Source organism: Hyphomonas beringensis, assembly GCF_000682755.1.
In the GTDB taxonomy this organism is placed as follows: domain Bacteria; phylum Pseudomonadota; class Alphaproteobacteria; order Caulobacterales; family Hyphomonadaceae; genus Hyphomonas; species Hyphomonas beringensis.
The window spans coordinates 56,595-171,136 of record NZ_AWFF01000043.1 but is presented as its reverse complement, the minus strand read 5'-3'; the positions used below and the strand labels follow the sequence as shown (position 1 = coordinate 171,136).

Annotated in this window: 105 protein-coding genes, 1 tRNA gene, 1 other RNA gene and 1 pseudogene (2 of these 108 cut by a window edge); 45 read left to right on the top strand and 63 right to left on the bottom strand. The window is 59.0% G+C overall.

Features of this window, described 5'->3' with window-relative positions; all coding sequences use genetic code 11:
- Positions 1-962: the 5' portion of a DNA recombination protein RmuC gene (locus HY29_RS11365; protein ID WP_034796871.1), read on the bottom strand. Its footprint begins 382 nt before the window's first position; the window shows 962 of its 1,344 coding nt (coding positions 1-962); its start codon is at positions 960-962; the stop codon falls past the left edge of the window.
- A 135-nt stretch (positions 963-1,097) separates the two neighbouring features.
- Between HY29_RS11365 and HY29_RS11360 the strand changes: the two genes are divergently transcribed.
- Together HY29_RS11360 and HY29_RS11355 are read left to right on the top strand one after the other, a co-directional pair.
- Positions 1,098-1,724: a hypothetical protein gene (locus tag HY29_RS11360; protein ID WP_034796869.1), complete on the top strand. Its 627-nt coding sequence runs from the start codon at positions 1,098-1,100 to the stop codon at positions 1,722-1,724.
- Between the two features lie 36 nt (positions 1,725-1,760).
- Entirely contained in the window at positions 1,761-2,717 is a 957-nt protein-coding gene (locus HY29_RS11355; protein WP_206741954.1) for a glycosyltransferase family 2 protein, read from the top strand.
- A gap of 6 nt (positions 2,718-2,723) precedes the next feature.
- On the opposite strand, the gene HY29_RS11350 is transcribed toward HY29_RS11355, so the two are convergent.
- The 3 genes from HY29_RS11350 to HY29_RS11340 all read right to left on the bottom strand — a co-directional run bounded on the left by HY29_RS11350 (position 2,724) and on the right by HY29_RS11340 (position 5,630).
- Positions 2,724-3,050 (bottom strand): YbaB/EbfC family nucleoid-associated protein, encoded by a 327-nt coding sequence (locus HY29_RS11350; RefSeq protein WP_034796867.1) that lies wholly within the window; start codon positions 3,048-3,050, stop codon positions 2,724-2,726.
- Between the two features lie 16 nt (positions 3,051-3,066).
- Positions 3,067-4,767, bottom strand: coding sequence for a DNA polymerase III subunit gamma/tau (locus tag HY29_RS11345; protein ID WP_034796865.1), 1,701 nt, complete (start codon positions 4,765-4,767; stop codon positions 3,067-3,069).
- 86 nt (positions 4,768-4,853) lie between these two features.
- Positions 4,854-5,630 carry a tyrosine-protein phosphatase gene (locus HY29_RS11340; protein WP_034796863.1) on the bottom strand — a complete coding sequence of 259 codons (777 nt, stop codon included), beginning with the start codon at positions 5,628-5,630 and terminating at the stop codon, positions 4,854-4,856.
- A 185-nt stretch (positions 5,631-5,815) separates the two neighbouring features.
- Between HY29_RS11340 and HY29_RS11335 the strand changes: the two genes are divergently transcribed.
- Positions 5,816-6,376 (top strand): lipid-binding SYLF domain-containing protein, encoded by a 561-nt coding sequence (locus tag HY29_RS11335; RefSeq protein WP_034796959.1) that lies wholly within the window; start codon positions 5,816-5,818, stop codon positions 6,374-6,376.
- 77 nt (positions 6,377-6,453) lie between these two features.
- Here the strand turns inward: HY29_RS11335 and HY29_RS11330 are convergent, their stop codons facing one another.
- Positions 6,454-6,954 carry a GNAT family N-acetyltransferase gene (locus HY29_RS11330; protein WP_034796861.1) on the bottom strand — a complete coding sequence of 167 codons (501 nt, stop codon included), beginning with the start codon at positions 6,952-6,954 and terminating at the stop codon, positions 6,454-6,456.
- 6 nt (positions 6,955-6,960) lie between these two features.
- Positions 6,961-8,412, bottom strand: coding sequence for an AMP nucleosidase (locus tag HY29_RS11325; protein ID WP_034796859.1), 1,452 nt, complete (start codon positions 8,410-8,412; stop codon positions 6,961-6,963).
- 321 nt (positions 8,413-8,733) lie between these two features.
- Here HY29_RS11325 and HY29_RS11320 point away from each other — a divergent pair, with 321 nt between their 5' ends.
- The 3 genes from HY29_RS11320 to HY29_RS11310 all read left to right on the top strand — a co-directional run bounded on the left by HY29_RS11320 (position 8,734) and on the right by HY29_RS11310 (position 10,960).
- Positions 8,734-9,084: a UrcA family protein gene (locus HY29_RS11320; protein WP_034796857.1), complete on the top strand. Its 351-nt coding sequence runs from the start codon at positions 8,734-8,736 to the stop codon at positions 9,082-9,084.
- 147 nt (positions 9,085-9,231) lie between these two features.
- Entirely contained in the window at positions 9,232-10,500 is a 1,269-nt protein-coding gene (locus tag HY29_RS11315; protein WP_051601435.1) for a sensor domain-containing phosphodiesterase, read from the top strand.
- Positions 10,501-10,585: 85 nt separating this feature from the next.
- Positions 10,586-10,960, top strand: coding sequence for a PRC-barrel domain-containing protein (locus tag HY29_RS11310; protein ID WP_051601434.1), 375 nt, complete (start codon positions 10,586-10,588; stop codon positions 10,958-10,960).
- A gap of 93 nt (positions 10,961-11,053) precedes the next feature.
- On the opposite strand, the gene HY29_RS11305 is transcribed toward HY29_RS11310, so the two are convergent.
- The gene (locus HY29_RS11305; RefSeq protein ID WP_034796853.1) at positions 11,054-12,082 is read right to left on the bottom strand and encodes a ribonucleotide-diphosphate reductase subunit beta; all 1,029 of its coding nucleotides are present in this window, start codon (positions 12,080-12,082) and stop codon (positions 11,054-11,056) included.
- A gap of 240 nt (positions 12,083-12,322) precedes the next feature.
- Here HY29_RS11305 and HY29_RS11300 point away from each other — a divergent pair, with 240 nt between their 5' ends.
- A complete protein-coding gene (locus tag HY29_RS11300) occupies positions 12,323-13,180 on the top strand; it encodes an alpha/beta hydrolase (RefSeq protein ID WP_162176716.1) in 858 nt (285 codons plus the stop codon).
- Between the two features lie 36 nt (positions 13,181-13,216).
- Here the strand turns inward: HY29_RS11300 and HY29_RS11295 are convergent, their stop codons facing one another.
- On the bottom strand, positions 13,217-15,208 hold the full coding sequence (locus HY29_RS11295) for an alkyl/aryl-sulfatase (protein WP_051601432.1): 1,992 nt from the start codon (positions 15,206-15,208) through the stop codon (positions 13,217-13,219).
- A 183-nt stretch (positions 15,209-15,391) separates the two neighbouring features.
- Between HY29_RS11295 and HY29_RS11290 the strand changes: the two genes are divergently transcribed.
- Together HY29_RS11290 and HY29_RS11285 are read left to right on the top strand one after the other, a co-directional pair.
- Positions 15,392-15,742: a YciI family protein gene (locus HY29_RS11290; RefSeq protein WP_034796951.1), complete on the top strand. Its 351-nt coding sequence runs from the start codon at positions 15,392-15,394 to the stop codon at positions 15,740-15,742.
- On the top strand, positions 15,696-16,976 hold the full coding sequence (locus tag HY29_RS11285; protein ID WP_162176715.1) for an RNA polymerase sigma factor: 1,281 nt from the start codon (positions 15,696-15,698) through the stop codon (positions 16,974-16,976). The genes HY29_RS11290 and HY29_RS11285 overlap by 47 nt, the downstream gene beginning before the upstream one ends.
- A gap of 3 nt (positions 16,977-16,979) precedes the next feature.
- On the opposite strand, the gene HY29_RS11280 is transcribed toward HY29_RS11285, so the two are convergent.
- Positions 16,980-18,017: a lipid A deacylase LpxR family protein gene (locus HY29_RS11280; RefSeq protein ID WP_051601430.1), complete on the bottom strand. Its 1,038-nt coding sequence runs from the start codon at positions 18,015-18,017 to the stop codon at positions 16,980-16,982.
- A gap of 17 nt (positions 18,018-18,034) precedes the next feature.
- Positions 18,035-18,886 carry a lipid A-modifier LpxR family protein gene (locus HY29_RS18535; protein WP_051601429.1) on the bottom strand — a complete coding sequence of 284 codons (852 nt, stop codon included), beginning with the start codon at positions 18,884-18,886 and terminating at the stop codon, positions 18,035-18,037.
- 603 nt (positions 18,887-19,489) lie between these two features.
- On the opposite strand from HY29_RS18535, the gene HY29_RS11270 reads away from it, so the two are divergent.
- Positions 19,490-19,879, top strand: a complete 390-nt coding sequence (locus HY29_RS11270) for a DUF4168 domain-containing protein (RefSeq protein WP_034796849.1) — start codon at positions 19,490-19,492, stop codon at positions 19,877-19,879.
- An 84-nt stretch (positions 19,880-19,963) separates the two neighbouring features.
- Here the strand turns inward: HY29_RS11270 and HY29_RS11265 are convergent, their stop codons facing one another.
- Positions 19,964-21,832, bottom strand: a complete 1,869-nt coding sequence (locus HY29_RS11265) for a ribonucleoside-diphosphate reductase subunit alpha (protein WP_034796847.1) — start codon at positions 21,830-21,832, stop codon at positions 19,964-19,966.
- A gap of 394 nt (positions 21,833-22,226) precedes the next feature.
- On the opposite strand from HY29_RS11265, the gene HY29_RS11260 reads away from it, so the two are divergent.
- On the top strand, positions 22,227-22,742 hold the full coding sequence (locus tag HY29_RS11260; RefSeq protein ID WP_034796846.1) for a hypothetical protein: 516 nt from the start codon (positions 22,227-22,229) through the stop codon (positions 22,740-22,742).
- An 18-nt stretch (positions 22,743-22,760) separates the two neighbouring features.
- On the opposite strand, the gene ffs is transcribed toward HY29_RS11260, so the two are convergent.
- Positions 22,761-22,852: signal recognition particle sRNA small type (gene ffs / locus HY29_RS18885), an RNA gene on the bottom strand.
- Positions 22,853-23,084: 232 nt separating this feature from the next.
- On the opposite strand from ffs, the gene HY29_RS18530 reads away from it, so the two are divergent.
- The 4 genes from HY29_RS18530 (at position 23,085) to HY29_RS11245 (ending at position 26,775) form a co-directional block, all read left to right on the top strand.
- On the top strand, positions 23,085-24,938 hold the full coding sequence (locus HY29_RS18530) for a tetratricopeptide repeat protein (protein ID WP_051601428.1): 1,854 nt from the start codon (positions 23,085-23,087) through the stop codon (positions 24,936-24,938).
- Positions 24,925-25,335: a globin gene (locus tag HY29_RS11250; protein WP_034796844.1), complete on the top strand. Its 411-nt coding sequence runs from the start codon at positions 24,925-24,927 to the stop codon at positions 25,333-25,335. The genes HY29_RS18530 and HY29_RS11250 overlap by 14 nt, the downstream gene beginning before the upstream one ends.
- 30 nt (positions 25,336-25,365) lie before the next feature.
- Positions 25,366-25,521, top strand: coding sequence for a hypothetical protein (locus HY29_RS18880; protein ID WP_241765190.1), 156 nt, complete (start codon positions 25,366-25,368; stop codon positions 25,519-25,521).
- Between the two features lie 177 nt (positions 25,522-25,698).
- Positions 25,699-26,775 (top strand): acyltransferase family protein, encoded by a 1,077-nt coding sequence (locus HY29_RS11245; protein ID WP_034796841.1) that lies wholly within the window; start codon positions 25,699-25,701, stop codon positions 26,773-26,775.
- A gap of 12 nt (positions 26,776-26,787) precedes the next feature.
- On the opposite strand, the gene HY29_RS11240 is transcribed toward HY29_RS11245, so the two are convergent.
- The 4 genes from HY29_RS11240 to HY29_RS11225 all read right to left on the bottom strand — a co-directional run bounded on the left by HY29_RS11240 (position 26,788) and on the right by HY29_RS11225 (position 31,100).
- The gene (locus tag HY29_RS11240) at positions 26,788-26,973 is read right to left on the bottom strand and encodes a hypothetical protein (protein ID WP_034796838.1); all 186 of its coding nucleotides are present in this window, start codon (positions 26,971-26,973) and stop codon (positions 26,788-26,790) included.
- Between the two features lie 60 nt (positions 26,974-27,033).
- A complete protein-coding gene (locus tag HY29_RS11235; protein ID WP_034796835.1) occupies positions 27,034-27,444 on the bottom strand; it encodes a cupin domain-containing protein in 411 nt (136 codons plus the stop codon).
- A gap of 48 nt (positions 27,445-27,492) precedes the next feature.
- A complete protein-coding gene (typA, locus tag HY29_RS11230) occupies positions 27,493-29,322 on the bottom strand; it encodes a translational GTPase TypA (RefSeq protein WP_034796833.1) in 1,830 nt (609 codons plus the stop codon).
- 107 nt (positions 29,323-29,429) lie between these two features.
- Positions 29,430-31,100 carry a hypothetical protein gene (locus HY29_RS11225; protein ID WP_155838294.1) on the bottom strand — a complete coding sequence of 557 codons (1,671 nt, stop codon included), beginning with the start codon at positions 31,098-31,100 and terminating at the stop codon, positions 29,430-29,432.
- An 83-nt stretch (positions 31,101-31,183) separates the two neighbouring features.
- Between HY29_RS11225 and nudC the strand changes: the two genes are divergently transcribed.
- The gene (nudC, locus tag HY29_RS11220; protein WP_034796826.1) at positions 31,184-32,101 is read left to right on the top strand and encodes an NAD(+) diphosphatase; all 918 of its coding nucleotides are present in this window, start codon (positions 31,184-31,186) and stop codon (positions 32,099-32,101) included.
- Between the two features lie 89 nt (positions 32,102-32,190).
- Here nudC and HY29_RS19540 read toward each other — a convergent pair whose 3' ends face one another.
- The 3 genes from HY29_RS19540 to HY29_RS11205 all read right to left on the bottom strand — a co-directional run bounded on the left by HY29_RS19540 (position 32,191) and on the right by HY29_RS11205 (position 34,028).
- The gene (locus HY29_RS19540) at positions 32,191-32,538 is read right to left on the bottom strand and encodes a hypothetical protein (RefSeq protein WP_199285827.1); all 348 of its coding nucleotides are present in this window, start codon (positions 32,536-32,538) and stop codon (positions 32,191-32,193) included.
- Positions 32,539-32,602: 64 nt separating this feature from the next.
- A complete protein-coding gene (locus HY29_RS11210) occupies positions 32,603-33,172 on the bottom strand; it encodes a porin family protein (protein WP_034796822.1) in 570 nt (189 codons plus the stop codon).
- 427 nt (positions 33,173-33,599) lie between these two features.
- Complete coding sequence (locus HY29_RS11205; RefSeq protein ID WP_051601440.1) at positions 33,600-34,028, bottom strand: YHS domain-containing (seleno)protein; 429 nt, start codon at positions 34,026-34,028, stop codon at positions 33,600-33,602.
- A gap of 252 nt (positions 34,029-34,280) precedes the next feature.
- On the opposite strand from HY29_RS11205, the gene HY29_RS11200 reads away from it, so the two are divergent.
- On the top strand, positions 34,281-35,174 hold the full coding sequence (locus HY29_RS11200; protein ID WP_034796818.1) for a LysR family transcriptional regulator: 894 nt from the start codon (positions 34,281-34,283) through the stop codon (positions 35,172-35,174).
- On the opposite strand, the gene HY29_RS11195 is transcribed toward HY29_RS11200, so the two are convergent.
- A complete protein-coding gene (locus HY29_RS11195; RefSeq protein ID WP_034796814.1) occupies positions 35,171-36,007 on the bottom strand; it encodes a prephenate dehydratase in 837 nt (278 codons plus the stop codon). The genes HY29_RS11200 and HY29_RS11195 overlap by 4 nt on opposite strands.
- Positions 36,008-36,167: 160 nt before the next feature.
- On the opposite strand from HY29_RS11195, the gene HY29_RS11190 reads away from it, so the two are divergent.
- Positions 36,168-36,992 carry a c-type cytochrome gene (locus tag HY29_RS11190; RefSeq protein WP_051601427.1) on the top strand — a complete coding sequence of 275 codons (825 nt, stop codon included), beginning with the start codon at positions 36,168-36,170 and terminating at the stop codon, positions 36,990-36,992.
- Between the two features lie 16 nt (positions 36,993-37,008).
- On the opposite strand, the gene HY29_RS11185 is transcribed toward HY29_RS11190, so the two are convergent.
- Positions 37,009-37,851, bottom strand: a complete 843-nt coding sequence (locus HY29_RS11185) for a C40 family peptidase (RefSeq protein ID WP_034796811.1) — start codon at positions 37,849-37,851, stop codon at positions 37,009-37,011.
- Between the two features lie 24 nt (positions 37,852-37,875).
- A complete protein-coding gene (locus tag HY29_RS11180) occupies positions 37,876-38,262 on the bottom strand; it encodes a MarR family transcriptional regulator (protein WP_241765189.1) in 387 nt (128 codons plus the stop codon).
- A gap of 133 nt (positions 38,263-38,395) precedes the next feature.
- Between HY29_RS11180 and HY29_RS11175 the strand changes: the two genes are divergently transcribed.
- The gene (locus tag HY29_RS11175; RefSeq protein ID WP_051601426.1) at positions 38,396-38,875 is read left to right on the top strand and encodes a transcriptional repressor; all 480 of its coding nucleotides are present in this window, start codon (positions 38,396-38,398) and stop codon (positions 38,873-38,875) included.
- Positions 38,876-38,886: 11 nt separating this feature from the next.
- Entirely contained in the window at positions 38,887-39,795 is a 909-nt protein-coding gene (locus HY29_RS11170) for a thioesterase family protein (protein WP_338390433.1), read from the top strand.
- On the opposite strand, the gene HY29_RS11165 is transcribed toward HY29_RS11170, so the two are convergent.
- Entirely contained in the window at positions 39,792-40,985 is a 1,194-nt protein-coding gene (locus HY29_RS11165) for an amino acid aminotransferase (protein WP_034796800.1), read from the bottom strand. The two genes, HY29_RS11170 and HY29_RS11165, sit on opposite strands and share 4 nt — an antisense overlap.
- A gap of 137 nt (positions 40,986-41,122) precedes the next feature.
- On the opposite strand from HY29_RS11165, the gene HY29_RS19205 reads away from it, so the two are divergent.
- On the top strand, positions 41,123-41,956 hold the full coding sequence (locus tag HY29_RS19205; RefSeq protein ID WP_034796798.1) for a DUF1206 domain-containing protein: 834 nt from the start codon (positions 41,123-41,125) through the stop codon (positions 41,954-41,956).
- Positions 41,957-41,959: 3 nt separating this feature from the next.
- Here the strand turns inward: HY29_RS19205 and HY29_RS11155 are convergent, their stop codons facing one another.
- The 5 genes from HY29_RS11155 to hppD all read right to left on the bottom strand — a co-directional run bounded on the left by HY29_RS11155 (position 41,960) and on the right by hppD (position 46,058).
- The gene (locus tag HY29_RS11155) at positions 41,960-42,589 is read right to left on the bottom strand and encodes a CoA transferase subunit B (RefSeq protein ID WP_034796796.1); all 630 of its coding nucleotides are present in this window, start codon (positions 42,587-42,589) and stop codon (positions 41,960-41,962) included.
- Positions 42,589-43,296, bottom strand: a complete 708-nt coding sequence (locus HY29_RS11150) for a CoA transferase subunit A (protein ID WP_034796794.1) — start codon at positions 43,294-43,296, stop codon at positions 42,589-42,591. The genes HY29_RS11155 and HY29_RS11150 overlap by 1 nt, the downstream gene beginning before the upstream one ends.
- A 46-nt stretch (positions 43,297-43,342) precedes the next feature.
- The gene (locus HY29_RS11145) at positions 43,343-44,353 is read right to left on the bottom strand and encodes a fumarylacetoacetate hydrolase family protein (protein ID WP_034796792.1); all 1,011 of its coding nucleotides are present in this window, start codon (positions 44,351-44,353) and stop codon (positions 43,343-43,345) included.
- A gap of 62 nt (positions 44,354-44,415) precedes the next feature.
- Positions 44,416-44,967 (bottom strand): VOC family protein, encoded by a 552-nt coding sequence (locus tag HY29_RS11140; protein ID WP_034796790.1) that lies wholly within the window; start codon positions 44,965-44,967, stop codon positions 44,416-44,418.
- Positions 44,967-46,058: a 4-hydroxyphenylpyruvate dioxygenase gene (gene hppD / locus HY29_RS11135; protein ID WP_034796788.1), complete on the bottom strand. Its 1,092-nt coding sequence runs from the start codon at positions 46,056-46,058 to the stop codon at positions 44,967-44,969. The genes HY29_RS11140 and hppD overlap by 1 nt, the downstream gene beginning before the upstream one ends.
- 94 nt (positions 46,059-46,152) lie before the next feature.
- On the opposite strand from hppD, the gene HY29_RS11130 reads away from it, so the two are divergent.
- Positions 46,153-46,620 carry a MarR family winged helix-turn-helix transcriptional regulator gene (locus tag HY29_RS11130; protein ID WP_034796786.1) on the top strand — a complete coding sequence of 156 codons (468 nt, stop codon included), beginning with the start codon at positions 46,153-46,155 and terminating at the stop codon, positions 46,618-46,620.
- Between the two features lie 36 nt (positions 46,621-46,656).
- On the opposite strand, the gene HY29_RS11125 is transcribed toward HY29_RS11130, so the two are convergent.
- Positions 46,657-47,604 (bottom strand): alpha/beta fold hydrolase, encoded by a 948-nt coding sequence (locus HY29_RS11125; RefSeq protein ID WP_051601438.1) that lies wholly within the window; start codon positions 47,602-47,604, stop codon positions 46,657-46,659.
- Between the two features lie 38 nt (positions 47,605-47,642).
- Entirely contained in the window at positions 47,643-48,380 is a 738-nt protein-coding gene (locus tag HY29_RS11120) for a DUF4197 domain-containing protein (protein ID WP_034796783.1), read from the bottom strand.
- A 193-nt stretch (positions 48,381-48,573) separates the two neighbouring features.
- Here HY29_RS11120 and HY29_RS11115 point away from each other — a divergent pair, with 193 nt between their 5' ends.
- From HY29_RS11115 to HY29_RS11095, 5 genes are all read left to right on the top strand, one after another.
- Positions 48,574-48,936 carry a BlaI/MecI/CopY family transcriptional regulator gene (locus HY29_RS11115; protein WP_034796781.1) on the top strand — a complete coding sequence of 121 codons (363 nt, stop codon included), beginning with the start codon at positions 48,574-48,576 and terminating at the stop codon, positions 48,934-48,936.
- A complete protein-coding gene (locus HY29_RS11110; protein WP_034796779.1) occupies positions 48,933-50,915 on the top strand; it encodes a M56 family metallopeptidase in 1,983 nt (660 codons plus the stop codon). The genes HY29_RS11115 and HY29_RS11110 overlap by 4 nt, the downstream gene beginning before the upstream one ends.
- A gap of 155 nt (positions 50,916-51,070) precedes the next feature.
- Complete coding sequence (locus tag HY29_RS11105; protein WP_034796777.1) at positions 51,071-51,514, top strand: hypothetical protein; 444 nt, start codon at positions 51,071-51,073, stop codon at positions 51,512-51,514.
- A gap of 10 nt (positions 51,515-51,524) precedes the next feature.
- A complete protein-coding gene (kdsB, locus tag HY29_RS11100) occupies positions 51,525-52,334 on the top strand; it encodes a 3-deoxy-manno-octulosonate cytidylyltransferase (RefSeq protein ID WP_034796767.1) in 810 nt (269 codons plus the stop codon).
- Between the two features lie 2 nt (positions 52,335-52,336).
- On the top strand, positions 52,337-52,939 hold the full coding sequence (locus tag HY29_RS11095; RefSeq protein WP_034796766.1) for a histidine phosphatase family protein: 603 nt from the start codon (positions 52,337-52,339) through the stop codon (positions 52,937-52,939).
- Here HY29_RS11095 and HY29_RS11090 read toward each other — a convergent pair.
- The gene (locus tag HY29_RS11090) at positions 52,936-55,317 is read right to left on the bottom strand and encodes a sensor histidine kinase (RefSeq protein ID WP_051601425.1); all 2,382 of its coding nucleotides are present in this window, start codon (positions 55,315-55,317) and stop codon (positions 52,936-52,938) included. The genes HY29_RS11095 and HY29_RS11090 overlap by 4 nt on opposite strands.
- A 112-nt stretch (positions 55,318-55,429) precedes the next feature.
- Entirely contained in the window at positions 55,430-58,006 is a 2,577-nt protein-coding gene (pepN, locus tag HY29_RS11085; RefSeq protein WP_034796765.1) for an aminopeptidase N, read from the bottom strand.
- 102 nt (positions 58,007-58,108) lie between these two features.
- Between pepN and HY29_RS11080 the strand changes: the two genes are divergently transcribed.
- A complete protein-coding gene (locus HY29_RS11080) occupies positions 58,109-58,468 on the top strand; it encodes a VanZ family protein (protein WP_051601424.1) in 360 nt (119 codons plus the stop codon).
- Positions 58,469-58,480: 12 nt separating this feature from the next.
- On the opposite strand, the gene HY29_RS11075 is transcribed toward HY29_RS11080, so the two are convergent.
- Positions 58,481-59,074 (bottom strand): hypothetical protein, encoded by a 594-nt coding sequence (locus HY29_RS11075; protein ID WP_034796764.1) that lies wholly within the window; start codon positions 59,072-59,074, stop codon positions 58,481-58,483.
- 221 nt (positions 59,075-59,295) lie between these two features.
- On the opposite strand from HY29_RS11075, the gene HY29_RS11070 reads away from it, so the two are divergent.
- Positions 59,296-60,411 (top strand): acyl-CoA dehydrogenase family protein, encoded by a 1,116-nt coding sequence (locus HY29_RS11070; RefSeq protein WP_034796763.1) that lies wholly within the window; start codon positions 59,296-59,298, stop codon positions 60,409-60,411.
- Positions 60,412-60,426: 15 nt separating this feature from the next.
- Entirely contained in the window at positions 60,427-61,632 is a 1,206-nt protein-coding gene (locus HY29_RS11065) for an acyl-CoA dehydrogenase family protein (RefSeq protein WP_034796762.1), read from the top strand.
- An 87-nt stretch (positions 61,633-61,719) separates the two neighbouring features.
- On the opposite strand, the gene HY29_RS11060 is transcribed toward HY29_RS11065, so the two are convergent.
- From HY29_RS11060 to HY29_RS11045, 4 genes are read right to left on the bottom strand one after another with little or no spacing between them, the layout of a single operon-like run.
- Positions 61,720-62,319 (bottom strand): ABC-type transport auxiliary lipoprotein family protein, encoded by a 600-nt coding sequence (locus HY29_RS11060; protein WP_034796760.1) that lies wholly within the window; start codon positions 62,317-62,319, stop codon positions 61,720-61,722.
- The gene (locus HY29_RS18525) at positions 62,319-63,278 is read right to left on the bottom strand and encodes an MlaD family protein (protein ID WP_051601423.1); all 960 of its coding nucleotides are present in this window, start codon (positions 63,276-63,278) and stop codon (positions 62,319-62,321) included. The genes HY29_RS11060 and HY29_RS18525 overlap by 1 nt, the downstream gene beginning before the upstream one ends.
- A gap of 18 nt (positions 63,279-63,296) precedes the next feature.
- On the bottom strand, positions 63,297-64,061 hold the full coding sequence (locus HY29_RS11050) for an ABC transporter ATP-binding protein (protein WP_034796758.1): 765 nt from the start codon (positions 64,059-64,061) through the stop codon (positions 63,297-63,299).
- The gene (locus HY29_RS11045) at positions 64,058-65,182 is read right to left on the bottom strand and encodes an ABC transporter permease (RefSeq protein ID WP_034796756.1); all 1,125 of its coding nucleotides are present in this window, start codon (positions 65,180-65,182) and stop codon (positions 64,058-64,060) included. Before HY29_RS11045 ends, HY29_RS11050 begins: the two co-directional genes overlap by 4 nt.
- Before the next feature lie 87 nt (positions 65,183-65,269).
- Between HY29_RS11045 and dgcA the strand changes: the two genes are divergently transcribed.
- Positions 65,270-66,253 carry an N-acetyl-D-Glu racemase DgcA gene (dgcA, locus tag HY29_RS11040; protein WP_034796754.1) on the top strand — a complete coding sequence of 328 codons (984 nt, stop codon included), beginning with the start codon at positions 65,270-65,272 and terminating at the stop codon, positions 66,251-66,253.
- A gap of 4 nt (positions 66,254-66,257) precedes the next feature.
- On the opposite strand, the gene HY29_RS11035 is transcribed toward dgcA, so the two are convergent.
- Entirely contained in the window at positions 66,258-67,817 is a 1,560-nt protein-coding gene (locus HY29_RS11035; RefSeq protein ID WP_034796752.1) for a DHA2 family efflux MFS transporter permease subunit, read from the bottom strand.
- 5 nt (positions 67,818-67,822) lie between these two features.
- Positions 67,823-69,001, bottom strand: coding sequence for an HlyD family secretion protein (locus HY29_RS11030; protein ID WP_162176714.1), 1,179 nt, complete (start codon positions 68,999-69,001; stop codon positions 67,823-67,825).
- A gap of 176 nt (positions 69,002-69,177) precedes the next feature.
- Here HY29_RS11030 and HY29_RS11025 point away from each other — a divergent pair, with 176 nt between their 5' ends.
- Positions 69,178-69,816 carry a TetR/AcrR family transcriptional regulator gene (locus HY29_RS11025; protein WP_081811351.1) on the top strand — a complete coding sequence of 213 codons (639 nt, stop codon included), beginning with the start codon at positions 69,178-69,180 and terminating at the stop codon, positions 69,814-69,816.
- On the opposite strand, the gene HY29_RS11020 is transcribed toward HY29_RS11025, so the two are convergent.
- Entirely contained in the window at positions 69,813-70,925 is a 1,113-nt protein-coding gene (locus HY29_RS11020) for an Rv3169 family protein (protein WP_034796746.1), read from the bottom strand. The two genes, HY29_RS11025 and HY29_RS11020, sit on opposite strands and share 4 nt — an antisense overlap.
- A 107-nt stretch (positions 70,926-71,032) precedes the next feature.
- Here HY29_RS11020 and HY29_RS11015 point away from each other — a divergent pair, with 107 nt between their 5' ends.
- Positions 71,033-71,467 carry a PaaI family thioesterase gene (locus HY29_RS11015; RefSeq protein WP_034796745.1) on the top strand — a complete coding sequence of 145 codons (435 nt, stop codon included), beginning with the start codon at positions 71,033-71,035 and terminating at the stop codon, positions 71,465-71,467.
- Positions 71,468-71,499: 32 nt separating this feature from the next.
- Positions 71,500-71,856 (top strand): DUF423 domain-containing protein, encoded by a 357-nt coding sequence (locus HY29_RS11010; RefSeq protein ID WP_034796742.1) that lies wholly within the window; start codon positions 71,500-71,502, stop codon positions 71,854-71,856.
- Here HY29_RS11010 and HY29_RS11005 read toward each other — a convergent pair.
- The gene (locus HY29_RS11005; protein WP_155838292.1) at positions 71,853-72,464 is read right to left on the bottom strand and encodes a hypothetical protein; all 612 of its coding nucleotides are present in this window, start codon (positions 72,462-72,464) and stop codon (positions 71,853-71,855) included. The two genes, HY29_RS11010 and HY29_RS11005, sit on opposite strands and share 4 nt — an antisense overlap.
- Before the next feature lie 113 nt (positions 72,465-72,577).
- Between HY29_RS11005 and pip the strand changes: the two genes are divergently transcribed.
- A complete protein-coding gene (pip, locus tag HY29_RS11000; protein WP_034796737.1) occupies positions 72,578-73,567 on the top strand; it encodes a prolyl aminopeptidase in 990 nt (329 codons plus the stop codon).
- Positions 73,568-73,872: 305 nt separating this feature from the next.
- On the opposite strand, the gene HY29_RS10995 is transcribed toward pip, so the two are convergent.
- The 8 genes from HY29_RS10995 to HY29_RS10960 all read right to left on the bottom strand — a co-directional run bounded on the left by HY29_RS10995 (position 73,873) and on the right by HY29_RS10960 (position 84,879).
- Complete coding sequence (locus HY29_RS10995) at positions 73,873-75,291, bottom strand: sodium-dependent transporter (RefSeq protein WP_034796734.1); 1,419 nt, start codon at positions 75,289-75,291, stop codon at positions 73,873-73,875.
- A gap of 79 nt (positions 75,292-75,370) precedes the next feature.
- Complete coding sequence (rodA, locus tag HY29_RS10990; RefSeq protein ID WP_241765187.1) at positions 75,371-76,579, bottom strand: rod shape-determining protein RodA; 1,209 nt, start codon at positions 76,577-76,579, stop codon at positions 75,371-75,373.
- Positions 76,576-78,519 (bottom strand): penicillin-binding protein 2, encoded by a 1,944-nt coding sequence (mrdA, locus tag HY29_RS10985; protein WP_034796730.1) that lies wholly within the window; start codon positions 78,517-78,519, stop codon positions 76,576-76,578. The genes rodA and mrdA overlap by 4 nt, the downstream gene beginning before the upstream one ends.
- Positions 78,516-79,064 carry a hypothetical protein gene (locus HY29_RS10980; RefSeq protein WP_034796729.1) on the bottom strand — a complete coding sequence of 183 codons (549 nt, stop codon included), beginning with the start codon at positions 79,062-79,064 and terminating at the stop codon, positions 78,516-78,518. The genes mrdA and HY29_RS10980 overlap by 4 nt, the downstream gene beginning before the upstream one ends.
- Entirely contained in the window at positions 79,064-79,927 is an 864-nt protein-coding gene (gene mreC / locus HY29_RS18520) for a rod shape-determining protein MreC (protein WP_051601421.1), read from the bottom strand. Before mreC ends, HY29_RS10980 begins: the two co-directional genes overlap by 1 nt.
- 40 nt (positions 79,928-79,967) lie before the next feature.
- Positions 79,968-81,008 carry a rod shape-determining protein gene (locus HY29_RS10970; protein WP_034796728.1) on the bottom strand — a complete coding sequence of 347 codons (1,041 nt, stop codon included), beginning with the start codon at positions 81,006-81,008 and terminating at the stop codon, positions 79,968-79,970.
- Positions 81,009-81,262: 254 nt separating this feature from the next.
- A complete protein-coding gene (locus tag HY29_RS10965; RefSeq protein ID WP_155838291.1) occupies positions 81,263-83,080 on the bottom strand; it encodes a hypothetical protein in 1,818 nt (605 codons plus the stop codon).
- Between the two features lie 95 nt (positions 83,081-83,175).
- Positions 83,176-84,879, bottom strand: coding sequence for a sensor histidine kinase (locus HY29_RS10960; RefSeq protein ID WP_034796726.1), 1,704 nt, complete (start codon positions 84,877-84,879; stop codon positions 83,176-83,178).
- A gap of 176 nt (positions 84,880-85,055) precedes the next feature.
- On the opposite strand from HY29_RS10960, the gene HY29_RS10955 reads away from it, so the two are divergent.
- Positions 85,056-86,336, top strand: a complete 1,281-nt coding sequence (locus tag HY29_RS10955; protein ID WP_034796725.1) for an FAD-dependent oxidoreductase — start codon at positions 85,056-85,058, stop codon at positions 86,334-86,336.
- On the opposite strand, the gene HY29_RS10950 is transcribed toward HY29_RS10955, so the two are convergent.
- The 8 genes from HY29_RS10950 to HY29_RS10910 form a co-directional block, all read right to left on the bottom strand.
- On the bottom strand, positions 86,337-87,827 hold the full coding sequence (locus HY29_RS10950; protein ID WP_034796723.1) for a tryptophan halogenase family protein: 1,491 nt from the start codon (positions 87,825-87,827) through the stop codon (positions 86,337-86,339). It abuts the gene before it with no gap.
- Between the two features lie 31 nt (positions 87,828-87,858).
- A complete protein-coding gene (locus HY29_RS10945; RefSeq protein ID WP_034796720.1) occupies positions 87,859-88,890 on the bottom strand; it encodes a cupin-like domain-containing protein in 1,032 nt (343 codons plus the stop codon).
- 24 nt (positions 88,891-88,914) lie between these two features.
- Complete coding sequence (locus HY29_RS10940) at positions 88,915-89,649, bottom strand: SapC family protein (protein WP_034796715.1); 735 nt, start codon at positions 89,647-89,649, stop codon at positions 88,915-88,917.
- A gap of 176 nt (positions 89,650-89,825) precedes the next feature.
- Positions 89,826-92,921 carry a TonB-dependent receptor gene (locus tag HY29_RS10935; RefSeq protein ID WP_081811349.1) on the bottom strand — a complete coding sequence of 1,032 codons (3,096 nt, stop codon included), beginning with the start codon at positions 92,919-92,921 and terminating at the stop codon, positions 89,826-89,828.
- 668 nt (positions 92,922-93,589) lie between these two features.
- On the bottom strand, positions 93,590-94,252 hold the full coding sequence (locus tag HY29_RS10925; protein ID WP_081811348.1) for an NYN domain-containing protein: 663 nt from the start codon (positions 94,250-94,252) through the stop codon (positions 93,590-93,592).
- A 325-nt stretch (positions 94,253-94,577) separates the two neighbouring features.
- Positions 94,578-94,653, bottom strand: a tRNA-Val gene (locus HY29_RS10920).
- A gap of 91 nt (positions 94,654-94,744) precedes the next feature.
- The gene (lon, locus tag HY29_RS10915; RefSeq protein ID WP_034796711.1) at positions 94,745-97,168 is read right to left on the bottom strand and encodes an endopeptidase La; all 2,424 of its coding nucleotides are present in this window, start codon (positions 97,166-97,168) and stop codon (positions 94,745-94,747) included.
- A gap of 177 nt (positions 97,169-97,345) precedes the next feature.
- Positions 97,346-98,647, bottom strand: coding sequence for an NADH:flavin oxidoreductase/NADH oxidase family protein (locus HY29_RS10910; protein ID WP_034796709.1), 1,302 nt, complete (start codon positions 98,645-98,647; stop codon positions 97,346-97,348).
- Positions 98,648-98,700: 53 nt separating this feature from the next.
- On the opposite strand from HY29_RS10910, the gene parE reads away from it, so the two are divergent.
- Together parE and HY29_RS10900 are read left to right on the top strand one after the other, a co-directional pair.
- Positions 98,701-100,698, top strand: coding sequence for a DNA topoisomerase IV subunit B (parE, locus tag HY29_RS10905; protein ID WP_034796707.1), 1,998 nt, complete (start codon positions 98,701-98,703; stop codon positions 100,696-100,698).
- 142 nt (positions 100,699-100,840) lie between these two features.
- Positions 100,841-102,379, top strand: coding sequence for a diguanylate cyclase (locus HY29_RS10900; RefSeq protein ID WP_034796705.1), 1,539 nt, complete (start codon positions 100,841-100,843; stop codon positions 102,377-102,379).
- An 81-nt stretch (positions 102,380-102,460) separates the two neighbouring features.
- Here HY29_RS10900 and HY29_RS10895 read toward each other — a convergent pair whose 3' ends face one another.
- A complete protein-coding gene (locus HY29_RS10895; protein WP_034796703.1) occupies positions 102,461-103,111 on the bottom strand; it encodes a hypothetical protein in 651 nt (216 codons plus the stop codon).
- An 868-nt stretch (positions 103,112-103,979) separates the two neighbouring features.
- Between HY29_RS10895 and HY29_RS10890 the strand changes: the two genes are divergently transcribed.
- From HY29_RS10890 to HY29_RS10875, 4 genes and pseudogenes are all read left to right on the top strand, one after another.
- On the top strand, positions 103,980-104,327 hold the full coding sequence (locus tag HY29_RS10890) for a type II toxin-antitoxin system RelE/ParE family toxin (RefSeq protein ID WP_051601419.1): 348 nt from the start codon (positions 103,980-103,982) through the stop codon (positions 104,325-104,327).
- Positions 104,311-104,577 (top strand): annotated as a pseudogene (locus tag HY29_RS19875) (helix-turn-helix domain-containing protein); the annotation flags it as partial. The gene HY29_RS10890 and the pseudogene HY29_RS19875, both read left to right, overlap by 17 nt.
- Before the next feature lie 139 nt (positions 104,578-104,716).
- The gene (locus HY29_RS19705) at positions 104,717-105,373 is read left to right on the top strand and encodes a hypothetical protein (RefSeq protein ID WP_051601418.1); all 657 of its coding nucleotides are present in this window, start codon (positions 104,717-104,719) and stop codon (positions 105,371-105,373) included.
- A gap of 128 nt (positions 105,374-105,501) precedes the next feature.
- Positions 105,502-107,151: an NAD+ synthase gene (locus tag HY29_RS10875; protein ID WP_034796691.1), complete on the top strand. Its 1,650-nt coding sequence runs from the start codon at positions 105,502-105,504 to the stop codon at positions 107,149-107,151.
- A gap of 43 nt (positions 107,152-107,194) precedes the next feature.
- Here HY29_RS10875 and HY29_RS10870 read toward each other — a convergent pair whose 3' ends face one another.
- The gene (locus HY29_RS10870) at positions 107,195-108,019 is read right to left on the bottom strand and encodes a hypothetical protein (RefSeq protein ID WP_155838290.1); all 825 of its coding nucleotides are present in this window, start codon (positions 108,017-108,019) and stop codon (positions 107,195-107,197) included.
- A 133-nt stretch (positions 108,020-108,152) separates the two neighbouring features.
- Here HY29_RS10870 and gltX point away from each other — a divergent pair, with 133 nt between their 5' ends.
- Positions 108,153-109,493 (top strand): glutamate--tRNA ligase, encoded by a 1,341-nt coding sequence (gltX, locus tag HY29_RS10865; RefSeq protein WP_034796690.1) that lies wholly within the window; start codon positions 108,153-108,155, stop codon positions 109,491-109,493.
- 181 nt (positions 109,494-109,674) lie between these two features.
- Positions 109,675-110,007 carry a hypothetical protein gene (locus HY29_RS10860; RefSeq protein ID WP_034796689.1) on the top strand — a complete coding sequence of 111 codons (333 nt, stop codon included), beginning with the start codon at positions 109,675-109,677 and terminating at the stop codon, positions 110,005-110,007.
- A 255-nt stretch (positions 110,008-110,262) separates the two neighbouring features.
- On the opposite strand, the gene HY29_RS10855 is transcribed toward HY29_RS10860, so the two are convergent.
- Entirely contained in the window at positions 110,263-112,167 is a 1,905-nt protein-coding gene (locus HY29_RS10855; RefSeq protein ID WP_034796687.1) for an ATP-binding protein, read from the bottom strand.
- Positions 112,109-113,041, bottom strand: a complete 933-nt coding sequence (locus tag HY29_RS10850; RefSeq protein ID WP_081811359.1) for a DUF817 domain-containing protein — start codon at positions 113,039-113,041, stop codon at positions 112,109-112,111. Before HY29_RS10850 ends, HY29_RS10855 begins: the two co-directional genes overlap by 59 nt.
- Before the next feature lie 141 nt (positions 113,042-113,182).
- On the opposite strand from HY29_RS10850, the gene HY29_RS10845 reads away from it, so the two are divergent.
- Positions 113,183-113,503, top strand: a complete 321-nt coding sequence (locus HY29_RS10845) for a hypothetical protein (protein ID WP_034796686.1) — start codon at positions 113,183-113,185, stop codon at positions 113,501-113,503.
- Positions 113,504-113,529: 26 nt separating this feature from the next.
- On the opposite strand, the gene HY29_RS10840 is transcribed toward HY29_RS10845, so the two are convergent.
- Positions 113,530-114,333 carry an enoyl-CoA hydratase-related protein gene (locus tag HY29_RS10840; RefSeq protein ID WP_034796911.1) on the bottom strand — a complete coding sequence of 268 codons (804 nt, stop codon included), beginning with the start codon at positions 114,331-114,333 and terminating at the stop codon, positions 113,530-113,532.
- 5 nt (positions 114,334-114,338) lie between these two features.
- Positions 114,339-114,542, bottom strand: the end of a protein-coding gene (locus HY29_RS10835) for an acyltransferase family protein (protein WP_034796685.1). The gene runs 825 nt beyond the window's last position; the window shows 204 of its 1,029 coding nt (coding positions 826-1,029); its start codon lies beyond the right edge, outside the window; it ends in the stop codon at positions 114,339-114,341.

Here is a 114,542-nt window from a genome sequence, read left to right as displayed (position 1 = left end):
CGGCTCATCGCCTTCTCGATCAAATCCGGTGAATGCTCCAGCGCGGCAGCAAAGAAATTCTCCCCCGGAATGAACATGGCGATATAGTCAAACCGCCCGCCCAGATTGGACTGATAGTCCTTTGAGGCCAACGCGTTCACATGGCGCTGCACACTGGCGGCATGGGCCTTCAGGTGGGTTGCGCGCTCGGCGGGGTCTTCGGCATTCACCGCTGCCATGTAGGAGGCGAGCGAGACCTTGGAATCGACGACGATCTGCCGTCCGCCCGGCAGGTGGATCACGGCGTCGGGGCGCTGGCGCCCCTGCTCTGTCGCATCGTGCACCTGTTCGGAAAAGTCGCAATGCGCGGACAGGCCGGCCTGCTCCATCACATTGCGCAGGGTCATCTCGCCCCAGCGGCCGCCGCCCTTCGGCGCCGTCAGCGCGCTAACCAGCTTGCCGGTTTCGGATGTGTTCAGCTTCAGGCTCTCATGGATCGCCTTCACCTGCTCCTGAATGGCAGATTTGTCTTCGGTGCGGACTTTCTCGATCTCGTCGACGCGCTTCTTGAAGGCCTCGAAATTCTCGCCAATTGGCTTGATCAGCTCCTTCAGATGGCCCTGCGCGCCTTCCTTGTGCTTCTCGAAGGTCTCATTCGCCAGCTGCAGGAATTGCGCATTCGCACGCTGTAACACGCCCTGCGCCATCTCCCCGAATTTGCGCTCATCCTCGGCGCTGCGGGCCCTGGCTTCGGCCAGTTCCAGCTCGGCTTTGCGGGCGACGTCTTCCAGCGTGCGGATGCGCTGCTTTGCTTCGTCCAGATCATCGCTGGTGCGTTCATAGTCCAGCCGGTAGCGCTCTGCCTTCGCGCTGCTCTGGCTGGACAGCCACCAGGCCGTGCCGGCAAGGGCCAGCACAAGCACAAACAAAACAAGGTGCACGACATCAAAGCCCGCACCGCCAATAATGATGATCGGATCCATGGATGCATCCTTGCACGATTCTTCTCAGAACATATAAGGAACAAGCAGGCCTGTCCATGCAGCATCGACCGGTCGCTTGACTTCACGGCGGCGATCGCGCCCTGTCGCAATCGGGCTTCTGAGGGGGAATGATCCATGGCGCGCTTTGGTAAACGTGTTCTGACGGCTCTGACACTGTGCCTGCTGATGGCGGGCTGCGCCTCTTCCCCCAGCGGCAGGGGCAAGGCCGATCTGGCCCCGCCCCCAGAGGGCAGCGTGCTCTACCTGCCCCCCTTGGCGGAGATCACTTTGGTTACCGCATCCGGCCTGCGCGAGCCCCGTGCGGACTGGTCCGAAACCGCCGCCATTAACCTTGCCGATGCCTTGCAAGACGCGGTTGGAGAGGCCCGGACGGCGTATTCAGACGCAGGCGAGGCAGAGGCCGAAAGGCTCGCCTCCGCCGCCGAAACATCAGGGCCGATTGCGCCGGACATCACGAGAGACCAGACCAGCCCCAGCGATCTGGTGGCGCTGATCGTGGCAAAAGCCGATGTCGAAAGCTCTGCCAGCCGGCTGGTTCAAGGCAGCCTGGGCGTCATCTTTGGCGGCGTCCCCGGCCCGGACGGCGTGGAACAGACCGCCCGCCTCACCCTGTATGACCGCACCACCGGGGAAGCCGTCTGGACATATGAGGTCACAGGCGTGGACCCGCGCGACGCCAAGGCCGCGAAACGCTTAATTCTTGAGCTTCTAGGCCCGTTGAAGCTGGATACAGAAAGCTGACACTGTTTTTGCCGTGCGGAATCACGCATGCATGGCATGGGATTTGCTCACCCGTCTGGCATGATGCCAGCTGTCCAGACTCCCCCATGCGAGGTTGCCGAAGTGACGATCGATATCTGCGTATGCACCTATCGCCGCCCCTCAATTGAGGCGACGCTGCGCTCTCTGGACGCGCAAAAGCTGCCCACCGGGGTCACGGCCCGCGCCATTGTGATCGATAATGACGAGACACCCTCTGCCAGAGACCTCGTCGAGCGCGTGGCGAATACCCTGTCCATGCCGGTCACCTATATTCACGCGCCAGCCAACAATATCTCCATCGCCCGCAATGCCGGGCTGGAAGAGGCCAAGGCAGAATGGATCGCCTTCATCGACGATGATGAAGAGGCCGAACCGGACTGGCTCGCCTCCCTGCTTCAGGCCGCCCGTCTGAAAAAGCTGGACGCCGTGTTTGGTCCGGCCATGGCCGTCTATCCGGAAGACGCGCCTGTCTGGATGCGCAATCAGGATTACCATTCCAACATCCCCCAGCGTCGCGGCGGCGTGGTGCAGACCGGCCATACCTGCAACGCCCTTCTGCGGGCCAGCTCATCCCTTGTCCGGGGCCAGCGCTTCCTGCTGGAAAAGGGCAAGACCGGCGGAGAGGACACCGAATTCTTCTTTCGCCTGTGGTTCAATGGCGCCAAGCTGGACGTCACCGAAGCGGCGGTCGTCTACGAGAAGGTAGACCCGAACCGGATGAATTTGAAATGGATCAGCAACCGGAAATTCCGTTCCGGGATGAGCTATGGCTATCACTCGCTGACCACACGCAATGCGGTGACACTCACGCTGGCGGCCATGGGCGCCATGGCCAAGATCGGCCTGTGCTACATCATGGCCGGCCTGTTCATCTGGTCAGAGGAAAAGCGCAATTTCTGGCTCATGCGTGGAATGTTCCATCGCGGCGTGCTGGCATCCACGTCCAGCAAGGCAGAGCCTGAGCTTTATTAGCGCGCCCTAGAACGGCATCTTGAAGCCGGGCAGCATGCCGCCGCCAAGGCCTTGAGTGGCATCCTTCATGGCCTTTTCCATGGCCTCGTCCAGACGCTTGCGCGCGTCGGAATGGGCCGCCTTGATCAGGTCTTCCAGAATTTCGGCGTCATCATTCATCAGGGTGGGGTCAATCCGCACAGACACAAGATCGCCCTTGCCCTTCAGCGTCACGCTGACCAGCCCTGCCCCGGCCACACCTTCGGCCTCTGTGGCTTCGATCTTTTCCTGCGCTTCCTGCATCTTGGCCTGCATCTGCTGGGCCTGTTGCATGATCTTGCCGAGGTCTTTCATGGGAAGCGGGCCTCCTTCAGGCCGTACGTCTGGAGTTCAAATCTATGACATTATCGCCATCCGCGCCATCCTGTTCAGGCGCGTCCGCGGGCTCTGTCACATCGACAATGGTAATGCCGGGAATACTCTTCAAGGCATCCGCGACAGCGGGATGCTCCGCTGCAGAGGCAAATTTCTCTTCGCGGGTTCGGATTTCTGTCTGCCGCATTGTCTCTGCGCCGGTCCGGATCTGCTCGACCACCCAGTCTTCGCCGGACTCGCGTTCCAGAAAGCCCTTGAGGCGGGCCAGCACATCCCCCGGCGCGGAATCTTCAAGCTGGCAGGAGAAATAGCCATAGCGCACGGGCCCCGGCCGCACATACCGCTCCAGCTCCACCTGCAAATTCACTTCGCGCAATTCGCCCAGATAGGCGACAATTTCGGCAAAGCTTTCCAGCCCGCCGGCGGGAGACGGGGCCATTCCGTGTTGTTCAGACTTTCCCGGCGAAGCGCCTTTTTCGGCAATCATCCGCGCGGCTTCTTCCGGTGACGGAAGGTTCGCCGCAGCCGACAGGCGCAGGATGATCATGTTCAGGGCTGTCGCCGTGTCCGGCGCGGTCTGAAGGTCATTGAAGCCAGACAGCAGGATCTGCCAGTACCGCGCGGCCTGCGCGGCGGTCAGCTTCTGCGCCATGGCCAGCGTGCGCTCAGTCCATTCGGCCGGGCCGGCAGACTGGAAGTCCCCGCCTGTCGCCTGCGCAACGGATACATCGGCGCAGACATCCATCAGATCCTTCAGGATCACGGCGGGGTCGGCCCCCGCATGAACCTGGTCCTTCACCTCGGCCAGCGCCTCAGCGGCCTTGCCGGAGATCGCCTGCTCGAACGCATCCAGCAGGCGCGCCCGGTCTCCCAGGCCCAGCATGTCCCGCACGGCTGCGCCGGTGACTTCCTCGCCATCCATGGTCTGCACGATCGCCTGATCGAGGATCGACAGCCCGTCGCGGACAGAACCTTCGGCGGCGCGAGCGATCAGCGCGAGGCCCTCTTCGGATACCATCGCGCCTTCATTCTTCGCCACCCGGCCCAGATGTTTCGCCAGTTCGACGGCATCCAGACGCTTCAGGTCAAAGCGCTGACAGCGCGACAGCACCGTGATCGGCACCTTGCGGATTTCGGTTGTCGCGAAGATGAACTTCACATGCGGGGGCGGCTCTTCCAGCGTCTTCAGCAGCGCGTTGAACGCCGCCGTGGAGAGCATGTGAACCTCGTCAATGATGTAGACCTTGTGGCGGGCCGAGACCGGCGCATAGCGGGCCCCGTCCAGCAGGTCTCGCATATCGGCAACGCCTGTGCGGCTGGCGGCGTCCAGCTCCAGCACATCCGGGTGGCGGCTAGACATGATGGCGTCGCAATGCTCCCCCTTCGGGTCGAGGCGGATGGATGGGCCATCATGATCGTCTGACTGATAGTTCAGCGCGCGGGCCAGCAGGCGGGCCGTGGTCGTCTTGCCCACACCGCGTACGCCGGTCAGCATGAAGGCATGCGCCACACGGCCTGTCTCGAACGCATTGGAAAGCGTGCGGACCATGGCCTCCTGACCAATCAGATCCTCAAAGCGGCGCGGACGATATTTGCGCGCAAGCACCTGATAGGCATCCGATTTCGGAGCCTCATCCTCCCCGAACATCGAGAAGGTCTGGTCGTCGCGTTCTTCGGGGAGTTCGGAATCGCTCATTGGGCGGGACTTTAGCGACTCATGGGGCTCGGCGGCAATGGGGCGGGTGTCGAATCTGGGGGGATCTCTCCCGCCCTGCCAGCCGGTTAGCCGATCAGGCGCGTGCGCAGTTTTTCCTGCAAGGCCTCATCCACGCCCAGCACGTCCGTCAGATAGGCATTAATGCTGCCATGACGGTCCTGGATCTTGTTGAAGGCCGTATCGAGATAACGCAGGCGCACGCCCAGGAAGGGCCGGAAGACTTCCGGCTCATAGACCTTGCCGACCTGCTCATTGAAGTGCGCAGCGGCCAGAGGCAGGAACTCGTCAATGTTCACGGCCGTGTTGGTCAGCTCATAATCGGCGCGTAGGTCTGATTCCTCAACGCCCAGCACATGATGGGTCAGCGCGCAGAGAATGCCTGTCCGGTCCTTCCCGGCCGCGCAATTGACGAGACCGGCGGCCTGCCCGTCCAGCTCAGCGAGGCTGTGGAACCAGCTGGTGAACAGCTCGGCATGGTGCGGCTTGAATGGCGCGGCGGCGTAATAGTCATTCATCCAGTCATCGGCCTGTTGGGCATCTGCCTCAACCCGCTTCAGGAATTGCGCATGGGGCGCTTCATGTTCGCGCCCGCCATCATGAGTCAGCGTCTTTGGGGCCGACCAGCGTGCGACATTGCGCTCGCGCTCGTCCGGGCGGCGCAAATCTGCCTGCAAGGCAATGCCAAGCGCCTGAAGCGCTTCAAGATCCTGTTCGGTCGCCTCGGCATAGTGGCCGGAACGGAACAGGCGCCCGCGCTTCACCTGGCCGCCATATCTGGAGGCATACCCGCCAAAATCCCGGAAATTCCGGACACCCTCAAGCACATAAATACGATCTGTCATACGTCGCGACCTAGCGTGAGCCGGGCCCGCCGTCCAGATGGCCGTGAGGGAAGGTTTTGTGACTTCGGTCTGCGCAAACAGGGGAACCTTCCAGGGCGCAGGGAGTTGTCCCACACACTTCCCTGCAAACGGGGAGACCCGCCCGCCATTCGGCCAAGACGGGTACAAAAATGGAGATTCAACAGATGATGAAATTTCGTTCTGCCCTTCTCGCCGCCGTTCTGGCTGTTGGCGCCCCTGCCCTCACCACGGCATGTACAACCCTGCCGGATGAAGTTGACCGCAGCGAGATCGATGCGAGCAGCCGCGCTGCGCTGAACAAGCTGGTCAGCGAGAATGACGCCGCCCGCGCGATCTATAACCAGTCCGAAGCGGTTCTGGTCTTCCCGTCCATGGTGAAAGCTGGCCTCGGCATTGGCGGCGCCTATGGAGAGGGTGAACTGATCCAGAATGGCGCGACGGTTGACTATTACAACTCCATGACCGGGTCGTGGGGCCTGCAGGCAGGCGCACAGCAATATGGCTATGCCGTCTTCCTGATGAATGACGACGCCGTGGAATACCTGTCGGAGTCTGATGGTTGGGAAATCGGTGTTGGCCCGACGGTCGTGCTGGTGAATGCCGGCGTTGCGGAGAACCTCTCCACCTCAACGCTGCAGGAAGACGCCTATGCCTTCGTCTTCAATCAGAAAGGCCTGATGGCTGGTCTCAGCATTGAAGGTACGAAGATTACCAAGCTTCAGTAACCCGAAGGCTCAGGTGAGCTAAGGTGAAGGCGTAGGGCTCTCGGTCATCGAGCCCTGCGCCTTTTTCATGGCCGTAATCAGGATTGCTGTGCCGGGATGACCCGCTCGCGATAGCTCACGCCCGGGCCATAGCTTTCAAGGCCTGCGCAGGCGCGGGCGTCAAAGCCCTGACGAGACCAGTAAGCCTCCGTTCCCGGTAGAGCGACAAGAGACAGGACGGTGACGCCAGCCTGACGCGCCACCTGTTCAACGGCCTGAAGGGCGAGCGCGCTTGCCCCCTTGCCGCGCGCAGCCGGAAGCAGCGCAATATCATGCAGGTAAAGACAGTCGGCTTCATCAGGCAAAGCCGCGAGTTCCGTATCGAGAGGAACAGGTTGCCCGCGTCGCCAGGGATGACTGATCAGATAGCCATAAATCGCGTCATCCGTCTGGCAGACGAAACAGCCCGGTGCGAACAGGGCCAGCCGGTTGGCAAACACGGCGCGGGATTCCGGATAGTCCGGATGTACCTCTTCTGCGATACGGGAGATGTCAGGCAGATGCCCTGCCCCCGCCTGCATCCAGATTGTCTTCGCCATTGCGGCCTACCGGAAGGGTGGCTCGTCAAAGGCGCGCAGTTTGCGGCTGTGAAGCTTGGCGCCCTTGTCGGCCGCAAGGCGTTCCAGCGTTTCGATCCCGATACGGATGTGCTCGCTGATCGCCCGCTCATAGAAGCGGTTCGCTGCGCCCGGCAGCTTGATTTCACCATGCAGCGGCTTGTCCGACACGCAGAGCAGCACACCATACGGCACCCGGAGGCGGAAGCCATTGGCGGCAATCGTGGCGCTTTCCATGTCGATGGCGATGGCACGCGACTTGTTGAACCGTCGGGACGTGGCCGAGAAGCGCAGCTCCCAGTTCCGGTCATCTGTGGTGACAACCGTGCCCGTCCGCAGGCGGCGTTTCAACTGCTTCTCCGTCTCGCCCGTCACTGAGGCCGCCGCCTCCTGCAAGGCGACCTGCACTTCAGCAATCGGCGGAACGGGAATTTCCGGCGGCAGGACAGAGTCCAGCACATGGTCTTCCCGTAGATAGGCGTGAGCCAGCACATAGTCCCCGATAGCCTGGCTGTGACGCAAGCCGCCACAATGGCCGACCATCAGCCAGACCTGAGGCCGAATAACGGCCAGATGGTCTGTAATCGTCTTCGCATTGGATGGGCCAACACCGATATTGACCAGCGTGATGCCCGCGCCATTCGGGGCGCGCAGATGGTAGGCCGGCATCTGGAACCGGCGCCAGGGAGTGGCATCGATTTCGGCGCGTGTCGTTTCGGTTGGTTCGGAAACTTCAAGCCCGCCCGGCACGGAAAGAGACGTGTAGTGATTATCCTGCACCAGCTGGTCCAGCGCCCAGTCACAGAACGCATCGACATAGCGGTGATAGTTCGTAAACAACACATAATGCTGGAAATGCTCAACCGGCGTGCCGCAATAATGCTGCAGACGCTTCAGGGAAAGATCCACGCGCTGGGCATCGAACAGCGCCAGCGGATGCGTCTCATACGGCTCATACAATTCGCCATCGGCCACTTCGTCGCCAATGTCAGCCAGGTTCGGGCTTGGGAAGTGCCGGGCCAGCTCTGCCGGAGAGATTTCCTCCAGGCCGGTGGCGAGCCCCTGCTCCCAGACATAGGCGTAAGGGATTTCGGAGTCGGACTTCTCGACATGAATCTCGACCTCATAATCCCGCATCAGCAGGGTCAGCTGCTCGCTAAGATAATCCCGGAAGAAATCCGGACGGGTGATGGTGGAGATATAGGTGCCAGCTTCAGACATCTTGCCGAAGGCGCGCGAAATAGGCGGCGGTGGACCATCCGGATTATAGATGAGACGGATCTGCGGATAGCAGAAGGCCCCGGACTTGCGCAGCGCAGGATCAGGCGGCGTGCCTTCGCGCAGAAAAGTGTTCAGGGCGGCGGAAAGGGCCGTTACGGCCTCGGTATAGAGCGCTTCAAGCGCGTCTATGACATGTTCAGGTGTAGTGAGTTTTGACATGGCACCAAATGGCGAAATTGCGACGTTCTGTCAATCTGTCAGGGACATAGCGGGGCCGGATGACAAACAAATGTGCAGCGTTCGCCTACCGGACAGGCAGAATGGCCCTGCAAGGCAGCTATGACTTTCTGAACAGCAAAATACGGTTGAGCCATGCACAAACCTCATGAATTGTTGCAGTGCAACATGAGATGACCAACCCGGGCGGGCGGCCATGACACTCAGGTGTCACCGCCGGGAATAATAAACGGCAATTTCGTGTGGCGGGAGGAGTTTCCTGACGGCCAAAAGGCCGCCGCTAACTCTGAAGGTATTTGGAACATGAAAAAGTTTATCATCCCGGCCCTGCTGGCCGCAGCAACCCTCGCCCCGGCCACAGCAGCTGCTGAAGGCAAGCCGATCACGGTTAAGGTTTCCTATGACAAGGTCCTGCTGGCCTCTGACATGGGCGCCAACATTGTGATGGAGTCCGTTGAAAAACAGGCAAGAGCTGCTTGCAGCGCACGTTCGCCTGTCACCAACCAGGCTTATGTCGACCGTGAGTGCGCCAAGAATGTCGCCAAAAGCGCCATGAAGAAAATTCTTGAAAAACAGGAAGTTTCCGGCCTCGACACCTCTCCGGTCTTCGCACGTGAAGCTGTAACCCTCGTCGCTGACGCGGGACAACGCTAGACCATTTCCTCCCGGAATAGCGTTGAGAGGGGCTGCCCACGGCCACGGGCAGCCCCTCACTTTTTTGCACTAAAACGGCAATTTCTGAGAAATTTCATCTAACGGCTTGGCGAGATTTATACCCTCTCCGTGCGAATTACGGTTTCAATGAAGAAACCATATATCCCCTCCCACATTGCCGCGATTGCTGATGACCCGCAGCTAGACACGCTGGCCGATATGCTGAGATCCGCCTTGTCGGCTGTTCGTGAGCATCTCGAACTCGATATCGCCTACATGTCTGAATTCGTGGACGACGATACGGTCTTCCGGGAAGTGGTCGCCCCGAAAATGACCGACATGATCGCCGATGGCAATCTGGGCGATGGCCTGCAGGTGGGCAAGAGCCTGCCCAAGATGGAGACCTATTGCCATCACATCATGGAGGGCCTGCTGCCCGCGCTGATCACGGATACGAGCGAGGTGGAAATTTCACGTAATCTTCAGGTGACGCAGGACCTCAGGATTGCGGCCCATGTCGGCATCCCGATCGTGCTGAAGGATGGCACGAAATTCGGTATGTTCTGTGGCATCAGCCACACGCCGAAGCCCGGCATGAATGAACGCGACCTGCGCGTCATGCAGATGTTCGCCAATATGGTGACTGAGCATCTGGACAGCCAGATGGTGGCGCATCAGCAATCAGGCCGCATGCGCGACCGGATCGATGCACTGGTCGACCAGAATGACTTCGAGATCGCCTATCAGCCCATCCTGAACATTCATGAGATGCGCCCTGTCGGCTATGAAGCGCTGTGCCGTTTTACCGGCACAGGCCGCGCTCCTGATGTGTGGTTTGCCGAAGCAGATGATGTTGGCCGCCTGCAGGAGCTGGAAATGGCCGTCATCCGCAAGGCGCTCAACCCTCTGTCCGGTCTTTATCCGCTGAAATTCATCTCGATCAACGCCTCCCCCGAAACCGCGATTTCGGACGAGTTCCGCAAGCATCTGATGAAGCAGCCGCTGGACCGGATCGTGCTGGAGATTACGGAGCACGCCCAGGTCGCCAGTTATGAAGATCTCATGCTGGCCCTGAAGCCACTACGCCGGCGGGGCATGCGCCTGGCGGTGGATGATGCGGGTGCGGGCTATTCCTCAATGCGGCACATCCTGAAGCTGCGTCCGGACATCATCAAGCTGGACATGAGCATCACGCGGGATCTGGACAAGCATCCCTCCCATTGTGCGCTGGTGCGGGCAATGGTGCACTTCTCGAATGAGATGCAGGGCCATGTTGTGGCAGAAGGCATCGAAACCCAAGTCGAGCTGGAAACGCTGCGTTCGCTCGGTGTCCAGAAGGGCCAGGGATATTTCCTCGGCCGGCCGAAGATCGGCATGGACAAAGCCAACGGCTTCAAACCTTCCCTGATCGCCTGACCTGATCTGTTTCCTGCATGGATCATATCCGCAGGCGCCGCGTTAATGCGGCGGAATGGATAGATCAATACAGGGAAGATCAGGCATGTCAGACACGACGACCCCCACCGCTCAAAATCCCCTCATCAGTTGCCACATGATTGAGGGCACGGAAGTTTATAATACAGACGGCGAAAAGCTCGGCCATATAGACAGCATCATGCTGGACAAGCGCGAAGGCGGTGTCGCTTATGTTGTCATGTCCTTTGGCGGTTTCCTGGGCATTGGAGAAGAATACCACCCCCTGCCCTGGAAGGCGCTGACCTATGACAATGAACAGGACGCCTATGTCGTTCGTCTGAGCAAGGAACAACTTCATGCCGCCCCCAGGCTGAAGCGTAACGAGTATGACCGCCTGCAAAACCATACCTATGGCAAGAGCGTCTACGCCTATTATGGCACCGCGCCCTACTGGTATTAAGTGACGCGCTGCCACACGCCCTGAAAAAGAGAAAGAACTCCCGGCACGTATGAACCGGAAGCTCTCTGAAAGTGTCGTTGACCACTAAAGACCTTATTCAGCAGGAACCTCTGACGGCTTGCGGCTGTCGAATTTCGACCACACCCCATCATCGCCGTGCCAGTCGCCCTTCGTGGCGCCTTTGGAATATTCCGTGGCGCGCTGTTCGAAGAAGTTCGCGTGCTCAACACCGTTGAGGATTTCTGTCAGCCACGGGATCGGGTGCTCGGTGATGCCATAGATCGGCTCCAGCTTCAGCTGGCCGAGACGCCAGTCGGCGATGTAGCGGATATAGTTCTTGATGTCGTCCGGCGTCATGCCTTCGACAGGGCCCATCTCGAAGGCCAGTTCGATGAACTTGTCCTCAAGGGCCACAACCGTGCGGCAGCATTCACGAATACGCTCGCGCAGGGCATCATTCATGACGCCCGTTTCTGCACAGAAGGTGTGGAACAGCTTGATCATGCCTTCGCAGTGCAGCGACTCATCGCGCACCGACCATGACACGATCTGCCCCATGCCCTTCATCTTGTTGAAGCGCGGGAAGTTCATCAGCATGGCAAAGGAGGCAAACAGCTGCAGCCCTTCTGTGAAGGCGCCGAACACGGCCATGGAGACAGCCAGGTCTTCATTCGTCTCACAGCCAAACTGGCCGAGATAGTCGTGCTTGGCCGCCATCTCCTGATATTCCATGAAGGCGGAGAATTCGGAGTCCGGCATGCCGATGGTTTCCAGCAGCAGGGCATAGGCCGCGATGTGGATCGTCTCCATGTTGGAGAAGGCCGACAGCATCATGGACACTTCCACCGGCTTGAAGCGCGGCATGTAGTTGGTCATGTAGTTGGCGCCAACCTCAACATCCGATTGCGTGAAGAATCGGAAAATCTGCGTCAGCAGGTTGCGCTCCTCATCGGAGAGTTTGACCGCCCAGTCTTTGCAGTCCTCGCCCAGCGGCACCTCTTCCGGCATCCAGTGGACCTGCTGCTGTATCTTCCAGAAATCATACGCCCACGGGTAACGGAACGGCTTATAGGCGAGACTCGGCGTCAGCAGCCCGGGCACATTGGAATTTCCGTCAGCCATTACGGCCTCCTACATCATCGTCTTGTGTTGGTAAGGATAATCTACACCACATATAGTGTCTTATTCGCCTATGTGCCGCAAGATGTTCTTGTGCGACAAACAGCACTTGTCCACAGGCCTGCTCACAGTTTTGGCATATTTGGCCCGTAAGGCTAGCCCCGCCTTGAAATGTGCCGCATGACAGGCACGTCAACAGGCCCAGCGGCCTACCTGCTTTGCCATAACGAGATTCGAGTTGCCATGCGTATTTTGAGCCTTGTCTTCCTTGCCTTCGTCACCGTGTTTGCCCTGCCCGCTGCGGCAGAGGTGAAGGTCATCCGGGATGTCATCTATCATGAGGCACCAGGCCTGGACCCGGGCGATGTGCGCGCGGATGTCTATATACCGGAGGGGGCCAAGGATGCCCCCATGGTGATCATGATGCATGGCGGCGCCTGGACGTTTGGCAACAAGCAGAATGCCCTCGGAATGTACCAGGCCAAATATTTCACCGATCAGGGTTTTGTCTTCATCGCGATGAATTACCGGCTGGCGCCCAGCCACCGCTTCCCTGCGCAGGAAGAGGACGCCGCCGCCGCGATCGCCTATTTCCATGAGCACGCGAAGGAATTTGGCGCAGACCCGGACAAGCTGTTCCTGATGGGCCATTCCGCCGGCGCGCACATGGCGGCGCTGGTCGCCATCGATCCGGACTATCTGGACGCCTTCGGCCTGAAGACGGATGTCATCAAGGGCGTCGCGGCGCTGGACAGCGCGGCCTACAATCTTTCCCGCACGGGACGCGACGGCGACATTCCGGATTTCTATCACCCGGCCTTTACTGGCGATGACCGGGATGTGTGGGCCGCGGCCAGCCCTACCCTGCTGGTGGAAGAGGAAACGCCGATTCCCCCTTTCCTGCTGCTCTATGTCGACCGGGCCGTTGCCCCGGCCCGCGCCAAGGAACTGGCCGAGACGCTGAAAGGGAAAGGCCACAAGGCCGAAGCCCGGCTGGTCAAGAAGCGCAGCCACAAGAGCCTGAATGACCGCCTCGGCGCCAAAGGCGACAAGGCGGCCCCGATGATTGTAGAGTTCTTCCGGGAACAGCTGGCCGATTAAGGCCAGCTATCGCCCTGCCCTGATTGTTGCCCGGCCCTAGGGCTCAACCACATTGAACCAGAAGTCCGGCGTTTCCAGCGCTGTAAACCAGGCCATCAACGCGGTCGGGTCTCCCTCAACGCTGGCCTCGCCAGCCTGGGCAATCTCCTGAAAGCTGCGGCTTTGCAGGATCAGATCATTGAACGCTGAGCGCGTCAGAATCAGCGTGGCGGCCGCCTCATCAGATTGCGCATTCTCCCGCGGGAAGGCCGTGGCATTGCCGACATCCACGAGCAGGGTTTCATCCGTATCGGTGAAGCGGAAGTTCAGCGTAAACGGATCACGTTCCAGTTTTTCCGGCGCGTAACGCACGGCCAGCGCGTTGAACAGATCCACAGTCGGCACGCCCTGAATGAACTCACGGCTTCCGGCCCGCACCTGGCCAGTTTCCGGCAGGCCATTGCGCAGCTCGTTTGCCCCCGTCAGATAATAGTCGCGCCACGCGCCGCTTTCTGCCTGAAAGCCAAGCTGTTCATAGCTGGCCGCCAGCCAGTCCCGCGCTGCCTGATTTTCCGGATTGGCGAAAACGATATAGTTGAACACTTCGGCGGACCAGCGATAGTCCCCGTCCTCGAAGGCCTTCTCGCCAACGGCCAGGGCTGCGTCTTCGCCGCCAACGGCTTCAACGAAACGCGGGGCCTTTTCTTCCAGTGGATGGGCATTGAACGTGGCCGGCACGCCATCCCACCAGCCGAAATAATACTGGAAGACGGCCTTCGCATTGTGATTCAGCGTGCCGTAATAGCCGCGTGTATCGAAATGCGTTTCCTGGACCGGTGGCTCTTCCAGATCCTCGACGATCTCGAACTGGGTTAGCCCGCGATTGGCGCGGCGTACGGTCTGGTCGTGTGTGTAGCGATAGATGTCGCGCTGGCCTGCCAGATAGGATTGCACATTGTCATTACCGAAGGTCGGCCAGTGGTGAGAGGCGAAGACGACGTCGGACTTGTCACCGTAATTGGTCAGCGCATAATCGATCACCCGGCTCCATTCGAGCAGGTCGCGCACCTTGGCCCCGCGCAGGGTGAGCGCGTTGTGGAAAGTCGCCGTGGCGACTTCTGCCGTACACAGCGCACGGAATTGAGGCAGGTAGAACATGAATTCGGCAGGCGCTTCGGTGCCCGCGGCATCAATGAATTCGAAGGTCACCCCATCAATCACACGCACGGTTCCGCGCCCGGCGATTTCCTCTGTCGGTTCAATCAGGCCCGTCCGGCCTTGAGAGAGCGCAGGCCCCAGGCCAACCCCCACCTGCCCTGTCGGACCGCTGGGCAAGGCATTGCCGAACATCAGCATGGCGCGGCGGTTCATGTAATTCCCGGCCAGCAAATTCTCGGCGACTGCCGACTCGGTAAAGCCGATGGGCGCAAGGATCGGGACACCGCGAGCCTTGGCATCGGCCTCATCGATCACGCCGCGCACGCCGCCGAAATGGTCTGCATGGGAATGGGTGTAGATGACGCCCGTCACAGGCCGCTCGCCCAGCGTCTCATTCACAAGGCCCAGCGCCGCCGCCGCCGTTTCCTGGCTGAGCAGCGGGTCCACAATGATCCAGCCTGTGTCACCGCGAATGATGGACATGACCGACAAATCATAGCCGCGCACCTGATAGATGCCGTCCTGAACCTCAAACAGCCCATGTTCGGAATTCAGCCGTTCCTGACGCCAGAGAGACGGGTTCACCGTGTCGGGGCTGTCGCCCTCAATGAAATCCTGACCGTTGATCTGCCAGACCACATTGCCATCTGCATCCGTGATCGTGTCTTCACTCAGCTGCTCCAGCAGGCCGCGCGTTGCATCAACAAAGTCACTCGTATCTTCCAGCGGCAGACGGTCCGCGACGGCCTGGTTGGCCTTCTGGGTCGCTTCAGTCGCCACGCCGACCGGCGGCGCGTCATGCTGCGCCTTGGCCTGTGTGGTCATGACTTGAGCTTCGGCGGAACAGACGGCTAGCGTCATCACACCCGCCAGGGCGTAAGTGAATCTCATAGTATCCTCCCATATGGCACGTTGCCTGCCAATTTCAGGGACAGTTTGCGCGCAGCGACTACAGGATGCAAGGGCGGCGACTTGATGCAGTGCCGAATGTCGAAATCAGGCGAGGCCGCACGTCTTTAGACTATGGCGCGGGATAAACCCGTGCCAGACTTCACCCATATGGAGACTGCCCCAATGCAATATGCCCTTTTCCTTTATGAAGACGAAGCCACCTTCCTGTCCCTGTCTGAAGACCAGCAGATGGCGGTGGTGCAGGAGCACATGGCCTTTTCCGAGGAGTTGCAGGCGGCCGGCGCCTATGTCACCGGCGTGGCGCTGGAACCCGCCGAAACAGCGCGCTGCCTGAAGGCCAAAGGCGACATCCAGGATGGCCCCTTTGCCGACACCAAGGAACAGATGGGCGGCGTCTATGTCATCAATGCCGGGTCCATGGCCGAAGCGGAGGCCTGGGCCCGGAAATGTCCGGTGCATAAAAGCGGTGGTACGATCGAGATTCGCCCCGTCCCTGATTATGGCAACGCCTGACACGTCCGGAGCCGATGCGCGCGCGGCTGCGGAATGGGCCGCGCGCAACTCCTATGGCAAACTGATTGCGCAACTGACCGCACGCTGCGGCAGTCTTTCGCTTGCAGAAGACGCCCTTGCGGATGCCTTTGCCATCGCGCTGGCCAACTGGCCGCGACAAGGCGTGCCGGATGCGCCCGAAGCGTGGCTTATGAAGGCCGCCAATCGCAAGATCATCGATGCCGTCCGGCGCATTCAGACGGCCAGCCGCCATGCCGAAGCGGAACTTTCCTTTACGCAGGAGGCATCCCTTGTCGATGGCGGAGACGTGCCGGGCGGCGACCGTCGGCTGGAACTGATGTTTCTGTGCGCCCACCCGGCCATTCCGGAAAGCGCGCATACGGCCCTGATGCTGCAGGCCATGCTGGGCTTTACCGCCGAAGAGATTGCCGCCGCCACGCTGGAAACGCCCTCAACCGTGTCACAACGGCTGACCCGGGCAAAACGTAAGCTGTCTGACAACGGACTGCCCTTTGCGCTGCCTCCGCCGCACATCCTGAATGAGCGGACCGCAGCTGTGCAGCGCGCCATTTATGCAGCCTATACCGGCGGCTGGGAGGATGTGCCTGGCGGCGAACACCCGGTCACGGGCCTAGCCAGAGAGGCAGAATGGTTGGCACGCTGTCTGGTACGGCTGGCACCGGAAAATGCCGAGGCCAAGGGTCTGCTGGCGCTGATCCTGTATTGCGAAAGTCGCAGAGCCGCCCGGCGCGACACAGAGGGCCGATACATTCCCCTAACTGAGCAGCAGACGGCCTTGTGGGGCGAGCCCCGCATCACCGAAGCGACAGCCCTGCTGACGGAAGCCGGAAAGATGCAGGCGCCCGGTCGCTTCCAATTGGAGGCCGCCATACAGGCAGTCCATACCGCACGTAGACAGACAGGCCGCACAGACTGGGCCATGATCTGTAAGCTGTATGAGAGGCTGCAAACCTTCACGCCCTCTATTGGGGCCCGGATAGGACATGCAGCAGCACTGCTGCAGAGGGGCCAGACCGATGAGGCGGTCCACCTACTTGATGAACTGCCTCAGAACCGGATCTCACAGTATGCTCCGTACTGGGCCGTGCGCGGGCATGCCATGAAAATGACAGGGAATACGGAAGAAGCAGGCGAGAGTTTACGACACGCCGCAAGCCTCAGCCGAGACACCGCCACGCGGGAATGGCTGCTGGCTCAGGCTGCTGAAATTTAGAATTCAGTGAGCGACGCTGATGGAAAAGGCCCCAAATTGTTGCGGGCCGTCCTGATAGGCAAATTGCTCGGTCCGGTTCACCCAGGTGAAGGCCAGCTGCACATCGCGATAATGCACCGCCATCCCGGCCTGAAGGTCTCCCACCAGGGCGCGGCGATCTTCCACGCGGGCAGAGTCCCGCCACAGATTGCCATCCAGGAACATGTCACGCGCAACGGCCCGGCCATCAACACCGATAAAGAAATAGCTGCCCCAGGGGTCTTCCTTTGTGCCTGGAATGAACTCCCCTGCCCCGGCCAGCGCCGGGCGGATACGCGGCGGACCAAACCCAGAATCGAGATCCCATCCGATGCGCGCCGTCATGCCCGTATTTGCATAGGTGCGCACATTGCCAAGCGCGAAGCCGGCATGACCGGCAAAGTCTGCTTCCAGCCCGAATAATAGCTGCACCTTTTCCAGTCTCTGCAGACGCTGGGCAATGATCTCGATTCCAGGCTCATCCTTCAGCTGATGATCCCAGCCCTGCGCGCCAGGAATACCGAGCATGCCGTGCCAATTGTTCTGGACAAATTCTCCGCCTGCAGACGGGCCGACAATACCGAGATTTACCTGCAGCGTATCCTGCAGGGCCTTTTCTGTATCCGTTGCCACAACGGTGGATGAGAAGGACAACCAGCCCGCATAGGGACGGTCCTGCGGGTTCGGCGTGCTGAGCGTGATGTCTTCAGGGGTGAAGATGGCATGCGACAGGCCAAAGCCCTGGCGCAATTTGGTGCGCTCGACATCCACCCATGGAAGGCGCTCTGCCACCCATTTCAAACCCGGGTGCACCCTGTCTGCTGCGGAGACATGCTCCAGTCTTACGCCATTGGAATAGTTACGATCTGTTCCGGATCCGAACATGTCGTTTTCGGAGGTCACCGACCAGACACCTGGCTCGCGCGGAACCACAGGTTCATCGCCTGGCTCCTGGGCAAAAGCCCAGGGCGCATTAAAAAAGGCCGCGGTTGCCGCGGCCAGAAGAAAGAATCGAGCCTGCATCAGCAGGTAAATACCACTCAGCGACGCATGGTGAAACTAACACCTGCGAAATCTTCAGTTTCGCTGATGCTGACATTGCGGTCAGAATATTTCATTTCGCGGCGAATATAGCTGAGCGAAAGCTCCCCGCCTGCGCGCTGGACGGCAAAGCCGGCCTGCATGTCGCCAACGGTGACTTGATCCGTAAGGGCCATATCGCCCAGGCTGGGGCGGAAACCGCTTTCATCAGCGTCCCAGACCAGCGCTTCGCCATCGGCGCCAGCGAAGATGTACCAGCCCTTGGGTTGTCCGCTGCCCTTGGCCATAAGGTCAAAGTTCTGACCGATCCGGACTTCACCCCCGACGCGGCGGGTGAGGATTTCGCCCTCTTCCCGAACGGCGATGCGCGGGGCAACGCCGACATCAAAGGTCAGGCCAGTGACTTCCTTAGGTGCAGAAATGGCAATCTCTGCGGCGATGTTCTTTTCAACTGTGCGCGGGCGCAACAGGCCTGCGCGTCCGCGCTCTGCTGCAACGGCCACAAGCGGGGAGCCGCCGGTCCAGTCGAGACGCGTATTGTCCGGAACAGAAAACTGCGGCCCAGGAACATTGTAATCGGCAGGTTGGCCCACAAGCAGGCTGCCGACTGCAACGCTGCTCGTATCAATCGGCACACCGCTGAAGCGCGTCGCGGTGCTGTTAAAGACATGGACGGACGGTTCTGGAGCCGGGGCCTGAAGCACACCCGAGCCAAAAGCTGACGGAGCGGCCATCTGGACACCCAGCGATGGAGGGGCAGCAGGCTCTTCGCGAACTTGCTCGTGCGGAGAAACAGTAGCGCAGCCCTGACAGCCCATCGTAATGACAGCGGTTGTGATTGCGAACACCATTGCTCTAACACCTCTCATGCCATGACCCGGAATATGTCCATCCCGAGATTAGGCCCTAGCTTCTTTAACGTAGCATAAAGAGGGCCTACCCCCAAAACGCCAATTCGCCTGTAAAGATTAATTCCGACCCTTATAACTCGCCTGTGTAGATTTTGTTCCAGAACCCGGAATTTGGACGCTTTTTCGCCTCAATTCCGAGAGAACACCCCGCACCCTTCAATTTAACCTATTGAAAATTCTGGGATAAATCAGACTAACAGTCGGGCAGAATTGTTTAATCTTCTTCGCGCGACAAAATTATTATTCAAAAAATTTTCCTCTATTTGCAGGTTAGGGCATGGCAACATGAAATGGAAACCCTTTCTCGCACTCAGATTGTCTGCTTTTTCGATTCTCAGATCTCACCTCAGGCAAGTCTCAGACCAAAACCGCCAGACAGGATTTTTTCAGTGATTGCAACGATGTCTGCTCCTCGTGCAGAACATTACAGTCATTTCACGAATTATTGTTAAATTACAAGGCATTAATTGACAGGCGCGAGCGGTTGCCCTGCCGACTGGGTCATGCTTGCCTTGTTTCAGGCAACCCCAAAAGGAGACCTGAATGGCCCTCAAAACCACCCTCACCCGAACCGGCGCTGCTGTCGCAGCCATGGCCCTGATGACAAGTGGCGCAGCCTTTGCGCAGGCCAAACCTACGACACCCCAGGCCCCGGCTGCGCAGGCACAGGCCCAACCGGTCACGGATGCAGAGATCACGAAATTCGCCGCGGCCAATGAGCAGGTGAACACGATCATCAAGAAAATGAGTTCAGAGCTCGAATCCGCCACGGATGCCTCAAAAGCGAGCGAGATTCAGACCAGCTATCAGCAAAAGATACAAAGCGCGATCAAAGAGGAAGGCCTGACGACCAATCGCTACACACAAATCATTCAGATGGCGCAAGCGGACCCGGCACTGACCAACAAGATCATCGCCGAAATGGAAGGCTAAGCCCCCTCTCCCCTATTCCTCCCAGAAGAAAGCCCCCGTCACCTGAATGACGGGGGCTTTTTTCTGCGTCAGAGAGCCAGACGCCTATTGGCAGGCAAGGCACTCATCATAATCGGTGTTTGGCGTTTCCATCTGGCTGACTTCAGCCTTCTCGGAGCCGGCAAAGGCCGCGCGCTGAACCGATTTGGAGCGGCAGTAGTAGAGCGACTTCAGGCCTTTCTCCCATGCCGTCCAGTGCAGCATGTGCAGGTCCCACTTGGCAATATCGCCCGGCAGGAACAGGTTCAGGGACTGGGACTGGCAGATATAAGGCGTACGGTCTGCCGCCAGTTCGATGATCCAGCGCTGGTCGATCTCGAAGGCCGTCTTGAAGACAGACTTCTCATGCTCGTCCAGGCAATCCAGATGCTGGACAGAGCCCTCATGCTCCAGGATGGAAACCCAGACAGCGTCGGTATTCTTGCCCTTGGTCTCCAGAAGCTTTTCGAGCTGCGGGTTCTTCACGGTGAAGGAGCCGGACAGGGTTTTGTGCGTGTAGACGTTCGCCGGGATCGGCTCGATGCCCGCAGACGTGCCGCCACAGATGATGGAAATGGAGGCCGTCGGGGCCACAGCCATCTTGTGGCTGAAGCGCGCCATCATGCCGACATCGCGGGCGTCTTCACAGGGGCCACGCTCCTTGGCGAGCTTGACCGAAGCGGCATCGGCGCCCTGGCGGATGTGCTTGAACATCTTCTCGTTCCACACCTTGGACATCGCGCTTTCCATCGGCACGTTCATGGTCTGCAGGAAGGAGTGGAAGCCCATCAGGCCGAGACCAACCGAGCGCTCGCGCTTGGCGGAATAGACGGCGCGAGCCATTTCCGGTGGAGCGCGCTCGATGAAGTCTTCCAGAACATTGTCGAGGAAGCGGAAGATGTCTTCCAGGAAGGTCTCGTCCTTGGACCATTCCAGATACTTCTCGGCATTTACCGAAGACAAGCAGCACACAGCCGTGCGGTCCTGGCCGACATGGTCGACACCGGTCGGCAGCGTGATTTCGGAGCAGAGATTGGACTGCGTGACCTTCAGGCCCAGCTTGCGCTGGTGGGCCGGCATGGCGTTGTTCACGGTGTCTGTGAACAGCAGATAGGGTTCGCCGGTCTGCATGCGCAGCTCCAGGATCTTCTGCCACAGCTTGCGGGCATTGATCGTGCGGATGACTTCGCCGCTCTTCGGGCTGATGAGGCCGTAATCCTCATCATTCTTCACCGCTTCCATGAAGTCGTCGGTGATGTTGATGCCGTGGTGCAGGTTCAGGGATTTCCGGTTGAAGTCACCGGATGCCTTACGGATTTCGAGGAACTCCTCGATTTCCGGGTGGTGCACATCAATGTAGCACGCAGCCGAACCGCGGCGCAGGGAGCCTTGCGAAATGGCAAGCGTCAGGGAGTCCATCACGCGGATGAACGGAATGATGCCGGACGTCTGGCCGTTCTGACCGACCTTCTCACCAATCGAGCGGACATTGCCCCAATAGGTGCCGATGCCGCCGCCATTGGAGGCGAGCCAGACATTCTCGGTCCAGGTCTCAACAATATCGTCCAGCGAGTCGCCAACCTGGTTGAGGAAGCAAGAGATCGGCAGGCCGCGTGCCGCGCCGCCATTCGACAGAACAGGCGTCGCCGGCATGAACCAGAGCTTCGACATATAGTCGTACAGGCGCTGGGCGTGCTCGCTGTCATCAGAGAAGGCCAGCGAAACGCGGGCAAACATGTCCTGATAGGACTCGCCGGGCAGAAGATAGCGGTCCTGGAGCGTTTTCTTGCCGAACTCCGTCAAAAGGGAATCGCGAGACGGATCCAGTTGAATCGGAGTGCCTTCGACAACGCGAAGCACCGTCTCACTCCCCGCCTTGGGTTTCCCTTTGCGCGGCGCGGCTTTAGACACAGATTTAGCCTCGGTTGCAGACATGAGAGCAGCCCTCCAAATTCCTTGAAAATATAGGCCCGGAAGCCCCAGAAAGCCAGATATGGCCTTCAACCCCGTTCCTGACACTAGATATAGTGTCTGAAGGTTAATAACCGGTCAACGGCCCAAGTCTCAAAAACGTCAAAAATGGCGTGGAATTCCGGTAAACAAATGTCTAACACACACCCTGATTGCCCGCCAGTATTGGCCTTTGAGAAGCTGTGCAAAACTGCATCAAAATACAGTCCGTCGCGCACACGCCTGAGGCGAGTAGGAAGGGATTCAGTTAACGCAAGATAACCACAGTCTGGAAGATTCGATCGCTCATCTGAGATGATCCCTAACCAGGACGGTGCATCCTGCCGATCAGACCCCTTTGGCTGAACGGGAGGGCCCCATGCTGAACTGGCTAAAGAATCAGGCTCACACGAAATGGGCAGACGTGCCTGCCTCGCAGGATGGCGAAACCCTGATCCATGCCTCCGCCCAGGAGATCTACGAAAAGCTGGACTTTTCCTCCCCTGGCAACGCCTTACGCGAACGGGGCTTCAAGTTTGGCCCGGGCAACCCGGCCTACCGAATCTATGAGCTGACGGACCCGGATATTCCGGAAAGCCGCCTCATCTTCGAAGTGATCGAAGCCCAGCCCGGCAAACGCTATGCCTACCGCGTATTGCGCTATGTTGAGGGCAATGAGTCCCCGGTCAGCGAAGCCGAGCGGGAATATACGATCGAGCCAGCCCCTCAGGGCGGTCACTTCCTGCACCTGAAGGAAACCAGCACGCTGGAAGAGAATGTGCACCGGGACGAATATGTGCTGGCACGCGCGCAGCTGAACTTTCGCGTCTTCCGCAATCTGGCTCGCCTGAAGCTGCACGTGGAGCTTGGCGCCGACGCGGCGTCCTTCAAATAGCAATTTCAGAATAAAAGCGGAGACAGGCGAGCGACCCGGGCGGAAAACTCGTTAGGGCTGCTCCGTTCCCGGCCTGACCCGGTTGGCGAGCGGCCCGTCCGCCACCTGCCTCCTGCGCGCTATATGCGCGTCATGGCCGCCGGGTGCAAGGGCCTGTCGTCGCCCATAAACAGCTGTTGCATCTTTCCTCTGCAAACCTGGCCTCGCGAGGAGACACTCATGATCAATATGAGCTGGCTCATGAAGTGCGATACGACGCAGGGGTAGGCCTCAAACGTTGGGGCAGCCTCTTGTACAGGCGGCCACGCTGCGCCACCTTGCAACCTGAGGAGGAAGCTTTGGGTGGCTCTAATTAAAGACTGCACACAGCATGCCTGTGCCTTCGTATTCGGATGCACGGGCGTCGCACTGGGGATCGGCGGGGCCGGACTGACCGCCGGCATCGGCGGAGCGGCGCTCGTTGGCACCTGTGTGGCCGCGGTTTATGAAGGCAAAAAGAAGCATTCTGTAGAGAACAAGCGCGAGCTGGAGCGCCTGATCTGCCGCACGACGGATGAATGGCGCGAGCAGCCCGAATTCCAGAAACACGACCCCGGACGCGACCTGTCGGATGCCTCCGACGCGCTGATCGAATACCTTCCCAAATGCGACATGAGCCGGGACCGGCTGATCAAGCACGCGGCCGAAGCGCCGGGCCGCCCCTTCCCCGATGCGGCGACCGATCATGTTCTCGCAGAACTCACCCGGCTGGCGCCGGAGGTTTATGGCGAGGGCGGCACGCCCATCGCCCGCGACTTCGCGACCGCCATCATCCGCAGCGCCTTCGCCGCCGCCATTGAGAACCGCGCGTATTACGAGCAGCTGGAACCCCACCTCCTGTTCGAAATCGCACGGACGCAGGGCCTGACGATCAGCCTGCTGGACGACGTGCTTCACGAAATCGAGGAGGTGAAGGCAGGCGTCGCCGAGATAAATGAAAATGTATCTGATTTACCTGCAGCACTCGTGGAACATCTCGTCCAGGCCGGAATCGTTGGCGGGCTTTCGAGGCCACAGGTCGAAACGATCCTCGCCAGTTTTGGACACGAAAATGTGCCGGAGGAGATGTGGGAGGCAAAGCTTAAGGAAAGTGCGGCAAGGCTCGATGAACTGGAAGCGCGCCTTAAGACGCTGACCAATGACGAACCCGAGATCGCCAATCTCCTGCAGCGCGCGGGCGACGCCATTGACGCCGCGGATTTCGAGACAGCGGATGCCTTGCTGGCAGAGGCAGAGCAACGCGATGTGGAAGCGGGCGAAATGCGGCTCACCCGCGCCGCGCGTAGCCGGGAACAGCGCGGGGATCTTGCCCGCTCATCCGGTAAATATGTCGAAGCAGCGGAACATTATGCGGAAGCCGCCAGCAGGGTTCAAAGTCTCGATCCGCTGGACTGGGCGCGCCTGAAATACAAGCAAGGCTTGGCGCTTTATGAACGTGGCCAGTTCGATCCGGAACCGCAGCTTCTCCAGGAATCGGTTGCCGCCTATCGCGAAGCCCTCAAGCAATACACACGCGAGCGCGTCCCGCTGAAATGGGCCATGACACAGAACAATCTCGGCACAGCGCTCCAAACCCTTGGTGTGCGCGGCAATGACGACGCCCTCCGTGACGCCATCGCCGCCTATCGCGAAGCCCTCAAGGAGCGCACACGTGAACGCGTCCCGCTAAAATGGGCAACTACTCAGAACAATCTCGGCAATGCGCTCCTGACCCTCGGCGAGCGCGGCGATGATGACTCCCTCCATGACGCCATCGCCGCCTATCGCGATGCCCTCAAGGAGCGCACACGCGAACGCGTCCCGCTGGAATGGGCCATGACACAGAACAATCTCGGCAATGCGCTCCTGACCCTCGGCGAGCGCGGCGATGATGACTCCCTCCATGACGCCATCGCCGCCTATCGCGATGCCCTCAAGGAGCGCACACGCGAACGCGTCCCGCTGGAATGGGCCATGACACAGAACAATCTCGGCAATGCGCTCGCGACACTCGGTGAGCGCGGCGATGATGAAGTGCTGGAACGGGCGGTTGAGGCTTACAGGCAGGCGCTGGAGGAATTCACCGTGGAGCGCACGCCCTATCAGCATGGGGGCGTCTCACGAAACCTCGCTGAGGCGGAGGCGCTGTTGAAGGAGCGGAAGAATGGCGGAGCGTGATCCCCTTACGGAGAGCCTCACGCTGCTCTCTGAGCGGGCCGGGGATGTGACGGGGCTTGTTTATACGCGCCTCTTCGCGGCGCATCCGGAGCTGGAAGATTTGTTCCTGATGGATACCGATGGCGGGGTGCGGGGGTCTATGCTGTCTCAGGCGCTTGAGTGCCTGATGAACCTTGCCGACGGCCCCGGCACGATGGCCGAAACGGTGATCCGGTCAGAACGGATCAATCACGATACATATGATGTGCCGATCGGCATGTTCGAAGTCTTTTTCGATATCATCCGCGATGTCACACGCGATACGCTCGGCCCGGCATGGACGCCTGACATGGACACGGCCTGGAAAAACACATTGGCAAAGACTGACAGCTTGTCTGCCTTCTCCCTTGCCACCTGAAAAGCAGAGCAATTCTATACCGGCCTTAAAATGAATGGTGTAGATACAGCCTATATTCGCGTGCCGGGCTCACCGCATTATATCGCCTCTCGCCCCAGCCTGCTGATCGCGAAGACAGACAACATCATGGGCTGGTTCGCGAAGTATGATCCGGCCAAGGCGGATGTCGAAACAGGCGAAGAATAGCCCTGCACAGAAAAGCCGTTCACGTTAAATCGTGGACGGCTTAACTGGTAAAAACGCATTAAAACTCGATAAAAACGCGATTTTTTTCGCCTGCTGATTGTTCTGAATGGACAATGGCATCCCTTTTGCTTTGTCTGCTGTCACCATTGGGGCATCAGGCGGTCAGGGGGCCGGAACATGCTGCACAGTATCAATTTGCTCAGGACTCTGTCCTGCTATGCCATCGCGATCTTCCATATACGGGCGTTTGTGCACTCACATTCGGACACAGTCCGTCTGACCTTCTCTGCCTCACCCGGATTTCACCTGTTTCTCGCAATCAGCGGCTTCATCCTCGTCTATATTACGCGCCCGGATGATACGCCCCTGAATTTCATGATGAAGCGTACTGTACGGATCGTCCCCATCTATTGGACGGCAACCACACTCGCTCTGCTGCTCGCACTGGCGCGGCCATGGTTGTTCCACGAGGCTGATACATCCCTGCCCTCGATCATAAGCAGCTACCTGTTTCTGCCCCACTATGATCTCGGTGGTGACATCCAGCCCATACTGTTCGTAGGCTGGACGCTTGGATACATCATGCTGTTCTATCTGTTGTTTTCGCTGTCGCTGTTCGTTCCTGAACGCGTGCAGGTGCCGGCAGCCATCCTCATGACAATCTGCGTCATTGCTGGCGCGCGCTTTTTACCAGCAGGCGCCTATCGTGAATTTTACGGTGACCCGATCCTTCTGGAATTTGCCATGGGCTGCATCATGGGGCTCTCCCTACGCCAGAAGGCCGTACAGGATTTCGTCAAAGCCACCCCCATGTGGCCTATTGGCCTTGTCGGGATCGTTGGCTTTGCAATAGCCATGAACGTCACCCTGCCCTCCTGGGGCCGGATAGCTGTCTACGCTGTTTCCAGTTCACTGGTCGTGTTCGCATGCGCCGGACAGGATCTTTTCCGTAAGCCTCTGCAAAACGAGTTTCTAGCCATGGGCGGAAAGATCAGCTACGGCATCTTCCTGATACACCCTTTGCTGATGACGGCGTTCGGCGTCACGCTGTTTGCAATCACCGGCAATGACTGGGTGGCGACCATTCTTATGTTCGCAACAGTGCTTCCGCTAAGCTCCGTGCTGGCCTATCTCAGCTTTCGCTATTTCGAGACGCCGACGAATACATGGCTTCGTAAATCCTTGCGCCTGTCCAAGCTTCCTCCAAAGGCAGCGAGAGAGGTGAAAGCGGAAATGGGGCCAACTGTCGTCTAGGGTGGGATGATCCTATTCGCTTGCCTCGGTTTCATCCTTTTGGCGCGTCTTGCTGACGCCAGTAATGATACCGATCCCGATCAGGACAATCGCCCCGACGCCAATCCACACGGGCGGAGCCCCCAGCAGGAAGGCGGCATAGGCCAGCCCACCAATCAGGATGATAAAACCAATAATATACAGGCCAAACGAGGACATCTTTTTTCTCCAGGTCAAATTTAACCTGTATCAAACGTCCCTTGTCTTCTGGGGTTCCGCCTAAACGTCTGAAGGTATCCTTTGACGATGACAGGTTCCCTCACCGGCGGTTATGAACACGACGCTTGCTTCACCTTCGACATCGGCCGTGTGCCAGACGCCTGGCGGGTTGATGGCATAGTCTCCGGCAGTAAGAGCAACACGCTGCTCTGTGCCATCGGGCAGCTCCCGGATCAGGACCAGGTCTCCACTGATGCAAAAGACCAGTTCGTGCCCCTTGGGGTGCATTTCCCACATCGTCCATGGAGACGAGAATGTGTGGAGTGAAACGAGCCGCCCCTCTGCGCCATCATCGGGATAGAGTCTCTCATACTCCTCATACCACTGCATCTCGCCGGTGAAGGCCGGCAGGGTTGCTGCCAGCCCTCCCCTGCCGAGATGGACGGGAAAGTCGCTGAGTTTCTTTGGCATGGATCACCCCCTCTGGCTCAGACCAGCTTGAGGCAATCCTCACAGGCGTCAAGCGTCAGATTTCTTCGCCGCGCGCTTACGCTCATGCGGATCGAGATAGACCTTACGCAGGCGGATGTTTTCCGGCGTCACTTCGACCAGTTCGTCATCAGAAATATAGGCCAAGGACTTTTCCAGCGTCATCTGAAGCGGCGGTGTCAGGCGGACCGCTTCATCAGAGCCGGACGCGCGCATATTGGTCAGCTTCTTGCCCTTCAGGACGTTGACTTCCAGATCATTGTCGCGCGTGTGCTCGCCAATGATCATGCCGCCATACACCTTGTCGCCCGGATGGATCATCATCGGACCACGGTCTTCCAGATTCCAGAGTGCGAAGGCAACGGCCTCCCCCTGCTCCATGGCGATCAGCACGCCGGTGTGACGGCCCTGAATGCGGCCCTTGTGCGGAGCGTATTCGTGGAAGATGCGGTTCATGATAGCCGTGCCGCGCGTGTCCGACATCAGTTCGCCCTGATACCCGATCAGGCCGCGCGTCGGGGCGTGGAACACCATGCGCGTACGGCCAACACCGGACGGGCGCATGTCGAGCATGTCGGCTTTACGCTCAGACAGTTTCTGTACGATGATACCGGTATGCTCATCGTCGACGTCGATGATGACTTCTTCGATCGGCTCCAGCTTGTTGCCGCTCTCATCTTCCTGCATCACGACCTGCGGACGCGAAACGCCGAGTTCGAAGCCTTCGCGGCGCATGGTTTCGATCAGAACCGCGAGTTGCAATTCGCCCCGGCCGGAGACGGTGAAGGCCTCAGCGTCGCTGGCGCGCTCGACCTTCAGCGCAACATTGCCTTCGGCTTCTTTCAGCAGGCGATCCCAGATCAGACGGCTGGTAACTTTCGAGCCTTCCGTGCCGGCCAGCGGGGAGTCGTTCACGCGGAACGTCATGGAGATGGTCGGCGGGTCGATCGGCTGGGCCTCAATAGGCTCGCTGACAGACGGGTCGCAGAACGTGTCGGCCACGTTGGCCTTGGTCGTACCAGCCAGCGAAACGATATCGCCTGCCTGGGCTTCCTCGACCGGAACGCGGTCCAGGCCGCGGAAGGCGAGCACTTTGGAAATGCGGCACTGCTCGACCAGTTCACCCTCACGGTTCAGCACCTTGATGGTCTGGTTCGGCTTGATCGTGCCGGACGCGACACGCCCCGTCAGGATGCGGCCAAGGAATGGATCGGAGGAAATCGTCGTGGCGAGGAAGCGGAACGGCCCCTCTTCCACTTTCGGGACCGGTACATGGTCCACGACCAGCTGGAACAAGGAATCCATGTTCTCGGTCGGGCTTTCATAGTCAGAGCCCATCCAGCCCTGCTTGGCTGAACCGTACAGGATCGGGAAGTCGAGCTGCTCATCGGTCGCGTCGAGGTTCGCAAAGAGGTCGAACACCTCATTGATCACTTCATCCGGACGGCGCTCTGGCTTATCGATCTTGTTGACGGCGACAATCGGCTTCAGACCCACTTTCAGGGCCTTGGAGACCACGAATTTGGTCTGCGGCATCGGGCCTTCGGCCGCGTCAACCAGCACGATGGCACCGTCCACCATGTGCAGAATACGCTCCACCTCGCCGCCGAAATCGGCGTGGCCGGGCGTATCGACGATATTGATGCGGTGGCCATTCCACTCAACAGACGTGGTTTTGGCCAGAATAGTGATGCCACGTTCTTTTTCGAGATCGTTGGAATCCATCATCCGTTCGGCGGTCTTTTCGTTTTCACGGAAAGTGCCGGACTGTTTCAGCAATTCGTCAACAAGCGTGGTCTTGCCGTGGTCAACGTGGGCAATGATCGCGATGTTGCGCATTTTCTCGATAGGCGTGGACATAGAAGTAGTGCTTTCGGGAGGGAGGGCTGTTTTGTCGCGCACATACACGCGCCCGCAAGGCTTGGCTATGCCTTGTTGACAGACTTTTCCCTGCCCCTCCCTAGCGCCTAGAGAGGCGGCAATGTCCCGGCAGACCGTACATTGTACAGTTCAGGCAGGGATGCCACGCCTTCAGGACAGGCCAGCGGCTCCAGCTCGGTCCCGTCCGCGCGCGTTAGCACCAGCGGCTCTCTCGCCTTACAAGCCTCGCGCACCGCAAAATAAACGGCCACGGGGGCTTTCAGCAGATCCTGTCCGTTCAGGCTGGATACAAGCGGGTCCCCGGCCAGGGCATCGCCACAACGCTGCGCCGTTTCCAGGGCAAAGCCTTCCGGCATCTGTGTGAAGCCATAGCCGCCGTCGCAATAGTCGATGAGCAACTCTCGCAGCACCGTGACGGACAGCGTCGTCTCGTCAGACGTCTCATCTTCCGGTGTCAGCGGCACGATATCGGCGCCAAGTGCATTCAGATGCGCCACCAAGGCAGCGCGGTTTTCCGCCGTGAGGCCCTCATTGAACACTGTCATAATGTCTGAAAAGGGCTCGCCGCCATCCGCCTCAGCGGCCGTCACGAAGGTTGCGCTGTCATAGACACGCTCGTCTCCAGTGGCGTCATACACATCTTTCCAGATACCCAGCACATTCTTGCCTGTATGCTGCAGCGCAGACAGCTCCGCCGCCAGATGCACGACATGACCGCACCGATAGGGCGTCTGCCCCCAGCTCGCGATTTCGGTGTCGCGAATGGAATGGTCGCCAAGCCGCAGGATACAGCCATTCAGCGCCTTCTGAACGGCAGCATTGAAAATGTCTTCATCCATCCAGAGGCGATTGGCGATATATTCCGCTGCGCCTTCATGCACCCAGGATTGTTCGGAATTTTCCGAGGACTCAAACAGGGTGCCATTCCACACATGAACCGCTTCGTGCAGGGATGTGTTGCGCAGTTGGGCGGCAAAATTCGATCCATTATCACTGAGGTCAAAACCCCGCAGGTGGAAGGTGATGACTTCTTCGCGGACACCGCCTTTCCATGACTGGCCATGCCAGTTCCGGTCATAGGTTATGATCACGGCAGGCGGAATCTCAGGCGCATACTCCCAGGCATCCGTCAGCTTGGTGACGGCATTTTCGAGATTATCTGAAATGTCCGTTCTGATCGCATCCGGAATTTCAGGACCGGCAATCAGGATGCCGCCTTCCATGGACAGGTTTTCAGCCGGACCGACATAGAAGATGCCGAGCGTATTGCCGTCGCGAGTCTCGTCTGGAGACGTAATTTCACCTGCCCCATAAATCACATTGCTTTCAGGCAGGCCCTCGAAACGGACCTCGAAATCTCCCTCTGCCGGGGCCAGCGCGTTGGCGAAGATCACCCAGCCACCCTTCCCCACTTTGGAGGCCGGCACATAATAGCGGTCATAGAACATGGACGCCGCCGGAAGCGTGAAGGAGAATTCCTGGAAATCCGATCCGTCTTCGCGCGAAAGCGTCTGGCCATCAAATACCCAGCCCTCGCCTTGTGGCGTCCAGTCAGCCTCTCTCTCGCTGACCGGCATGTCGCCTTCATTGAACGAGAATTCGGTGACCGCTTCCGGCAATTGCCAGGTTGCGAGGATGTTCTCCTCCTGCGGAGACAGCGTAACAGTCATCTGCTCGACGCCCTCAGGCGCGACGGGCTGAGGCTTGGAACAGGCTGCTGCAAAGGCGAGTATCAGGAAAAGGGTAAGGCGGATCATGAAGCTTTCCTTCTTTGCGCGGCGCACGTTTACAAACTGGTCCAGTCACGGCAAGTCACCATGACATCAGTGAGGATCGCCACATGACCAATTCGAACGATATACCGCTGGCCGCAAGACCAATCGACCGTGCAGCCCACAGGCGCTGTGATGGCGGCTGGCTGGAGACAGCCTTCCAGCGCGATGATGTTTTGATTGTGATGATGCGCAATGGAGACCCGTTTGTCAGTTCCGAAGGGGGGCTCGTGTGGATGGGCCCGGAAGTCGAAAAGATCTCTCCCGGATCTCCCCGTCTGTTCCTGGGTGAAGATACGAGCGGCGCGCCGGTGTTTGCGGTCAATCTGCCCTCAAAATTCGATGTTGAAAATTCGCTTGTCGCGGGAGTTGGAGACTTCATCGAATTCCGCGCAGCCGCTGCCCGCATGAGTGATCTGGATGCCAATTGTGCGTCTACCGCACGCAGCCTTTTTCTCTGGCATGCCTCGCACGGATTTTGCGCAAAGTGCGGATCGCAGACCGCTCTTGTGGAAGCCGGATGGAAGCGCGAATGCCCGGCCTGCGGAACGGAACATTTTCCGCGCACAGACCCTGTCGCGATCATGTTGGCCGTGAAGGGCGACAAATGCCTTGTTGGTCGCCAGGCCAACTGGCCAGCAGGGTTTGTGTCTTGCCTGGCCGGCTTCTGCGAACCGGGTGAAACCATCGAACAGGCCGCCGCGCGGGAGATTCTCGAAGAGGCCGGCATCCGGTGCGATCCTGCACTTGCGGAATATATAGCCTGCCAGCCTTGGCCCTTCCCCTCTTCGCTCATGGTGGGTCTTATTCTGGAGGCAGAAACAGAAGAGATTACGGTCGATGACAAGGAACTGGAATCTGCAGAATGGATTTCACGCGAAGATTTGCGCAAAATGCTGGCCGGAACACATGAGCGTTTCTTCTGTCCGCCGAAAACGGCCATTGCGCACCATTTGTTGAAGGAATGGGCTGAGCGTACGGATTAACCGTATACGGAGCCAAGCCTCTTTCCTCCCCTCAGACGCGAAAATAAGAGTTGATTTTCCCAGAATCATTCTATTCTGGCACTTGCCATTTACAGGAGACCCGACATGGCAACTGCAACGAAGAAAAAGCCGGCCGCAAAACCGGCAGCCAAGAAGACCGCAACAAAAAAACCGGCCGCTAAGAAGCCAGCTGCCAAAGCTGCCCCTAAAGCCGCCGCGAAACCCGCTGCCAAGAAGCCTGTGGCAAAGAAACCTGCCGCGAAAAAGCCAGCAGCTAAAAAACCTGCAGCCACGAAAACCGTAGCGAAGAAAACTGTTGCGAAACCTGCCGCCAAGAAAGCAGCGCCGAAAGCTGCCGCTGCCGCAGTAAAAAAGCCCGCAGCCAAAACGGCAAAACCCGCCGCAAAAAAGCCCGCTGCGAAGAAGCCTGCCGCCAAGAAGAAGTAAGCTTGCGGACAGAAATAATGGGAACGGGCGGGATATCCCGCCCGTTTTTTATTGTCAGAACTTTTTCTTGATACCGACCTTCAACGTGTCGAACTGCGTATCTGTATCGATGCCATCATAATATGTGTAACCTGCATCAATCGTCAGGTCCTCGGTCAGAGAATATTCGGCACCAACCTCGCCAGCCAATGCATAGCCATTATCGATGTTCCGGAATCCCTGTGCCGGCATATCGGGCGCGAGTTGCACCGAGCCCCTGGTCTTGAACTCGTAATTGGACAGGCCGAGCTTGCCCGTCAGGTTCAGGCGCTCGGCGATTGGCACATGGGCGACGCCCATCACATCAATACGCTGATTGAGGCTCGTCTTGGCAGCGTAGTTTCCATAATCGACGCTGTCATCGCCAACGCCTGCCGCCGCCGTTATTTCTGCTCCAAAGCGTTCATTCAAATTCAGGCCACCCGTAATGGACAGGGCATCCAGTTCCCGGTCATCGATGGCGTCATTGTCCACGACAAGGTATTCATACCCCACGCCGCCATACCAGCCTTTACCATCCGTTGACTGAGCCAAAGAGACTGGCGCAACGAGCGCCCCGGCTGCAACGAGACAAACATACTTCATGAAATCACCTTTCAGGCAGTTGAAGGAGCCCTCCTCCTAGGACAGCGTCTCTGCCAAACGGTAGTTAAATGCGCGTCATGACATCCTTTTAAGTCTGCGCTCAGCTTTCACGGAAAATCATCTCCCAGCTGACGAAAAACCCCTGCACCGCGGGGGCGCAGGGGCATCTTGCCAGCAAGGGACAAACGGCATCGAGTGCCCGCAAGCCGGAAGGTCTTGGTACTGGAGATAACCAGCACACAGATTATCATGTAAATGTGGCAGGATTTCTGAAATGTCATTTACCTGCATATGAATCAGAATTGCTGAACAGGCCGGTCCCTCTTCGCCTGAAAAGCGTTTGGAATCATGATGGAACACCGCTGAAACGCACGCAATCCTGGTGCTTGCCCGTCCGTTCAGAAATTAATCAATGTGGCGCCTCGCCTTACTTGTTAATCTCGCGCCATGCCTGGTCGGCACGCTCAATGAAGCCCGGCTCGTCCGCTTCCCACTTCTTCTGGATGGAGGAATTATAGTTCAGGTACAGCTTGCCATCGCCAATCTTCCAGAAGCGGGCGTTGCCCTTGGCATGATTGCCATCCGCCATGGCCCATGCGCAGTAGCCGCCATATTGCGGCGCGTATTTTTCCGGATCGGCCAGAAAGGCATCACGATTTTCTGCGCTGCTGAATTTGAACTTTGCACCCATATAGTCCGCGGTAAAATCATCTGATCCCTTCACGGGCTTGCCTTGCGTGAAATAGGCCACAGCGTCGTGGCCCTGAAGCGCGGTGTCAGAAAACAGGCCCGTATAGATGGGCGGCTCGGCCATGGCAGCAGGCACGACCGTCAGCGCAGGCGCAGATGCCATCATGGCAGCCATCAGCATGGTACGTATTTTCATTCCAGGTCCCTCTCTGACATCCGGCAAGGGCTGGCCTGATCGTCTGGCCCAGCCTCGAACTTGGAAATCTTGTCTCACATGCCCGGCTCTCACGCCAAGCAAACCCATGTGACCCCGGCCCACTTTTGCGTGAGCCCCTTCCCGATCCATGATTTCAGCGCCACCCCTCGCGCAATCATCTTTCTGCGTCTAAGCTGCTACCAACTGGAAGCGGGAGCTGAGATGGACCGGATCGATGCAATGCGCCTGTTTGTCCGCGTGGCGGAATCCGGCAGCTTTTCAAAAGCAGCCGTTGCGCTGGGCGTGGGGCAGCCAACCGTCTCACGCCGGATACAGGATCTCGAAGCGCAACTGGACGCCGCCCTTTTCCAGCGCACCACACGCGCGCTCAGCCTGACCGAAGCCGGCGAGCGCTTTTACAAGCGTGCCGTGGACCTTATCGCCGATTATGAAGAGGCTGAGGCCGAGGTGCGCGGACTGGAACATGAACCGGTCGGCCTGTTGCGCATTTCATGCTCGAATTCCTTTGCGCGCCGCATCATCATTCCCGCCATTCCTGACTTCGCAGACCGCTACCCCCGCATTCGCTTCGATGTGATCTCGGACGATTCCTTCACGGATCTGGTCGAGGAAGGCGTCGACCTGGCCTTCAGGTTTGGGCATCTGGACGATTCCCGCCTTATGATGCGCAAGCTGGCAGACTCCCCTCAGGCGCTGTGGGCGTCTCCGGACTATCTGGAGCGCATGGGGACACCTGAAACGCCAGCAGACCTGTCGAATCATAGCGCCGTGCATTTTCGCAAGGCGCGTCATCCGGAATGGCATTTGACGAAGGACGGGAAAACCGTCGCCGCCCAATTGCAGGGACGCTTCATTGCTTCAGGCGGAGATAATCTGGTGCAGGCCGCAGAGGCAGGCCTCGGCATCGTGCTGGGACCAAAATGGCTGGTTGCCAATTGCGTCTCGGAAGGCCGCCTGAAGGCCGTACTGCCAGACTGGACGACCGAGAACCTCCCCGTGAATTGCGTCTGGACCTCAGGGCGCCTGCGCGGAAAGACGAAACTCTTCGCCGATCACATCGCAGACGCCCTGAAGGCCTCCATGAATCGCTGCTAGACCGACACGTATTCCGATGTCGGGAACACGCCCAGGATTTTCAGGGATTGCGAGAAGAATCCCAATTCCTCCAGGGCGAGCTGAACGTTGCGCTCGTCCGGATGGCCGGCAATCTCGGCATAGAACTGCGTCGAAACGAAGGACCCGCCGATCAGATAGCTCTCCAGCTTGGTCATGTTGATGCCATTCGTCGCGAACCCGCCCAGCACCTTGTAAAGGGCGGCCGGAATGTTGCGCACTTCGAACAGGAATGCCGTCTTGGCCGGGCCATCGCCCGCTTCAATCTCGGCCTGTTCGCGCGACATGATGATGAATCGTGTTGTGTTATGCGTCGCGTCTTCAATGTTCTCGGCCAGTATTTCCAGACCATAGACCTCTGCAGCCAGGCGCGGCGCGATGGCCGCGAGCGTGGAATCTCCCAATTCAGCGACTTCACGCGCTGCACCGGCCGTATCAGCGGAGGTTACGCCTTCAATATCATGCTGGCGCAGGAAATTACGACACTGGCCCAGTCCCATGATATGCGACCGCGCTTTTTTGACATCGGCCAGCTTCGTGCCTGACAACGCCATCAGCTGAAACCGAATCGGCAGGTAATATTCCGCGACAATCTGCAATTGTGTGCCAGGTAATAGGTAGTGAATGTCCCCTACCCGGCCGGCAATCGTGTTTTCGACCGGAATCATGGCCAGATCGGCCTCACCACGCTCAACCGCGGCAAAACAATCCTCGAAAGTCCGGCACGGCAGCGGCTCCATATTCGGATAGGCCTCATTGCACGCAATGTGCGAATTTGCGCCAGGTTCGCCTTGATATGCGATCTTGCCCGTCATTTGACGCGCTCCTTTCGGTGGGTTTGTCTGCGTCGGATCGCCGCGACGATAGGGGGAAGCGCCTCAATCTCGCAGCGTTTATATTGTGCGCAACCCGTTAGCGTGCCAAAAGGCGCGCGCCAAGACGTTATGACCAGACAGATTCGAAGGAAGAACCCCCATGGGAGAACTCGGTCTCAATAAGATTTTCGGTGCGCTGCTGGCCACCGCCCTCGGCCTGTTCGCTCTGCACGAACTGTCGAATGTCGTATTCAGCCATGGAAGCGAAGGCGGCCATGGTGAAGAACACGCTGAAACCACCTCCATGTCGGAGCAGATGTGCGCCAAGTTCGCCTACTGCGTCGATGTTGCTGATGCAGGCGGCAGTGGCGGCGAAGAGGAAGAGGTCTTCGATCTCGGCCTTCTGCTTGCCAATGCAGACGTTTCCCGCGGGGAGCGGACCTTCAAAGGCCAATGTACCACGTGCCACACGATCGAAGCCGGTGGCTCGAACGGTACCGGGCCGAACCTGCACAATGTGGTTGGTGCCGAAAAAGCCCACCATGCAGGCTTCAACTATTCCGCCGCACTTTCCGGCATGGGTGGCTCATGGACCTATGAGAATCTCAACCAGTGGCTGACCAATCCGAGCTCCTATGCCCGTGGCACGTCAATGTCCTTTGCCGGCCTGCGCCGCGATGCTGACCGTATCAACGTGATTGCCTACCTGGCCTCCAACACGGAAAACCCGCCGCCCTTCCCTGAGCCGCTTCCGGCCGCTGAAGAAGGTGGTGACGAAGCTGTAGAGGGCGAAGAAGCCACCACGGAAGAAGGTGCCGCACCTGCGGAAGCAACGGACGGTCAAGACGCAACGACCGAAGAGGCTGCTCCAGCTGATGAAACCGTGACGGAAGCCGTAGAAGAAGACGCTGATGCGGCGGACTCCACAGCTGAAGAAGCTTTTGAAGAAGAAGCTCCGACACCGACGGAAGAAGAAGGCGAGTAAGCCTGACGGCGCGGGGTCAGGCCATCCAGGCTGGCTTCGCCCCTCTTTCAGATGAAACATCTATACGCCGGGCCCCTATGGGCTCGGCGTAATAGTTTGCGATACGGGTAATTGCGCCTTCCAGCGGCTCCACTGCGACCGCCATGTGCCAGGCATTGGCATGCATCATGTGCTCGGCGTCCATCATGATGCCGACATGACCTTTCCAGAAAACAAGGTCGCCGCGTCGCAAGGCACCCGACGACCGCCAGTCAGGAATGTCCCTTCCTGCCCAGGCGTATTGCATGTCACTGTCGCGCGGCAGCAGGACACCCACAGCCTCAAAAGCCTGTTGCATCAGGCCGGTGCAGTCGATCCCGACACTCTGCCGCGCGCCCCAGAGATAAGGCGCGCCCAGGAAGCGCTCTGCAATCGCGGCCGGATCGCTCTCCAGCGCATTCAGTTCAGCCACATGCCGCTTGTGCACCCATCCGGCGCGATCGGCATGTAACCAGTCCCCTTCCCGTCCGCTGACGGTCAGGCGCGCGCCGAGACTAAGCAGGCTATTCGGCGCAGACTTCAGATCCGGCTCGGAATAGGCATGGGCCAGTCGCGTGGAAATCTTGTGCGAGGGCTCAAAAACGGTTTCGGAGAGACCTTCAAGCGGCGCCCATCCCACGTAGCGGTCCCGACGGCACTGAACGCGAGCAAAGCCGCCCTGCCGCTCGTAGACGTCTACAATCTCCCCATGCAGGACTTGCGTCGCCAGGCGGGCGCCTGAATGAGGGTCTTCATACAGGCCCAGCGCAGCCGCAATCACCTGACATGCGTCAGGCTCGCCATCTGGGCGCTTTAGTCTCTTGTCATCAAATTCCGGCATGCCGAGCCTCGCCTTGCGGCACCTTTAGGCAGCGGCGGTCGAGTTTCCACCTGCCTTTTTCGGCGCCAGTTCAGAGTCATCCTTGCCGGAAGCTGCGGCAAGAACAAGGCCGGAAAATGTGCGCAGATAGCTCATTCCGGCAGGTGTGCGCTCAATGAAGATATTGCGCAGATCGCTGTCATCCTTGATGCGGCGAATGAAATCGAGACGCGACAGCGCATCCAGGGCGCGCGTCACAGCCGGCTTGGCAATATTCAGATGCTCTGCCAGCCCCCGCACCGTATGCGGGCCGGGGGTCAGCGCAATGGTCATCAGGATGGCCTGCTGGCGGGCTGTCAGGTCGGGTGCGTCAGAGCGCACGGAAGCCGTTACAGCGCGACGCCACAATTCAAGACCCTCACGCTCAGACATTCCCATGGCTCTACCCTTGTTTCTTCGCTTTGTTGGAGAATCTCAGCTGATTTGCAGAGGCCGTCTAGAGGCCTAAGCTGTAAAGCTGGGGACAGGTCTTCACATTCGGCGCAAAACGCACGACATTAGGGACATGACCCACGCGCACGAAGATATTCATCCCAATATGCCTTGCAGCCCGCAGGATGTGGACGCATTCCTGCTGGAGGCCGAGGCCCTTGTGGCCCGCCAGGGCCAGCGCATGACCCGCATTCGCCGCAAGGTGTTGCGTCTGCTGCTGGAAAGCGAAGAACCGGCCAAGGCGTATGATTTGCTGGCCAATCTCGATGGAGAAGGCTCGGCAAAGCCACCGACCATCTATCGTGCCCTGGATTTCCTGCAGGATACGGGCCTTGCCCACAAGATCGAGAGCCTCAACGCCTATGTTGCCTGTGGCCATGCCAGCCACAGTCACTCGGCCGTGTTCCTGATCTGCGACACGTGCAATGCCGCTGAAGAGCTGCACGCCACTGCCACAAGCGAAGCCCTGCGCGCCGAAACCAATGCGGCGGGCTTTCACATGAACCGTGCCGTCGTCGAAGTGCGCGGCATTTGCCGGGACTGCGCCGCGTGATCACTTTATGGATGGGGAGTTGCAATCAATGGGATTGCGACGAGATGGGGCACATGAATGTGCGGGTCTATCTGGAAAAACAGATGGAAGGCCTGGCGGCATTTGCCGTGAATCTCAACATGGCGCACGCCTTCCGCAAGGATTCGCCCTCCACAATCATTCCGGTTGACCAGCATATCCGTTTCATTCGCGAAGTGTTGCCGGGGCGCCCCCTCAGCATGAAAGGTTGCCTGCTGGAAACCGGGGAAACGGACGCTCTGGTGTATCAGGAGCTGCGCCATTCCGACGGGGCGCTTGCTGCCGCCATGCGTACCCGCGTTGCGCATGTGGATGCCACCGCCCGCGAACCCTTTGCCTGGAGCAGCCGCACCCGCGAAGCCTTCAGCGAGTATATGGATACGGCGCCCGAAGAATCTGCCCCGCGCTCTGTGGACCTGTCACACCCCGGCTTGCCTGTGGAAGAGATCACACTGGAGCGGGTCAAATCCTGCGGAGCGCCCATGATTGGCAGAGGCGCTGTGCCAACCCAGCATCTGGACGTCCATGGGCGGATGTATCCCTACTGGATGATCGGGCGCACATCTGACTCCGTGCCGAACCTTCTGTTCAACTGGCGCAAGCGCGTGGCGGAATCAGCCGGAGACCGCCGCATGGGCGCAGCTGTTCTGGAATACCGCATTCGCTATCACGCCATGCCGATGGCGGGAGACCTCTATGAGATCTATTCCTCCTTTGGCGGAGCAAGTGGGAAAACCCATGCCCTGATCCACTGGATGATGAACCCGGCCACAGGAACCCCCTGGGCCACGATGCAGGCAACAGCGATCACGCTGGACCTGGATGCCCGCAAGGCGATCCCTGCCCCACCGGAAATGGTGGAGGAGCTGACAGACATCGCTCCTCCGGGATTGGCGGTTTAGGCGTCCTTGGCGATAATCTCTGCGATGGCAGGGATATCTTTCGTGTTCAGGCCCGCAATATTGATGCGGCCCGAATTCGGCATGTAGAGGCCGCTCTTTTCACGCATGGCCGCAATCGCATCCTTTGACAGCGGCAGCTGGCTGAACATGCCGTTCTGGTGCGCTACGGCGCCAAGACGATTGGAGCCTGTCTTGCTGACCAGTTGCTCAGCCAGGGATTTGCGTAGCGAGATCATCCGTTCACGCATCTGGGTGAGTTCGGCTTCCCACTCTGCACGCAGCTCTGCATCCCCGAGAATGGTCGCAACGATGGCCGCGCCATGCGCTGGTGGCATGGAATAGCTGGCGCGCGCCAAAGAGGCGACATGCGTCGCGGCGGCGGCGATCCCTTCGGCAGATTCCCCGACGGCCATGAAACACCCCGCGCGTTCGCGGTACAGGCCGAAATTCTTTGAACAGGAATAAGAGATCAGTGCCTCCCCTGCCGTCTCGATGAAGGCGCGCACGCCGGCAACATCCTCATCCAGACCATTGGCAAAGCCGTGATAGGCGACATCCAGCATGGCAATCAGGCCACGTTCCTTCACCAGCGCGCCCACCTTGCGCCAATCCTCAACAGTCAGGTCGATGCCGGTCGGGTTGTGGCAAGGCCCCTGAATGATCAGGCCGTCGCCTCGCTCTGCCTTGGCGATGTCTGTCAGCATGGCGTCAAGATCCAGCTCTCCGGTTTCCGGATCGGCATACGCATACTCGGCCACATCCAGGCCTGTGAACTTCACGACGTTCGGATGGTTGGGCCAGGTCGGATTGGAAACCCAAACCTTCTTTACACCCATACGCTTCATCAGGCCCGTTCCCAGGAACAGCGCGCCGCATCCGCCCGGCGCCGTGAATGACAGGGTACGGCCTTCCTTGACGGCGGCAGCACCTTCGCCAAAGACGAAATTCTCGATGGCGGCGCAATAGTCCGTATTCCCGCGCGGACCTTCATACACTTTGGTCGTCTGGGTTTTCAGGATTCTCTCTTCCGCCTTTGCGACCGCAGACATGACAGGCGTTTCCCCGGCCTCGTTCCGGTAGACCCCTACGCCGAGGTCAAACTTATCATCGCGCGGATCTTCACGATATGCAGCCATCAGGCCTAAAAGAGCGTCTGGTGGCAGGGCGGTCAGGGTCGAGAATTGGGACATGTTGCGATCCGTTTCTGGAGTGGAGGAACGCGGCGGACATTAGGCATTTGCCCCCCCTCTCGCAACCATTCAGGGGCATGTTTGGGAACCTATATCCGCACTGCGGATTGTTTTGTCACACCCTTGAAAGGCAGGACATGAAGCAAACGGCAAATACCGCCCTCGAATGGCTCATGCGCGCTGGGTATGGCGCGCGCGGGGTCGTCTACTTGATCGTCGGCGGCATTGCCCTGTTTGCAGCAATCAATGGCGGTGAAGCGGAGGGAACATCCGGTGCGCTTGAGTTTCTGATCCGCCAGCCCTTTGGAGCCGTTCTGCTGGGTATCACAGCCCTGGGCCTGTTTGCCTACACGCTCTGGCGCTTTGTCGACGGTGTGATGGACCTCGAAGATGAAGGCGATGATGCCAAAGGCTACGCCAATCGTCTTGGTCAGATCATGTCAGGACTTACCCATGCGGCGCTCGGCGTTTCAGCCATCCTTATTCTGATCAAGGGGGCGGAAGACACAGGTGGCGGGGGCAGCGGCGCAGAAAATTGGAGCGCGACGCTGATGCAGCACCCAATCGGTCGCCTCGTGGTCATCGCTGCAGGCATCACGACGCTGTCTGTCGCAATCTATCTTTTCTACAAATCCTGGGCTGCCGCACACCGGAAAGATATTATCCGCACAGATATGGCCGAAATGCTGGAGCCTGCGGTCCGGTTCGGCCTCGCAGCACATGGTTTCGTTCTGCTGATCGTCGGCGGCCTTATCCTGTGGGCCGGTGTTTCCGCGAATGCAGACAAGGCGGCCGGGCTCGGTGAAGCCCTTCAGATACTGGAAACACAGCCCTTTGGGCGCACGTTGCTCGGCCTTGCGGGCGCAGGCCTGTGCGGATTTGCCGTGTACTGCTTTGTGATGGCCCGCTACCGCATGGTGCCGAAACTGGCAGGCGACACGCTCAAAACGCTCGCATCGCCCATAGACTGATGCCTACTCGACCAGGGTCGCCTCTGTCTTGGATTTCACTTCATCCATCGTCACGCCGGGGGCCAGTTCGATCACTTTGAGACCGCCTTCGACCACATCCATAACGCAGAGATCGGTAATGATCCGGTCAATCACGCCCGTGCCGGTCAGCGGCAGGGTACATGCCTTCAGAACCTTGGACTCGCCCTTCTTGTTGGCATGATCGGTCACGACGACGACGCGGCCAACACCGGCCACAAGGTCCATTGCGCCGCCCATGCCCTTCACCAGCTTACCCGGGATCATCCAGTTAGCGAGATCTCCATTCTCGGCCACTTCCATCGCGCCGAGGATGGCCATGGCGATCTTGCCGCCGCGGATCATGCCGAAGCTGGTCGCGCTGTCAAAATATACAGACTGCGGAAGTTCGGTAATCGTCTGCTTGCCCGCATTGATCAGGTCCGGGTCTTCTTCGCCTTCATAGGGGAATGGCCCCATGCCCAGCATGCCGTTTTCCGATTGCAGCGTGACGTTCACGCCGTCCGGAATATGGTTTGCCACCAGCGTCGGAATCCCGATGCCGAGATTCACATACATGCCGTCTTCAAGTTCCTGCGCCGCCCGCGCAGCCATTTGGTCACGATCCCAGGGCATCAGGCGCTCTCCTTCTTGCGGACGGTCCGCTGTTCGATGCGTTTTTCGAATTCGCCCTGTACCAGGCGGTGCACATAGATACCCGGCAGGTGGATGGCATCCGGGTCCAGTTCACCAGGCTCGACAATCTCTTCCACTTCCATGACGCAGACCTTGCCACAGGTCGCGGCGGGCAGATTGAAGTTGCGCGCCGTCTTGCGGAAGATCGCATTGCCGGTCGTGTCCGCCTTCCAAGCCTTCACAATGGCCAGGTCAGCGAAGATGCCCTCTTCCAAGATATAGGTCTCGCCGTTGAAATCCTTGTGCTCTTTGCCCTCGGCGATCATCGTGCCGACGCCGGTCTTGGTATAGAAGCCCGGAATGCCCGCACCACCAGCGCGCATTCGCTCTGCCAGCGTGCCTTGCGGATTGAATTCCAGTTCCAGCTCTCCGGAGAGATACTGGCGCATGAATTCGGCATTCTCGCCCACATAGGACGAGCACATCTTTTTCACTTGCCGTGTCTGCAGCAGCACGCCCAGACCGAAATCATCGACTCCGGCATTGTTGGAATAGACTGTCAGGTCTTTCGTGCCCGCATCGCGGATGGCCGCGATGGCCAATTCCGGAATGCCGCACAGGCCAAAGCCGCCTGCGGCAATCGTCATGCCGTCAAACAACAGGCCATCCAAAGCCTCTGCGGCTGTTTTGTAGATTTTGCTCGCCATTAAGTGCAGGCCTCCCCTTAGGTAATGCTGCGGTGCAGCGAGATTTCTAGACCTGCTCGACAGTTTGTTCAATGGCACCGAAGATCGAATGTCCTGCTGAGTCGAGCATTTCGATGCGCACCGTGTCGCCGGGCGACATGAAAGGTGTCTTGAACTCGCCCGTGGCGATCTTCTCGATCATGCGGATCTCTGCGATGCAGGAATAGCCCCGACCGCCTTCGGATACGGGTTTGCCTGCGCCGCCATCGGCATCCTTGTTGGAAACCGTGCCGGACCCGATCACCGTGCCGGCGCTGAGCGGGCGCGTCTTTGCGGCATGTGCCACCAGGCGCGCCAGGCTGAAGGTCGCGTCCTGCGCCGCTTCTGCGCGCCCGAAAGGTTCGCCATTATAGTCCACATGCAGCGGCAGGTGCACCAGGCTGTCCTTCCAGGCATCGGCCAATTCATCCGGCGTCACAGCGACCGGTGTAAACGCGCTCGGCGGCTTGGACTGGAAGAAACCGAATCCCTTGGCCAGTTCGCCTGGGATCAACCCGCGCAGCGACACATCATTGCACAGCATCACCAGCTTGATGTGGCTGGCGGCATCCGCCTCGCTAACGCCCATGGGCACATCATCGGTGATGACGGCGATCTCCCCTTCCATGTCACAGCCCCAGGCGACATCGCCGAGCGGGATGGCATCACGGGGGCCAAGGAAGGCATCAGAGCCGCCCTGATACATCAGCGGATCATCATAGAAGCTTTCAGGCACTTCCGCGCCGCGCGCTTTGCGGACCAGTTCGACGTGGTTGATGTAAGCCGACCCGTCCGCCCACTGATAGGCACGCGGCAGCGGGCTTTCGCAATCATGCTCGTGAAAGCGCGCTGTCGGAACAGAGCCGAGTTCTACCTGCTCTGCCAGCTGTTGCAGTTTCGGGGCGTAGACGTCCCATTTGTCCAGCGCCGCCTGCAGGGTCGGCGCAATGCCAGCCGCATCTGTGTAGCGAGTCAGGTCTTTCGAGACGACAACGAGGCGGCCATCTCGGGCGCCATTCTTAAGGGTTGCGAGTTTCATGGGGATGCTCCTCCAAAATAACTTGTCTAGCGCCCCCTCTCCCGATGGAGAGGGGGAAAGCATCAGCTCTCTTCCGCGATCTTCTCATGCAGCCACGCAGCGTGCCGTGGCGCTTTCTTCGTCGCGCTCCACTCTTCGATCATCGGGTCAGCAACATCTTTCAACTGTGCCATCTGTTCCGGCGTGCCGATGTCTGCGGCCAGTTCGATGCGGTGGCCATTGGGATCAAAGAAGTAAATCGACTTGAAGATGCCGTGATGCGTGGGCCCGAGCACGTCCAGCCCCATGCCTTCGAGATGAGCCTTCGTCGCCAGCAACTCATCCAGCGAGCCGACGCGGAATGCAATATGCTGCACCCATTGCGGTGTGTTCCGGTCACGGTCCATATCCGGCTGGGTCGGCAGCTCGAAGAAGGCCAGCACATTGCCGTTCCCTGCATCCAGGAAAATGTGCATGTACGGATCATGCTCGCCCGTGGAGGGCACATTGTCCTCCGCGATGGCCAGCTGGAAATCCATGCCCAGCGCATCGCGGTAGAACTGAACCGTCTCCTTCGCATCCTTGCAGCGATAGGCAACGTGATGGATGCCCTTGAGAGGTGCAGGCGCTGTCATTACGCGTCCTCCGATACCTTGAGTGCTCCGCGATTGATTTGGTCACGTTCCATGCTTTCGAACAAGGCCTTGAAATTGCCTTCGCCAAAGCCCTGCTTGTAGTCACCCACACGCTGGATGAATTCGAAGAAGACCGGGCCAATTTGCGTTTCGGCAAAGATTTGCAACAGAAGGCGAGCGTCGCCCTCTTCGGTCGTGCCGTCCAGCAGAATGCCACGCTTTTTCAGGGCGGCCACATCGCGGCCATGGCCCGGAAGGCGCTCTTCCAGCATCTCGTAATAGGTGTCTGGGGGCGGCGTCATGAAGGGCACGCCAATCTCTTTCAGCTTGTCCCAGGCCTCGACGAGGTCATCACAGATCAGCGCGATATGCTGAATGCCTTCGCCATTGAATTCGCGCAGGAATTCCTCGATCTGGCCTTTGCCGCCCTCGCCTTCTTCATTCAGCGGAATGCGGATCTTGCCATCCGGCGCAGTCAGCGCCTTGGAGGTCAGGCCGGTATATTCGCCCTTGATGTCGAAATAGCGGATTTCGCGGAAATTGAAGAGCTTCTCGTAGAAGTCCGCCCAATACTTCATACGGCCGCCATAGACGTTGTGGGTCAGGTGGTCGACCAGATGGAACCCGGCCCCTTCCGGATTGCGATCAACGCCCGGCAGGTATTCAAAGTCGATGTCGTAGATATCCAGATCGTCGCCATAACGATCAACCAGATAGATGATCGAATTGCCGATGCCGCGAATGCCTGGAATGTGCAGTTCGCTGGGGCCCGTATCCACTTGCACAGGCTCTCCCCCCTGCTCCAGCAGATGGTCATAGGCCTGGCGAGCATCTCGAACACGGAAGCCCATGCCGCAAGCGGACGGGCCATGCTCGCGCGCGAAATACCAGGCTGCGGATTTCGGCTCGTAATTGGTGATGAAGTTGATGCCGCCCTGGCGCCACAGCTCAACATCCTTTGTGCGGTGGCGGGCCACCCGAGTGAAGCCGATGGTTTCAAACACTTTTTCCAGATGCCCTTTTTCAGGGGCGGAAAATTCAATGAATTCGAAGCCGTCCAAGCCGGCTGGGTTCTCGAAAAGGTCTGCCATGGCGCCCTCCTGATGAAATTTGGTGTTGGGATGCTTTATTAGTTTCATATGTAACTAATTGACAAGCAGACTTCAAGCCTGAAACAAGCGGGGCATGTCAGATGAAGAGAAAAAGACCCGGCTCCGCCTTCGCGAATTCCTGCCCTATAGACTGTCTGTTCTGTCCAACACGGTCTCGCGTGGCATCGCAAACCTGTATGATCGGGAGTTTGGCCTGACGATCTGGCAATGGCGCGTCATGGCTGTCACAGGCGATGCGCCGGGCATCAGCGCAACAGAAATCGGCCAGCGCACAGCCATGGACAAGGTGGCCGTCAGCCGGGCGATCGCAGGCCTGATCGAAGTGGGCCATATCGAGCGCAAGACGTCAGAATCCGATGGCCGCCGCTCGGAACTTTTCCTCACAAAGGCAGGACAGGACATCTATGAAATGATCGTCCCGATTGCGCTGGACGCCGAACGCAAGCTGATGGAAACACTCAGCAGCGACGAACAGGACCAGCTTAATCGGCTGATGCAGAAACTCGCCGCCAGCGCCTCGCCGGACCGGCCTCTCTGGTAGCGATCAGTTGAGCGGCAAGCGCGCCAAAGCCCGCCCTCAGCCCGTCCTGCGCCGACGTACCTTGAGAGAGCGTTCGACAAAGGCGTCTTCTTCCAGCGTGAACCGTTCGATCAGCCGTGCCAGGAAAGCCGACAGCTGGTCGCGCACTTCATAGGGCGCTTCCATAGGCAGGAAGTGCGTCGTGCCCCTCACGGCCTTCATCATCATTGCCGGATAGGCCATGATCAGACGCGCCCGCACCTTGTCGCTGATGGCCGAATTGCGCGTCGGGCGCAGAATGGTCATCGGGATCTTGTGTTTCTTCACGCGGCGCAGCGCGCTCCACGGTCGGTTGCGCTGAGCGGTATAGGTGGCCGATTCCCATTTCGGATCGCACAAGAGGCGCCATGTCTGCTCATCACTGTCAGCAGGCTTTTCGTCCGTCCGCTCCAGACCATCCAACAAATAGTCTGCCAGGAAGGGTTCCCGCCAGGTCTCGAAGGCACCCCGCCCGGTATAGGATTCCAGCGCCTCGCGAAATGAGCCGAATTCCGCCCGCCGTTTCTTCGCCTGCCGCGACAGGGAAGTGCCACGCGTGGAGAGCAGGAAGGAGACTGGCGCCAAGATGTGCTGCCAGAAATAGACCTCCTTCGACATGATGACCGGATCGGCCAGAACCAGCCCCTTCACAAGGTCAGGCCGTTTGCCAGCCACCAACAAGGCGACACAGCCCCCCATGGAATGTCCGCCAAGGATCACGCCATGCGGCGCTTCCTTTTCCAGCCATTCGATCACATCGTCACGGTGACGTTTCCAGGATTTCATCCGGCTCGGCTTGGCGGGCATTGTCGAGCGGCCATGCCCCCTCATGTCCAGTGCCGCCACACGCTGGCGCAGGCCAAGCGGAGCGAGCAGAGACTGATAGGTCATGGCATTAAAGCCTGTGGCGTGAAGCCAGACCGCACTGAAGGGTTTGATGGGGTCACCAAATTCAATGCCGGCCATTTCGCCGCCCGTGGTGGATTCGTGCCGAAAACGCCGCATCAGCTATAAGCCCCGAAAACACGGCGCAGCAGGTCAGTCGTTCTGGCAAGCGGATTCTCGCGAATCTTCTTCTCCTCCTGCGCCACATAATAAAACATGCCGTCCAGCCCCAGAGTTACAGCATGATTGGTCAGTTCCCCCTGAAGGGATGACGTGACACCTCCCACACCATAATTTGAGGCTACTTGTTCAAGTGACGTGAAAGCGCCTGCTTCTGCAAGGGACGTTCTCACATAAGGTGTAAACGACGCACGCAATTGCGGTTCTGTCCGGGCGCGCAGATAATCTGTCGCGGCGGTGTGTCCGCCTTTCAATATCTGCACAGCATCCTGGATGGTCATCTGGCGAATGGCGCCAAGGATTAGCGCCCTACCTTCCGGTACAGCCGCCTCGGCAGCCCGGTTCATGCGCAATTCCAGATCATCGAGCGGCCCACTTGCGCCTATCTTTGACAGGGAAGACTGAATGTCTCGATATGTTCCGGGCAAAGGTATGCGGATTTTCGGGTCACCAAAATAGCCATTTGTCCGGCCCAATTGTCGGGCAACCTGATTGGTCCCGATCGTCAGCGCCTCACGTAGGCCGGCATCGATTTCCGCCTGGGTGAGCGGCCCCTGACTGGAGGGCTGGCCCAGCACATCACCCAACACACGTCCGAAATCCCCCGTACTGCCCGTGGTCGCGCACCCTGCTGGCATCACAGCCAGACAGGCCGCGGCGAGAATGACACGCTTCATGACCAACCTCCCGGAATCGCCGTGAATACGGCGAGTCATATGACCGTACTCGACGGTGCTTTCCTTTTGAAGCCGTGTTGGCAAGCAATGTGCAGAGTGCAAAACCTTACGAGCTTGTCACAAGAATCCCATTGACCACGCCTGTAGTCATGTGTATCGACTACACATGTAGTCCAGAGAGGGGATCTACACGATGAAAATATCTGCTGCTGAACTCGATGTAATGAGTGTGCTGTGGGACAAGCCTGGTCTTGCGGCCACGGATGTCCACGACGCCCTCGGAGACGAGAAAGACTGGACCAGCCGGACGGTTAAAACCCTGCTGGCACGTCTTGTTGAGAAAGGTGCCTTGCGTACCGAAGAGGATGGCCGACGCTACCTGTACTACCCGCTTATTGAAGAGGGGTCTTACAAGGCCAGCGCCGCACGTCAGTTTGTTGACCGGGTTTTTTCCGGCCGGGCCGCACCGCTTGTTGCGCATCTTGCAGATACGAATGGCCTGACGGCCGATGACATTGCCGAACTTGAAAAGCTTCTGGGGGAGTTGAAGAAATGATCACCGCACTGAACACCTTCGACACGGCCTATGCCGTCCAGACAGTCATCGCCGTATCTGTGCTCTTCGCGCTGGTTCTCGCCAGCCGGCAGTTCATCGCACGTCAGTTCGGCGCGGGCGTCGCCTACGCCTTGTGGGCGATACCTGTCATCCGCCTGATCCTGCCGCCCATCTCATCCCCAGTGTCTTTGCCGGGTCTTCAGGGGATCTCTCCTGCGTCCAGCCTGGCAATGACCGGGACGCCTGGTGACGCCCCCGCCATTGTACATTCACCTGAAGTCAATGGCTCTACCTTCCAGGCGATCCCGGCCCCACCAGCCCCAGAGATCACGTCAACACACGTGGTGACTCATTCAACAGAGAGCGGATCAACCGGCCTGGCCGACTTGATGAGCTTCCTGACAGATGGTGTCTTCTGGACCTTTGTCCTTACTCTGTGGGCTGGTGGGGCGATTTACATGATGACCCGCAGCTGGCTTGCCCATCACACCTTCATGCAGACATTGCGCCGCGAGGAACAGCCAGCCTCCCCTGCCCTGCAGGCCCTGGCAGAAGATGTTGCCCGTCAGGTGGGCCTGAAGCGTATGCCGCAAATTGCGACCAGCTTCATTTCCTCTGGTCCTCTGGTCTCCGGCCTGCTGCGCCCGACCGTGCTGCTGCCCGCCTGGTTCGAACAGGACTATAGCCACACCCAGCAACGCGCTGCTCTGGCGCATGAGCTGACCCACGTCAAACGCGCGGATTTGTGGGCTCTTCAGGTGTCGGAAATTGTTGTGGCCTGCCTGTGGTTCAATCCACTTGCCTATTACGCCCGCCGTGCTTTTCGCACAGACCAGGAAGCCGCTTGCGATAGCGACGTGCTGAACTCGGGCGCTGCGACACCCCACGCCTACGGACAGACCCTGCTCAAGGCCGTTCAGATCACTTTGCCTGAACGCCTGACGGCTGCAGCCAGTCTGCCCCTGACCCATGCCTTGAAAGAAAGAATGATCAGAATGACCAATCCAACTCCTTCCCGCTCGCGCCGCCTGATGGGCGCAGGCCTCGCCGGCATCCTTGGAAGTGCCGCGCTTGTGGTCACGGCATGCACAACGGCAACCGCTGAAGAACAGACAACAGAATTGGCAGGAGACAGCACCTCTGAAAGCCTGATGCTGGAATCCGGAACGGTCTATATCAACGGCAAGAAGGTCGAAGACCGCCAAATCGTTCTCCTTCGCGATCCGATGGAAGGCCACGGCCTGCCCCCGGGCCTCGATGATGAGATCAAGACTCTGACGGTAAAAATCGAAGCCGAAACCGCTGAGTTGGAGAAGGTTCTCGCTGAAATGCCCGCACTTGAGCTCGACTTTGCAGGCCTTGATGAAGACCTTAAAAGCAAGATCGAATTTGCCTTTGAGTTCGATGAAGAAAATATGCCGAAGACGGATGAAGAGTGGGAAGCTTGGTCCAAAAAGATCGAGGAACAGGCCAAGCAATGGGAAGTTCACGCTGAAGTCATGTCAGCACGGGCCGAAGCCATTTCTGATCGCGTCGAAGCCAGAACTGAAGCCTGGGTGGACCGCATGGAACCCCGGATAGAAGAGATCCAGGACCGTATAGAGGCCCATGCCGATGAGCTGGAAGAGCGCATTGAAAGAGAGTATGGCGATGACTTCCACGCCAGTATCGAGGGCACGCACCTCGCGCTCACGGACCTCGTGGAAGAATGCAAGGATGCCAAGCTGTCAGACGGCGAAACCCGCATCATGGAGAAAGTGGGCGGCAAGGCGCATGACGGTAAACCACTCAAAGTGAAGATCGCCTGCGTCAAAGGCGGCCCCGAGACACTGACAACCAGCAGCACCATGAATGCAGTGATGTCCAACCCCAAGCTGGATGAAAAAGAGAAAGAAACCTTCCGCAAGAAGGCCGAAGGCAAAAGCAAGAGCACCTGGAAAATGAAGACCGAGTCGCGCACCAGCCACACGGAAGACTGATCCCCCTTCGGGTGTTGCACGGAACACCCGTTGGATGTCGGCCCCGGCGCAGAAATGCGCTGGGGCCTTTTTCTTGCCTGTGCAGAGGAATGCTTTGCGCCAACAGCGCTCCCCGCTAGGATGAAAACCACACATTTTCACTCTGGAGGCACTGCATGAAACGCCTGTTTCTCATTCTGGCCATATCCGTCGTGCCGCTTGCTGGCTGCGCCACCACCCCCAAGCCGTGCACACAGGAATGGGTGGACTACAAGACAGACCGCATTCTGCGGAAATTTGCCTCCGAAAATCGCTTCATCATCAATGATCTGCGCCGCTTGACCAATGCAGAGGGCGATCTCAACACATTTGCGACCATACAATTGATGTCACGCGCAGATGACCTTCAGCGCTTCGCCGACAGCTTCCAGACCATCGTCCTGCCGGAACTGCAGCAGGCTGTGGACGAATGCGGCCGCAGCGAGGAATTCGTGCCGGCCCTGACAGGCTTCCTGCGCGAAGAAGGCGTCAGCGAGGATGCCCTGGAATGGGTCGCCCCCATCATTGGCCTGATGCAGGACATGCGGGATGACGTAGGCAATCGCTCGCAAAGCATGTAACACGGCGCTCATGAAGACCCTGATTGTCGTTCCCGCCCGCTATGGCTCAACCCGCTTTCCGGGCAAGCCGCTTGTTGAAATCGCTGGCCGCACAATGGTCAGCCGCGTTGCCGCCATGGCTGCCCGGGCTGCCGACGCGCTGGAAGACGCAACCAGCATTGTCGCCACCGATGATGAGCGCATCGCCAGCCATTGCCGGGAGCTGGGCATTCAGACGGTCATGACCCATCCGGATGTCCCATCAGGCACAGACCGCGCACTGGCGGCCGTTGATGCGCTGGGCATGACACCAGATGTCATCGTGAATTTGCAGGGGGATTCTCCGTTCACCCCGCCAAGCCATGTTGTAGCCGTTGCGAAAGCCGCGGCTGACTCCGGGGCAGATGCTGCAACACCGTATGTCCGTCTCTCCTGGCAGGCATTGGATGACTTCCGCGAACACAAGAAGACGACCCCCTTCTCAGGCACAACCCTGGCACATGACAGCAAGGGCCGGGCCCTGTGGTTCTCTAAAAACCTGATCCCAGCCATCCGCAAGGAAGCCGCGTTGCGGGAGAAAGGCCCCCTCTCCCCGGTCTGCCGTCATATTGGTCTGTATGCCTACCGCCTGCCTGCCTTGCGCAAATATGTCAGCTTGCCGGAAGGCAATTATGAACAGCTCGAAGGCCTTGAACAGCTACGCTTCCTGGAGAACGGGATGAGCATCCAGTGTGTGGAGGTGGAGCCGGACCGTATCGCCATACCGGGCATCGATGCACCCGAAGATGTCGCCCTGGCCGAACGTCTGATCGCCGCACATGGCGACCCGCTGGAGGCATAGGCATGGCCCGCATCTATGTCATCCGCCACGGCAACACATTCGACAAGGGCGATACCGTTACGCGCGTCGGTGGACGAACGGACCTTCCGCTATCCTCTTCGGGGCAGGATCAGGCCCGCGCCCTGGCGGAACATTTCTCCGAGCTGATCGTCCATGCGGCCTTCTGCTCTCCCCTGCAGCGCACTCGGGCAACTGCGCGCGCCATCATTGGTATGCGGACAGGATCACCGGCCCTGCTGATCCTACCCTTCCTGACAGAAATCGACTATGGCCCGGATGAAAACCAGCCGGAAGACAAGGTCATCGCGCGCCTCGGCGAAGCGGCGCTGACCGCCTGGGACGAGGATGCGACCCCTCCGGATGGATGGCTGGTGGACCCGAAGGCGCTGAAAGCCGCTTGGGCAGATTTCCTGCACCGCGCATCAACGCTGGATAATGATGCCAATATTCTGGTTGTCACATCAAACGGCATCGCCCGCTTCCTGCCGGATGTCATCCAGAACAAGCCGGAAGACCTTGATCGCAAACTGAAAACAGGAGCGTGGGGCGAAGTGGAGATCACCGCAGGCGACGCCCGCATCACTGGCTGGAACATCCGCCCCTAGGCGACGTCGCGCGCGCCTTCTTCCATATCATCCGGTAGACCGCTGATCGGCAGAGTGAAGGCGACCGTCGTGCCCTCACCTTCAATGGAGGACAGGATCATCCGCCCACCATGCATTTCAGCGAAGGACTTCGTCAGTGCCAGGCCGAGCCCTGTGCCATCATAATTGCGGTCCTTGCTGCCGGTGACCTGCTCAAATGGCGTCGCGAGGCGCGGAAGGTCTTCCGCTGGAATGCCGATACCCGTATCCGTCACGCCGACATAGATGTCCGGGCCACGCTGTTCGACACAGACGGTAATCTTGCCACCCGCATCAGTAAACTTGATGGCATTTGAAACAAGGTTCAGCACCATCTGACGGATCGCGCGATGGTCTGCGTCAATCTCCGGCAGATGCGGCTGGGTATCCAGCACCAACTCGATTTCCTTGTCTTCTGCCTTGCGCCGGATCATCCGCACCGCCGCGTCCACCGGATCGATCGGATCAATCGGCTGCGGATCAATGGTCATCTTGCCCGCCTCGATCTTCGCCATGTCGAGAATGTCGTTGATCATGTCGAGCAGGTGTTGTCCGGATGTCAGGATATCCTGCGCATAACCCTTGTAGCGCTCATCCCCCAACGGACCATACAGCTCATTCGAGATGATCTCCGAGAAGCCGTTGATGGCGTTCAGCGGCGTGCGCAGCTCATGGCTCATATTCGCAAGGAAGGCAGACTTCGTATGCGCGGCATGTTCTGCCTTGGCTTTCTCTTCGGAGTATTTGCGCGACAGTTCACTCGCGCGCCCTTCAGAGCGCTCAAGCTCCAAAGCGGTCTTGCGCATCTGCGCTTTCTGGCGCTTCAGCTCTTCTTCATTACGGACATTTTCCGTCACATCCACACCGACAGAGATCAGGCCCGCATCGGCTGTCGGACGCTCAACCATCTTCAGCCAGCGGCCATCATTCAAGGCAACCAGCGTCGTCTGCGGATCTGTCTCAGAGGGCTGTTCAGACCTGAGCGCCCCTGCCCGTGCGATCATCACCGTATCGTGCCCCATGCCAGCGCGCAGCGTACTCTCCAGGCCGAAATCCAGCGCGAATGCGCGGTTCCAGTAAAGCAGTCTGCGGCGGTGATCCCACAGCGCAAATGGTCCGTTGAAGCCCTCAATGGCGCCGCGTAGACGGCGCTCAGCCGCCTTCACGCGATCTTCCGACTGCCGCCTTTCGGTAATGTCCAGAATGATCCCGCCAAAGACGCGCCTATGATCATCGCTGATTTCGGTGACACTGCCGCGCAGCTCCATCCAGCGGGTAGGTTGGAAACTGGTCATGAAATGGGCCTGCACCCAGCCAATCTCCTGCCCTTTCCGAAAGGCTTCGCGGATACGATCACGATGCTCAGGGTGCACCTGTTGCAGCAGGTCCTCAATGCTCAGTTCGCCATGGCCACGCATGCCCATCAATTCCGATGCGCCATCACTGAGATAGACCGCATTGCTTTCATGCGACCATTCCCAATAGCCGGCCCGTGCGCCATGCATCACAATGTTCATGATACGGTTCACTTCATCATCGCGAACCTCATCAATGATCACTTCCTCTTCCTTTCGGGTGAGACGCGTCATCAGGCCGGTGATGGCCAGAACCGGCGCGGCCAGTAAAAGCCCAAAAATCAGAATCCGGATCAAATCGTCCAGGGTGAAAAGAGGCGCCTGACGGCTGGTACACAGCATCAGCCCCCCGCCATCCACGGGCGCGCAGCCTGTCGCCAGCCGATCAAAATGGCCAAGGGATGTAAAGCCGGTCTCCGCGCCTGGTGGGGCCAATGCTTCCACGCCATTGCCAGTCCGTTGTGGACCGTCGATCAGGGTGAGACGGCCTGCCGATGAGACGGGCGGCAACCATGTTCCTGCAGGCGCAAGCGCCAGAACAGACGCGCCTTTGCCGGTCTCGCTGATGACAACAATATCGCCCTGCTCGCTCAGACCGATACGGCGGCCCTCTTTCAGCAATGCCTTGCCCGTCCGGGCAGCTTCCTTGAGGCGGCTTCCATCCGGCGCGGCGTCTGCATCCGTCAGGGACACGACCGCATCGACGCCCGGCGTGGCGCGCGCCACGGCAGAGCGCGACGCGCCCGTATCCGCAATCAGGCGGATCGCCATTTCTGCCGTATCGGCATGTCCGGTCAGACTGGCGGCAATCGCGCGGGCTTCAGCCTGCAGACCGCTGAGCGAGGCCTGGTCAGCTGTCTGGCGCTCGTCCCAGGCTTTCAGGCCCAGCGCCCCCGCCATCAGCAGAATGATACCGGCAATGGTCCATTTCAGACGCGAGGAATCGCGCTCGGAAGACGGCTCCGAACCCGGTTCACTCTGGGCTGTGGCGTCTGTCTGCGACAAGGCACTTCTCACTTGCCCATTTCGTACAAAAACAAGGGCTCAGCTTTCCTTGTCTGACGTAATCCTTGCACAAAAGTTAAGAAATCTGACGATTTCGTTAACCTTATTGAGGTCAGCCCAGCGCGCGGGCCACGATGTCGGCAGAATTCTTAGACAAATCAGAGCCTTGCAGACGGCGCAGACAGGCCTCGGCTTCGCTCCGCGCCTGCGGCTCCAGAACCCGCCATTGCTCGAAAGCGGTCAGCAGGCGCGCGCCCAGCGACGGATTGGCCTTGTCCGCCTTCCGCACAATCTCTTCAACCACCTTGTAGCCGGAGCCATCCGGCGCATGGAAGGCCGACAAATTCTGCATCGCAAATACGGCAACGACAGAACGTACGCGGTTCGGATTGCGCAAATCGAAATCCTTGTGCGCCGCAAGTTTGGCCACTGTTTCTGCATCCGCCGTAACGGCCTGCACGCTGAACCATTTGTCCATGACCAGAGGGTTGGTTTTCCAGGCTTCTTCAAAGTCAGCCAGCGCCTTGTCGCGCGCCTCCCCTTCCAGACCTGCCAGACCGCGCAAGGCCGCCAGCTTCTCTGTCATGTTCGGGGCTGCCTCATACAGCTTCAGCAGATGCGTATCGGCATCTTCACGGCCAGAGCCTGCCAACAGGGTTATGAAAGCGGTGCGCAGCGCACGTGTTCCGGCCTGCTCGGCACCCGGATCAAAGGGCTGCGGAGACGGTTGCCCCAGCACACTTATAATCAGGTCTTCGAGTTTACCGGCCACGGCCTTTTGCAGTTTCTTTCTCGCCTTGTTCAGCGCGACCGGATCGGCCGGCTGGCGCTCAAGAAACATCTCGCCAACATCCGGCAGGCGCGTCAGCAGCGCGGCATAGGCCGGATCGCCCAGCGCGCCCTCAATGGCGGTGGCGATAGCATCCACCAGATCGGCGTCCGGCTCGGCCTGGCTGCCTTCAGCCAGCGCGAGGATTTCTTCCTTGGCCAGGGTCTGCACCCCATCCCATTGATTGAACGGGTCTGTTTCCAGACGGACGAGCTGCAGGCGGTCTTCACGGCTGAGCGAGCGCGCCAGACGCACCGGCGCAGTAAAGTCGCGGTTTACCGACACCAGCGGGCGCTCAGTACCATCCGGCAGATCAAAGGTCAGCGTCACCTCTTCGTCTTCCAGAACGGTCATCCATTCTGCAAGATTGCCCTCTTCATCCAGCAGCGCCATGTTCAATGGAATGGGCACAGGCTGTTTGACCGGCTGCCCCGGCGTTGCAGGCGTTTTCTGGCGCAACGTGATCTCGATCTCGTTGCTGTCGGCTTTCCAGTTTTCCTCAACCGTCACTTCGGGGGTTCCGGCCTGCGCGTACCAGCGGCGGAACTGGGTAAAGTCCTGCCCGCTCACCTTTTCAAAGCAGGCATAGAAATCTTCAATCGTCACGGCCTGCCCGTCATGCCGTTCAAAATAGAGGTCCATCCCCTTGCGATAGGTCTCTTCGCCGATCATACGGCGCAGCATACCGATAATTTCAGCGCCCTTCTCATAGACGGTGGCCGTGTAGAGATTGTCGATCGCGCCATAAGTGTCCGGACGAACCGAGTGTGCCAGCGGCCCGGCATCTTCGGCAAACTGACGCGCACGCAGGCGGATAACATCCTTGATGCGCTGCACCGGACGGGACCGCATGTCTGCGGAGAAATTCTGATCACGGAAGACCGTCAGGCCTTCCTTCAGGCATAGCTGGAACCAGTCACGGCAGGTAATCCGGTTGCCGGTCCAGTTGTGGAAATATTCATGCGCCACAATGCTCTCAATGGCTTCAAAGTCCGCATCCGTGGCAGAGGCCTCATCTGCCAGCACATAGGCAGAGTTGAAAATGTTCAGCCCCTTGTTCTCCATGGCGCCGAAATTGAAATCCCGGACAGCAACGATGTTGAACACGCCGAGATCATATTCCCGGCCATAGGTTTCCTCATCCCACTTCATGGAGCGCTTCAGACTGTCCATGGCCCAGGCGGCGCGTTCGGCATCGCCCTTGTCGACATGGATCGCCAGGTCGATGACCTTGCCACTCATCGTCGTGAACTGGTCGCGGTAGATGTCGTAATCGCCTGCGCAGAGCGCGAACAAATAGGATGGCTTCTTGTGGGGATCGTCCCAGACGGCGAAATGGCGGCCATCGCCTGCATCCCCTGACTCTCCAGGCGTCCCGTTGGAGAGCAGCACCGGACAGGTTTCCTTGTCAGCCGTCATGCGGACCTTGAAGCTGCTCATCACATCCGGGCGGTCCGGGTAATAGGTGATGCGGCGGAAACCGACGGACTCACACTGCGAGCAGAAACGGCCACCGGACATATAAAGCCCGGACAGCGCCGTATTGCTTGCCGGCGCGATTTTCACGTCCGTCGTCAGTGTGAACTCATCCGGCACAGAAGCGATCGTGAGGCCAGACTCCGTGACTTCATAGGCACCCTTGTCCAGCGCAGTACCATCAATAGCAATGGATTTAAGCTCCAGCGCCTCACCATCCAGTTCCAACGCGGCACTCTTGTCCCCGGTCCGCCTGATCTTGAGATCCGCTCGTACCCTCGTGTCTTCAGGATCGAGGTCGAAGCGCAGGTCAACCTGCTCAACTTCGAACGGATAAGGCGTGTAGTCTGATAGCTTGACCGCGACGGGGGCTTCGGTGCGCATGATATCTCCAGATGGAATGATTTCCCTTCTGAGTTAGGGTCTCCAACTGGCCACGTCGAGGCCTACCGGCTATGTGCATGCAGTGAAGACGAAAGAATCCCCATGAGCGCCCTGCTATCTCACAAATTGATCAGAGCGCTGGCCGTAATTGCCACAATCATTCTCGTCATCGTGATCGCGTATCTTTCCCTGTCTGCGGCGTCAGATGTCCCTGCCCCGCAAGTTTCGGACAAGGTGAAGCATTTCGCAGCATATTTCGTGCTGGCGGGTACGCTTGCTACAGCCTTCGGGCCCAAGCGAGGGCTATATGCCCTGATCCTTGCCATCTTTTATGGCTTGGTCATGGAAGTTGCCCAGGACATGGGAGATGCCGGCCGCGAAGGCTCTGTGGCTGATGCCTTGGCCAACACGGCGGGAGCAGCCTGCGGCATTCTGGCCACAAAGCTGCTGCGCAGAATCTAGGACATCAAAGGCCTATTCTGCCGCGACCACAGACGGAGTCGCGGTGTCCTCATCTGTCACTTGATAGACAAAGCGCAGAATGGCGGCGCAGCGCTGAACCACCGGCTTCAGCTCGGCCGGGCATTCATCAGGATTTTCCGAGGCATATTCCGACAGCTTTCGTACAACGCGCAGTAAGTCTGGTGTGCAGGTAATCATCCGCGCCTGGTGCTCAATGCGCGTCGGATCGCGGTCATATTCGCTTCCGGACACACGCCAGCCGCCAATATCATCCTCATCCGTCACCACCACCGGATAGGAGCCCGCTTCCGAAAGGGACACCTCGCCAAGCCGCACGCGCCATTTCGCCTTGCGGCGGACGATCTGCCACTGCTCCAGCAGAAGATCGTCTTCATCCTGGGACAAGCGGGCAGGTTTATCTGTCAGGTTTTGCTCAGCCGCCAGTTCATGCGCCTGGAATTGCCTGCCCAGCCCGCATTCATAAGAAATGCGCAGCGGCTCATCCACATCCTTAACCCAATGCGGAATAACTTGCTCAATCAGCGCCCATGTTCCGACGGGTTTGACGAAAACGCGCTGGGATTTGTGAAATTGCGCCTTGGCCATCAACACCTCCCGGGTATCAACTCCCCAAAATGCCTGCCCCGGCTTTCACTCGCGTGAAGTGAAACGGTCAAATTTGACAGAGTTTCCGTAAGGTTGTCGGCTAATCACTCCGTCCTTTCCGTTGGGTGACGGCTTTCCGCGCACGTAAACCGCGCTATTTTCGATCTATAGCAACAAGACGAGTGGCCTCTTCACGGCCACCAAGGGGAGCGCAAGACAAGATGAACTTCGACTTTTCCGAAGACCAGAAATTCCTTGCCAATGAGGCGCGGAAATTTCTTGAAGCCCAATGTCCGATGACCGCCGTCAGGCTGGTGCTGAATGATGACGATGTCAGCCACAATCAGGACGTATGGAAAAAGATTGTAGAAATGGGCTGGCTGGGCACAGCCATTCCGGAAGAACATGGCGGGCTTGGCCTTGGCATGCTGGAAGTCTGCGTGCTTGCAGAGGAAATGGGCCGCGTCCTGGCGCCGGTGCCGTGGGCTTCGACGGTCTACTTCTTTACTGAAGCGCTGAAACTGGCCGGCTCTGACCAGCAACAGGCAGACATCCTGCCGAAGATTGTCAGCGGCGATGTGATCGGTTGCTACGCGGCCAGCGAAGGCCCGGGTAATGCCGACGCTTCAAATGTGAAAACCAGCTTTGACGGCTCCACGCTCTCCGGCACAAAAATTCCGGTTACGGATGGTGATGTCGCGACACACGCAGTTGTGCTCGCCAAGGAAGGCTCCGGCGCGAGCCTTGTTCTGGTGGACCTGACAGGCGATGGCGTGACCCGCAAAACCGTCCAGACGCTGGACCCGACCCGCAGCCATGCCGAAATCACGTTTGACAAGGCCCCGGCCACGCGCCTCGGCAAGGCAGGTGATGGTGACGCTCTCAACACAGAATTGCTGGACCGCGCAGCTGTCCTGTTCGCCTTTGAACAGCTTGGCGGGGCCTCCCGCGCGCTGGAAATGGCGAAGGATTATGCGCTGGAGCGTTACGCCTTCGGTCGTCCGATCGGCGGCAACCAGGCCATCAAGCACAAGCTGGCCGAAATGTATGTGAAGAATGAAGTGGCCCGCTCCAACTGTTTCTATGGTGCCTGGGCAGTTTCCACGAACTCAGCGGAACTGCCGGAAGCGGCCGCTGCGGCCCGTATCGCGGCCTGCGACGCCTTCTGGTTCGCATCAAAGGAAAACATCCAGACCCATGGCGGCATGGGCTTCACCTGGGAGGTAGACTGTCACCTCTTCTACCGCCGCGCAAAGCTGCTGGCCGTTCAGGCCGGTGCCCCCAAAGTGTGGAAAGAAAAACTCGTCCGCGCTCTTGAACAAAAGAATGCCGCATAGGGAGGAAATGACGCTATGGATTTCAATGACACCCCTGAAGAAGCAAAGTTCCGCGAAGAAGCGCGCACTTTCCTGAAAGAACACCTCGACGCGAAAGGCGACAAGCCTTTGCGCCAGCGCGTGGATGGCAACGAATTCATGCGCCGCGCGAAAGAGTGGCAAAAAACCAAGGCCGAAAACGGCTATGCCCAGATCACCTGGCCGAAGGAAATCGGCGGCCGGGGCGGCACCCCGATGCAGCAGGTCATCTGGAACCAGGAAGAAGGCAAGTTCGATGCACCGACCGGCCCGTTCACCATCGGCCTCGGCATGTGCATTCCCACCGTCATCGCTTTCGGCTCCGACGAGCATAAAAAGCGCTATGTCGGCAAGGCTCTGAAAGGCGAGGAGATCTGGTGCCAGCTCTTCTCAGAACCGTCTGCCGGGTCCGATGTGGCCGGCCTCAAGACCCGTGCCGTCAAGGATGGCGATGAATGGGTCATCAATGGCCAGAAAGTGTGGACCTCCGGGGCGCACTATTCCGATTACGGTATCCTCCTGACCCGGACCGATCCGAGCGTAGCAAAACACAAGGGCCTCACCATGTTCATCGTGGACATGAAACAGGCCGGCGTTGAAGTGCGCCCGATCCACCAGGCATCTGGCGGCCGGGAGTTCAACGAGGTCTATTTCACAGATGTCCGCATTCCGGATTCAGACCGCCTCGGTGACGTCGGCGCAGGCTGGAAAGTGGCCATCGTCACGCTGATGAACGAACGCCTCGCCGTTGGCGGCTCGCCTGGCCCCGACTGGGGAGAGATCATGGCTTACGCCCAACAGGCGGGCACCATGTCCGATCAGGCCTTCCGTGAGAAACTGGCTGACTGGTATGTCGCTGCCCAGGGCTACAAGCTGACCAAGTTCCGTACCCAGACGGCACTTTCCCGTGGCCAGACACCCGGTCCGGAAAACTCCATCGGCAAGATCATCACGGCCAACCATTTGCAGGATATCTGTAACTCGGCCATCGAGATGCAGGACCATTACGGCATCATGACCGATTCAGACCGGATGCCGGCAGATGCCATCTTCCAGCAAAGCTTCATGTGGGCCCCCGGCCTGCGCATTGCGGGCGGCACGGATGAAATCCTGAAAAACATCATCGCCGAGCGCGTTCTGGGTCTGCCCCAGGATGTCCGCGTCGACAAGAATGTCCCGTTCGACCAGATGAAGAGCGGCTGATCACGTCTCACTCCCCTGAGACAGAAAAGCCCCGGCTGCGCAAAACAGTCGGGGCTTTTCACATGGGCCTCTTTCAAGCGCCGGGACTTAGAACTCCGACGTGTTCTCCTTGCGCGGAACGGCTTTTTCCGTAACGAAAGCAGCAACATCTCTCACACATTTCCGGCCCGCCTCGGCCAGCGCCTTGGCACGGGCGGGGTTGCCCTTTCCTATCGCATCAGCAGAGGCAGAAACGACCGTCTGCTCCAGAACGTCGCGGCTACGGCCATCCAGCAGGCTGGCGCGGATGCGGCAATGACCTGTCGTTCCGGCAAGGCTAAAATCGGTCACGGTCCAGAAAAGTTCGTAGTCGGCCAGTCCGCCGGCATCCGGTGAAACGGCTGTCTTGCCACCAGGACCTTCCAGCAGATCCAGCATGGCCATTTGCATCAGATGCATTGAGGAATCGGTCCATTCGACGCCGGGCACCAGCCGCACAGCGCCGCTCTCATCAACCGCCGCTATGGCGCGTCCAGCCACCAGGCGAGACGCATCCGGTTGCCGCACAATCACCGATGCCTGAAGATCATATTCCGCCTCCATCGGGCCGAAGCGATAAAGGCCATGAGGCACTTTCGGCTCGGGCAAAACAGAGATGCAAGCCGTCAGGCTGAAGGCACAAAGCCCGGCAGTAAGTATGCGCAGCATTAGCGTTTCTCCTCATATGGGGCCGGGTCGCCGACCACGAAGCCCTGCGGGTTCTGTTCAATTTCACGCGCAACCTTGTCCAGACGGCTGATCAGGACACGCAAATCTCGCGTAGCAATCCGGGCATCATCCAGCGCCTGCACCGCCGGACCCTCGATAGCATTTGCTGCTGCCGTAACCGCGCGCCCGCTCTCCTCGACTGTCTTGTTGGCATTAGACGCCACGTCGCTGACTTCATCAATCAGGTCTTCCAGCTGCGAGCCGATCTCGGCAACTTGCCGATTGGTATCATCGCCCAGTTTCTGGACGGAGCTTGCGGCCGCATCAAACCGGTCTGCAGCTTCGGAAATATCCTTCAGTGTCGTAGAGGCCTGCTCAATCACACCATCATTGCTGGCCAGTTTCTGTGTGATCGTCTCCACATTCTGGATCGAGTTTTCCACTGCGGTGATGTTCTCGTCTGACAGAACTTTATTGACCCTCTCAATCGCCAGGGATGCCTTGCCCAGCACTTCAGCCCCGCTCGCCACGATTTCGTCCAGCTGCGTGCGCTCAGCCTTGATGACCGGTACGGGCTGCCCCGGCCGCGCCCTCAGCGCTGACGCATTGGCAGAACCTGCAGAGATCTGAATAAAGGTAACGCCTGTAATGCCGGCAAGCTGGATAGACGCCGTGGAGTCCGTTTTCACCGGTGTCTCGGCATCCACACGAATGCGGGCACGCACCTTTGAGGCGTCTTCCCGGTCGATCCGCACCCAGGAAACTTCGCCCACTTTGATGCCGATATAGCGGACCGAGGCCCCCTCTTCCAGATTGACCGGGCCTTCAAACACAATGTCGTAATTCTCGAAATCCTGCCGGAATTGAGATTGCCCCAGCCACAGCACAAAGGCTGCCACTGCAAGTACAGCAGCGATCACAAAGGCTCCGATCAGAGCATAGTTCGCACGCGTTTCCATTGTCTCCGGGCTCCTTTTCTAGTGTCCCGTCGCGGCCCGCCCACGCGGACCTCCGAAATATTCCTGAACCCACGGATGATCGAAGGCTCTCAGTTCATCTATAGTTCCAACCGCCAGCACATGTTTATCGCCCAGTACGGCAATCCGGTCACAGGTTGCGTTCAGTGTGTCGACATCATGCGTCACCAGAAAAACGGTCAGACCCATCGCCTTTTGCAGGCTGCGGATCAATTGATCGAATGCTGCAGCCGTAATCGGGTCCAGCCCTGCGGTTGGCTCGTCCAGGAACAGAAGTTCCGGGTCCAGAGCCAGAGCGCGGGCAAGGGCTGCGCGCTTGCGCATGCCGCCGGACAAGTCTGACGGATATTTCGGCCCGGCATCGGGCTGCAATCCCGCCATCAGGATTTTCATGTCTGCCAGTTCGCGGCTGAGCTGCTCTGACAGATTGGTATGCTCCCTCATCGGAACCATGACGTTCTCACGCACGGTCAGGTTCGAGAATAGCGCACCATCCTGGAACATCACGCCCCAGCGTCGCTCGACCTCGGATCGCTGATCTTCCGACAGCGTCTCCAGCTGTTTGCCGAAGACTTCGATACTGCCCGCCGCTGGCTGTTTCAGGCCAATAATCGCCCGCAGAAGGACAGACTTGCCGCCCCCGGACGGAGCGATGACCCCGATGATCTCACCCTTGCGGATATCAAGGTCCAGATGCTCATGAACCACATGATCGCCATAAGCCGTCTTGAGGTCACGAATGCGGATAATGATGTCGTCGCTCACAGGCCCATCTCCATGTAGAAGATGGCAAACAGCGCATCAATGACAATGATAGAGAAGATGGCCTGCACCACGGATGTCGTCGTCTTGCTGCCCAGCGACTGCACACTGCCGCCCACATTCAAACCCTGACGGCAGGCGATCAGTGCCACTACAAACCCAAAGACCGGCGCTTTCGACATACCAATCCAGAATTGCTCAATCGGCACAGTGTTCTGCAAACGGTCCAGGAACAGGGTCGGGTTGATGTCCAGCGTCAGCCAGCTGACAATGATGCCACCCAGCACACCGGACAGCGTTCCGACAAAGGCCAGCACAGGCGTGACAACCACCATTGCGATGATACGTGGCGTGACAAGCACCTCCATGGGCTTGAGGCCCAATGTCTGCATGGCGTCGAGTTCCTGCCGCATCTTCATGGTGCCAATCTGCGCGGTGAAGGAAGAATTTGTCCTGCCCGCCAGAACAATGCCTGTCAGCAGAACACCCAATTCGCGGAACATGGCATAGCCGACCAGTTCAACCGTGAAGACCTGAGACCCCAGATCACGCAGCGTTGTTGCACCGATAAAGGCCACAACCAGGCCGACAAAGAATGACAGGAACGCGACGATCGGCATCGCATCAAGGCCCGCCTCTTCCATCACGGCGACAATAGATGTCCAGCGCAGCTTCCATGGAGTCAGCAGCAGGCGTGTCGTCGTCACCATGGTTTCGCCGAGGAAGGCCAGCGTCGCCACGCCTTCCTGCAGCACATGGTGAACGCCGCGCCCGGTCCGCTCCAGCATGTCGATCAGGCCGCCACTGCGCTTGCGCTTGGGCTCCTCAACATCTGTCACGGCATGAACCTGACTGATCAGATTATCTGCAACGGAATGCTGGCCGCGAATTTCAGGTTCGTCATCTGACAATTGGCGCGCTGTTCGGTCGAGCACAAACGCGCCGGCTGTATCCAGCTGTCCCAGTTCCGAGACATCGAGCACGACCCTGCCAGTGTGCGACAGCGCGCGCAGATCGGCATCGACCGCCTGCACAGTGCGCACGGTCCAATCCCCCGAGACATGGAGGATTGTTTCTTCGTCGCTGGTTTCCAACGCGAATTCGGGGGTGCTAGTCTCAGTCATTCAATGGTAATCACCCGATCACTGTAACCAAACATACTTAACGCCCGCGCAGCGAAGTCGATGAAATTTCACAGATCAGAACCCTCCATGGCCCAGAGAACCCTTGAAATCACACATGTTTCTTCAAATCTAAATCGTGCGTTTACTATCTCGCGCGGGGCGAAAACCTCTGCTGAGACCCTGCGTGTGAGCATACGTGAAGGCGGTGCGACAGGTCGGGGGGAGTGCGTCCCTTATCCGCGTTATGGCGAAACCCTGCCCGGTGTGCAGGCCGCGCTGGAAGAGATGAAAGACCGCCTCGAAGCCGGTATGACGCGGGAGGACCTGAACGCCGCCATGCCCGCAGGCGCCGCCCGATGCGCGCTTGATTGCGCTCTATGGGATCTTGAAGCCAAGCTGACCGGCACGCCGGTCTGGCAGCTGGCTGGCCTGCCAGAGCCTAAACCGGTCGAGACGGCGGTTACGGTCAGCATGGATAAGCCAGATGCGATGGGGGATGCGGCAAAGTCCACGCCCGGCGCGCTGCTGAAACTGAAGCTTGGCGACCCGGAAGACCTTGCCCGCATCGAAGCCGTCCACAAAGCGCGGCCTGATGCGCGCCTTATCGTGGATGCCAATGAAGGTCTGCTGCCGGATCAATTTCCCCAGATCGTCAAGCGCGCCGCCAGCCTGGGTGTTGTTCTGATCGAACAGCCCTTCCCGGCAGAGCAGGATGACGGCTTGCTACGCCGCCCTGGCCCGATCGCGGTCTGCGCAGATGAAAGCGCGCACACCAGCGCAGAGATCCAGCACCTCTCCCGCCGCTATGATGCGGTCAATGTGAAGCTGGACAAGACGGGCGGCCTGACAGAGGCCATCCGTATGGTGAAGGCTGCGCGGGAAAGCGGCATGGGCGTCATGATTGGCTGCATGGTGGCCAGTTCCCTTTCCATGGCCCCGGCAATGCTGCTGGCAGGCCTTGCAGACGCAGTGGACCTGGACGGCCCGATCTGGCTGGCGGACGACATTGCAAATGGCCTGGTCTATTCAGACGGCATGGTCAGCCCGCCCACTCCTGAGCTATGGGGATAAGAGCCTAGTGGGCCGGTTGCGCGGCAGCCGCAGCCTTTGGTTTATCCAGCATCAGGACGATCAGAACCACCATGGCGAATGACATGGCCATGGTCATGAACAGGTTGTTGTAGGTCATGACGGTCGCCTCCAGCTTGGCCCGCATGACCAGCTGCGCCATGGCGGCCCCCTCAGGGTCTGCTACCCCTGCTGCCTGCAGCCGCGCCTGCGCCCCGGACAGGAACGCCTGAACTTCAGGGCGTGCGGGGGAAAGCCCGGCAAAAATCTCCTGCTGATGCAAACGATTATAATGCTGCAGCATGGTCGTCAGCACAGAGATGCCAATCGCTCCACCCAGATTCCGGCAGACCGTGAAGAGGCCGGACGCATTCGCCACCCGCTCCGGCGGCAATGTGCCCAGCGCCAGATTGGTCACGGGCACCATGGTCAGGATCAGGCCGCAGCCACGCAGGGCCTGCGCCCACAGCAATTCATTAAATCCACTCTGGCTGGTCAGGTGGCCATTCAGCCATGTCCCGGTGGCGGCGAGGCAAAGCCCGAGCGCCACAACAATCCGGGCATCCAGCCGCCGCGTCAGCGCGCCGGCCATGGGCCCGGTCAGGAACATGGCAATACCCGCCACGCTCATGATCTGGCCAATCTGGAAGGAGGAATACCCCCTCACCTGCGCCAGGAAGAGCGGCAGAATAAAGGTCGCACCATACAGGCCAAAGCCCATGATGGAGCCAATAAAGGCACCGGAGGCAAAGTTCCGGTCCTTGAACACGGTAATGTCGACAAGCGGCGTATCATTCTTTGTGACCCGCCAGAAAAACACCGCAGCCGCGGCAAGACAGACAATGCCCGCCTCCACGATCGCGCGGCTTTGCAGCCAGTTGTCTCCCGGGCCTTCATCCACCACCCATTCCAACAGACCCAGAAACAGGGCCATGGCGATCAGCGCGATCACATCCAGACGCTTCAGAAGGTTCATGTTCATTTTCTGTCGCGGGATCAGCAACCAGACGGCTGCGATGGCAATAATGCCCGGCACCACATTGACCAGGAACAGCCAGTGCCAGCTCATATGCTGTGTGATCCAGCCGCCCAGCGTCGGCCCGATAGAGGGCGCCAGTGTCGCCACCATGCCGATCATCACCTGCTGGGTCATGGACCGTCCGCCCGGGAACAGTGTGAAGGCAGCGGCCATTGTGGTCGGCACCATCGCGGCCCCTGCGAAGCCCTGGATTGCCCGGAACGCGATCAGGGAGTGCAGATCCCACGCTGTCGCGCACAACATACTGGACAACACAAATCCGCCTGCTGACATGACGAACAGCTTACGGATGCCGAACACGCGGTTGAGGAAGCCCGATAGCGGGATGCCGACAACTTCGGCAATCAGATACCCGGTCTGAACCCAGGCGACTTCTTCTGAACTGGCCGACATAGCGGCCTGAATTTCATTGATTGAGCTGGCAACGATCTGGATATCCAGAATGGCCATGAACATACCGATGACCATGGCCAGAAAGCCAAGATTCAGCCGGATGTACTCACCCCGGGAGAGTGTCTTCTCTGGCATGACACTCAGCCATCATTCCGTGTCACGACAGTCGTCTCAACTGACAGACCGGGACGCATCAGGCCCGTGGCCAGCGCCTCCTCTGACAGGTCGATCCGCACAGGCACACGCTGGACGATCTTCGTGAAATTGCCCGTTGCCGTATCCTGAGGGATCAGGCTGAACTGCGACCCGGTCGCCGGGGCGATGGAGGCGATATACCCCTCCACTTTCAGGCCGGGATAGGCATCCACACGCACATGCACGGGCTGTCCGGCACGCATGTTCTCAACCTGCGTCTCCTTGTAGTTCGCAATGATGTAAGATGACTGGACCGGCACGATGGACATGGCCTGCTGACCGGGATTCATCAATTGGCCTTGCGTGACCGCACGATTGGCAACAACGCCATCAATCGGCGCGCGCAATTCGGTCCGGGCAGCATTCAGTTGTGCCGCTTCCACGCGGGCCCGCGCGGCTTGCACATTGGCATCCGCGCCTGTGACAGCCGCTTTCGCTGCACTCAGTTCTTCCTGCGCGCGGTGGTAAGAGGCCTGGGACACGTTCAATTCGCTACGCGCTGTGGTGATCGCGGCGCGGCTCTGCTGCAGGCTTGCCTGAGAGGCCTTGTCCTTTGAGGCAACCGCTTCCAGTGCCGCTTTCGGATAATGCCCCTTGTCTGCCAATTCTTCATAGCGGGTATAGTCAGAGGCCGAGAGGTCAGCATTGGCAGCGGCGGCATCTGCCTGCGCGGAGGCCTCTGCCAGACGGTCACGCTGGGCGGAGATCTGTGACTGCGCCGTCTCAAGCGCGGCTTCGGCGGAGGCAACTCTTGCCTGCAATTGCACGACATTTGCTTCAGATTGCGACAAGGCAGCCTGTGCTTCGGCAAGCTGGGCCGCATAATCGGCGCTCTCCAGCGTTACGAGCAGGTCCCCTGCCTTCACTTGCTGATTGTCCAGAACGTGCACCTCGGTGACATAGCCCTGCACTTTTGGGGCGATCGTGGCGATGTCGGCACGGATATAGGCGTTATCGGTGGAAACCTCGAACCGGCCTGCAACAAACCAGTCAACGGCCTTGTAACCGATACCTATAATGGCCACTGCAGCAACCAGCATCATGATGATGCGGCGCGGGCTGTAGCCACCATCTTCCTGCTTGTCTGTTTGCGCTAACGGCATATCATCATTGATCGGTTCCAAGGGGCCTTCCCCTTTTGCCATCTCAGTGTCTGATTGCGGAGATTTTTTTAAAAAGCGCACGTTCATGGCATCGTCTTCTCAGCTACAGGATGTATAAACCCCGAAAATGTGTAATAATGATTACACCGACCCGAACGTAATGATCATTACCCAAGAATCAAGTCACCCTTACACGTATGCCCTTAACTGACTCTCCCCCCAGCCCTACAAATCGCGCCGAACTGCGTCGCAAGGCCTTTCTTCAGGCTGCGAGAGAGGTGTTCCTGGAACAAGGGTACGAAGCCGCCAACATGTCGGAAATCGTCCGCCGGGCTGGCGGGTCTCTGACGACTCTCTACAATCAGTTTGGCGACAAGAAGGGCATCTTTCTGGCAACGCTGGATGAAAGCCTGTCAGAGATCACCCATGCGATGGAAGTTGAATCGCAAAGCCACGCGCCTGCACGCGACGGGCTTACCCGGATCGGCATCCAGTTTGTTTCGCAATTGACGCGCCCGGACTCTCTGGAAACCTATCGCCTTATCGTGGGCCTCGCGCGCCAGTTTCCGGATGTGGCGAAATCCTTCTCGGAAAAAGGCCCCGACAAGGTACGTGCGGCTCTGGCCAGCTACCTGATGGACAGGGAAGAGGCCGGAGAGATCAGCGCGGAAAACCCGACCCAGCTTGCCAGCCTGTTCCTGGACATGGTGCGCATGGGCCTGCAATCGCGCGCTCTACTGGATTCAGATTTCCGCCCAACACAGGAAGAGGTTGAGGCGACTGTCAGCCGTGCAGTGGATATTTTCCTGAATGGCGTCGCAACGCGCCCCCTCTAGGACGCACCGTCCAGAATATCCTTGAACCCGCTGGGCGCATGAGGCCCCAGGAATAGCTGCTCATACGCGCCGATTCCTTCAGAGGACAGCCCGCCCGGCCCTTCATGCCGCGCAATGGCAATCTCCTGAATGTGGAGATTTTCCGGATCCTGCCACGGCAGTTTTCCAGGCTCATAATCCTCTCTCAGTACGGACAATTCGTCTCCATGATAGGAACCATGCCGCCGCTGCGGATGGCCATAGCCTATGCCCTTCATCAGGAAGCTGCCCATTGGTTCAAAGCTGACCGTGTGCGGATTTCCCTGCCCGTCTTCCAGATGCAGCATGGCAGATTTCATGCGCCGTGTGCCGCTGGCATAGGTGATGTCCATATGCGGCTTTTCCAGATGGATCAGCTCCCCCTGCCCTGCGCCGTCCATGGCCAGCACGGCGCGCGTGTTCCAGGCCTCTCCCGCTTCATCATGGTTCACATGATAGAACATTGAGAGGTTTGGAAAGTTTGTCGGGGTCCAGATCCAGTAGAATTGCGGCGGCAGCGCCGGGATCAGCGGCTGGGTATCCTGCGCGCCAATGGGGCGCACGCCCCAGCTTCGGTCGCGCGTGCCCATCCAGGTATCCGGCGTTACCTTGAACTCCTGCCCGTCAAGGCGCAGCGTACCGGACCAACGGCCATTCTGCGTCATGCGGGTTACGTCCATCAGCATGCGCGGCCCCTGCCGGCGGGTGAAGCGCGGCTCCTCGATCGGGAAGGCCCTGCCCTCGAACTCCACGTCCAGCGCGATGCCTTCAGTCTCTTCCACTTTCAGCCTGACCCGCTTCAACGGCTCAATCACCTCAACGGAAAAGCCGCCAACAAATGTATCCATCCGCTCCATGTTCAAAGGGCGGGAAAAGAAGATCGAATGCTGCTTGCCGCCGCGCAGCACAGAGACTGCGGCGTCGATAATATTCAGATGCGGATAGATCCCCATCGCCGCGGCAAAGAAGGTTTTGCCATCAGCCGAATACCCATTGAAAAAATAGCGGTCATAGAAATTCCGGTCAGACCCGGCATAGGCCACGGGTTCAGGAGTCTGGTGGATCGGATATTCGTCTCCGGCGGTCAGCATGGGCGTTTCCTTCCTCTGGGTCACCACTTGGCGGGCGACATCTCCCGGCTAGGGTGGACGAGGCAAACGCGCGGTTCAAGACGTGACGCAGAGGGAGGGCAAAGCCCATGACAAAGATGACAGCCGAAGAGGCAAACGCATACCTGAAGAGATCCTTCGACAAGGACACAGCCCATCCCCCTAGTGAAATCATCCTTATGGAAGAAGGCCGTGCTGTGGTGCGCCTGAAAGCGGATTCGACCCATCTGCGCCCGGGCGGCTACATCTCCGGGCCGACACAGATGTCTCTGGTGGACACGGCGGCCTACTTCGCCGTGATGACCTATACAGGGTTGGAGCCGATGACGGTGACCAGCAATCTGAACATCAATTTCCTGCGGCCCTGCATTGGCGATGTCGTGATTGTGGATGCCCGCGTGATGAAGATCGGCCAGGCGCTGGCAGTCATGGATGTGGATGTGCGGATTGAGGGCGCTGAGAAAGCTTCCAGCCATGCGGTTGTCACTTATGCCATTCCCCGCACCCCCAGTGGTATGACATAATATAGATTAACCAGTCGGAGAGACGCTGATCCATGCTTGCACGTGCCGCCGCCCTTGTCGGATTTCTTGCTGTCGCCCTTGGCGCGTTCGGGGCCCATGCACTCGACAGCACACTGACCGTTCAGGGTCATGAATGGTGGAACACAGCAACCATATATGCCCTGCCCCACGCGGCAGCGGCGCTTGCCATTGCGCTCAGCGGACGCGGCGGGCTGGTGCGCGCAGGTGGCTGGGCAATGGTGGTGGGTGCAGTTATCTTTGCCGGAACGCTGTATGCGCTGGCGCTTGGCGCACCAAGCTGGACAGGTGCGATCACGCCAATTGGCGGCTTGTCATTTCTGGCAGGGTGGGCGCTGTGCGGTTGGGGCGCCACACGCAGCGAAAGCTAGCTGGAAGAGCTGTTCAGCGAGGCGTATTTGTCGGCCAGGCCGTCGGCCGTGTCGCGGGCGCTATCAATTGTATCCGCAAAGGATTTCAGCTCCCGGTCGACCGGGGCGACATCCATGTCCATGTCTTCGCGGGCTGTCACTTCGCCCAGCGCGCCCTGGAAATTGCGATAGGCCATCTGCGCGCGAACAAGGGCGCGCTCATAGCTCATCACGTCCGTGCGGCTTGCTGCATCAGTTTCGCTGGACTGAAGCAAATCGCGGGCTTCGCGGCTGACATTGGACAATCCGTTACGGGCGGCTTGCGTGTCGGAAACGATGCGGGCCAGCACCAGAGATGGCGCAGAACTCGTCGCCCCAATGCGCGACGCATAATCTTCCGCAGCTTCAGAGCGGCCATTGATCAATGTATTGGCAAAGCCCATCAGTCCGCCTGATGCCTCGACCCAGCCATTCTCGACCGTGGCATCACAATAATCAGCTGAAATTTTACGAAGGGCAGACTGGTGTTGAGTAAGGCTGGTCTCGAAGGATGCCTCACCCGGAATCATAGAGACGGTTGCGCATCCCGTCAGAAGGCATAGGGATACACCCAGAACTATACTACGCATCTAACAGCCACCTACACACCTGAATTGGACCACACCTGCAGTAAAGTTTACGAACGGTAAGGAACTAAGTCCAGTAACAAGGCTAATATTGGCTGAGAATAAGTGAAGACTGCATGAACAGACGCCCTGCACGCCGCATTTTGTATCCTCGATTGGAGTCCCGGCGCTCCGGAAGGCTCCGAGTGAGCGAAATTCACGAGATATATTGGGAAGAATCAGGCAATCCGGCGGGAATCCCGGTGATTGCCGTACATGGAGGCCCCGGAGGCGGCTCAAGCCCAGAAATGAGGCGTTTCTTCGATCCCGGGAAATATCGCATCATTCTTTTCGACCAGAGAGGGTGCGGGCGCTCCACGCCGCATTCCGAACTGCGTGAAAACACGACCTGGGATCTGATCGACGACATGGAAGCGCTGCGCGAAATGCTCGGCGTGAAGCAGTGGCTTGTCTTTGGCGGCTCCTGGGGGTCCACGCTGTCACTCGCCTATGGCGTCAGCCATCCGGATAATACGCTGGGTCTTGTCCTGCGCGGCATCTTCCTGGTGTCGAAAGCGGAGATCCAGTGGTTCTACCAGTCCGGCGCGAGCCGCCTGTTCCCGGATGCCTTTGACCGCTACCTGGCCCCTATTCCCGAAGATGAGCGCGATGATCTGCTGATGGCCTTCCATCGCCGCCTGACCGGGGATGACCGTCAGACACGTGTGGAAGCCGCCCGCGCCTGGGCCCGCTGGGAGGGCGAAACCCTGTCCATCAAGGGGCCGACCACGACCCCTGCCCGCTTCAATGAAGATGATTTCGTTGATGCCTTCGCGCGCATCGAGTGCCACTATTTCGTCAATCGCGGTTTCTTCGCACAGGACAATTGGCTGCTCGAAGAGGCAAAAACCCAGCTGAAGGATGTGCCGGGCGTCATCGTCCATGGGCGCTATGATGTGGTGACACCGCTGTCGACCGCCTGGGCCCTGTCAAAGGCTTGGCCGAAGGCTGAGCTGAACATCATCCCGGATGCCGGCCACTCTTCCATGGAGCCGGGCATTGTCGACCGCCTGATCCAGGCAACGGATGATTTCGCGGTGAAGTATGCCAGCCTGATCGGCGGATAGCGCAAAGGGCCGGACAGGCCCCTTGCCTTCCGGATATGTCAGGAAATGTAGCGGGCAGAAAACTCAGACGCCGCAGATAGGGATACACTACGGAGGGTTTCAGGTTGCGACCCTGAGCCTTCCGCCCGCCGGACCTGCAGATCTGGAGCTCTGCCTGCCCCATCCGCTCCCATGGGGACCGGATGACAGCGTGCACTTTGCCATAGCCTTCTGCCCGCCGGATTCGCACTTGCCTGCCTGCTGTCCGGACAGAAAAAAAGGGGGCGGATAACCGCCCCCGATTTCATTGATAAGATATCTGTATCTCAGCCTGCTGGCGGCACCCAGTTCGGGCCCAGCAGCATGGTCAGGAAGCCGGGCAGCGGCACATGATACTGGTCCTGAATCTTATCCATGAAGCCGAACACCAGGATCAGGAAGATGAAGGGCGGCACAAACCAGCGGATCAGGAAGCGCCAGGCATTCATGATTGTGCCCTCGCCCAGTTCCGAGGTCAGCATCTCGCGGCTGAGCACCCAGCCCGCAAAATAGGACGCCAACAGACCGCCCAGTGGCAGCAGAAGGCCTTCCGTCATGAAGTCCATGAAGTCCAGATAGTCCAGCGAGAAGACATAGGCCGCACCGATCATGAACAGCACATAGCCAACGCCAATGGACGCGCCAAGACGCGTGACGCCCTGGCGCTCTTCCAGCCAGGACACCGCCACCTCCATCAGAGAGATGGAAGAGGTGAACGCCGCAAACAGCGCCAGACCGAAGAAGACAGGCGCCATGATCGCGCCGCCCGGAATGCTGCCGAACGCCACCGGCATCGAGATGAAGAACAGGCTTGGGCCGCTGCTTGGGTCAAGGCCGGCTGAGAACACGATCGGGAAAATGGCAAAGCCAGCGATCAGCGCTACCAGCGTATCGGATGCCACGATCAGGCCGGAAGAGCGCGGAATATTGGTATCCGGCTCCAGATAGGCACCATAGGTGATCATCAGGCCAACACCGATGCTGAGCGAGAAGAAGGCCTGCCCCAGCGCCGCCAGGAAGGTCTTGAAGCCAACATCTTCCCATTTCGGTTCGAAGATGAAGGATACAGCCTTGGCCGTGTCGCCATTGGCAATCGAGAAGCCGACCACAACCAGCAACATGATGAAGAAGGCCGGCATCAGAACTGTTGCCACCTTTTCGATCCCGCCCTTCACGCCGCGACCGACAACAATGATGTTCGCGATCAGGAAGAGTGCCAGCAGGCCCAGCATGTACCATCTGGACCGCATCGGATGTTCGCCCTGACCAATCGTGTCGACGAAGTTCTGGCCTGAGCTGGAAGCGTCCATGCCTTCAAACCCGCCAAAGGACTGGATCAGGAAGGCCATCAGCCAGGTGGAAATCACCATGTAGAAAGACAGGATGAAGAATGAGGTGAGTGACCCGACCCAACCGGCAATCCCCCAATTCTGGGACCGGCTTTCCGCACGCGCCAGGGACTGAATGCCCTCAATGGCCGACATGCCGGATTTGCGGCCCATGGCATATTCCGCCATCAGCAGCGGCATGCCGATCAGCAGAACGCAGATAATGTAGAACAGGATGAAGGCGCCGCCGCCATTCTCCCCTGCCGTGTATGGAAATCTCCAGAAATTACCGAGCCCGACGGCTGAACCGACTGACGCCATGATAAAACCAAAGCGCGAGCCCCAGTGCTCCGTCTTGCGGCCAATTTCTCCTGCCATATCCCTCTCCCCGGGTATAATGTTTCGCGGGAAACTATAGAGCGCGAAACAAAAATCAACATCTCTTGTTATATTGTGGTCAGAACAGCCCCCGGGCTGTCAGTTTTTCATCCCGGTGCATGTGCGCCGCCAGAATCAGGCCGAAACAGGCCATCGTTGTCAGCATCGCTGTACCGCCATAGGAAATCAGCGGCAATGGCATACCTACCACTGGCAGCAGGCCCAGCACCATGCCGACATTGAACACGATGTAGAAGGCAATCGTGGCCGTTGCGCCGGCTGAGGCAAGCCGTCCGAACCAGCTGGCCGACCGCCCGGCGCTGTATAGAGACCAGCCCAGCAAAACGGCAAACCCGATCAGCAGGGCTGTCGTGCCGATAAAGCCGAACTCTTCTGCGATCACGGTCAGGATGAAGTCTGTATGCTGCTCGGGCACATAATCCTGCTGGGACTGGATGCCCTGCAAATAGCCGCGCCCGTTCAGGCCGCCTGCGCCAATCGCGATCTTGCCCTGCTCAATCTGATAGCTTTCGCCCAGCGCATTCGTGGCCCCGCCAAACAGCTGCGCCAGGAAGGTATCGACCCGCTCTCGCTGATACGGTGCCAGCACGAATTGATAGATCGGCCAGACAGAAGCCACACCGCCGACAATGCCGGTCAGGATGACACGCCCCGACAGGCCTGCCAGGAAGATCACCACGGCGCCAGACGCCAGCAGCGCCAGCGTGGTGCCGAAATCCGGCTGGATGAAGATCAATGCCGCAGGAATGACCATGATGGCCAAAGCGCCCAGATGCACCAGAATACGCCCGGTCTGCGGTTGCAGCACCATCTGGTAATAACGCGCCAGGGCCAGCGTCACGGCAAGTTTCGCAAACTCAGACGGCTGAACACCAATGGGCCCGACACGCAGCCAGCGCTGCGCGCCGCCACCGGAAAAGCCCATCACCTCCACCAGCACCAGCAGCACTATCGTGCCGACATAGGCAGGAAAGGCCAGCCGCATCCACCAGGACAGGGGCAACAGGCCGAGGGCAATCATCATGACAAAGCAGACGCCAAAGCGGATCAGCTGCAGCCGCCACAAATGCGACTCTGCCGGATTGGTGTGGGCGGATGAATACAGCATCGCAATGCCGGTCAACGCCATGGCGACGATCAGCAGGATGAAGCCCCAGGGCAGCCGCATGAGCTTGTCGAGCGGCCCTTTTGTCTCAAAGCTGAGGGATGTGGCGGTGCGGGTACGCGCCTCACCGCGGGAGAAACCGGTAAAGCCGTCACGGCTCATGTCGGCTCCCCTTCATCCGAAAGATTGGGAGATAGCGAGGCACTTTGCGAATAGGACGGCTTGCGGCGGCTGTCCGTCTTCAGCGCATAGTGCAGGATGTCCCGCGCCACAGGGCCGGCTGTACTGGAGCCCCCTTCCCCGTGTTCAACGATAACAGAGATGGCGTATTTCGGATCATCCGCTGGCGCATAGGCCACGAACAGGGCATGGTCGCGCAGCTCGCGGGCAATGTTTTCGCCCTTCCGAATGCCGCTCGCCCGCTCCTCGCGCGTGATACGGCGCACCTGCGCAGTACCGGTCTTGCCAGCCAGACGCGGGCCGCCGAGCCCCAGATCACCTGAGCGATAGGCTGTGCCGCCGCCTTCGGATGTCACGCCATACATACCGGCTTTCATGCGCGCCATGATGTCTTGCTCCAGCGGCGCATCCAGCACCTGGTCCACATCCGACTGCGGACCAATGCCGATCATGCGCGGCTTGAAAGGTTTGCCTTCTCTCGCGATGCGCGCGGTCATCAGCGCCAGCTGCAACGGCGTCACGCCCAGCTGTCCCTGCCCGATGCCGAAATTCAGCGTCTCGCCTTCATACCAGTTTTCCTTGCGGACGCGCTGTTTCCATTCGCGGTCCGGCACCAGGCCGCTGCGCCCGCCGGTCATGCCCAGCACCCAGCTTTCGCCGAAGCCGAATTTGTGCGCGGTCTCGGCAATCTTGTCGACGCCAGTCCGCCTCGCGATTTCGTAGAAATAGACGTCGCACGAGCCCTTGATGGCCTGATGCATGTTGACCGAGCCATGGCCGCCATGTTTCCAGCAGTGCCAGGTACGGTTCCCAAAATGATAGTAGCGGTTGCAGTGCACACGCTCTTCCGGCTTGATCACCCCTGCCTCAAGCGCGGCGGTCGCCACCACCATCTTGAAGGTAGAGCCTGGAGGGTAAACCCCGCCATGTGCGCGCGGATAAAGCGGAGAGCGGCTGTCATCGCGCAGCTCTGCATAGGCCGCCGAAGATATTCCGTTCACGAAGTCATTCGGATCAAATGCCGGGGTCGACACCATGGCCAGTACATCGCCGGTCTCGATATCCAGCACGACTGCCGCGCCGCTTTCGCCCGCAAAGCGCTCGATCGCAACGCGCTGCAGATCGGAATCGATGGTCACGAACAGGTCGCGGCCCGGCATCGGCGCCAGGCGCTCGTCCGGAATTTCCTCGATGATCCGGCCATGCGCATTGGTGACCAGTTTGCGATAGCCCGGCTTGCCACGCAGCCATTCCTCGGCAAAGCGCTCCATGCCCTGACGACCGGTACGCATGTCCGGATGTCGGAACATGGTCTTCAGCGTCTCGGCTTCCTTGCCGGTCATGCCATCTGACAGGCGGGTCAGATCATCCTGGCTGGCACGCGCGACATAGCCCAGCACGTGCGCGAAATCCCGTCCGCGCGGATAGGACCGCGTCAGCGCCATCTCGACATTGAGGCCGGGAATTTCGGCCTCATGCACATTCATCCGTGCAAAGTCTTCATAGGTCAGCTCGTTCGCAATCGTGACCGGTACGAAGGCCGCATTGCGGCGGCGATTGTAGCGGATGTCATTGGCCAGGCGTTCCAGCTTGTCATCCGGAATTTCGATCAGCTCGGCAATCTGCGCCAGGGTACGCTCGGGATCATCGGTCTGCTCCGGAATGACGGAGACCCGCCCTGCCCGGCGGTGCGAGGCCAACGGCCGTCCGAAACGGTCAAGGATACGCCCGCGCTGGGGCGGGGCCAGCTGCAGCTTGATGTGGTTGGCTTCGGCCTGCTGACGGTATTGTTCCTGCTCAAGAATCTGCAGCTGGAACAGGCGCGCCACAAGGCCAGCCCAGACCAGACCGCCAGCCGCGCCGGCAATCGCCGTACGGCGGGAAAAGGCAAAATCGAGATCGGCTGTTTTCTTGTTGCTCATGTCGCCTGCCCTACACCTTCGCCGGGCGCGCGCCCGAGATCGAAAATCTTCTGGCCCACGGCATAGATGATCCCGGTCGTCAGAAGTGAAGCCATCAGCGGTACAGCCCGCACAGGATGGTCCTCAAGAGTAGATGCTATCAACCACAGAACCAGAAAAGCCCCGGAGAACAGCAGAACTGGTGACAAGATCGCGATCAGCGGCTCGTTCATGACATCGAACATGTCGGCAATCATCGCACTCGCGCCGTAGCAAACAAGGTTCACGATGACAAAACAGCCAAGCGGCGCATGAAAGGTCACGTCCTGGATCAGGCCGAACATGATCAGCAACAGCATCGGACGAACGGACAGGCCAACCCGTCCCCAGCCAACCGCGCCCCACAGCGCCGCATAGGGCCAGGCAATCGACAGGCCGAAAAATTCCTTTGGAGTCAGTCCCAGCAAGCCGATGGTTGCAATGACAAACGCCCCGAACAAAAGGCGGGGCGTAGGTCCGGTCTGCGACCAGAGGCTTTTTTTCTTGCGGGGGGATGAAGCCGGCATTACTGACGCACCCCCTGCGCCGGGCTGGCTGAGATCGGCTGCGCCTCAACCGTTTCCGGCTCGGCGATCACAGGCGGCGGCACCATTTGCACATAGCCGCCCTCGCGGTCAGCCATCGAGAATTCGACCCGCCAGTCCCCGCCGACATTGCGCACCTCCCCCACGATCAGGCCGCGCGGAAACGCGCCGCCCTCGGCAGAGGTCAGAATGCGCTCGCCCTCAATGAACTCATCACGCTCTGGCATGTCGGTCAGGCTGCCAAGGCCGTCGCGGCCACCAAAGAGAATGGCGCGCACACCGCTTACCTCTCCCATCACCGGTACGCGGCTGTTGAAGTCCGTGATCAGCAGGATGCGGCTTGAATGCTCGCCCAGTTGAATGACGCGGCCAACCAGCCCGCCCTCATTCAGGGCCACCGCGCCCGGCTCAACGCCCTGGGCCCGGCCAGCATTGGCCAGAATGGTCTGCGCGAACGGACCGTCATTTTCAGCAGAGACCCGGGCAGTGACACCGCGCGCGGGCGGCTCTCCCATCAGGTTCAGGATTTCCTCATACGCTTCCATCCGCTCGGCCATGGAAATGGCAGCTGCCCTGTAGCGCGACAGATCCCGCACTTCAGCTTCCAGCTCACGGATACGGCGCTCGCGGGCGGTCTGGCCGGTCACCCAGGCCAAGACATCAAAGCCGTCACTGCCGCCAAGCTGGTCGCCGACAGTTGTGCGGACAGGATCAAAAAAGCTGCGGATTTGCGGGGCAGACTGGGCAAGAACGAGGGCCGCCGCGGCGAAAATGAACACGCCGAGGATGAGGCGCTTTGGAGAGCGCTTGCGGGTCTTCTGTCCTGATCGGCCGAGGCGTGCCATTGGCCTGTTTCCTTGCCGTTACCCCAAGTGTCAGTCTGCGTCAGACTTCGGGCGAAAGAACCGTGCGCATCTTGGAGAAATTCTCCAGCACGTGTCCACACCCATTCACGACGCATTTCAAAGGATCGTCCGCAATCATCACAGGCAATTGTGCCTGTTCCCGGATTACCGTGTCGAGATTGCGAAGCAGTGCACCACCACCTGTCAGCACGATGCCGCGATCCACGATGTCTGCTGCCAGTTCCGGCGGCATGGCTTCGAGGGCGATCTTAACAGCATCGATGATATCCGTCACCGGTTCACGCAGGGCTTCTGCGATCATGGCTTCGGTAATTTCGGTTTCCTTCGGCACGCCGTCCAGCGTTCCGCGGCCCCGAACGGTCAGCGCCATGCCGGTGCCGTTTTCCGGCGGCATCGCGGTGCCGATTTCTTTCTTGATGCGCTCAGCAGACATTTCCCCGATGAGGATCTTCTGTTCGCGGCGCAGATAATTGACGATGGCCTGGTCCATCTTGTCGCCGCCGACACGGACCGAGCGTGAGTACACGATACCGCCCAGCGACAGCACGGCCACCTCGGATGTACCGCCACCGATATCAACCACCATGGACCCGGCCGGATCATCGATCGGCAGGCCTGCGCCGATGGCAGCGGCCATGGGTTCTTCAATCAGCTGCACTTCACGCGCGCCAGCGGCCAGGGCCGACTGGTGAATGGCGCGGCGCTCAACGCTGGTCGCGGAGCTGGGCACGCAGATGATGATGAGAGGAGACACGAACGCCCGGCGGTTGTGAACCTTCCGGATGAAGTGCTTGATCATTTCCTCGGCGACTTCGAAGTCGGCGATCACGCCATCACGCATCGGGCGGATGGCTTCCATGTTCACGGGAGTCTTGCCGAGCATGTTCTTGGCCTGCTCGCCGACAGCATAAACGATCTTTCGACCGCCCTGGGTCATGTAGGCGACAACAGAGGGCTCATCGAGCTTGACGCCCTGCCCCTTCACATAGACGAGCGTATTCGCTGTCCCGAGGTCAATGGCCATGTCCGTAGACAGCATGCCGAGGAGGCTACCAATCATGTCTTACCCAAGCTCTTTCTTGAGCGGCCAGGAGACAAAACCCGGCGCGCGTGTGCAATTCTATACACAGCCCCATACACCATGTGCCGTTAACGCCGCTTTAATGCAAGGGATAGGCGGCAGATAAACGGTACGGGGCGTTCATACCGCACCTGACCCCTGTTTTATATATATTTTCTCTGGTGATTTTTGAGATCCATGAATTCTCAGGGGAACGGATCGTACAGCAATCGTTAACGATAGGGGGATCGCCGTTAAGAAATGTCGTCATCCACAGAATTATCAGTCCAATTTGAATGGACAGTATAAAGCGTCGCGGCGCCCGAACGGGGCTCCGGCAGGGGCACAGCTTGCAGGTAGGGCGGCACCTCTGCACGGTTCAGACGGGCCATCAGACCATCAGAATCCTGCTGTGTCATGAAGCGCGTTTCCGGGTCTGACGGACAGGCAATCACGTAATCAATCCCGGCAGCGTTCAGCAGGGCCTCACTCTCGCCCGGGTGAGACAGGATCAGCGTGATAGCCTGCTGGATGCCCGCCGCATTGCGGTGATAATTGCCATACAGCACGCTATCGCGCGTGTTCAGCAACAGAATGGGCCCGAAATCCGCCGAGGCCAGGATACGGCCCTGCGGCAAGGCATTCAGTTGAGTGTACAGTTCGTCTCCGAGGCAGGCCGTGTTTTCAGCCCGAGCGCCCCCGCTGATATCGCCCTTGTTCTGCTGGGTCAGCAAGAGGCCCGGCACCCCCCAGACGATGGGTAGAGAGATGGCCAGCGCGCCGAGATAGGCGACACTCCCCTCCCCATCAGCCCTGCCATTGCGGTATAGGTCCGCGATCCAGAGCCCGAGCGGCAGGATCGCGAAAACATGCCCGAACGCATAGAAGCGAGACTGGTAAAAGGTCAGCGCCAGCGCCGCGCCGATCAGCGCCAGAAACAGCAGGTGCGCACGCACATGAACACCGCGCCAGATGCGCCAGCCACATACGATCAGCGCCACGACCATAATGCCCAGTCGGAACGGGACGTCCTGAAAGAAGGCCGAAGACGGCGCGAGCACAGGCCGCGCCTCATCCACCTGATCCAGCCAGAGATGCTTTACCTGCGGCGACAGCTCGCTGAGCGGATTGGACAGGCATTGCGGACCCGTCAGCAGCAGAACCGTACCTGCTGCGCAGCCAACCAGTGCCAGCGCAACAAACCGCGCCAGCATGCCTCGTCCTGAGACCAGAAGAGCCGCCGCGGCCAGGCCCAGCCCGCCCGCCATGCCTGCCAACAGGCTGACCGAGGAGAGCGCGTCGCACGCAACCACCGTGTAATCGGCCGGGGCGATCGTGGCGAAGAAACTCGCTTCCAGACCGGCAACCAGCCCTGCGCCAAACCCGACCGCGCCTCCGCGTACTGCCTGTCCTGTCAGCGCCCAATCGAGCGCGACAAACGCGCATATTACGCCAGCAAAGACATATACCTCTCCCCCGATGGCAACAGACATCGCCGTCGCCAGCCCAGCCCATGCCATCCGGCCAGCCTTGCGCCGGGGATCGGCGAGCAGCCCGATAGCCAGCGCCATCAGCGCCAATTGCATGTTGTGATGGTCAATCGCGCCCGGCAGGAAACGGTAATGCCCCAGCATCAGGATGGCCGCCAGCAACAGACAGAACAGCGCCGCCTGTCGCCCCGCCATCCGCACGGCTCCCGTATACACGCCCGCCAGCACGCCCAACATGCATAGCGGCGGCCAGACAGAGTACGCCCAGACCAGCGCCGTATCCGATGGTAAAAAGAGATCAAAGAAATGGGCCAGCAGCACAATCGGCAGGTCCACGAGGCGGGACCAGTGCATCAACGTGCCACCATCCGGGCCGAGACGCGTCTGGGTCAGATCAAACCAGCCCTGCCCGGCCATCAGATCCTTGATCTGGACGAGGCGCATGACGTCATCATTGTCGGTACCAACCAGGCCGAGACGGCCTTGCGCGAAACTGGTGGCAAACAGGCTGAACACGGCCAGAAGGCATAGCAGCGCCGCCTTCAGGCCCGCCTGCATTCCGCTCCCTCTGGTCAGGCGCATGTCTGTCCCCTGCTGATCGCTGCCACCAGCAACGCACCCTAGCGGGGGCTTATGTAGGAAATCCTAAAGGGAAATGAGGCCAGAGGCCGCCCGGATCAGGCTGTACGCGGCTCTGTTTCCGGCAGGTTCAGCATGTCATCCACCGGCTCGTTCGTATGGGTACGGCGCACGAGGCCTTCCGGAATGGTCAGGAAAGCGGTCGTACCCTTGCCCATCTCAGAGCGCAGTCGAATGCGCAGGCCCTGAGCTTCTGCCAGACGCTTTGCCACGCTGAGGCCAAGGCCGATACCGGAATTCTGGTCATATTTCTGGTGGGCCGGACGGGAATGGAAGAATGGCTCGAACGCGCTTTCCAGCACATCCTGCGTCATGCCCCTGCCCCGGTCACGGATCATGACAACCAGACCAACACCGGACACCATACCGGCTTTCAGGATGATTGGCACACCGGAGCCCGCCTCAAGTGCATTCTTGAGTAGGTTGCGGATGATCACCTCGAAACTCGCCTGGTCCATCGTGGCGCAGAGGTTTTTCGGAACGCTGACTTTCACGTTGCCGGAGAAACGCGTGTTCGGCCCTTCCATGATCTTGCGGACCACGGATTCGATCGTGTCGGCCACAGCCACCTCGGAAGAATGAGACAGATAGCCCTCATTATCCATGCGGGTATAGCTGATGATACCGTCGAGCGTGGAGGACAGGATCAGCGCCTGCTCGGCAATCTTGTCGGCATAGTCACGCACCTCTTCCTCAGAGCAAGGAATATTGGAGGAGGTGCCAATTACGCCCGCACACGCAGAGATCACATCGAGCGGCGCTTTCAGCTCGGCGCTCATGGAGCCAAGGAAACGTGTCTTGGCTTCGTTGGCGGCCTCGGCCTCATTACGGGCATGCTCGATCTCGGAGCGCGTCTCTTCAATGCGGGAAACATCCGTATAGACAACAACGTCACCCACACCTTCAATATTCTGGACAGATTTTTGCCAGTACAGGCCGTCGCGCTTGATGGGCGTGTCGAAGGGTTTGAGGATGTCTTTTTCCTTGCCGAAGATCTGCTTGTACAGCTGGTTCTCGACGATGATATCGCCCTCTTCATCAAAGATGGCAAAGGCCTGGTGGCTGGCTTCCAGCGCGCCGATCAGAAGGTCACGGGACTCTTCTGCCTGCAGCGTGGCATGCACATCTGATGTATAGGCTTCGAAACTGTTCCGCGCGCCCAGGTACAGCGCGACAAGGAAGAAACTCATCATGACACAGACGGTCATGCCGGCCACAGATTGCGTATAGGCGCAATAGACAAAGGCGGAAATGGAGGCAGAGAACGCGTAGCGCAACACAATGCGCGGCACACGCGTCAGAAGGCTGGACATGCCGGATGCCATGGGCGGGATCATCAGGCCGGTCAGGATCATCGCCAGGTCTTCATCATGCCCGACGAAGAAAGGCAGCGCGCCCCATGTGCTGCCGAACAGGACGGAGAGGAATTCAGAGCGGCGCAGATACCGGCCGCTTACCTTTTTCGGCAAAGGGCGTCCGCGCTTCAGCAACGTATCCATGATCAGCAACAGGGCCAGCGCCAGATTTATGGCACCCCAGATCTGAATATGGCTTTCCGGCACCCAGCGCTTCACCAGGAAGCTGGCGCCGAAAACATTGACCGTCATGATGATGGCCATTGTGAAAGCATGCTTTGAAAAATCGATATGCTGTTGAAGCATGATCAAGGCATCAACCGGCGTATCGCGCGGCAGATTTCTGCGCGTCAGATATGAAAAGAAAGTTTTTTCCGGTTTCGCCATACTGCGGCTATAAGCCGTTAAAGTGAAAATTCCGCTCTACACGCTCTGGTGGTTTTCATGACTGCGGAAACTTGTCGTTAACGCGTCAATTAACCAAACATCGATGAAAACAGGGTGTTGCCTGCCCCAAGGCAGCTTCTGTAGCATGCATTCCGATTTGGAAGGATTCCGCACACGTGCCCCGCCAGGACAATCCAGGGAAGATTGCCGTCATCGGCGCCGGGCCAGCAGGCCTTTCGGCTGCGCGATTCATCAAAGATGCCGGTCATGAGGTAACCGTATATGAAGCGGAAGACCGGATTGGCGGCAAGTCCTATTCCGTTTTGCATGGCGATGCCCTCAACGAATTGGGCACCTGCTACACCACGCGCGCCCACCGTATTGTGAAGAATTGGATGAAGGAATACGGCATTCACCTGACCCGGCTCGGCGAAGCGCGCTTTGATGGCCGCACGGTGGTTGAGTATGTGAAGTCCGGCAGCGGCGCCCCGCTCGGTGTGCAGGCGATCAAATTCGTGCTGGCCTCCCGGCGCCTGCGCCGCGCGATTGCCACGCGGCCGACAGACCCGGACGTCTGCCGCGAAGCCGCGATGACCACGCAGGAATGGGTGCGCAATCTGAACCTGCCCAAGATCGAGCTGGCCATGCACCGCATCCAGACGACGCAAGGCTATGGCTATATTGATGAGGCAACCATCGGCCAGACTGTTCAATGGTGCGATCTGGATTTCATCCTCTCCGGCGTTCTGAACCAGCTGCACATGCCGGATGAGGGGTGGAGCGAATTCTGGCGACGCTTCTCAGAAGACCTGAATGTGCGCACCTCCAGCCCTGTTCTGTCGCTGGACAGGTCTGGGCCACGTCCAGTCATCCTGGCGGGAGGCACGCGCGAAGAATACGACGCCGTGCTCTCCACCGTGCCGATGCAGGCCTTTTCCGCCTTCAGCCAGCCGAGCGAGGATGAGGCCTTTCTGACGGACGCCATCGAGTGGCAGACCTACACCACCACCCTCTTCTCTTCGCCGGACTGGTTTGACGGCTATCAGGTAATCGGTTTCTCACGTGCCAGCCGCGACAGCTCCCTGCGCGGCGCCATTCTGGGCGGACGCCGCGAAGGCGAAAGCGAAGACCTTGGCGGCAAGCTCTATGTGACCGGGCAATTCTCCAAGGATCTGGAACCGTCAGAACTTCGCGAGATCCTGCTGGCCGAAGCAGACTTTCACGGCTTCCATATCGAAAGCGTGATCCAGCAGAAATGCTGGCAATACTTCCCGCAATACAAGGCAGACGCCGTACAGGACGGCCTGTTCGCCGTGCTACGCCGCGTTCAGGGACAGCAAAAGACCTGGTTTGGCGGCGCCAGTTTCTCCCACGAACTGGTCTCGAACGTGGTGGTGCATTCCCGGAACATTGTCGGCCAGATGCTGGCAGAACTGGACGCGCAGCCGAAGGCCTGATCAGGCCGGTTCGGGCTCAATCGCGCAATAACGGTCAATGAACTCCTGATGCGTCGGCATCTTTGCCACGGCATTGGCAATGCCGGTGCTGAGGCCGCCAAGGGCGCGCTGCATCTGATCTTGGGTCATCATGTGGCCCATATGGTGATAGCCCTTCGGCTTCAGGCGCTGGCCCATCATCACCTGAAGCCAGGAGTCGACGCGGAACAGATCGTCCGTCGCCTGGTAGGCTAGGCCATTCTCGCGGAACACCTCCAGGCGCTGGGCCAGCGAATCCGGAATGTCCATGTCGCGGCGATCCCGCCAGAACGCGCTGTCATCACGCTCAGTCACCTTATAGTGCAGGATGATGAAGTCGCGAATCCGCTCCAGCTCTCGCACGGATTGCTCATTATAGTGATTGGCAATTGCCTCAGAGACGCCGCTGAACGGGAATTGCTGCACCAGGCGAGACGCGCCGATCTGGATCAGATGGATGCTGGTGGATTCCAGCGGCTCCAGAAAGCCGCTTGAAAGGCCGAGCGCCACGCAGTTCTTGCTCCACACCTTTTGCCGACGTCCCGTCTTGTAGCGGATGAGGCGCGGCTCCGCGAGCAGATCGCCTTCAACATTGCCCCGCAACACCTCTTCAGCTTCATCCGGTTGCATATACTGACTGCAGAAGACGAGGCCATTGCCCACGCGGTGCTGCAGCGGAATGCGCCACTGCCAGCCGGATTGATGCGCGATGGAACGCGTATAGGGCAAAGCCGGGCCGACAGAGCGCGTCTGCACGGCCAGCGCGCTGTCGGTCGGCAGCCAATGGCCCCAATCCTCAAACCCGCTTTTGAGGGTCTGCTCGATCAGCAGGCCGCGGAACCCTGTACAGTCGACAAAGAAGTCACCTTCAATGCGTTCGCCGGATTTCAGCTTAAGCGCCGTGATGAACCCGCTCTCGCCATCCTGCTCCACCTCGCCGATCAGGCCTTCAACCCGCTTGACCCCCTTCCCTTCAGAGAAGGTACGCAGGAATTTGGCATAGAGGCTGGCGTCCAGATGGTAGGCGTAATTGATTTTGAATTTTTCGTCCGTATAGAATTTGTTGTGCTTGGCGGCCTGAAGCTCAAAGCAATAAGCGTCCAGCTCCTCGCCAATGCCCTTCTCTCGCGCAGCCATCCAGATATTGTAGAACTCACCCATCCAGCTCGGCTTGCCGACCTGCCCGAAGGAGTGGATGTAGTTGTCGCCAATGCCGCCCCAATTCTCGAACGCGATGCCCAGCTTGAACGTCGCCTTGGTGGCGCGCATGAATTCGCGCTCATCAATGCCCAGCAAGTGATGGAAGGTGCGGTGCGTCGGGATGGTCGCCTCCCCCACGCCAACGGTTCCGATGTCGTCGGACTCCACCAGCGTGATATCCAGCAACGGGCCCAGCATACGCGAGAGGGCCGCGGCTGTGATCCAGCCTGCTGTGCCCCCGCCCGCGATGACGACTTTCCTGACTTTCTGCATCTCCTGATGACCCTCCCCGGTCTTTCGTCTCTTAGCGGTTCAGCTTTTGCAGCAGCATGGCGCGCAACCGCCGGGCCTTCATTTCGTCCATGGGACCCAGATTGCCCTGCGCAATTTCCGGCAAGTGCTCAGCCGGCAATTCGGCCGGGCCGAAGACATAATAATCAAACAGCGCCTTCCAGGCCTGTTTCTCCGGCTCCGGACGGTCCCGCAAGCTGAGCAGACCATGCAGCAGCGTGTTCTGCGGCGTATCCATGAAAGCCGGGCTCGTATTCCACCAGTAATTAATCATGGCGTTGAACTCACCGAGCCCTTCGACATGATGCCACCACAGCGCCGGATAGAACAGCACATCGCCGGGCTCCAGCTCTGCGACCTGCGCCGTCTCCAGCGCCTCACGGAAACGCGGGTAACGCTCATGATCAGGATCGCGGAAATCCACCATGCTGACCACCTGCCCACCCGGAGTCGGCTCCAGAGGGCCAGGATAGAGGTTTGCAATCTGATCCGGCGGAAACAGCGTGAAGCGCCGCCTGCCCACCATGCAGCACGCCAGATTGTTGGACATGTCGTAGTGCGCAGAAGCAATCGTGTGGTTGCCCATCCAGATACTGACAATCGGCGCGTTTGCTTCGAACATAGGATTGTTCAGAACGAGATCATTCTCGCCGCGCAGCCCCGGCAGGTAGATGTCGAGATCCGTTGATCCGATATAGTAAGAGGGCGCATCGGCCTCACCCAGATGCGCGCGGATCGTCTCCAGATACTCATCCATCGCCACACGGCTGCGCTGGAAGTTCAGGCCGCTCATGTCATCCGTGTAGAAATAGCGGCCGCCAATCTCCGGCGCGGCGGTATAGCCAACAACCGGGCGCCCCTGATAGAAGCGCAGCAGATATTGCATCGCCGCCTTCGGGCTTTCGCGCCCGGCCTGCACCAGCGGCCAGTCACTGGTCACACCTTTCAGAATGACCGGCTGCTGATCCTGCATCAGCGCATCATAGGGAATGGCGTCCGGCGCGACGCCCTCCAGAATACGTGTCTTGCGTTCAATGTTCAGCATGACCAGGCCTTATCCATTACTCACTCAGCTGGCAGCCGCCATGCGCTTGGCGTTCTTCATCTCGATCAGCGTGTTGATGTTGCTGAGCGAGGCGAGCACCAGATAGGCCGCACGCAGGAAGCCGCCCTTGTGCAGACGCTCCAGCGCCTCACCGCTCAACGCGGCCAGCTTCTCCTCACTGATCGTATAGACATCCGGCACCTGATAGGTCGTCGCGTCATCCAGTTTCACTTCCAGCGCAACCGGCTCGATCAGATCTGCCTGCTGGAAGGCCTCGAACATTGGCTTCATCATGTCCATGCCGATATTGATGACGCGCAGGATGTGGGTAACATGCTGCAGGTATGGCGCGTTGCCGCCCTGCGGCAGGAACAGCGGAAGCCCCTCTTCCCGGCTGACGCGGGAACTGTCCAGGTCGACATGGATCACCGGCTCGCGGCGCACCTCACCATCAACCTCCTGGTTCTGGAAACCGATCATGAAGGGCCCGCGCTCATGCAGCGCCGGCACATAGCGCGCCTGCCAGCTGTCCCCGTCCAGAAACAAATTTTCCCCCTTGTCCAGGCCGAGCAGGACAACGGATTGAAACTCCCCTGCCTCATCCTTGCGGAACAGGATTGGATAGCTGCGCTGCAGCTCTGCAAATTCAGTCGGGAAGGCAACGGACTGGTTCACGCTGTCGCCAAACTCGGCGCCATATTTGCGGATAATCTTCAAATCCGAATGATCGATATTATTGAGAAGTGCCATATTCGACATGGTGTGCCTTTCAGTGCGGAAAAACCTCTGAGCCTGCCGGCGCCATAGCCAGCCTGCGGCAGCGTTTCCTGGAACATCATGGAATAAAGCCGCGCAGCACTCAACAGGGGCAAAAAAGGCCGCTGTCTCCAGCGGCCTTTCGCAATCATGGTCAATATCTACAAGTCGGCCAGGCCTTAGAACTTGTAGCGCAGGCCTACAAGGTAGCGCGGTGACAGTTCGTAGACGTAGTAGACCTGTTCCGGCACGCGGTGATAGGTCCGCTGGTCTTCGCCTGTCACGTTGATGCCTTCGAAAGACACAGCCAGCTGCTCATTGATGTCATAGCTGACGTTCAAGTCGAACTGACCATAGTCTTCCACATAGATACCTGACCGGTCACCGCCTTGATTGGTCGCCGACAGGAAGGTATCGCGCCAGTTATAGGCCAGACGGGCGGAGAAGCCGTACTTCTCATAGATTGCCGTCAGGTTTGCCGTGTCGGAGAGACCGACCAGAGCAAACTGGTCTTCTGCCGGGCTGGCAGCCGGATCAAGCTCCACATCGCCGTTGACCATGGTGTAGTTGGCCTGGAAGCCAAAACCAGAGTCTCCGAAGAAGTGCTGCCAGGCAAATTCGAGACCGTCGATATTGCCTTCGCTGTTGTTGATCGGCTGGGAAACGCCAAAGACAGCCAGCGGGTCGTTGGCATCCGGCGAGACATCTGCGTCAGACAGGATCTGGTCGACATAGGATTGCGGCAGGGCGCCGTTCACCAGATTGGACTGGAACTCAGCCTGTGCCGCCGCCGTATCGCCACCATTGGCATCGATCAGGGCGACCAGCGTGAAGAGGTTGGCTTCAGACTGGTCAACACCCAGATCACTGATGATGTCCAGAGCATCGCCGGAGCGGCTGCCTGCAACACCAGAGGCCGGATCCCGCAGACCGAAGAGGTTACGCTCAACCACACCGGTACCGATGAAGTTCTTCACTTTCTTGTCGAAGTAGCCAAGCGACACATAACTCGTGTCACCATAGTACCACTCGACAGAGACATCGAAGTTGTCGGATTCCAATGGCAACAGGGAGGGGTTCTGTGAACTTCCTGTCAGCTGGCCACCAAGTGCTGTCGGGCGGTTTGGCGCATCAGCGGTGGTCGAGGCAAACAGGCTGCTATAGGCCACGCGGCCAATCGTCTTCGAGAAGGATGCACGTGCAATAAGATTGTCCGTGACATCAACACTGAAGTCAAAGTTCGGCAGCAAATGGTCATAGGAACCTGACCCGCTCACATCTTCCTTTGCACCGGACTGAACAACGAGGAAGTCGTTGTCAGAAGCCCAGAGAATGGCTGACGGGACGGACTGCTGCGTAACGGACGTAACTTCCGTCTCTTCGTAGCGAACACCCGCATTCATACGCGCCGGACGGCCAAGGAATTCACTTTCCATCTGGAACTGGGCGTACAGCGTCTTGATCTCTTCCTGAACGGTATCTGCCGTTTCGGACACGTTGATATCACTGCCCGGATACGCCGCTTGCAGCAGCGGGAAGAGTTTCGTCGGGTCTCCCCTGAAGGCTGGATCGGCCTGGCCAACAGCCAGATCGTCAAACAGACAGGACAGGCAATAGGATTCCATGATGCCTGGTGCAAACTGCTCGATGTCGCCCGGGTTACTGATACCCCAGGAACCGAGATCCTGCTGCGTGGTGCGCGTGAAGCGATCCATTTCCGTATCGCGGTAGTTACCACCCACGGTCAGGCTGGAATTGTCGAATTCCCAGATGTAACGCAGATCGATCTCGTCAATCTGGTTCTCCATGCGGGAGAAGCTGCTACGCTGAACCTGCGAACCGAGATCCCCCACATCCAGAACACCATTGCCGTTACCGCGAACGGAATCGTCGATCGTGTAGGACTGGATCGGCGTACCACCGCGGAAATCGACAGAGTGCTGAAGGATAACCGGAGCAGCCATCGAAACGAAGGTCGCGGTATGACCCAGCGGGTTGTTGCCGCCGGATTCAGACTTGGACGTGTGAGCATCCAGGATGATGCGGCCACGCTCCCCGACTTCCCAATCGGCATTGAAGCCCAGGGAGTTCAGTTCGTCCTTGGTCGCACGGTTCGTTTGCTCGAAACCGATATCCTTGGAGCCGTTATTGTTCTCCTGCATGAAGACTGCGGTCGCAACCGGGCCGTCATTGTCGAAGATCAACTGGTCCATAGGCGTCGCAAACCAGTTGGTCTGCTCGTAACGCATCTCTTCGGCTTCGGTGCGCGCATAAGTGTAGTCACCGGTCAGCGTCAGGGTATCCATCGGCTTGAACTGCATGACCAACTGACCGTTCAGACGCTCACGGGAAATATCCGAGAAGTCGTAACGGCTGTCCTGCGCGATGGCGTAAAGCTGGCCATCCTTGGGTGCATTGGTGATCTGCGTAGAACCATCACCGCGCACATAGCTGGAATCTTCCACCGGGCCGTCAACGGCAGGATCAAAGACCAGCCAGTCATTGATCTGCATGGTCGGCGCGCCGGAATCCCGCTTGGAGTAGGACCCGAATACGCTGACACCGAAGCGGTCGGAATTGTCCGTCCAGCTTGCGAGGCCGGACAGCTCAGGCGTGATGTCGTCGCCGTTCTCATTGCTCTGGTCGCTTTGCGCCTTTGCAGATAGGCTGAGCGTCGTGCCCGGAGTATCCAGCGGTCTGCGTGTCTTGATGTTGATGGTTGCGCCAAGGCCGCCTGACGGCAGAAGCGCTTCACCGGTTTTGTAGACTTCCAGCCCGCTCACGCCTTCAGAGGCGAGGTTGGAGAAGTCAAAGGCGCGGTCGCCGCCGGCGCCATAGTTACCCCGTGTACCGATGGCGCGGACCTTTGCGGTCGGCATGGTACGGCCGTTCAGGGTGACCAGGTTGAAGCCCGGGCCGAAGCCGCGAACCGTGATTTCCGAGCCTTCCCCGTTGACCCGGTTGATGGACACACCCGTGATACGCTGAAGCGATTCAGCCAGGTTTGTGTCCGGGAATTTGCCGATGTCTTCGGCCGAGATAGCGTCCACCACCCCGCTTGCGTCGCGTTTGATGTCCATGGCGCGCTCAAGAGATCCGCGGATCCCCTGTACCACCACAGTCTCCTGGGTCAGCGTATCTTCGTCAGCTTCCTGTGCGTGCGCTGCCATTGGCAGGGCCGCAAGCAGGGATACGGCTGACGCGCTGCAAAGCAGCGTTCCCCATTTTTTCTTCCGTGCAGAATCTGCACGGACCTTGTCCGTGGAAACAGTCATTACAATCCTCCCTGAGACGCGGCTTCCGATGCTGGTGCCCGTCTTCAATGCTTGTCTCGGTTAGATGGAATGCCCCTGCACTCCAACCTATCCGCAGTACAATCCACCACCAAATGTTTGCGCTATCAAGTGGGCTTGGAAATAAAAAAGTCACTTTCCAGAAAGTGGGCCATGAAACTGTGAAACCGGTTTCATAAATAATGTAAATTTTTCAAGGTAAAATTCCGGTAAATCAACGCATCGAGCCTTCCGGAACCCCTATCGAGAGAAATTCTTCCAATATTTCTTTTTTTCGATTTCCAGAGAGATCTGGCAAAATAGCCACACTTCAGCCGATCAGAATCGCCAGAATCGGAACAGATGAGATGCATGTTTGGGGAAAATGGTGGGCGGTAACGGGCTTTCAACCAGTTTCTACCGACATCGCGACAAGGCGTTAAAGGGCAACGACCTCCCGACGATCCACGACCTCCGCAATACCGCTTCAACCAACATGGTCATCCTACAACAACACTTTCCTGACCAAATTCCCGATCAAGTCTTGTGTGACTTGTTCGGTTGGACATTGGGGATGCTCGCCAAGATGAAACGGATTTATGTGAGTGATGCGGCAGTTATTCGGGCGATAACTTTAAGCATATAATTGGTGGGAATTCTTTTCTCGCCGGTCAGGTTCCGTTTACAGGCAGATAGTCCCGCGGGCAAACAATTGGCGGCTTTCCGTTTTTAAGCACGGCATTTGGCAAACGAGCCTTCAAGATATCGGCAATTGTGAGCGTTACTTTCAACCCACCATTGTATTGCAAAACTTTGTTGGAGTGAGGTTTGCCAGGAGGGGCTACTGAAACAAGGGACTTACCCTTGAACTCATCAGCAAAGTGTCGCGCTGTCGCGGCTTGATCAGAGTCCACACTTAATAAATAGGCGACATCATACTCATCGCGCCAAGCAGCCCTGAATAACGATAGAGCGACGTTGATATCCGTTTGCTTTTCGGTTGGCTTTTCTCCCATCATCCCACAATCACCACACAGTTTGGTCGGCACATTCATGTAGTGACCCTGCTCAATTTTAACGCCGTATGCCCGAAGAGCATCATTGTATAGCTTATGCCGCGTCTTAGCTTCCTGATCCTTAGTTTGATAAGCTGTACAATATGTCGCACCTACAAAAATTTCTTTCCTACGAATAGCGATGGCCTCACCGAGAGCATGAAGATTGAGCCACTTGATATGATTCATATTATTCGCAGCGGCGTACTCTGCTAGGGGATGATAAAGGTTGAAACCATCGACAAACATCATCGCACGAGGTTGTTTTGCTGCCGTCATTAACTTGACTTTTACGGTTGAACCCGTACCTTAATTTTACATCGTCGGTGGTATTCCATCGACAGCCCCGCTCCTCTTGTTTCGGCAAGACAGGCGGGGTTTTTTATTTGTACCAAGGCGAATCCGCCCGCTATTTTTCCCACCAAAACACATAGTAATGACACTCAAAATTGCAATACGTGCATGCCTCAGGCTATCTGTAGACAGCATGGTCGGAACAAACATTGAGGTATGAGAGAGCATGGGCCTGACACAGAACAAGGACAGAACCTGTTAAGTGACCCAACGCGGGATGATCTCAACCGCGCTAAGTCCTTGAAAAATATGGTGGGCGGTAACGGGCTCGAACCGCTGACCCTCTCGGTGTAAACGAGATGCTCTACCAACTGAGCTAACCGCCCCTTCGCGCCCAAATGCACGGGCTTGAGGAAAAAAGCAAGACGGCCATTCAGTCTTTGAATGGCCGTCTGCAGTTTGTGCTGTGGACAGGCCCTAGTGCGGGCGCGCCGGATCTGCCGCGCCGGAGCTAGGCTGCCCAGCGAGGGAGGCCTGCAGGGCCGCCTCGTCGGCTTCAGACCATTCAATCGGTGTCAGCGGACGCGTCAGCGCGATCTTCAGCACTTCATTGATGTCCGAGACGGGCACGATTCTCAGGCCGGTTTTCACATTCTCCGGAATTTCCTCGAGATCCTTCTCGTTCTCTTCCGGGATGAGCACCGTCTTGATGCCGCCGCGCAGCGCCGCCAGGAGTTTCTCCTTCAGGCCGCCAATCGGCAGAACACGTCCGCGCAGGCTGATCTCGCCAGTCATCGCCACTTCCCGGTCGACCGGATTGCCGGTCAGCAGGGAGACAATGGCTGTCGTCATGGCGACACCCGCTGACGGGCCATCCTTCGGCGTCGCGCCATCCGGCACGTGCACGTGGATGTCCGTCGTGTTGAACACGGTCGGCTTGATGCCCAGCATGACGGAGCGGGAGCGCACAAGCGAACTGGCCGCCTGGATCGATTCCTTCATCACGTCGCGCAGATTGCCCGTGACCTTCATATTGCCGCGACCCGGCATCTTCACCGCCTCGATGGTGAGGAGGTCGCCGCCGGTTTCCGTCCAGGCGAGGCCTGTGACAGCGCCCAGCTGGTCGGTTTCGTCGGCCAGGCCGTAACGGAATTTCCGCACGCCTGCGAAGTCAGCCAGATTGTCGGACGTGATGGCCAGCGTGGCATCAGCCTCATCGGCATCGGCCAGCTTGCGCACGGCCTTGCGGGCCAGACGCGCAATCTCGCGCTTCAGGCTGCGGACACCGGCTTCGCGGGTGTAGTAGCGGACAAGGTCACGGATCGCTTCATCAGACACCGTCCACTCCCCTTCCTTCAGGCCGTGATCTTCACGAACCTGCGGGATGAGGTGACGTTTGGTGATCTCCACCTTTTCGTCTTCCGTGTAGCCGGCGATGCGGATGATCTCCATCCGGTCCAGAAGCGGCTGGGGCATGTTGAGCGAGTTCGCCGTCGTCACGAACATCACGTCTGACAAGTCGTAATCGACTTCCAGATAGTGATCGTTGAACGTCGAGTTCTGCTCAGGATCCAGCACTTCCAGCAGAGCGGACGCCGGATCGCCGCGATGGTCCATGCCCATCTTGTCGATCTCGTCCAGCAGGAAGAGCGGATTGCCCGATTTCGTCTTCTTCAGGGACTGGATGATCCGTCCCGGCATGGAGCCGATATAGGTCCGGCGGTGGCCGCGGATCTCGCTCTCGTCGCGCACGCCGCCCAGTGACACGCGTACAAAGTCGCGTCCCGTGGCTTCGGCGATGGACCGGCCCAGCGAGGTTTTACCCACGCCCGGAGGGCCAACGAGGCAGAGGATCGGGCCTTTCATCTTGCCAGTGCGTTTCTGCACGGCGAGATACTCCAGGATCCGCTCTTTCACCTTGTCGAGACCATAATGGTCATCATCAAGCTGTGTCTCGGCCTTTTCCAGATTGGTCTGGATGTCCTTGCGCGTACCCCATGGCAGGGCGAGCAGCCAATCGAGATAGTTGCGAACAACCGTTGACTCCGCAGACATCGGAGACATCTGGCGCAGCTTCTTGATCTCGGCCTCGGCCTTGGTGCGTGCCTCTTCGGACAGCGGGGCGTCAGCAATCTTCTGCTCCAGCTCGGCCAGCTCGTCGCGTTCACCGCCCTCGCCGCCTTGCTCACCCAGCTCGCGCTGGATCGCCTTCATCTGTTCGTTGAGATAATATTCGCGCTGGGTTTTCTCCATCTGCCGTTTGACGCGGTTTTTGATCTTCCGCTCCATCTGCAGCATGCCCATCTCGCCTTCCATCAGGGCGAAGACCTTCTCAAGACGGTCCTTCACATCCGGAAGTTCGAGCAGTTCCTGCTTTTCAGACAGTTTGACAGACAGGTTCGAGGCCACCGCATCGGCCAGACGGCCAGGCTCTGTCAGCGCGGCAATCGTGGTGACGGATTCCGGCGGAATCTTGCGGTTCAGCTTCACATAATTCTCGAATTGCTCCTGCACGGCGCGCATCAGGGCCTGCACGTCTCCGTCGGCACCTTCGGCTTCGTCCAGACGCTCAACCTCGGCTTCGAAATAATCACCGCGATCGTGCAGCTGGTTCAGGCGGGCACGGGTCTGGCCTTCGACCAGCACTTTGACCGTACCGTCCGGCAGCTTCAGCAATTGAAGGATGGTGGCAATTGTGCCGACCGAATGCACGTCATCGGCATCCGGATCGTCAATTGCCGCGTCGCGCTGGGCGACGAGCATGATTTCGTTATCGGCTTCCTCGATCATTTCGAGGGCGCGCACAGATTTGTCGCGTCCCACGAACAGGGGCGCAACCATGTCTGGAAACACAACGATGTCCCGAAGCGGCAACACCGGAAGGTTTTTGATTCTTGGCATGTCCTATGCCTCCTTCATTATGGTGAGCCCCGGCTAGGCGGCGGCTCGGCTACCCTCTTCCCTAAATGCCAATCATGACGGGAGTCGGGCGTTTAACCAGATGTGGAGCGCGAGGGGGGGCTCTTCAAGCCACAGGATGCGCTGGAGCGCGCATCTAATTGTGGAAACTGGTTACAATCATGGCATTGCCGCCTTGCGCGCCTTCTCTGCGGCGGCCTCCTTGCGCTGATTGGACAGGAAGGCAGACAGCACCCCCATATCCGTGTCCGGCGCCTCCCCTGCCCCCAAAAGGCGCAATTGCTCGTAAAACCAGCCCATGGCGCCAAAGCCATTGAGGGTCTTGATCAGCTTGAACGGCGAATTCGGGCCGAAAATGCCGGGTCCCAGCCGCAAGGTCTTCTCCCAGCTTCTGGCTTCCTTCAGCTCTCCTGACAGCAGCTTTGCCGGCGTATCCGTGTCCACGCAGAGCGGCCGGCCAAGGCCGATCAGGTCCGCCTCCCCTTCCGCCAGCGCAGACTCCATCGCCTCAGCTGTCCGGAAGCCGCCCGTCACCATCAGGGGCAGCTGGCTGCGCGCCTGTACGCCCTTGGCATAATTCAGGAAATATGCCTCGCGCTTGCGGGTGGCTTCACGCACATTTTCCTCAAAGACCGGCTGCATGCCTTCAATGTCCATCATGCGCGGCTGCTCGTAATTGCCGCCGGATATCTCCACAAAGTCGATCTCCAGACCGTTGAGAATGTCGATCACCGCCAGGCAGTCCTCGAAACTGAAGCCGCCTTTCTGGAAATCGGCCGAATTCAGCTTCACCGACACTGAAAAGCCCGCGCCGCCTGCGCGTTTGGCTTCCTTCACGCAGTCCACCAACAGCCGCGCCCGGTTTTCCAGCGGGCCGCCATACTCATCCTCACGCTGGTTCGCCAATGGCGACAGGAATGAAGAGAGTAAATAGCCATGTGCGCCGTGCACCTGAACGCCGTCAAAGCCGGCCTTTTGCGCCGCACTCGCTGCCCGGCCAAACCCCTCGATCACGGCGCTTATTTCTTCCGCTGTCATCGCCCTTGGCTCGCCAAACTGCCCGCCTGGCAGGCCCAGAGCCACAGGGCTTGGCGCGGCGGGGCGCGGATTGATCAGCTTCGGCGTCTGCCGCCCGGCATGGCTGACCTGCATGATCATCACGCCGCCCCGGGACTTGCCTGCCTCTGCCCAGCGTGACAGCCGACTCATCTCTTCACTGGAAGGTGTTCCATCGATGACCACATTCCCGGCACGCTCGAGATGATTGCGGTCAATTTGCACATTTCCTGTGATCATGCCGCCAATGCCACCTTCCGCCCAGCGGCGATACAATGTCAGATGCGCTTCAGTTACCTGGTTGCGGGGATCAGCGAGTCCCTCTGTCATGGCCGCCTTCACAAGACGGTTCGGGAGTGTGACACCACTCACCAGGGTTAACGGGGTATTAATCGAGGCAGTCATCTTATGTCCTCCCATATCGGCACTGAGTCGTGCCCCCTTTACGGAGACATCATATGGCTGCCGCCAAGCAAGCAAAGCTGTTTGACCAAATGAGTACAGAAAGTACCGGCTATTCGGCAAAGGATATTGAAGTCCTTGAAGGCCTTGAACCTGTCCGCAAGCGGCCAGGCATGTATATCGGCGGCACCGATGAGCGCGCCTATCACCACCTCTTTGCCGAGGTGCTCGACAATTCCATGGACGAAGCCGTTGCCGGCCATGCCAGCCGCATCGAGATCAAGCTCGATACCGAAGGCTTCATCACGGTGACAGATAATGGTCGCGGCATTCCGGTCGATCCGCACCCGAAATTCCCCAAGAAATCCGCCCTCGAAGTCATCATGACGACGCTTCATGCCGGCGGCAAATTCTCCGACAAGGCATATGAGACGGCTGGCGGCCTGCACGGCGTCGGGATTTCTGTCGTCAACGCGCTGTCGGAACTGGTCGAAGTGGAAGTGGCTCGCGACAAGGTGCTTTACCGGCAGACCTTTTCGCGCGGCATTCCGCAGGACAAGCTGAAAAAGGTCGGCAGCGCGCCGAACCGCCGGGGCACCTCTGTCCGCTTCAAACCGGATTTCCAGATCTTTGGCGAAAAGCTGCGCTTCCGCCCTGCCCGCCTGTTCCAAATGGCGCGCTCCAAGGCTTATCTCTATCGCGGCGTGGAAGTGCGCTGGAGCTGTGATCCGGCCCTGCTGCCGGAAGACTCCAAGGTTCCGGCCGAAGCCACCCTTTCCTATCCCAATGGTCTGGCTGACCAGCTGGACGAAGTTTTCAAAGGCAAGGCGACGATCACCGATGCAGCCTTTACCGGGCTGGTCGATCAGGGCGGCGAAGGCAAGGTCGAATGGGCCATTGCCTGGACGCGCGCCGGCTTTGGCGAAGCGGACGGCTTTGCCCGCTCATATTGTAACACCATTCCGACCCCGGACGGCGGCACCCACGAAGCCGGCTTCCGCGCGGCCATCACAAAGGGCCTGCGCAATTTCGGAGACCTGACCGGCAACAAGAAAGCCGCAGAGATCACGGCGGAAGACATTATGGGCCATTCCGGCCTGCTGCTGTCTGTGTTTATCAAGGGGCCTGAATTCGTCGGACAAACGAAAGACAAGCTGTCCACTACGGCCGCCTTCCGCCTGGTTGAAAACTCCGTACGCGACCGGTTTGACCACTGGCTGGCCGGCTCTCCGAAAGAAGCTGAAAAGCTGCTCGGCTGGGCTGTTGAACGCGCCGAAGAACGCCAGCGCCGCCGCAAGCAGAAAGAGATTTCGCGCAAATCCGCCACCAAGAAACTTCGCCTGCCCGGCAAGCTGGCCGACTGTTCCGACAAGGGCCCGGAAGGCACAGAGCTGTTCCTGGTCGAGGGTGATTCCGCTGGTGGCTCAGCCAAGCAGGCGCGCGACCGGAAATCCCAGGCCATCCTGCCCCTGCGCGGCAAGATCCTGAACGTCGAAAGCGCCTCGCTCGACAAGATGATGAACAATCAGGAGATCAATGATCTCGCGCTTGCTCTGGGCACGGCGCTTGGCAAGAAATTCAACATGGATGATCTGCGCTATGACCGCATCATCATCATGACAGATGCTGACGTTGACGGCGCGCACATTGCCAGCCTGCTGATCACATTCTTCTACCGGATGACGCCAGGCCTGATCGAAAGCGGCCGCCTGTTCTTGGCCATGCCCCCGCTCTACAAGCTCTCCAACAAGGGCACGATCGTCTATGCCATGGATGATGCGGACCGGGCGCAGAAGATGAAAGATAACTTCAAGCCGAACCAGAAAGTCGACATGACCCGCTTCAAAGGTCTTGGTGAGATGAACCCTGCGCAGCTGAAGGAAACCACGATGAATCCGTCCACGCGCACGCTGGCCAGGGTGACTCTGGAAGCCATTGATGATGTTGAGATTCCAGCCGAGGAATTGATCAATACGCTGATGGGAAAGAAGGCCGAATTGCGCTTTCGCTTCATTCAGGAGAACGCAGCTTTCGTCGAAGAGCTGGATATCTAGGTTAACAAAGCCTGACGACGGGCCGGTCAATTATTTCACACAGCCAAAGTTGCCCCTAACTCTGTTAAGGTAAACCTAGGCTATGTCACTCACTGTGCCAAAACTTCTCAAGAGGATGAAAGCGGCTCGGCCAGGCAGGCCGATGCGTCTGAAATCCTTTTGGCCCCGGTACGCTGTCGCGATCAGCCTGATCCTGGGCCTGCTGTTTACCAGTCACATGTTTTCGCGCGCTGAACTGCGCCACGGTGTGCATGATGCAGCCGCGATCAATATGAGTGGCCGCCAGCGCATGCTGTTGGAGCAGATTGCACATCTGAGCCATGATTATGCGGAAGCCCCCTCCAAAGAGATGCGTGCGAGGCTGGAGGAAAGTGCCCTTCTGTTCGAAAAGTCACATTATGAGTTGGTGAAGCTGAGCCAGGAAGACCCCTTCCTGCATGACCTTTACTCCACCGGCGAAAACTCAATCCACGCTCTGGTCCTGCGGCTGATTGGTGATGTGAACTGGATCCTGGTTGATACACGGGGCACAGAGTCTGCGCTTCGGGATATTGAGCGGATGGCCGACGGCGAGTTGAGCGCGCAACTGAGGGAAGCTGCCGATGCGTTCGAGGCGATGGCCAGCCGTCGCAGCCTGAGGCTGACGACCGTGCAGGATTACTCTCTCTATGCCGCAATCCTGACAATCATCGGCGAAATGCTGCTGATCTTCTGGCCCGCGGACAAGACCATCCGGCGCAATTTCCATCAGCTTGAGCAGGAACATGAAGTCACCCAGGCAGCGCTTCAGAGACTGGCGAATTTTGCCACCCTGGCCTCGGATCTGTTCTGGGAAACGGATCTGCAAGGCCGGGTGATTTATGCCGAGGGTGCAGCGCTGGATTATTTTCAGGGCGGGCGCGAAACAATTGTCGGATGTGACTATCTGGATATCATCCAGATGGACGACAAGAATCTGTCTATCATTGCCAATGCCATCAGCACACTGAGCGCCTACCAGGGCGTTCGGGGCGTCTTTACCGACGCCAGCGGTGCCAAATACAACCTGCTGCTCTCTGGCAAACCGCGTTTCGATGATCAGGGTAAAATAGCGGGTTATCTTGGCACGGTCGATGACATGAGCAGCTATATGCAAGAGCATGAAGAGGTGCGCAAACTGGCCTATACGGACCCGCTGACCGGTCTGTCCAACAAGCGCGCATATCAGGAAACGATCCCGAACCTGGTAAGAAAAGCCACACCGCGGACACCGCTTTACCTGCTGGCGCTGGATCTGGATGGCTTCAAGGCGGTGAACGATACTTATGGCCATGGCGCGGGGGATGAAGTGCTGAAGGCCGTCTCCTCACGGATCAGGTCCGTCATCCGGGATGGCGATATGGCCGTGCGCGCGGGCGGCGATGAGTTCTTCATCATTTGCAATGCGATGCCATCCTATCTGGCCATTATGGGCCTGGCCGACCGATTGAATGAGCGGCTGAGCGAACCCTATTCCCTGTCCAATGGCAAGACCGTTCGGGTCAGCGCCTCCATCGGGGTGGCGTGCGCGCCGCATGATGCGACCGAACATGTCGAGCTTTGCGAGACGGCCGACAAGGCGCTCTATGCCGCCAAGAGAAGTGGCCGCAACCAGACCTGTTTTGCCCGCGACATGAAACGGGACGAATTGAAAGTCTCCTGACGCGCAGCTGTAACGGGGCCAGCAGGTGCAGCCGGAAACGCCCCCCGCGCCCCGGCAAACAGATCTGATTTTTCAGAAAATTCAGCCGGAGCTTTCCCAGCTTTCCAGCCCCGCCCGGATCATGCCGGGCAGCAGGCTCGCAATGGCGCCAAGTTCCGGCGACAGACGAAAAGCGCTCTCGACCGGCCCGATCATGGGCTTTGGCTCTCCCTTCGCCTGCAGGCGTTTCAGGCTGCGCGCCAGGCGCTTGGCATGGGCCTCTGGCGCGGCCAGAACGCGCTGCACCGCCACGATGCGCGCAATCAGGCGGCGCGGATCAGGCTTGGCTCTGGAACGGTCTTCAGACTGCACCGAAACAGCCCCAAAACTGTCCCACCCCTGCCCCGTTACCGCAAAGGGCGTGCGGGGCGGCAAAAGCTGCAGGCGGTGCTGATAGGCGCGCGGAAAGATGGCGAGCTCTGTGCCCTCCGGCAGGCCGGCGGGCAGGCCCGGCTCTCCCGCCTCACCCCGCTTGCGCGGCGCGGTGGGGGCCAGCTGTACCGACAGGGCCATCAGGAAGATCAGGCGGCGGACAATTGCCTCCACCTGCCTCAGCCGGCCGTTGGCCCGCGCCAGCAAGCCATGCGTCAGGTCTCGTGCTCCGGTCTGCAAATCGGCCATGCCCACCACAGACACAACCGCGCCCCGCGCCCGCTCCAGCCCACAGGAAAGAAATTCCGCCGTCTTGCTCATACGGCAAAGTCTATGGGCGGGGCTTATGCGACGGATTGGGGACGCCCCTTCTCCCCTGGGATAAGGGCTGGGGATGAGGGGACACGGAGGTTCGGCAGAGGGCGAAGGTGCGGGGCTGAGATAATCCGGAGTTGCAGCGTGGGCTGTCTTCGTGGAAACTTGGGTTACGACGGATTGGGGACGCCCCTTCTCCCCTGGGATAAGGGCTGGGGATGAGGGGACACGGAGGTTCGGCAGAGGGCGAAGGTGCGGGGCTGAGATAATCCGGAGGTGCAGCGTGTGCTGTCTTCGCGGAAACTTCGGTTAGCCCTCACCCCTGCCCCTCTCCCGAGGGAGAGGGGTGGGTTGCCATTCGCGCCCCCTTCTCCCAGGGGAGAAGGGTTGGGGATGAGGGGACACGGAGGTTCGGCAGAGGGCGAAGGTGCGGGGCTGAGATAATCCGGAGGTGCAGCGTGTGCTGTCTTCGCGGAAACTTCGGTTAGCCCTCACCCCTGCCCCTCTCCCGAGGGAGAGGGGTGGTATCGTGCTTTTGTGGAAGGAATGCTCTTTGACTCGCAATCCTGATATTTACCGCGCACGGCGGTTGCGGCAGGAGGCCAATACGCCGGAACAGGTGGCCTAGGATACGCTGCGAAAACTGAGGCCGTTGGGATACGCGGTTCGGGCGGCGCTGCAAACCGATGAGAATGCCCCCCTCTGAATAGTCCTCCACGTGAATCAACCAATGAGGGGAATGGCATTGAATATTCATACGCTTTGATTGAATTTCATCACCGCAAAGGCGACATAGGTACGCGTTTTGCAAATTATCACTTTTGTGTTATATATTTAAAATCCTACACTTGGAAATAAATAACCTTGGTGTTATATGAGTGTTGCTTTAAAACAGTTCGGTAACGTCGTGGACGAGTTCCTTGCCGAGCTGGAAGCAGGCGCAGAAGCTAGGTCCAGGAGGCTGATGAAGCTTCTTGAGGAAAAAGGAGGCGCAATGCGGACCGATTCAAAACCGTTAGGTGACGGCCTGTTCGAGCTGAAGATTAAACACAAAAAGCGCGAGTACCGACTTCTCTATTTCTTCCACGACGAGGCAGCAGTTTTCGTCAATTGCTTCGAGAAGAAGACAAGAAAAACTCCAAAGCGAGAACTTGATAACGCCAAAGCCCGGATGACCGCGATCACAAAGGGAACGCAAACGACCAATGATACGATCCATTGATAATCGAGTTGCTGAACGCATCAAATCTGACCCAGAGTTTCGACGGGAATGGTTTCGGGCGGAATTGGAACAAAGCATTCCGGAATTCTATCGGAACCTTCGAGAAGACCGACAGCTCACGCAGGCCGAATTGGCCAAAAAAGTTGATATGAAGCAGTCCGCTATTTCGCGGTTCGAACAATCATCCGCCCCCACATGGAAAATGGAAACGCTTCTTCGACTTGCCGAGGCGATGGATGCGAGGCTCAAGATTGAGATTGAAAAATATGAGGACGCAATCGCCAACATTGAGCGATCTGAGAACCAAACTGCCCACAAAAATCCGTCATTTTTTGAACTCGCTCTTCAACTAACTAGCTCAACTTCAGCTGACACCAAGGACCCAAGCCATGGAGCTACTATCGATCAACCAGAGTACGGTAACCTCACTATTCTGGGCGGGAAACGCCGAGCAGAAGGTCAATATGTTCAAAGCTACCGAAATGCTGGTGGAGAAGTATCAATTCAAGGGATGGCCGACTCCGCAGGAACTGCAATCGGACAAGCAAGCATTTCAGCACGGCACCTTCAACAAAGCGTCCATTAGATCTCTGGAAATCTACAACGATGGCGTGATCGTTCGCGCTCAGTGCAACACTTCGATTCTTGAAGCCTTTCTCAACGATTTGGAGCAGTGGATGGAAGCGAAAGTTGGCTGGAAGCGAATTGAAACCCACCGCCTCAATCGCGCATACGGAAGTGAAGTTCTTGTTCGATGCGACGACCAAGTACTTAAATTTCTATCCGTGTACAGCGCAGCCGCGTCCGAAATTTCACGTTCGCTCAAAAGCCATACAGGTCGAGACGCCATCACGTATGTGCCGGCTGGAATTATGTTTGCTGCCGATGAGTCACATATAGCTGGTATCAAACCCTCGCCGTTTCGGCTGGAACGAAAGTTCGGTTCTGATTTCGAGCAGAGTATCTTTTACTCTGCTGCTCCCATCCCGACAGACGACCACCTCGCATTGATCAAAAGCCTCGAAAAGCAAGCCATCCATTTATAACCAAACCCATTCTGGAAAATCAGAAACGCTCGATGAAAAATCGACTTTGCCAATCCTACTAACATGCTGCGACGTGATAACCCACCACACCAATTGCTAATCCCCCCGCAGCGGCCTAAATGCTCCCTATGAGCAAAAAGCTGAACATTCTGGTCGCGCAATTGAACCCTGTGGTGGGGGATATTGCGGGCAATCTGGAGCTGGCGCGGCAGGCGCTGGTTGAGGGCAAATCGCGCGGGGCAGACCTGGTCGTGCTGTCGGAGCTGTTCATTCTGGGCTATCCGGCGGAAGACCTGGTGCTGAAATCTGCCGCCGTGGAAGATTCCATGAAGGCCGTTGAGGCGCTGGCCGAGGACACGGCAGACGGCCCGGCCATTCTGATCGGCAGCCCCTGGGCAGAGCATGGCAAGCGCCATAACAGCGTTGTCTGGCTGGCGGGCGGCAAGATCACCGGGCGCTATGACAAGCGCGAACTGCCCAATTATGGCGTGTTTGACGAGAAGCGCATCTTTGACGCCGGCGAAGGCCCGCCGCCCCTGTTCGAGCTGAACGGCGTGACGCTGGGCATCGCGATCTGTGAGGACATCTGGTATCCGCGCGTGCCGGGCATGCTGGCCGAGGCGGGCGCGGAAATGCTGATCGTGCCGAATGGCAGCCCGTGGCGGCGCACCGTGCAGGTGGAGCGCCACACCAGCTTTTCCGCCTGGCACAAGACGGGCGTGCCCTATCTGTTCGTCAATCAGGTGGGCGGGCAGGACGAACTCGTCTTTGATGGCAGTTCGTATGCGGTCGATCATGACGGAACAGAGCATCAGCTGCTGGGCGATTTCGTTACCGGCATGGCGATGGTCACCTATGATGGCGAAACGCACCGCTTTGAAAGCGACGTACAGGCCAGCCTGACCGAAGGCTGGGAGGCGGAATATCGCGCCGCCACGCTGGCGCTGGGCGACTATGTCAACAAGAACAAATTCCCCGGCGTCGTGCTGGGCATGTCCGGCGGGATCGACTCGGCGCTGACGGCGGCGATTGCCGTGGACGCTCTGGGCGCGGATCGTGTCTGGTGCGTGATGATGCCGTCAAAATATACGTCCAGCGAAAGCCTGGAGGATGCGAAAGCCTGCGCCGAGGCGCTGGGCGTGCGCTATGACACGATCAATATCCGCCCCGGCGTGGACGCGATGGGAGAGATGCTGGCGAGCGCCTTTGCCGAAACCCAGCCGGACACGACGGAAGAGAACATCCAGTCCCGCCTGCGCGGGATGACCCTGATGGCGCTGTCGAACAAGTTCGGCCACATGGTGGTGACGACCGGCAACAAGAGCGAGATGGCCGTCGGCTATGCCACGCTGTATGGCGATATGTGCGGCGGCTACAATGCGCTGAAGGATTTCTACAAGACCGAAGTGTTCGAACTGGCCAAGTGGCGCAATACAGCCGTGCCAAAGGGCGCGCTGGGCCCCGGCGGCGAAGTCATCCCGGAACGGATCATCACCAAGCCGCCCTCGGCAGAGCTGCGCGAGGACCAGAAGGATGAAGACTCCCTGCCGCCCTATGACGTGCTGGATGACATTCTGCGCGGGCTGGTGGACCAGGAAGAGCCAATCGAGGCCATTCTGGCGCGCGGGCATGACCGGGCGCTGGTCAAAAGGATCGAGCATCTGCTCTACATCGCGGAATACAAGCGCCGCCAGGCCCCGCCGGGCGTGAAAGTCGGCGGCAAGAATTTTGGCCGCGACCGGCGCTATCCGATCACGAACCGCTTCCGGGACAATTGAGGGCCGAGGCGCTGTTGCGGGTCAGGCCTGCTCCTTTTCGGGGCTATTCCTGATCCGGCAGTGCGGCCTCTGGCTCGATGCCCTCATAGGCCGCTGCCATGGCCGCTGCGCCGGCGCGCACCTCTGCCACATCATCGGGCGCGATGTCTGACGCCTCGCCATAGCCCATGATCGGAGACGCCACGACACCCGGCAAGTCTACCATGGTGGCATAGAGCAGCCAGGCGCGGCTGCCATCCTCGCAAGCGACATTGACCCATTGGTCTTCTGTCGGCGCTGGCAGGCTGGCGATATCGCTGATCTCGCGCAGCTCGGCCTCGTTGATGTCATACTCCTCGCCACCGAAGGAGACGATGGTGAACCCCTCCCCCAGATAGCGCAGATAGGTCAGCTGGTCGCCGGCCTTCAGATCCAGCGTCTTGATGCCGGTATCGGAGACATATTCGATGGACGCATCCTGAGAGAGTGTCACCGGAAAGGTCTTCGTGGCGACGAAGAAGTCGAGATCGTCCTGCTCCACCCGGTCGCGGTTCCACAACTGGTAGTTGGCGTATTGCGGCAGCGCGCATTCCAGATCTACCGGCACGCTGGAATTCGGCTGTGACCAGCCATTCACGACAACGCCCGGGTCCAGCACGGCAAACCCGGCCGGATATTCGCCCGGCCAGCCGGGGCTGACATACCATCCCTCGCCATAGCCGGAGACGGCCTGATAGTCCGTCTCGACATCCGATTTCGCAATTTCTGCAGGTGTTTCAATGGGTTCGGGGGCTTCCACCACCGTCACATCTGTTTCGATCGGCTCTTCAGCCCGTTCCCCACAGGCCGCAAGCAGCCCCGCTGCAGCCAAAATCCAGCCCCGTTTCATCCACATCTCCTAGATGGCGACTCACCTGCCCGTCTCACATTATCATAAACAATAGCAACAATGTGGCATCCCTCCCTTGGCTTTTTCCGCAATTTGATGTCGAAAGCGCCTTAAGAGACACAGGTTTGACCCCATGACTGCACCGATTGTTCGTTTTGCCCCTTCGCCCACCGGCCGTCTGCACGTCGGAAATGTGCGTACCGCACTGATCAACTGGCTGTATGCCAAGGGTCAGCAGGGCAAGTTCATCCTGCGCATCGACGATACCGACACAGAACGCTCCACAAAGGAGTATGAAGATGCGCTGAAGGTGGATCTCGAATGGCTGGGCCTGGTCTGGGCCGATACGTTCAACCAGTCCGACCGGTTTGGCGAATATGACGCAGCCGCCGAAAAGCTGCGCGGAATGGGCCTGCTCTATCCCTGCTTTGAGTCCGCTGACGAGCTAGAGCGCAAGCGCAAGATCGCCCTCTCCCGCGGTCGCCCGCCGGTTTATGACCGCGCGGCGCTGGACCTCAGCGATGAGGAGAAGGCCAAGCTGGAAGCCGAAGGCCGCAAGCCGCACTGGCGCTTCAAGCTGTCGGGCGAGCGCGTCGAGTGGAACGACCTTGTGCGCGGCCCGCAAAGCATCGACACGTCCAGCCTGTCGGACCCGATCCTGATCCGCGAGGATGGCTCTTACCTCTACACCCTCCCCTCTGTGGTGGATGATATCGAAGCCGGCATTACGCATGTCGTGCGCGGGGAAGACCACGTCACCAATTCCGGCGCGCAGATCGAGATCTTCAAGGCACTTGGCGGCACGGCGCCGGACATGGCGCACACGCCGCTGCTGATCGGCGCGGATGGCCAGGGCCTGTCGAAACGGCTCGGCTCACTCTCCATGGGCGAGCTGCGCGCGCAGGGCTATGAGCCGATGGCGGTCTGCAGCCTGCTGGCAAAGATCGGCACGTCCGACAATGTCGAGGCGCGCGAGACGCTGGACCAGCTGGTCGAGGAATTCAGCTTTGACAAGATCGGCCGCGCCCCGGCGCGTTTTGACGAGGCCGAGCTGCTGGCCGTCAACGCCACGCTGCTGCACGCCCTGCCCTTTGAGGCGGTGAAGGATCGCCTCGCAGCGGTTGACCCGCGCGCCGCCGATGAAGCCTTCTGGACCGTGGTGCGCGCGAACTGCTCCCTGCTGCCGGACGTCGCCGCATGGGTGGAGACCGTGTTCGGCACGATCACCCCGGTGATTGATGATGAGGACAAGGAGTTCGTCACCACAGCCGCCGGTCTGCTGCCGGAGGGGGAGCTGACGGGCGAGACCTGGAGCCAATGGGCCAATGCCGTGAAGGCAGAGACCGGACGCAAGGGCCGCGGCCTGTTCATGACTCTGCGCAAGGCGCTGACCGGCCAGGACCACGGCCCCGACATGGGCGCCCTTCTGCCCCTGATCGGTCGTGAGCGGGCGCTGGAGCGTCTGCAGGGCTAGGTCATAAACCGCACCGGAATGAATTTGGACGGTTAAGCCCCTGATTTCCTCTGCGTTTTCATTTTTTAGAACAAAGTCGGAACTTTTTCCTTTCCAAAAGATGAATATTCTGCTTATGTTCTCATATTGAAGAACACGCGGAACACCGGGCCCCAGCCCCGAAATCTTGAGGAGTTGCACAATGGTACAATTGGTCATCAAGGGATGTGAGTTTGACCCGGCCCATGCGAAGGATGTTGTCTTCGGAGACGGTTTCCGCATGGAACTGGACCAGGCCATCGAGCTGGCCATGGGCGGCATTGAGTTCTGGGCCGCGGAAGCAGACGGCTCTGCCGCAAAGGTCAGTGTCGAGAAGAATGAATATGGCGAGCTGATCCTCAAGACCGAGGCGAGCGCCCGCGCCGCCAATCATTTCGGGGAAATCTGCGCGCCGCCAATCGTGCACCGCCGTTATCGCGCCGAAGCCCATCGCGCGCCGGTGCAGATCCATCACGGTTACGCTGTCGCAGCCTAGGTTACGCAGCGGCCCTCACCTTCCAGACGTTTCCTCCTCTGCGGTCACCACACCCAAGCCATCGGCCGCAGACAGGGTATGCCGATCTCCAAACCGGCACATCCGGGATCACACCAGCATCTGGAAGGTGGGGGTTACTCCGGGGCCCCTTGTCCCCTCACACAGGACAAGTTGTTTCTATCCCCTCTTTGACCAGACTCATGTTGAGCCCACATTCATGCTAAGCGAAGTTCAGGCATGGGCGGGACGAGAGATTTACTCCGCCTCAAGCGTAACCAGAACATCCCCTTCGGCGACCTGATCGCCCGTGGCGGCCTCGACGGACTCCACGATGCCGTCGCGCGGGGCGGCCAGGCTGTGCTCCATCTTCATGGCTTCCATCACGGCCACCGCATCGCCCTTGGCCACAGTGTCGCCCGGCTTCACATTCACGGCGAGCAGTTTGCCCGGCATCGGCGCGCTGACACTGTCGCCGCCCAGAACCGCTTCGACATCAGCGTCATAATCCGGCACCTCAACCAGCACTGTGTCACCGCCCGTCGTCACCGCATAGCGGCGCGGGGACAGATCCGTCACGAAGGGCAGCGGAGCCTCCGGGTCCACCTCATGCTCGGCCGGATCGAACCAGTCGGCATCCGTGTCCACAGCGACGGCCGCCTTACGCACCGCATGGGCATTGGCCCGGAAGCCATCGCGAATATCCCAGGGCATGACGGCGCCTGCATCATCCAGTTCGATATCGCATACGGCCAGAACACAGGCGTGCTGATGCGCGCCGGGCGGCTGGGTCAGGGCTTCGCCCTGCTCGGCAATCCAGTTCACATGATGCGTCCCCGTGCGAAAGGCATCAGACAGCGCGCAGCGGCGCAGGAAGCCGGTATTCGATGGCACACCAGCCAGCTGTGTGTGCGACAGGGCCTCCGTCAACTGATCAATCGCCTCATCCCGCGTCTCGCCGGACACGATCAATTTGGCGATCATGGAATCATAATTGGACGGGACACGATCGCCCGTTTCAAAGCCCGCATCCCAACGAATGATCTCGCCATCGACCGGCTCCAGCAGGCCGAACTCCAGGATCAGGCCCGCGCCGGGGCGGAACCCGTCGGCGGGGTCTTCGGCGCAAATCCGCGCCTCAATGGCATGGCCTATCAGAGGGATGTCTGCCTGGCTGAGCGGCAGCTCCCCGCCGCTCGCGACCAGCAATTGCCAGGCGACCAGATCCTGCCCGGTGATCATCTCGGTCACCGGATGCTCCACTTGAAGACGGGTGTTCATTTCAAGGAACCAGAACGTGTCTTTGGCCAGAGGCATTGATCCGTCCACGATGAATTCCACCGTGCCAGCACCCTCATAGCCGACCGCCTGAGCCAGCCGGACGGCGGCGTCTGTCATCGCGGCGCGCACCTCTTCCGGCATGCCGGGGGCGGGCGCTTCCTCGATCACTTTCTGACGGCGGCGCTGTAGCGAACAGTCGCGTTCATACAGATGGACAACATTGCCATGCGAGTCACCGAATACCTGCACCTCGATATGGCGCGGCTGCTGGACCAGTTTTTCCAGCATCACGCGACCATCGCCAAAGGCGCTTTCGGCCTCGCGCACGGCGCTTTCCAGTTCGGCCTTCAACTCCGCCGCCTTGGAGACAAGGCGAATGCCGCGTCCCCCTCCCCCGGCCACGGCCTTGATTAGCAGCGGGAAACCGATCTCCTTGGCCGCCTTGGTGAGTGTTTCGGCATCTTGCGCCTCGCCGCGATAGCCGGGCAGCACGGGCACACCGGCCTCCTCGGCAATGCGCTTGGCCTCATCCTTGGGCCCCATGGATCGGATCGCCTTGGGCGACGGACCGACCCAGATGAGCCCCGCATTGCGCACATCCTCGGCAAAGTCGGCATTCTCGGACAGGAAGCCATAGCCCGGATGGATCGCATCCGCGCCGACAGCACTGGCCGCCGCAATGATGGTCTCGCCCTTCAGATAACTTTCCGGCGCTGGCGCAGGACCGATATGCACGGCCTCATCGGCCTCTCGCACATGCTTGGCGCGCGCATCGGCATCGGAATAGACCGCGACGGTCGCGATGCCCAGCTCCCGGCATGTTTCAAAGATGCGGCAGGCGATCTCGCCCCGGTTCGCGACGAGCAGCTTCTGGATCTTCATCTGAGGGCCCTCCCGGCACCCGGCGCGCGCCTTTGTGAATGGCGGCGACCAGGACAAAACTTATGATCATAAGCAGATACCACGAACCGAGTTTTGATAAAGAGACCATGTGCCAGCCATGTTCTTGCCCGGGATAGGCCCAGGCGCGGGCGAATGTTCCAAGATTTTCGGCAAACCAGATAAAAAGCGCCACCAACAGGAAGCCGATCACGAGCGGCATTGGCCTTTGCGTCTCGTCGGCGCGAAACCAGATGAGGCACGGGCCATAAATCAGCGCCGTCGCGATGAAGAGCGCGATCCGGACATCCGGCAGCCAGTGATGGGCAAAGAAATTCACATAGATCGCCGCAGCCAGCACGCCCTGCAGCCAGAGGGGTGGAAAGCGGTCAAACTGGAAATCGAAGATGCGCCATACGCGCGCGATGTAGGAGCCAACGGCCGCATACATGAAGCCGGTAAACAGCGGCACCGCGCCGATGCGCAGCAGGCTCGCCTCCGGATAGATCCAGCTGCCATGGGCTGTCTTGAACAGTTCCATCACCGTGCCGACAATGTGGAAAACGAAGATGATCTTCGCCTCTTCCCAGGTCTCCAGCCCGGTCCAGAGCATCATGATCTGAATGCCAACCGCGCCAAGGACAAGGACGTCATAGCGCGCCAGGGGGGCCGCGTCCGGATACCAGAGGAAGGTTCCCAGCAAGAGGCCCAGCATCAGCCCGCCGAACAGACAGGCCCATCCCTGTTTGATGCCGAAGGTGACAAATTCGAACGCAGCCTGGCTCCACGGCCCTTTGACGAACCGCGCATGCAGGGCCGCGCGGGCCGCATGGAGATAGGTCCGGGCTCGGGCAGAGGTGGGTCCTGTTCGTGTCATGCAGCCTCTATCGCCTCCGATCACGGCGCCAATACGGCCAGCCAAGGGCGTGCGCCGGGCCCAGGGGGCTATTTTCCGGCTTTGCCCCAACCCATTACCTGTCGTAAGGGTTAATACAGAGAAACCAAGGGGAGTGATCTCATGGCCTATGCTTCAGGTGTGCGGCTCAGCAGTGTCGCAGGCATCGTGGGCGCCGTTGTCGGCGGATATATCGGCTATACGCAGGCGCAGGATGTCAGCAATCTTGAGCCCGTCACGGCCGCCATCATTCTGGGTGCCATCGGCATGGTTGCCGGCAGCGCAGGCGCCTTCATCCTGAAGTCCCTGTTACAGTTTGCGATCTATATCCTGTTATTCGGCGTGGTCGCCTATGTGTTCCAGAACCAGATAGAATCCCTCACCGGCATCAATCCGGTGGACGCAACCATGCACTTTCTGAGGGATATGGGCATTCCCGTTTAGGGAGCGCCCATCCCCACTTTCAGCGCCTAGCGGTTCCAGCCCGGCTTGCGCTTTTCGAGGAAGGCTGTGACGCCTTCTTTGCCCTCATCCGAAGCACGGCGGGCAGCAATGCGCCGGGATGTCTCGTGGCTGACCTCGCGGTCAATGAACACGCCGGCGACATCGCGCACCAATTCCTTGGCATCCGCAATCGCGCCGGGCGCGGCGGAGAAGACAAGATTGGCGAGATGCTCTTCCATGGCGAGCATGGCCTTCTCGTCCTCGACCACATATTGGACGAGGCCGATCTTCTCGGCATAGTCAGCGTCAAAGGTCTCAGCCGTCACGAACAGGGCCCGGGCCGTGCGAGCCCCGATAGCCTCAATGACAAAGGGGCTGATGGTCGCCGGGGTGAGGCCGAGCCGCACTTCAGAGAAGCGGAACTTGGTGTCCTTCATGGCAACGGCCACATCGCACGCAGCCACCAGACCGGCCCCGCCGCCCATGGCAGCGCCGCGTACCAGCGCCAGCGTCATCTGCGGCATCTCGTAAAGGGCGCGCAGCATCTCTGCCAGATTCATGGCGTCGCGCTCATTATCGCTCTGCGTGTGAACTTCTGCGGCCAGCTTCATCCAGTTGAGGTCAGCGCCCGCCGAGAAGCTCTGGCCGTTGCCGCGCAGGATCATCATGCGGATGGTGCGCTGGTCGGCGATGGATTTGAAAGCATCTGTCAGCTCGGCAATCAGCTCCGCATTAAAGGCATTGTGTACATCCGGCCGGTTCAGTGTGACGACCGCGAGGCCTTCCTGCGTCATCTCAAGCTGGATCAGATCATATTCGGCATCACGCATGGATTTCATTCCTGTACATTACTGGCTGCCACCTTGCGGTAGTGGCTGGAGGGACGCAAGGCGCGTCTCTCTACAACATGCCACAGCATAAAACTGGCCCCCACTACAAGAAGCGCAGACAGCGCGAAGCCGCCAACCAGGCCCGCGCCCGCGAACACACCAACCGCCACCAGTCCCTGCAAGATGGGGAAATGCGTGATGTAGACGCC

Bases quoted from the DNA above. Each gene is read 5' to 3' on its own strand.
- HY29_RS11360 (WP_034796869.1), top strand. From the start codon at position 1,098: ATGGCGCGCTTTGGTAAACGTGTTCTGACGGCTCTGACACTGTGCCTG.
- HY29_RS11355 (WP_206741954.1), top strand. From the start codon at position 1,761: ATGGGATTTGCTCACCCGTCTGGCATGATGCCAGCTGTCCAGACTCCC.
- HY29_RS11350 (WP_034796867.1), bottom strand. From the start codon at position 3,050: ATGAAAGACCTCGGCAAGATCATGCAACAGGCCCAGCAGATGCAGGCC.
- HY29_RS11345 (WP_034796865.1), bottom strand. From the start codon at position 4,767: ATGAGCGATTCCGAACTCCCCGAAGAACGCGACGACCAGACCTTCTCG.
- HY29_RS11340 (WP_034796863.1), bottom strand. From the start codon at position 5,630: ATGACAGATCGTATTTATGTGCTTGAGGGTGTCCGGAATTTCCGGGAT.
- HY29_RS11335 (WP_034796959.1), top strand. From the start codon at position 5,816: ATGATGAAATTTCGTTCTGCCCTTCTCGCCGCCGTTCTGGCTGTTGGC.
- HY29_RS11330 (WP_034796861.1), bottom strand. From the start codon at position 6,954: ATGGCGAAGACAATCTGGATGCAGGCGGGGGCAGGGCATCTGCCTGAC.
- HY29_RS11325 (WP_034796859.1), bottom strand. From the start codon at position 8,412: ATGTCAAAACTCACTACACCTGAACATGTCATAGACGCGCTTGAAGCG.
- HY29_RS11320 (WP_034796857.1), top strand. From the start codon at position 8,734: ATGAAAAAGTTTATCATCCCGGCCCTGCTGGCCGCAGCAACCCTCGCC.
- HY29_RS11315 (WP_051601435.1), top strand. From the start codon at position 9,232: ATGAAGAAACCATATATCCCCTCCCACATTGCCGCGATTGCTGATGAC.
- HY29_RS11310 (WP_051601434.1), top strand. From the start codon at position 10,586: ATGTCAGACACGACGACCCCCACCGCTCAAAATCCCCTCATCAGTTGC.
- HY29_RS11305 (WP_034796853.1), bottom strand. From the start codon at position 12,082: ATGGCTGACGGAAATTCCAATGTGCCCGGGCTGCTGACGCCGAGTCTC.
- HY29_RS11300 (WP_162176716.1), top strand. From the start codon at position 12,323: ATGCGTATTTTGAGCCTTGTCTTCCTTGCCTTCGTCACCGTGTTTGCC.
- HY29_RS11295 (WP_051601432.1), bottom strand. From the start codon at position 15,208: ATGAGATTCACTTACGCCCTGGCGGGTGTGATGACGCTAGCCGTCTGT.
- HY29_RS11290 (WP_034796951.1), top strand. From the start codon at position 15,392: ATGCAATATGCCCTTTTCCTTTATGAAGACGAAGCCACCTTCCTGTCC.
- HY29_RS11280 (WP_051601430.1), bottom strand. From the start codon at position 18,017: ATGCAGGCTCGATTCTTTCTTCTGGCCGCGGCAACCGCGGCCTTTTTT.
- HY29_RS18535 (WP_051601429.1), bottom strand. From the start codon at position 18,886: ATGGTGTTCGCAATCACAACCGCTGTCATTACGATGGGCTGTCAGGGC.
- HY29_RS11270 (WP_034796849.1), top strand. From the start codon at position 19,490: ATGGCCCTCAAAACCACCCTCACCCGAACCGGCGCTGCTGTCGCAGCC.
- HY29_RS11265 (WP_034796847.1), bottom strand. From the start codon at position 21,832: ATGTCTGCAACCGAGGCTAAATCTGTGTCTAAAGCCGCGCCGCGCAAA.
- HY29_RS11260 (WP_034796846.1), top strand. From the start codon at position 22,227: ATGCTGAACTGGCTAAAGAATCAGGCTCACACGAAATGGGCAGACGTG.
- HY29_RS11250 (WP_034796844.1), top strand. From the start codon at position 24,925: ATGGCGGAGCGTGATCCCCTTACGGAGAGCCTCACGCTGCTCTCTGAG.
- HY29_RS18880 (WP_241765190.1), top strand. From the start codon at position 25,366: ATGAATGGTGTAGATACAGCCTATATTCGCGTGCCGGGCTCACCGCAT.
- HY29_RS11245 (WP_034796841.1), top strand. From the start codon at position 25,699: ATGCTGCACAGTATCAATTTGCTCAGGACTCTGTCCTGCTATGCCATC.
- HY29_RS11240 (WP_034796838.1), bottom strand. From the start codon at position 26,973: ATGTCCTCGTTTGGCCTGTATATTATTGGTTTTATCATCCTGATTGGT.
- HY29_RS11235 (WP_034796835.1), bottom strand. From the start codon at position 27,444: ATGCCAAAGAAACTCAGCGACTTTCCCGTCCATCTCGGCAGGGGAGGG.
- typA (WP_034796833.1), bottom strand. From the start codon at position 29,322: ATGTCCACGCCTATCGAGAAAATGCGCAACATCGCGATCATTGCCCAC.
- HY29_RS11225 (WP_155838294.1), bottom strand. From the start codon at position 31,100: ATGATCCGCCTTACCCTTTTCCTGATACTCGCCTTTGCAGCAGCCTGT.
- nudC (WP_034796826.1), top strand. From the start codon at position 31,184: ATGACCAATTCGAACGATATACCGCTGGCCGCAAGACCAATCGACCGT.
- HY29_RS11210 (WP_034796822.1), bottom strand. From the start codon at position 33,172: ATGAAGTATGTTTGTCTCGTTGCAGCCGGGGCGCTCGTTGCGCCAGTC.
- HY29_RS11205 (WP_051601440.1), bottom strand. From the start codon at position 34,028: ATGATGGCATCTGCGCCTGCGCTGACGGTCGTGCCTGCTGCCATGGCC.
- HY29_RS11200 (WP_034796818.1), top strand. From the start codon at position 34,281: ATGGACCGGATCGATGCAATGCGCCTGTTTGTCCGCGTGGCGGAATCC.
- HY29_RS11195 (WP_034796814.1), bottom strand. From the start codon at position 36,007: ATGACGGGCAAGATCGCATATCAAGGCGAACCTGGCGCAAATTCGCAC.
- HY29_RS11190 (WP_051601427.1), top strand. From the start codon at position 36,168: ATGGGAGAACTCGGTCTCAATAAGATTTTCGGTGCGCTGCTGGCCACC.
- HY29_RS11185 (WP_034796811.1), bottom strand. From the start codon at position 37,851: ATGCCGGAATTTGATGACAAGAGACTAAAGCGCCCAGATGGCGAGCCT.
- HY29_RS11180 (WP_241765189.1), bottom strand. From the start codon at position 38,262: ATGTCTGAGCGTGAGGGTCTTGAATTGTGGCGTCGCGCTGTAACGGCT.
- HY29_RS11175 (WP_051601426.1), top strand. From the start codon at position 38,396: ATGACCCACGCGCACGAAGATATTCATCCCAATATGCCTTGCAGCCCG.
- HY29_RS11170 (WP_338390433.1), top strand. From the start codon at position 38,887: ATGGGGAGTTGCAATCAATGGGATTGCGACGAGATGGGGCACATGAAT.
- HY29_RS11165 (WP_034796800.1), bottom strand. From the start codon at position 40,985: ATGTCCCAATTCTCGACCCTGACCGCCCTGCCACCAGACGCTCTTTTA.
- HY29_RS19205 (WP_034796798.1), top strand. From the start codon at position 41,123: ATGAAGCAAACGGCAAATACCGCCCTCGAATGGCTCATGCGCGCTGGG.
- HY29_RS11155 (WP_034796796.1), bottom strand. From the start codon at position 42,589: ATGCCCTGGGATCGTGACCAAATGGCTGCGCGGGCGGCGCAGGAACTT.
- HY29_RS11150 (WP_034796794.1), bottom strand. From the start codon at position 43,296: ATGGCGAGCAAAATCTACAAAACAGCCGCAGAGGCTTTGGATGGCCTG.
- HY29_RS11145 (WP_034796792.1), bottom strand. From the start codon at position 44,353: ATGAAACTCGCAACCCTTAAGAATGGCGCCCGAGATGGCCGCCTCGTT.
- HY29_RS11140 (WP_034796790.1), bottom strand. From the start codon at position 44,967: ATGACAGCGCCTGCACCTCTCAAGGGCATCCATCACGTTGCCTATCGC.
- hppD (WP_034796788.1), bottom strand. From the start codon at position 46,058: ATGGCAGACCTTTTCGAGAACCCAGCCGGCTTGGACGGCTTCGAATTC.
- HY29_RS11130 (WP_034796786.1), top strand. From the start codon at position 46,153: ATGTCAGATGAAGAGAAAAAGACCCGGCTCCGCCTTCGCGAATTCCTG.
- HY29_RS11125 (WP_051601438.1), bottom strand. From the start codon at position 47,604: ATGGCCGGCATTGAATTTGGTGACCCCATCAAACCCTTCAGTGCGGTC.
- HY29_RS11120 (WP_034796783.1), bottom strand. From the start codon at position 48,380: ATGAAGCGTGTCATTCTCGCCGCGGCCTGTCTGGCTGTGATGCCAGCA.
- HY29_RS11115 (WP_034796781.1), top strand. From the start codon at position 48,574: ATGAAAATATCTGCTGCTGAACTCGATGTAATGAGTGTGCTGTGGGAC.
- HY29_RS11110 (WP_034796779.1), top strand. From the start codon at position 48,933: ATGATCACCGCACTGAACACCTTCGACACGGCCTATGCCGTCCAGACA.
- HY29_RS11105 (WP_034796777.1), top strand. From the start codon at position 51,071: ATGAAACGCCTGTTTCTCATTCTGGCCATATCCGTCGTGCCGCTTGCT.
- kdsB (WP_034796767.1), top strand. From the start codon at position 51,525: ATGAAGACCCTGATTGTCGTTCCCGCCCGCTATGGCTCAACCCGCTTT.
- HY29_RS11095 (WP_034796766.1), top strand. From the start codon at position 52,337: ATGGCCCGCATCTATGTCATCCGCCACGGCAACACATTCGACAAGGGC.
- pepN (WP_034796765.1), bottom strand. From the start codon at position 58,006: ATGCGCACCGAAGCCCCCGTCGCGGTCAAGCTATCAGACTACACGCCT.
- HY29_RS11080 (WP_051601424.1), top strand. From the start codon at position 58,109: ATGAGCGCCCTGCTATCTCACAAATTGATCAGAGCGCTGGCCGTAATT.
- HY29_RS11075 (WP_034796764.1), bottom strand. From the start codon at position 59,074: ATGGCCAAGGCGCAATTTCACAAATCCCAGCGCGTTTTCGTCAAACCC.
- HY29_RS11070 (WP_034796763.1), top strand. From the start codon at position 59,296: ATGAACTTCGACTTTTCCGAAGACCAGAAATTCCTTGCCAATGAGGCG.
- HY29_RS11065 (WP_034796762.1), top strand. From the start codon at position 60,427: ATGGATTTCAATGACACCCCTGAAGAAGCAAAGTTCCGCGAAGAAGCG.
- HY29_RS11060 (WP_034796760.1), bottom strand. From the start codon at position 62,319: ATGCTGCGCATACTTACTGCCGGGCTTTGTGCCTTCAGCCTGACGGCT.
- HY29_RS18525 (WP_051601423.1), bottom strand. From the start codon at position 63,278: ATGGAAACGCGTGCGAACTATGCTCTGATCGGAGCCTTTGTGATCGCT.
- HY29_RS11045 (WP_034796756.1), bottom strand. From the start codon at position 65,182: ATGACTGAGACTAGCACCCCCGAATTCGCGTTGGAAACCAGCGACGAA.
- dgcA (WP_034796754.1), top strand. From the start codon at position 65,270: ATGGCCCAGAGAACCCTTGAAATCACACATGTTTCTTCAAATCTAAAT.
- HY29_RS11035 (WP_034796752.1), bottom strand. From the start codon at position 67,817: ATGCCAGAGAAGACACTCTCCCGGGGTGAGTACATCCGGCTGAATCTT.
- HY29_RS11025 (WP_081811351.1), top strand. From the start codon at position 69,178: ATGCCCTTAACTGACTCTCCCCCCAGCCCTACAAATCGCGCCGAACTG.
- HY29_RS11020 (WP_034796746.1), bottom strand. From the start codon at position 70,925: ATGCTGACCGCCGGAGACGAATATCCGATCCACCAGACTCCTGAACCC.
- HY29_RS11015 (WP_034796745.1), top strand. From the start codon at position 71,033: ATGACAAAGATGACAGCCGAAGAGGCAAACGCATACCTGAAGAGATCC.
- HY29_RS11010 (WP_034796742.1), top strand. From the start codon at position 71,500: ATGCTTGCACGTGCCGCCGCCCTTGTCGGATTTCTTGCTGTCGCCCTT.
- HY29_RS11005 (WP_155838292.1), bottom strand. From the start codon at position 72,464: ATGCGTAGTATAGTTCTGGGTGTATCCCTATGCCTTCTGACGGGATGC.
- pip (WP_034796737.1), top strand. From the start codon at position 72,578: ATGAACAGACGCCCTGCACGCCGCATTTTGTATCCTCGATTGGAGTCC.
- HY29_RS10995 (WP_034796734.1), bottom strand. From the start codon at position 75,291: ATGGCAGGAGAAATTGGCCGCAAGACGGAGCACTGGGGCTCGCGCTTT.
- rodA (WP_241765187.1), bottom strand. From the start codon at position 76,579: ATGAGCCGTGACGGCTTTACCGGTTTCTCCCGCGGTGAGGCGCGTACC.
- mrdA (WP_034796730.1), bottom strand. From the start codon at position 78,519: ATGAGCAACAAGAAAACAGCCGATCTCGATTTTGCCTTTTCCCGCCGT.
- HY29_RS10980 (WP_034796729.1), bottom strand. From the start codon at position 79,064: ATGCCGGCTTCATCCCCCCGCAAGAAAAAAAGCCTCTGGTCGCAGACC.
- mreC (WP_051601421.1), bottom strand. From the start codon at position 79,927: ATGGCACGCCTCGGCCGATCAGGACAGAAGACCCGCAAGCGCTCTCCA.
- HY29_RS10970 (WP_034796728.1), bottom strand. From the start codon at position 81,008: ATGATTGGTAGCCTCCTCGGCATGCTGTCTACGGACATGGCCATTGAC.
- HY29_RS10965 (WP_155838291.1), bottom strand. From the start codon at position 83,080: ATGCGCCTGACCAGAGGGAGCGGAATGCAGGCGGGCCTGAAGGCGGCG.
- HY29_RS10960 (WP_034796726.1), bottom strand. From the start codon at position 84,879: ATGGCGAAACCGGAAAAAACTTTCTTTTCATATCTGACGCGCAGAAAT.
- HY29_RS10950 (WP_034796723.1), bottom strand. From the start codon at position 87,827: ATGCAGAAAGTCAGGAAAGTCGTCATCGCGGGCGGGGGCACAGCAGGC.
- HY29_RS10945 (WP_034796720.1), bottom strand. From the start codon at position 88,890: ATGCTGAACATTGAACGCAAGACACGTATTCTGGAGGGCGTCGCGCCG.
- HY29_RS10940 (WP_034796715.1), bottom strand. From the start codon at position 89,649: ATGTCGAATATGGCACTTCTCAATAATATCGATCATTCGGATTTGAAG.
- HY29_RS10935 (WP_081811349.1), bottom strand. From the start codon at position 92,921: ATGACTGTTTCCACGGACAAGGTCCGTGCAGATTCTGCACGGAAGAAA.
- HY29_RS10925 (WP_081811348.1), bottom strand. From the start codon at position 94,252: ATGACGGCAGCAAAACAACCTCGTGCGATGATGTTTGTCGATGGTTTC.
- lon (WP_034796711.1), bottom strand. From the start codon at position 97,168: ATGCCAAGAATCAAAAACCTTCCGGTGTTGCCGCTTCGGGACATCGTT.
- HY29_RS10910 (WP_034796709.1), bottom strand. From the start codon at position 98,647: ATGACTGCCTCGATTAATACCCCGTTAACCCTGGTGAGTGGTGTCACA.
- parE (WP_034796707.1), top strand. From the start codon at position 98,701: ATGGCTGCCGCCAAGCAAGCAAAGCTGTTTGACCAAATGAGTACAGAA.
- HY29_RS10900 (WP_034796705.1), top strand. From the start codon at position 100,841: ATGCGTCTGAAATCCTTTTGGCCCCGGTACGCTGTCGCGATCAGCCTG.
- HY29_RS10895 (WP_034796703.1), bottom strand. From the start codon at position 103,111: ATGAGCAAGACGGCGGAATTTCTTTCCTGTGGGCTGGAGCGGGCGCGG.
- HY29_RS10890 (WP_051601419.1), top strand. From the start codon at position 103,980: ATGAGTGTTGCTTTAAAACAGTTCGGTAACGTCGTGGACGAGTTCCTT.
- HY29_RS19705 (WP_051601418.1), top strand. From the start codon at position 104,717: ATGGAGCTACTATCGATCAACCAGAGTACGGTAACCTCACTATTCTGG.
- HY29_RS10875 (WP_034796691.1), top strand. From the start codon at position 105,502: ATGAGCAAAAAGCTGAACATTCTGGTCGCGCAATTGAACCCTGTGGTG.
- HY29_RS10870 (WP_155838290.1), bottom strand. From the start codon at position 108,019: ATGAAACGGGGCTGGATTTTGGCTGCAGCGGGGCTGCTTGCGGCCTGT.
- gltX (WP_034796690.1), top strand. From the start codon at position 108,153: ATGACTGCACCGATTGTTCGTTTTGCCCCTTCGCCCACCGGCCGTCTG.
- HY29_RS10860 (WP_034796689.1), top strand. From the start codon at position 109,675: ATGGTACAATTGGTCATCAAGGGATGTGAGTTTGACCCGGCCCATGCG.
- HY29_RS10855 (WP_034796687.1), bottom strand. From the start codon at position 112,167: ATGAAGATCCAGAAGCTGCTCGTCGCGAACCGGGGCGAGATCGCCTGC.
- HY29_RS10850 (WP_081811359.1), bottom strand. From the start codon at position 113,041: ATGACACGAACAGGACCCACCTCTGCCCGAGCCCGGACCTATCTCCAT.
- HY29_RS10845 (WP_034796686.1), top strand. From the start codon at position 113,183: ATGGCCTATGCTTCAGGTGTGCGGCTCAGCAGTGTCGCAGGCATCGTG.
- HY29_RS10840 (WP_034796911.1), bottom strand. From the start codon at position 114,333: ATGCGTGATGCCGAATATGATCTGATCCAGCTTGAGATGACGCAGGAA.